The organism is Micromonospora matsumotoense (assembly GCF_900091525.1).
Lineage (GTDB): Bacteria > Actinomycetota > Actinomycetes > Mycobacteriales > Micromonosporaceae > Micromonospora > Micromonospora matsumotoensis.
Window position 1 is genome coordinate 113,593 of the sequence record NZ_FMCU01000003.1, and the last position, 115,343, is coordinate 228,935.

Sequence of the window (115,343 nt, forward strand, 5' to 3'; positions counted from 1 at the left end):
GCGCCGCAGCTCGCTGCTGCGGGGCACGGCCGCGATGCTGGCGATCGGGCTGCTCGGCATCCCGATGCAGACGGAGATCCGCGGCGTCACCGGCCACAGCCAGGGCACCAAGGAGATCGCCGCGGTGCTGCGGGCGCACGCGAACCCGGGCGACATCCTGGTGTACGGCCCGTTCGACGCCGGTGACCAGCGCACCAGCCGGGACGCGGTGAACCGGTACGTCGACGAGAGCTGGCGGCCCCGGGACGTGCTGATGACCGTTCCGGCCCGCCGGCAGGGCACCCTGGGCGCGCGGGAGTGCGCCGACCGGGACGTCCCGGTGTGCCTGGGTCGCCCGGCGCGGGTGTGGATCGTCCGCAAGGGAGCGTTCGACAATCCGGTGCAGCGGATCGGGGCGGCGAAGGAGGCCGCGCTCAAGCCGTACGCGGTCGAGCGCACCTGGCGGGTCCGGGGCTTCAGCATCGGGCTGCTGGTGCGCAAGCCCGAGGTGGCGAAGTGAGCACCCGGGCGCAGCGCGGTCCGGCACCCCCGCCGTGGCCGGGGCGGGTGAGCGAACCGGGCCCACCGGCAGCGGTGCCGACTCCGCGTCGACCGGTGGCGGTGCCGGCTGCCCGCGAGCCGGCGGCGGTGCCCACTCCGCGTGCACCGTCGGCGCGGCAGGTGGTGACGCCGGCCACGCTGGGCCGCCCGGCGACCGTCGACCCGTCGCTGCCGTTGCCGCCGGACGACGACGAGAAGGCCGCCTACCGCCGCCGCCGGCTGCCGGTGCTGATGATCGCCTCGTTCGTCAGCTTCACCGGGCTGCTCACCAGCCAGTTGCTCTTCGTCCGGATGGCGCCCTGGCTGCTGGTGCTGCTGCCGCTGTTCGGCTTCACCGTCCTCTACTACCTGATCTCGGCGACGGTGAACATCGGCACGCCCGGGTTCGACCTGGACCGGCACCGGCGGCTGGTCCGCGACTTCCAACCGCCCGTCCACCCGTCGGTCGACGTCTTCCTGCCGGTGTGCGGCGAGGCGACCGAGGTGCTGCGCAACACCTGGGAGCACGTCAGCCGGATGGTCGACCACTACCCGGGCCGGGTGCACGTCTACGTGCTCGACGACTCGGCGACCGACGAGCGGGAGGCGATGGCGCTCGCCTTCGGCTTCGTCTACCAGCGCCGCCCCAACCGGGGCTGGTACAAGAAGGCCGGCAACATGCGGTACGCGTACCAGCGCACGTTGGGCGAGCACATCCTGGTGCTCGACGCCGACTTCACCCCCCGGCACGACATGCTCGACGAGATGGTGCCCTACCTGGCCGCCGAGCCGGATCTCGGGATCGTGCAGTCCCCGCAGTTCTTCCGGGTGCACGCCGGGCAGGGTTGGCTGGAGCGCGGCGCCGGGGCGGTGCAGGAGCTGTTCTACCGGATGGTGCAGGTGTCCCGGCAGCACCACGAGGCGGCGATCTGCGTCGGCAGCTGCGCGCTCTACCGGCGCGAGGCACTCGACGCGATCGGCGGTTCCACGCTGATCGAGCACTCCGAGGACGTACACACCGGGTTCGACATGCGGCGGCGCGGCTGGCGGCTGCGGTACCTGCCGGTGCCGCTGGCCACCGGCCTGTGCCCGGCCGACGTCAGCTCGTTCTTCACCCAGCAGTACCGCTGGTGCGCCGGCTCGATGAGCCTGCTCGGGTCGACGAAGTTCTGGAACACCCGGATGCGGCTGCGCACCCGGCTGTCGTACCTCTCGGGGTTCTGCTACTACCTGCACACGGCGCTGTTCACCTTCGTCGGGCCGCTGGTGCCGATCGTGCTGCTGGCCTGGTTCCCGCAGTCGGTGGCCCCGGCGAACTACCTGTGGATCGTGCCGAGCCTGATCTACAACCTGGTGGTCTTCCCGCTCTGGCACCGGTGCGCCTACCGGGTGGAGGCGTGGACCGTCAAGATGGTCTACGGCTGGTCGCACGCCTTCGCGATCTGGGACCTGCTGCGCGGACAGAGCATGGGCTGGCAGCCCACCGGCGGCACGGGACGGAAGAACAGGACGGGTCGACTGTGGTGGGGAATGGCCGTCTGCACCGCGGGCAGTGGCGCACTGTGGACCGGCCTGGCGGCGCACCGGATGATCGGCGACGACCTGTGGACCTTCGCGCCCGCCTTCCTCGGGGGCGCGTTCTACCTGGCCGTCGCGTTGCAGGCGCTGCTGGTGAAGCCGGCGCGGGACATCCGGCCGGGGCGTTCCCGGTGACCTCCCGCCAACTGTTCACCATCGTGACGATGTTCGTGCTCGGGGTGTTCGGCTACGCCGCGCTCGCGCCCAGCCCGGCCAGCCGCCCGGCCCGGTTCGCCACCGGGGCCAGCGCCTCCCCCTCGCCCACCGGCCCGCCCCCGGCGTACGACGTCCGCCCGTTGGCGCAACCGCAGGGCCGCTACCTCGGGGTGGCGCTGAGCGGTGCGCCGCAGGACATGAGCCGGGTCGACCGGTTCGCCGACCTGGTCGGCAGCAAGCCCAACATCATCACCATCTACGAGAGCTTCGACGACGAGTTCGCCGCCGCCGAGGTCCGCCGGGTCCACCGGTACGGGGCGCTGCCGATCGTACGCTGGGAGCCGTTCAAGGCGAAGCTGAAGGACATCGCCGCCGGGCGGCACGACCCGTACCTGGTGGAGTTCGCCGTCGCGGTGCGCCGGCTCAACCTGCCGGTCGCGCTCACCATCGCGCACGAGATGAACGGCCACTGGTATTCCTGGGGCGCGCACAACAACACCGCCAAGGACTTCGTCGCCGCCTGGCGGCACATCCACGCCGTCTTCGCCCGCGCCGACGCGACGAACGTGATCTGGACCTGGACCCCGAACGTGATCAACCCGGTCCCGTCGGTGAGGCTCGCCCCGCTCTACCCCGGTGACGCGTACGTGGACTGGGTCGGCATCGACGGCTACTTCACCCGGCGCGGTGAGCAGACCTTCGACGCCCTGTTCGCGCCCACCATCACCCAGCTCCGGAAGTTCACCGCCCGGCCGCTGCTGATCGTGGAGACCGGGGCCGAGCCGGGCGCGATGCGCCGCCGCGCGGTCGAGGAACTCTTCACCGCCATGCGGAAGCGGCCCGACCTGCTCGGATTCGTCTACTTCAACCAGAAGGGCTCCGGCGACTGGGTGATCGACTCGGACCGGCCGGCGGTCGCCGCGTACCGGGCCGGGGCGGCCGCCGACCGCCGGCTCGGCTTCCGGGTGAACTGACAGCCGTCCCGGCTGGCGACCGCGCCGGCCCGGGGCGCTCCACGACCCGGCCTGCGGGCGAACCGGCCTGCGGGTGAGCTGGTTGGTGGGCGAACCGGTTGATGGGCGAACCGGTTGGCGGGTCGGCCGGTTGATGGGTGGGCGGCGGCCTGGCGACGTCCGGCACGCCGACCCCACGGGCCCCGGGTGGCGGCGGCGGGTTCCTATGATGAGGGCGGTCCGTCGTGGACGGGCCACACAGGTCGAGGCGTCTGGGGGCAGCCGGAGATGACCGGAGCACCACGACCGGCACGCATGGCATCCCGGTCGGACGATCCCGACGCCCGCCTGCACCTGGCCCCCCGTCGACGCCCCGGCCGGATCGGTGAGCTGCACATCCTGCAGCTGCTGCTGTTGGAGGCGGTGCTGCTCGGCGTCCTCGCCAGTGGACTGTTCGGGATGCCGGTGCTGATCGTCGCCGCGCTCTGCGGCGTACTCCTGCTGACCGTGGTGTTCCTGCGCTCGCGGGGCCGCTGGTGGCTGGAGAAGCGGGCGCTGGCCCGGCACCAGCGGCAGCGGGCCGCCGCGGCGGTGCCGGTCGCCGCCGACGCGGGGTTGGACGCCCTGCAACGACTCGCCCCCGGCCTGTCGGTGGGCACCGTGGCGATGGCCGACGGGACGCGGATCGGGGTGGCCCGCGACGACGCCGGCTGGTTCGCGGTGGCCGCCGTCGGCGGGTCCGGGCCGACCGGTGACGCGCCGGCCGGCCTGCCGCTGAACGTGCTGGCCACCGCGCTGGCCGAGTCCGGCCAGCCGGGCACCGTCCTCCAGGTGGTGACCAGCACCGTCCCGGCCGGCGGGCCGGGCGACGATCCGACCGCCCCGGCGCGGGAGTCCTACCGGCAGTTGCTGGCCGGCCTCGACGGCACCCCGGTCCCGGCCGGGCGGGCGACCTGGGTGGCGGTCCGGCTGGACGCCCGCGCGCTGGCGGAGGCGATCGGCGACTACGCGGTCGACCTGGGGGTCGCCCCCTCGGTGGTGGCCACGCTGGCCCGCCAGGTCGGCAGGTCGCTGCGCCGGTGCGGGGTCGCGCACCGGCTGTTGGACGCCCACGGGTTGCTCGCCGCCGTCGGTCGGTCCTGTGGCTTCACCCCGGGCGTCCCGGCCGACGCGACACCCGTGCGCGAGGAGTGGTCGGCCTGGCACTGCGGCCCGCTCGCACACCGCTCGTTCTGGATCCGCCGCTGGCCGCCGGTCGACCGGGCGGCGACGATGCTCGGTTGGCTGGAGACCCTGCCGGCCTCGTTGGTGACGGTGTCGTTGACGGTGGCCTCGAACGGGCCGGGGGAGGATCTCGACCTGCGCGGCCTGGTCCGGATCACCGGGCCGGCGGAGCTGCTACCGCAGCTGTGCGGGCCGGCCGTCGACGGGGTACGACAGGCGGGCGGGGAACTCTTCCCGCTCGACGGCGAACACGGCCCGGCGGTGTACGCGTCGACGCCGACGGGGGGTGGCGCGGGATGACCGGACCGGGTGACGAGCGGCGCACGGCGGTGCCGGCCACCTTCGGCGCGTCCCCCGACCGGCCCGCCGAGCCGCACCCGCAGGGCTCGGCCGACGAGTCGTATCCGCGGGATTCGACCGGTGGGCCTCGTTCCCCGGGCTCGGCCGGTGGGTCGTATCCCCCGGGACCGGCGGCTGCCGGGGCGTATCCGCACGGGTCGGTCGCCGCTGCCGGAGGGCTACCGGTCGCCTCGGCCGCCGTACCACCGCCGGTCGCCGCGCCGTCGATCACCGCACCGCCGGTCGGTGCGCCGCCGGTCGGTGCGGACGCGCCGGTGCGGGGTGCGCCCGGCGTCCGGATCGACGCCGACGCCGACGCGGTCGGCACCGCCACCGCCACCGCGCTGGCCACCGCCGATCCGCTGCCCCGGGCCCTCGCCAGTCCGCTGGCCGCCCCGGAGAGCCACCCGCCCGCTCCCCCCGCGCCACCGCCGGCCCGCAGCCCCGGGGGCGAGGCCGCGCCCGGTCGTGGCGGACCGTCCGGTCGGCTGCCCCGGCTGCGGATCGGCACCCACGCGGTCTCCCCGGCGGCCCTCGCCCGGCTCAGTCCCACCCCGCTCCCGGCCGGTCTGGTGCTCGGTGCGGACCGCCGCCGGGCGGCGGTCGCGATCCGGCTGTTCCGCCCCGAGCCGACCCGGGTCACCCTGGTCGGCGGGGTGTGGGCGGGTCAGCTCGTCGCCTTCCGCGCGCTGGCCCTGGGGGCCCGGATCGTCGTGCTTACCGCCGATCCCGCCACCTGGGCCGGGTTCGGTCCGGCGGCGCTCGGCCGGGCTGCCGACCAGGTCGAGGTACGCGCCGACGGCCGCCCGGTGCCCGCCACCGGGACCGCGCAGCAGCCCACCCTGATCGTGCGCGACCTACCACCCGGCGCGACCCGCCCGGCCGTGCCCGGATCGACCACGCCCGGATCGACGCTTCACGACCCTGCCACGGTCGGGGCGGCGGCCCTCGGGGCGTGGCAGGCCGAGCTGACCGTGCTGCGGCGGCTCGACCCCGGCACCGCGCCCGCCCTGCGCGACAGCGACCTCTGCGTGCTGCAACGGCTCTCCGCCGACGAGTCGGTGGCGGCGGCGCAGGCGCTGCGGCTGCCTCCGGACAGCGCCCGGTTCCTGCAGGTGATGGCCGACGACATGCTCACCCTGGTCGGTGGCGGCACGGACCGGCACCTGTGGATCAGTCAGACGTCGGTCGAGCAGCACCTGCTGGGCGCACCCCGCCGCTGACGAGCAGGCCGGCGAGGCGCTTCTTCCGGCTGTTCTCGCGGACGATCCAGGCCACGTCGCTGTCGTCGGCGGCGGCCAGCGCCCGGAACGGCGGCAGGCCGGCAGTCGGATCGGCCGCCACCGCGACACTCCAGCAGTAGCCCAGCGCCTGACGCAACGCCCGGACGTCGTCGTCGCGACGCCGGCCGGCCGGCAGGGCGGCCAGCCCCGCCGTCGCCCGTTCGCACAGTGCGACGGCGCGGGCGGCGGCCTCCGGGACGGCCAGCAGGCGCGGTTCGCACACCGCCGCGACGGCTGCCCGCCGGACCAGCGGGTGCGGGTCCCCGACCCAGGCCGTGCCGAGGTCGAGCAGACGCGGCAGGTCGGCGTCGCCGAGACGCTGCAACGCCAGGGCCACCGCCTCGCGTACCCGCCAGCGGGCGTCGGTCGCGTGGTCGTGCAGGCGTGCCTCGATGCCTGCCCGGGTCCGCGCGCCTGCGGCCAGCAGTCGGCCGAGACCGAGCACCCCGCAGAACACCAGATACTCGTCGTCGGTGGCGATCAGCCGATCGAACGAGGCGGGCTCCCCCTCGTCGGCGACGGCCTGGGCCAGCTCAAGGTTGGCCCGTGGCCCAGGCAGCCCCGAGTGCTCCCGCAGGAAGGCCGGCCAGCGCGCGGGATCGGACCCCCGCAACTCGACCCGGTACTGGTCACGCCGGTTCACCATCGCAGCGTAACCCGGATGACGCGCACGGCGGGCCGCCCGGCCATCCCGGGTCGCCGCCGCACTAGCGCAGCGACCGGAAGGCGGCGCGCAACTCATCGGCGAACACCATCGGCTGTTCCCAGGCCGCGAAGTGCCCACCCTTGTCGAGCTTGTGGAAGTAGATCAGGTGGGGATACGCCTGCTCGGCCCAACTCTGCGGGGCCTCGTAGAGCTCGTCGGGAAAGACGCTCACCGCGACGGGCACGGACACCCCCTTGGCGGCGAAGAAGGACAGCTTGTTCTCCGCGTACAGCCGGGCGGCGGAGATCGCCGTGTTCGTCAGCCAGTAGAGCGAGATGTTGTCCAGCACGTCGTCGCGGGTGAGGCCCTCGGTGGCACCCTGGAACACCCGCGAGATCAGCTCCAGGCTGCGCGCGTCGTGGTCGAGCAGGAAGGACGCCAGGCCGACCGGGGAATCCGCCAGGCCGGTCAGCGTCTGCGGTCGGGTCGCCATCATCAGGGCGTACGCGACGTGCTTCCAGACGTAGTCCAGCTCGGTGGCCGCGCGCATCTCGTCCTCGGACAGGCCCGACGGCAGCGAGCCCAGGGCGTCGTTCGCCCCGGTCGTGTCGCCCTGGAACAGCTTGTCGATCTCGGGGGGCACCGCGCCCGGCATGTTGGTGTGGATGCCGAGCAGCCCAGGCGGTGCCTGCACACCCATCTGGTCCACGACGACCGCACCCCAGTCGCCGCCCTGCGCCACGAACCGCTGGTAGCCGAGGCGCGTCATCAGCTCGGTCCAGGCGGTGGCGATCTTCTCCGGGTTCCAGCCCGACCCGGTCGGCTTGCCCGAGAAGCCGTGCCCCGGCAGCGACGGGATCACCAGGTGGAACGCGTCCGACGCGCTCGCGCCGTGCGCCGTGGGATCGGTCAACGGCTCGATGATCTTCAGCTGTTCGATCACCGATCCGGGCCAGCCGTGCGTGACGATGAGCGGCAGCGCGTCCTCGTGCGTCGACCGGACGTGGATGAAGTGGATGTCCACCCCGTCGATGGTCGTCACGAACTGCGGCAGGGTGTTCAGCCGCGCCTCGACCCTGCGCCAGTCGTAGTCCCGCTCCCAGTAGCGGGCGACGGCCTGGATCGTGGCCAGCGGAACGCCCTGCGACTGGTCGTCGACGGTCTCCTTCTCCGGCCATCGGGTCGCCGCGATACGTCGGCGCAGGTCGTCGAGGTCCGCCTCGGGGATGTCCACCGAGAACGGCCGGATCTCCGTGGTGCCGGGTCGCGTCCTGGTCCTGACCGCCATGGATGCTTCCTCTCTGCCTGAGTTCACGCCGCGCGGAGGTGAATCATGAGGTGAGGGGACTGCCGAGTGGTGTGCCGGGTCGACCTGGGCACGCCGCCGTCACATCTCGCAGCCTAGAACGCCACGACCGGCGCTCGCGGCGATACGCCTTCGACAGGCGGCCGGTTCATCCCGAGTGACCGCCGACGGCACGACGGCATCCGTGCAGTTCAAGGCAACCACGACCAACGCCCGACGAAGAAGGAACATGCCGCCGGCCAGAGCAGCCCGCCGCACGGGACGGTGATCCGGTCGTGGGACCAGCCTGCCGGGCGGTGGCAGGCCGGTCCGGGTCGACATCTGCCCGGCCCGGGGACCGTTGGCGGTGGAACGGCTAACCATTGCGGCGACATAGCGGTAACGGAGCGGCGCGGACACCGCTATATCGGCCCCATTGAGTCGATCATGAACCTCGACGCGCCCCAGGCAGGCCAACTGCCGTGGTAGCAATCAGTGGGGTGGGACCTGGGGGAGTTGGACGAGTTGGGCGCCGTGGCGGCGGGTGAAGAGCCAGCCCCGGCCGGCCGGCAGCCGCTGCGGCTTGATGGTGCCGAACAGCGCGCCCTCCTCGCGCGGGCCGGACATCATGATGCCCGGGGAGGCCAGCTCCCTGATCCGCCCGATCACCGGGTCGAACATGGCCCGCCCGGCACCACCGATGCGCCGGGTCAGCACCAGGTGCAGACCGATGTCGCGGGCCTGCGGCAGGAACTCCAGCAGCGACGCCAACGGGTTGACCGCCGCCCCGGCCACCAGGTCGTAGTCGTCCACCAGCAGGTACAGCTCCGGGCCCTTCCACCAACTGCGGTCGCGCAACTGCTCGGCCGTCACGTCCCGGCCGGGCAGCCGCTCCTTCATCACCGTCGCCACCTGGGTGACCAGTTCGGCGGTGACCTGCGGGGAGGTGCCGTAGCCGATCAGGTGCTCGGACTCCACCGCGCCGAGCAGGCTGCGCCGGAAGTCGACCAGGATGATCCGGGCCTGCGCCGGGTCGTTGCCCTCGACGATGCTGCGGGCCAGCCCCCGCAGGAAGGTGCTCTTGCCGCACTCGATGTCCCCGAAGAGCAGCAGGTGCGGCTCGGCGGTGAAGTCGAGGCGTACCGGCTGGAGGTCGGTCTCGGCGATGCCGATCGGGATCAGCCCGCCCTGCGCGGCGGGCAGGGCCTCGTAGGGCAGCTCGGCGGGGAGCAGCCGGACCGCCGGGGCACCCGCCGACGTCCAGTGCTGCTGCACCCGCGTGACCAGGTCGGCCAACGCGTCCGGCAGGTCGTCCACCACCGGCCGGCCGTCCAGCCGGGGCAGGCCGGCGAGGAAGTGCAGGCCGTCCGGGGTCAACCCGTGGCCGTGCTGCTCGGGCACGTTCACCGCGGCCCGCCGGTTGATCACCGAGTCGGCCGGCTCGCCGAGGCGCAGCTCCACCTTCGCGCCGAACATGTCCCGCACCGCCGGCCGGACGTCCATCCACCGGTTGGTCGTGGCCAGGATGTGGATGCCGTACCCCAGGCCCCGGTTGGCCAGCTCGGTGACCAGGGGCTCCAGGTCCTCGAACTCGGCCCGCAGCGCCGACCAACCGTCCACCACCAGGAACACGTCACCGAACGGGTCCTCCCGGAACCGCCCGTCCCGGCGGGCCCGCCGGTAGGCCGCCACACCCTCCACCGCGTGCGTGCTGAACAACGCGTCCCGGGCCTGCATCAACCCGTGCAGCTCGGCGATGGTACGCCGGACCTTGTCCACCTCCCGCCGGCTGGCCACCCCGCCGACGTGCGGCAGGCCACCGAGCGCGGCCAGGGTGCCGCCACCGAAGTCCAGGCAGTAGAACTGCGCCTCGCGCGGGGTGTTGCCCAGCGCCAGGCTGGTGACCAGGGTGCGCAGCAGGTTGCTCTTGCCGGTCTGCGGTGCGCCTACCACCATCACGTTGCCGGCCGCCCCGGCCAGATCCAGCCAGAGCGGGTCGCGGCGCTGCTCCAACGGCTTGTCCACGATGCCGGCCACCCCGTGCAGCGCGCCGTGCCGGTCCTCGGCGGCGATCGTCAGACCGCGCTGCGGGGACTCCAGCACCGGCGGCAGCAACACGTCGAGCGTCGGCGGCTCCTCCAGCGGCGGCAGCCAGACCTGGTGGGCCGCCGGCCCACGCCCCTCCATCCGGGCCACCAGCACGTCGAGCAGGCTCTCCCCGACGTGCTCGTCCACCGGGGTCGGCGTCGGCTCGTCCGGTGCGTCGTCGGTGGCCAGCGGGACGTAGTCGGTGGTGTAGTCGCGTACCGGGTCGATCAGCCGGCCGCCGACGGTGGGCACCCCGCCGTGCTGCCGGACCGCCCCCGAGACGTACGCGGCCTTGAACCGGATCAGGCCCTCGGTGCCCGCCTTGAGATAGCCGTGCCCCGGCGAGCGGGGCAACTCGTAGGCGTCGGCCACCCCGAGCACCGCGCGCGACTCCATCGAGGAGAACGTCCGCAGCCCCAGCCGGTAGGACAGGTGTGTCTCCAGGCCACGCAGCCGCCCCTCCTCCAGCCGCTGCGAGGCCAGCAGCAGGTGCATGCCCAGTGACCGGCCCACCCGGCCGATCTGCACGAACATGTCGATGAAGTCCGGCCGGGCGCTGAGCAGCTCGCTGAACTCGTCCACCACGATCAGCAGGCTGGGCAGCGGGGCCAGCGGCACCCCGGCCGCGCGGGCCCGCTCGTAGTCGCGCTGTGAGGCGTAGTTGCCGGCCCGGCGCAGCAGCTCCTGCCGGCGGGTGATCTCGCCCTGGATCGCGCCGAGCATCCGGTCGACCAGGAACAACTCGTCGGCCAGGTTGGTGATCACGGCGCTGGTGTGCGGCAACCGGTCCAGCGCGGCGAAGGTGGCGCCGCCCTTGAAGTCGACCAGCACCAGGTTGAGGATCTCCGGGCTGTGCGTGACGGTCAGCGCCAGCACCAGCGTACGCAGCAGCTCGCTCTTGCCGGAGCCGGTGGCACCGACGAGCAGCCCGTGCGGGCCCATCCCCTCCTGGGCGGACTCCTTGAGGTCCAGCTCGATCGGCCGGCCGTTCTCGTTGACCCCGATCGGCACCCGCAGCCGGCTGCGGTTGGGCCGGCTGCCCCAGGCGTCGGTCAGGTCCAGCTCGTACGGGTCACCGAGGCCGAGCAGGTCGGCCAGCCCCAGATCGGTGGCGACGGCCGGCTGGTCGGCGTACGACGCGGCGGACAGCCGCAGTGGCGACAGCTCCCGGGCCAGCACCTCGGCCCGTGCCGGGTCGAGCGTGTCGGCCCGACCGACCCGGGTGGTGCCGTCCATCGTGGTGCCCGAGATGGTGCCGTCCTCGGCGACGTCGAGCACCACCGAACTCTCGTCGAGCAGGCGCGGGGGGCGACCGGCGAGATCCAGCAGGGTCACCCCGGCGACCCCGCCCTCGGTCATCAGGTGGTCGGAGCCGGCGACCTGCCCGCCGTCGATCACCACCAGCACGTACGGCGCGACCGTCGCCGTCGCCGTCGGGTCGAAGCGCGGCCGGTTGGCGAGCACGTCGACGAGCATCGCCTCCAGGGCCACCACGGTCGGGGCGAAGAGCCGGATCGGCCCGACCGCGTCCAGTTTGGTCGGGTGCCGGGCGTGCGGCAGCCACTTCACCCACTCCCACCCGGCCCGGCGGTCGGGGTCGACGCAGAGCGCGACCAGCAGGTCGTCGGGGGCGTGGAAGGTGGTCAACTGGGCCACCACCGCGCGGACCAGCCCGCGTACGGCGTCGTCGGTGCCGCGCAGGTGGACGTGGGAGAAGTCGCGCAGCGCGATCGCCACCGGCAGGTCGGGCACCACCGAGTAGGTGGCGACGAACCGGCGCAGCGCCAGCGCGCAGAGCGGCTCCAGCTCGTCCACCGGTCGGGTCTGCGGCGGGATCAGCGGGGTGGCGACCTCCTGCGGGCCGAGCCCGATCCGCACCACGCTGAAGTCGGCGTCGCCCCGGCGGCGCTCCCAGAGCCGGCCACTGGTCACCGTGGACCACAGCGAGTCCGGGTCGGGGTGTCGGTAGTGGATGGCCTCCCGCTGCTGGCGGACCGTGTTGCGGACCTGGGCCCGCAACTGGGCGAGGCGGCGCAGGTACTGCCGGCGCGACTCGATCATCTCGCGCTTGCCCGGCCCGGACTGGTTGACCACCATCACCGCGATCATGCCGAGGATGGAGACCCCGTACATGCCACCGACCACATAGGTCATCACCCCGCCGCGCTGCATGCCCATCATCAGGCCCATCGCGGCGGCACCGGCCGCCATCGGCAGGATCATCAGCATCCGGGTCCAGCCCCGGCCGCCCGCCGCCGGCACCTCCGGCGGCGGATCGAGGATCACCTCCCCGGTCGGCAGCGAGGGCGCCGGCCGGCGGGGTGGACGCTTGACGACCACCAACGACGACATCTCCCCCGTACCTCCCACCACATAGGTCTTCGGCGGCCCACTCTATCGACCGGTCACCCCTGGCAGGGACCGCCTTGCGCCGCCGGACGGCCACCCGACAGGCGGCGCGACCGTGCTACCTTGACCGCCGCGGAGGGCCCAGGAGGCGACCGCGCGGACGCATGGCACACGGGGAGGTGACCAGCGTGACGGCCCCGGGCGGTCTCAGTCTGGCCAGGGTGACGATCGCCGCTCCCCAGCGGCGGATGGACGTGGCGTTGCCCAACGGCATGCTCGTCGGGGAGTTGCTGCCGCACCTGCTCCGGCACGCCGGGGAGGACCTCGGCGACGTCGGCGAGCAGCAGGGCGGCTGGGTGCTCCGACGGGCCACCGGCACCCTGCTCGAAGCCACCCGCAACCTCGCCGTGCAGGGCGTCCGCGACGGCGAACTGCTGCACCTCACGCCGGGCCGCGACGAGTGGCCCGAGCTGGCGTACGACGACGTGGTCGAGGTGATCGCCAGCGGCGCGCGCCGGACCGGTCGATCGTGGAGCAACGACACCACCCGGCGGGCCGGGTTGACGGTGACCGCCGCGCTGCTCGGGTTCGGGCTGGTCGCGTTGCTCGCGGTCGGCTCGCCGTGGCGTACCCCGGGTCTGCTGGCGCTGGGGATCGCGGCGCTGCTGGCGGTCGCCGGGCCGGTGCTGTCGCGGGCCCTGCCCGACGCCACCGCCGGTGCCGTGGTGGCCGCCGCCGGCCTGCCCTACGCCCTGCTCGGCGGCGCGCTGCTGGCCGCCCCGGACGGCGCGCGGGTCGTCGACCTGGGGGCGCCGAGCCTGCTGCTCGGCTCCGCTGCGCTGCTGGTCTTCGGCATCGTCGGCTACGCGGCGGTGGGCGGGGTGCAGCGGCTGTTCATGGCCGGGTCGACCGCCGGCCTCACCGGCGTGCTCGCCGCGCTGCTCTGCTACGGCGGGGTCTCCCCCGCCGGGTCGGCGGCGGCGACGTTGACCACCGTGATCGGCCTGCTCCCCGGCTACCCGCTGATCGCCGGTTGGCTGGGCAAGCTGCCGGTGCCGGAACTGCCCGACCGGCCGGAGGAGATCCTGAAGGACCGGCCGGTGCCCGAGCGGGCGAGGGTCTTCGTGACCGTGGCGCGGGCCACCGAGTTGCTCACCGGCATGCTGCTGTCCGCGGCGGTCTGCGGCGCGCTCACCATCGCGTTCCTGCTGGCCGAGGACCGCACCCCGGCCGGGGTGCTGCTGGCGCTCTGCGGTGCCGGCGCGCTGCTGCTGCGCGGGCGGCTGTTCCCCACCGCCGCGCAACGGGTGCCACTGCTGGTCAGCGGCCTGCTGGGGCTGTCGTCGCTGGCCGTCGCCGCGCTGCTGGCCGTCGCGCCGGGCGGTGGCCGGATGCTGGTCGGGCTCGGCGTGGTCGCCGCGGCGGCGCTGACCCTGGTCGCCGGCCTGCTCTACAGCCGTCGCCGGCCGTCGCCCTATCTGGGCCGGGCCGCCGACATCGCCGACGTGATCGCCATCATGGCGCTGATCCCCTTGGCCTGCGCGGTCATCGGCCTGTTCGGGGCGATCCGGGGAATGTTCGCCTCGATCGGCGGGTGAGGCGAGGATGACGACCCGGCGGGACCAGCTCCAGTCCTACCAGTTCATGACCCAGCGGGTGATGTCCGCGTTCGTGATGCGCGAGACCGACCCGCAGCAGTCACCGCTGCGCCGGGGCATCGGCGCGCTGTTCGGCGGCCTGATGGTGGCCGTCCTGGTCGCCGCCGGGGTGGGCATCTACGGGCTGCTCACCAAGGTCGGCGGGGACAGTTGGCGCAAGCCCGGCTCGGTGGTGGTCGAGAAGGAGAGCGGCGCCACCTACCTCTATCTCGACGGTCGGCTGCACCCCACGCTCAACTACACCTCCGCCCTGCTGGCCGCCGGCCGCCCCGGCACCCCGGTGGTACGAGTCTCCGGCAGCACCCTCGGCACGGTGCCCCGGGGCGTGACGATGGGCATCCCGAACGCCCCCGCCTCGCTGCCGGCGGCGAACCGGCGCGTCGGTCTGCCGTGGACGGTCTGTTCCACCCCGGGCGTCGACGACACCGGGCGCACCGTCGACTCAGTGTCCCTAGCGCTGGCCGCCCGGCCGGTCGACGGGCGGGGCGTCGGCGACGACGGGCTGCTCGTCAAGGACGCCACGCTGGGCATGAACTACCTGGTCTGGCACGGCCGGCGGCATCTGGTGCAGGGTTCCCGGGTGGTCGTCCCCGCCCTGTTCGGGGCGGTCACCCCCACTCCCGTCGGCACCGCCTGGCTGAACGCGCTGCCCGCCGGGGTGGACCTCGCCGCCCTGCCCGTCGCCGACCGGAACGGCCAGTCCCGGGAGGTGTCCGGCCGGCGCAACGGCGACGTGCTGGTCACCCAGACCGCCTCCGGTCCGCAGCACTACCTGGTGCTCACCGACGGCATCGCCCCGATCACCCCGGTGCAGCAGGCCATCCAGGCCGGCCAGTCGGGGCGGGAACCGGTGCCGGTCGCCGTCTCCGACGTCACGTCGCTGCCCAAGAGCCAACGGCTCCCCCGCCCACCGGACCGGGGCCGGCCGCCCGCCACCCCGCCGAAGCTGGTCGGCCCGGAGCCGGGTCAGCAGATCTGCGCCGCCACCACCGACGCCGGCACCCCGCCGGAGCTGACCGTGGGCGGCACCCTGCCCGGCGCGGACCGGGCCGTGCCGACCGGCTCCGTCTCCCCGGACGGCATCCCGCTCGCCGACCGGATCGCCGCCCCCGCCGGCCGGGTCACCGTGCTGAGGCTGCTCGGCAGTCCCGGCGCGTTCAGCATCGTCACCGACCTGGGCATCCGCTACCCGGTGCCGTCCGCCGAGGCGCTGAGTCTGCTCGGCTACCCGGCGGACGGGGCGTTGGCGGTCCCGCCGAGCCTGACCATGTTGATCCCGACCGGTCCGACCCTGGACCCCCGGGCCGCGGTCCGACCCGCCACGATCACCACCGGCAACTGACCGGCCAGCACCGGACCCCGGACCCGACCAGGCAGACCGCCGGTCCCGGGCGAGCCGACCGCCGGTCCCGGGCAGCCCGACCGGGCCGGCCGTCCCTTGACTGCCTGCGGGGGTCGACCGGTCAGGGTGGTGGTTCACCGCCCGGGGCCGGGCTCCGGATCGTCGAAGAGCTGCACCGGAGGGCCCGGTTCGGTCGGCTGCACCGACCGGGCGGGTGCCGGTGCCACGGCGGCCCGCCAGCGGCGACGCCGCAACCTGGGCAGGGTCAGCGCGACCGCACAGATCACCAGGACGGTGCCGAGGGCGAGCACGGCACCGGCCAGCGCGATCCGCCGGCTCTCCCGTACCGCCGGGTCTGGCCGTTCGACGGCCGGCCGGAACCGGGGCAGCGGGGCCGGTCGGGCCTGCGGCAGCAACTGGTCGTTGATCGCCCCGTACGGGTTGACCGTGCCGTGGCCGTACTCGACGCGGTCGGCGCCGGGGACCGCCGTCACCGTCAACAGTCGGACCAGTTCGCTGCGCGGCGCACCGGCCCGTTTGGCGAGGGTGAGCGCGCCCGCACCGGCGACGAATCCGCACGCCAGGGCGGTTCCGTCGGCGGCCTCGACCAGCCCGGTGCCACGCTGGGTGGTGGTGACGGCGACGCCCGGCGCGACCAGGTCCAGGTACGGCCCGTACTGCGACTTCGGCCAGCGCCGCCCGTCCGGGCCGATCGCCCCGACGGCGAGCACCTCCGGGTAGCCGGCCGGGTAGGAGACCGGGTTGCCGTCACCACCCCGGTCACCGCTGGCGGCCACCAGCAGCACGCCCCGGTCGACGGCCCGACGGACCGCGGTCCGCAACGGCGCGGTGTCCCGGTCGGCGGCGACGGTGACCGCGACCACCCGGGCACCCCGGTCGACCGCCCAGTCGATGCCCCGGGCGAGCACCCCGGGGTCGATCGGACGGTCACCGAACGTCCGGTCGTCGACCACCCGCACGGGCAGCACCCGGGCGCTCGGCGCGAGCCCCGCGAACGGGGACGGGCCGGTCTGCCGGGCGACGATCAGCCCGGCCACCCGGGTGCCCTGACCGGTGCAGTCGGTGTCGGCCGGGCCGCTGCCCCGGACCGCGTCGAAGCCGGTCTCGACCCGGCCCCGCAACTGTGGATGGCGACCGTCCACGCCGGAGCCGAGCACCGCGACGGTGACCCCGGCGCCCTGGCTGAACGGCCACACCTGCTCCGGGGCGAGCACCTGCTGGGCCCAGGACGGCGTGCTGACCTGCCCACCTGCCGGCGCGCAGTCGGGTGCCGCCGACGCGGGCACCGCCGGGCAGACCAGGGCGGTGGCGACGAGCCCGACGACGAGCCCGCCCGCCGCGGCACGCCGACCCGGCCTGGTCCGGCCACCCGCCGTCATCCGGCGGCGGTCCGGCCTGGTCGCGTCGTCGATCGTCGGGGCCGCCGCGGCAGGCCCGGCACGGTCCGGGCGACCACCCACACCGAACCGGTCGACCTGGTCGTCCCGCTGTCGGCGCACCGGCGGGTACCCCGTCATGTGTTCCTCCGTCCCGGCCTCACGGTGCCGGCTGCCGGCGGGCGGGCGGCAGCGCCGACCCGGTCCGCTCGTCCTCGACCCGGGTGACCCGGCCACCGGCCACCGCGCCCGCCGCCAGGTCGCGCAGCGACCCGGGCACCGCCCGCAGGTCGTGCCAGAAGACGCCGAAGCTGTCGGCGCAGCGGTGCAGGAGCCGGTCACCGACGTCGGCGGCGGTGTCGTCGTCGCGGGCCCGGGGGTCGTCATCGTCCCAGTACCAGACCGACCCCTCGTCGCCGCCGCCCACCCGCACGGCGAGCAGCCCGCCCTGCACGTGCCCGATGGCCAGCCAGTCGGTGGTGAACCGGTCGGTGAGCCAGGCGTTGGCGTGGCACAGGTCCTGCATCCAGTCGGCGCGGGCCATCCCGAACAGCGGCTGGTCGACCACGAATCCGAACCGGGGGTGGACGGCCGGCCAGCCCGGCCACCCGCCGTTGGTGCGGGCCAGGAAGTCCCGGTAGCCGGCCGGCAGCGCGGCGCCGAGCCGCTGCTCGATGCGGGACACCACCGCCGGGGCGAGTCGTTCGGTGAACCGCAGCGGCGGCGGTGCGGTGGTGTCCACCGGCAGCCCGCGCCGCCGGGGGTCGGCGTCGCCGGTGCTCACCCCGCCGAGGTGCCGCAGGGCCGCGTGCAGCTCCGCCGGCACCAGCGCGACCCGCCGGCACCGCGCCAGATGCGCCCAGACCCACCCCGCCGGGGTACGCCCCGACGCGTCCGGGTCCGTCGGGTCGGGCACGGCCAGGTTGGCGGTGAGCACGTCCAGCACCCGGGCTTCATCCACCCCGATCCCCGGCGGCAGCGGCGGCAGCGCGACCACCGCCCGCGCGTACGGCGTCCAGTCGGGAAAGCCGTACGGGTCGACCGGCACACCCTGCCGGTAGCGGACCCGCAGCATCGGCGCGACCGGGTGGACCACCCCGAAGGCGTGCCGGGCACCGGGGATCAGCGCTGCCCCGCTCACCGGCCCCACCGGTCACCGGCCGACCGGTCGCTGTCCGCCTCCCGGTCGGTCCGGTCGGAACCCACCCTCCCGGTCGTGGTCCCGCCGGGGGCGGTCCCGCCGGGGATGCTCTCGCCGGGGGCGGTCTCGCCGGGGGCGGTCTCGCCGGGGGCGGTCTCGCCGGGGGCGGTCTCGCCGGGGGCAGGCCAGAGCAGGAGGAACGGGACCTGGTCGGCGGGGAGCGTGATGCCGGCCGGCGAGTCCGGGTCGACGGCCAGGGCGTGCCCCGGCGGCCAGACCATGAGCAGCGAGATCATCGTCGCCCGCAGGCTCGGCGTGCCGTCCGGGTAGGCCCGGTCGAGGCGTTCCGGGGAGGTGAACACCTCGATCACCCGGGTCTCCCCCGTCCCCACCGCACGCCACGGGAAGTCCGGGTCGACCAGCCGGGCCGGGTCGTCCACCGGGCCGGTGGTGGGGAGCACCACCAGCGCGTCGAGCAGCCCGTCCAGGTATCCGGTGGAGTCCCCCCGCTCGGCCGCGTCCCGCAACAGCGCGGCGGTGTCCGGCTCGCCGGCCGGGGCGGCGGTCCGGGCCAGCGCGGCAGCTCGAGCCAGCGCAGTGGCGAACCCGTCGGCCGGGTCGGCGGGCCCAGCGGCCGGGTCGGCAGGCCCGGCGGTCGGGTCGGCAGGCCCGGCGGTCGGGTCGGCAGGCCCGGCGGTCGGGTCGGCGGGCCCGGCGGCCGCCGCGGCGGCGATCTCGTCGTCGGCCGCCGCCTCGGCCAACTCGGTGAGCAACTCCGCCCCGGCGGGTACGGCCAGTGTGCCGTCCGCCGCCAACCGCACCGCCTCCACCGGCAGGTACGCGTCCAGTGGGGTGCCCGGGTTGATCGCCAGCCGCCAGCCGGCCACCGGCCACCGCGCACACAGCTCGTCGTACCCGGTCACGGTGTAGGCGTCGGCCACCCCGGCGACCTGCGGCACCATCGCCTCCAGCGAGGTGAAGACCGGCAGGAACGGCTGTCCGAAGAGGTCCATCGTGACGAAGCGTTGACTGCCGTCATCGGTGTCGTCGTCGCGCAGTTGCGGCAGGAACAGCTCCGCCCGGGTGAGGATCCGGAAGAACTCCGGGCGGTCGTCGGCGCGCGCGGCGCGCAGCAGTGCCCGTTCGGTGTCGTTGGCCGGCTGCCACGACTCGTCCACGACGGGTCTCCTCCCTGCCCGGTGCCGACCTGAGCCTAGCGATGCCCCGCCGACGGGCGGGACCCCGCAGCGCCGCACGCTACGCTACGGGCCGGTCGCCGTCCGCCGACGTCCCCTGAGGAGGCTCCATGCGACGTGTCCTCGCGATCGCCGTCCTGGTGGCGGCCCTGGCCGGTTGTTCCTCCGGCACGTCCGCGCCGGAGCCGAAGCCGACGCCGGTGGCGCAGGTCGTCACGTTCTCCGTCGAGGTGGTCGGCGGCGGGGGCGGGTTCTTCGGGCTCTCGGTCTCCTGGGGGCACAGTGCGCTGGCGAATCAACAGGCCAAGAGCCCGACCTGGGCCTGGGCCCACTCGCTGACCCTCCGCTACCCCGACGTCGCGCAGGTGTGGGTGTCGGCGGCACCGGAGGCCCGGCCGGGGACCGAATCGCTGGCGTACGTCAACGGCGCACCGATGGTGCACTGCACCGTCCTGATCAACGACCGGATCGTCGCGGAGCAGACCAACGCCTCACCGTCGTGCACCGCGAACCTGTCGGCCACCCCACCGGTCGGGAAGAGTCCCACCCCCGCACGGACGTCCACCGGCACCGCAGGCTGATCCCGTCCGTCCCGCTGAGGTGCCTCGTCCTGCGCGAGCCGGCCGATCGGCACTCAGTCCAGGCGACGCAGCACCCCGGCGTACGCGGACCGCACCGCCGCCAGGCGGCCGGCCCGGAACCGGCCCGGTTCACGCTGGTAGACCGCACGGCCCAGCGCCGTCCAGACGGCGGTGAACGGCACCCGGGCACCACCCGCAGGCACGAACTTCACCACCTCGTCCAGCGCGGCGACCGCTGCCGTCAGCCGTAGCCGACAGCGCCGGCGGTCGACCTCCGGCAGGCCCGCCACCCCGGCCGGCACCCCCCGGGCGTGGTTCTCGGCGACCCACAGCCACTCGCCGGCGTCGATCAGCCGGGACGGCTCCGTGCCGCCGTACCGGAAGCCCTGCTCGACCTCGACGGGCCCGGCGGGCAGCCGGAACAGGAACTCCCGGGTCGTGCCGCACCCCTCGCACGGGCCGGCGTAGCGGCGGGCCAGCTCGCCGTCGGGCAGGGTGAGCACCGTCGCGCCGCGCGGGAACCGCCCCTGCCCGCAGCCACACGGTTGCAGGTCCATGTAGAGGTGGGCCTCGTGGGCGGAGCGCGCGACCAGCGGTGTCACGACGGGCTCCACGGCATGTGGTCCAGATGGAAGTCCCGGACGACCTCGATGCGGCGGCGGCGGAACCGTCCCGGCTCACGGTCGTAGACCGCCCGTCCCCGGGTCGACCAGAACGCCGCCGCCGGCACCGCGTCGCCGCCATCGGGCAGGAACTTGCCGATCTCCTCCCACGCGGCCACGGCGGTCCAGCGCAGGCCCGCCGCCTCGGCGTCGTCACCCTGCCGCTCGGCCACCTCCGCCGCCTCCCCGCACCAGTCGGCGACCAGCGACCACTCACCGGGGTCGAGCAGGGCGGAGGGCTGCGGACCGCCGAACCGGGTGGTGGGGTGCGGGCCGGCATCGGCGGGCGTCGTCCGCCCGTCGGGCAGCGCGAAGACGAACTCGCGTTGCTCCTGGCACTCGACGCACCGACCAGAGTACCGGTAGGCCGGTCGGCTCCCCTGCGCCGTCGCCGTCCCGGTCCAGGTGGCCTCCATCGACCCGCACCGGGCACACGGGTGCAGCTCCAGGTAGAGATCGGCTTCGTCCCGGGTCCGGACGGCGGGCAGCAGGCTCATTCGACGTCCCGGTAGTGGCCGGTGTCCGGGTCGAGGCCCATGATCTCCCGGGCCCGGCGCATGTATTCGCGCTGCGCCTGCGCCGACGGCGACCGGCGGTGGGTCGAGTCGGCACCCTCGGGGGTGAAGTCGACATCGTCCACCTGGTGCGTGGCCTGCCACCCGGCGTGCAGTTCGGCCAACTCCCGCAGCCGGCGTTGCCGCTCCGGATCGACGTTCATCGCCATCTGGTCACCTCCGGACACCGGCCGCCGGCGGACGAACCGCTCGCCCGGACCGGCGATTGTGGCTGGTCTCTCCTGACCGGTACGCCGCGCGTGCGACACCACGACCCGTCACGGCAGCGGACGCTCCACCCGCTCGGCGACGGTCTCCCGGACCCAGGTCGCCGCCCGGTCCGGCCCGCCCGTCACCGTCCACCGGTACACGTCGACCGCGGAGCGGATCTCCAACAGGTAGTGGTTGTGCGAGAAGAACCGCAGGGTCCAACCCCCGTCCGGGCCCGGCACGAACGTCGGGGGCGTCACCGCCGGAGCGTCCGGCACCGCCAGCACCCGGGCGAAGTGGTCGGGATCGTGGACCAACCAGCCGGCGCGGACACCCTCGGTCACCGAGAAGGGGTGTACCACCGGGCCGTCGATCTCCCACGCCGAGTACAGCTCACCGAGCAGCTCCGCGTAGGCCAGCGGGTCCAGCCCGGCGCCCACCCGACGGCCCAGGTCGGCCATCACCTCGGGCCGGTTGAGGTGCAGCGTCCCGCCCGACGCGGTGAGGAGCAGGCCGTGGATGACGAACATCGGCTGCCGCGCCGCCACCACCCGGACCGCGTCGGCCACCCACTCCGCGTCGGCCACCGCCCACTGCGCCGGGCGGGCCAGATAGCGCAGGCGGGTGGTCCGCACGGTCACCGACTCCGGACCGACCCACACCCGCTCGGTGGATTCGCCCGGGTCCAGCACCCACCGCTGGAGCGCCTCGGTCGTCCGCTCCGTGTCCACCAGCAACCTCCCCGTCACGGCCGTCGGCGCACGTCATCCTGCCACAGTGGGACGCCCCGCCGCCGCATCAGCCGGCCGCGCCGGGGTACGCCCGGGCCTGTGCCAACTGCTCGTACACCTCGGGTGCGAACCGCTTGCGCCGCAACGGTCGACTGCGGACGGCGAACGCGTCGGCGAAGCCCCCGGGGTCGTCGCGGTGCACGGCGCGCAGGTGCACGTGCCCGTCCGGCAGACCCGGCAGCAGGGCACCCGTCGGATAGGGCCAGGGGCCGCCCATCCGGTCGTGCGAGGCCAGCGCGGCGCAGCGCCCCGTACCCATCCGCTGCCGCACCGCCGACTCCACCCAGTGGTCGAAGTGCTCGGCGTAGCCGTTCTCGCGGTACAACCCGTCGAGGTCGACCCGCTCCACCCGGATGTCGGTGCCGTCGGCACCGAGGGTCAACCAGAGCACCGGCACCGACAACACCGACGACCAGCGGGTGGACACCTCTTCGATGGTCCGCTCCACGATCCGGAGGTAGTCGGACCGCACCGGATCGGGTAACCGCTCCAGGCTCTTCAGACGGGCACTGACCACCGGCCAACTGTCGTCCCCGGACGACGACCACGTCAACCGGGCACCTGACCGGTCAGCCCCGCTCGGGTACGGCCGCCGGGGGTGTCCACAGCAGGGCCGCCCCCGCCAGCGCCGCCCGATGGTACGGCGGCAGCGGCTCACCGGCCCAGAACGTCTCCACCTGCGGCGCCTGCTCACCCTTGTCGGCAAGGGCACGCTGCGCGTCGTGGGTGATGTCCCAGGCCCGCACCCCGGGGCCCAACTCCGCAAGACAGACCCGCCGTTGCGCCGGTGGACTCTCGGCGTCCAGCCGCCAGGCCCGCCAGATCCTCCGGACACCCGGATGGCGGGAGACATTGTCCATCCACCGGTCGTCGATCCGGTCGGTCAACTCGTACGCCAGATCGGCGAGCTGACCGAGCCGGGCGGGCAGCACGGTGAGATCCTCCGGGTCCCCGCCACCGGTCAGATCCAACGGGACCGGCAGCCGGTCCCCGGCCCGTTCGGCCACCGCCGTCGGCACCGGCAGGAAACGGAAGGCACCGAGCGGGGGCACCTCGTCGGCGACCGGTATCTCGTCGTACCGCTCGGGCTCACCGCCCGGCACCCCCAGGGCGAGCAGGATCCGCGCGAGCAACTCCTTGTCGGCGGCGGGCACCGCCACGGCGTACTGCACGGTCGCCACCGACACCGCATCCGGGAGGTGCCGCAGGTCCCCGTTGCCGAGGAACTCCCGTAGCTGGGCCACCACCTCGTCCGGAAGCCGCCCCGCCAACCGCAACAGCATCCGGTGCACGGCGGCGAACAGGTCGTCCGCCTCGTCCCATACCGGGTCTTCGTTCACTGACGCATCTCTTCCATGATGATGATTTCGCAGTTGTCCTGGAACTCGGCGGGCAGCTGGGCCCGCACCTGTTCGGCGAGGCCGGGGTCGGCGGTGCGTCGCATCCGCGAGTGCGGCGGAAAGACCGCCTCCTCGTCCACGGCGAAGGACGAGAACACCGAGATGTCGCGGGCCTGCTGCCCGGTGAGCCGGTAGACCACCAGGATTTTACCGCCCGCGGCGGGGTTCTCCGCCATGAACCGTACCGCCACGTCGAGGCGGCGGCTCACGCTGAGGAACTCCCGCGCCCGGCCGGTCGGCCACCACGAGTTGCCATAGATCGGGGAGTACACCGGGGTGATCCAGTCGCCCCGGTAGGCGAGCACCGGCCGGTCCGGACTGCCGACGGCGGGCAGTTGCATCATCGCGTCGTGGACCATGTCCGCATGCCACCGGGTCTCGTCGAAGAGCCGGGGTGACACCGCGCGGAGCAGGCTGGTCAGCTCGCTCCAGGCGGCGTCACGCGCCCGATCGGCGCTTCGCACCTCGCCGCCGGGGCGGCGCTGCCGTACGGAATCCCCGTCGCTGTGCCGCGCCTGCTCCTCGGCCGCCGCCAGGCGGCGTTGCGCCTGCACCCATCGCCCGGCCGGGTCACTGAGCGGCGCCTTGACGGTGAGGTGTCCCGGCCCCTCGTGCACCACGGCACGCAGCATCAGCGGCAACGGCAACGCCTTGGTGCCGGCGGCGATGTTGCCCAGGTAGTTCCTGACCAGTTCGGCGACCTTACGGTCGAAGACCTCCCGGGTCGGCCGCTCCGCCACCCCACCGGTGAACAGGTGGGTACGGATCACGTTGTTGATCAGGTAGTGGCTGTGTCGGGTGTAGACGGCCAACGCCATCACGTGCGGCTTCGACAGCCGCTGACCCAGTTCCCGCACCGCCGGGGTGTCGGCCGGGTCGAGGCCGTTGCGCCGCAGCCAGCCGGCGAGGTCGGCGTCATGCACCTGGCCGCTCGCCAACTGCGGCCAGAGCCGGTCCGCGATCGCCGGCACCTTGTGCTGGGTCTCCGAGAAGCCGTGCGGGTCGACGGCATGCTCCAGGTAACGGGCCTCGTGCGGGAACAGCCCGCCGACCGTCACCTCGGCCCGCAGCGTGGGCAGGTCGACGTCGGGCAGGCTGCGGTAGAGGTCCACCGCGGTGACGTGGCCGTCGGGTGGGCGCAGCGTCACCCGTGGGACCCCGGCGATCTCCGCCCCGCGCAGGATCTCGAAGAGGGAGTGGTCCCGGGCGGGCAGCATCCAGCCCATCAGTCCGCTGAGGAACAGCTCACCCTGGGACCGGTCGAGCCCGACGAACCGGGCGGCGGTGAGCATCCGGGCCGTGGTGCCGGAGACGCCGTCGACGACCGGGAAGCCGTCCCGACCCACCCAGCGGGCCCACGGCCCGTGGTCGGTGTCGTGTGCGGTGATCCCCTCCCGCCACGGCAGCGGGCTGTGCTCGCCGAGCGGATCGCCCCGTTCCCTGGTCACCTGGTCGACGTAGGCCCGTTCGAGCCGACCGAGCGGCGCACCCCACCGGGCGTAGTGGTCGGGGGTGTTGGCCAGTGCCGCCTGTTCCTCGGCGGAGCGGGAGCGGCGGACGTACTGGCTCGCCGTCATCTCGGTCAGGTCCCGCAGGCCGTGCGGCGAATTCCTCGCGACGTTGCCGGTGGCGAAGAAGTCCCGGCCGAACTTCAGCCTGTCCCGCAGGGTGTCCGGCATCAACCGGTTCACCGTGCCGTCGAGCAGGTCTCCCATCCGGCGGACGGCCGCCACGTCGAGGCCCGCCTCCCGGGCCTGCTCCCACCGGCCCTCGTCGAGCACCGTCAGCAGGGTGCGGGAGAGGGTGTGCGGGTTCTTCCAGTTGCAGTAGGCCGCGTTGTAGAAGGCGGTCATCGTCTCGCGCAGGTTTCCCTCGGCCAGCAGCCGGTCGAAGCCGACCGAGGTGCCGACCTGGCCGGCGCTGGCCGGTTCGTCGTCGCGGAAAAAGGCGCCCTCCACCCGGGCCACCACCTCGGCACGGGTCTCTCCCGGGTGCGCCGGCCCGGTCAACTCGACCAGGATGTCCCGCATCCGGGTCAGCGCCGTGCGCACCGTGTCCAGCACCTGCGGGTCGCGGAAGTAGTACGCGCCGAGCCGCTGCTCGAACAGGGTCGCGTCGGCCGACCAGCGGGGGTCGTGCAGGAACCTGGCGAACTCGAACGGCACCCGGCTGACCAGGGCCGGCCAGGTCGCCGACGCCCGTTCGGCGCGCGTCTGTTCCCGCTCGGCGCGCGTCGGTGCCGGGTCGGTCGCGGCCGGACCGGGCCCTTCGCGGTCGCGCCCGGCCAGGGACGTCCCGTCCTCCCGGCCACGTCCGGCCAGGTCGACGTCGGCGGGGGTACGGCCGGATGGCCCGTCGGCACGGACGCGCCCCGGCGGGCCGTCGGTCGGTGGACGGGCCCGCCCGCCCGGTGGGCCCTCCCGGCCCAGCAGCGCGTCCCGGCCGGCATCGCTGAGCCGCCCGCCGAGCAGCCGCAGCCGGGCCGCCGCACCGGGATCGTCCGGGTGCAGGCCGAGATGGTCGCGCAGGGCCCGCAGTTCGGTGCGGGCGTACGTCGCCTGCGCCGGGTCGCGCAGCAGGTCGGCCAGCACCTCCACCTCGGCCAGCCGGCCCAGGTCGTGCGGGCTGGGACCGACGCCGTCGGGCAACGCGCCCGGGGTGAGCGCGTCCGGCGTGAACGGGTCCAGCCCACCGGCGACCCGCTGCCTGATCGCCGCCAGCTCGGCCGCCTCGTGGGCGACGGCCCGCGCCACGGCGACGTCGGCGGCCCGGTCGGACAGCTCGATCCGCCAGCCGCCCCCGTCCGGTGCGACGGTGCCGTGCGGCAGGTCCCGGCCGTGCGTGTCGACCGGCACCGACCGGGCCACCGCGCCGTCGGGCAGGGCGTCCGCCGGAACGGCGGTCAGGTCCAGCCGTACGCCGTGCAGTGGGCTGTCCGCCGGCAACCGGTCCAGGAGCCGGCGCAACGCCTCGTCGCCGAGTTGGCGTACCAGCTCCGGCGCAGCCACCTCCCGGCCGTACCCGTGGAACTGCGCGTCGGGGACCCGGGCGGCGGTGACCGGCGGATGGCCCCCTCCGCTGAGCAGGCCGTGGATCGCCGACGGGTCGGGCACCCGGGGCAGCCCGGCGGTGTACGCCGACCGGGGGTGCAGCGGACCGGTGTCGCTGATCGACTTGACGCCCTTCCAGTCCGCGCCGAGCAGGGCCCGCTTGCCGATCCAGGAGGCGTCCCGCCCCCGGTGGTGCTCCCCCCAGCCGGCCTGGCTGATCTCGAACGGCGTCGGGTACCGGCCGCTGCCGAAGGGGTGGCTGCGGGCCCGGTCCAGGATCTCCCGTCCCGCCTCCCGCTGCCGGTACGCCTCGCTGAGCACCTGCTCCGGATCGGATGTGCCGTAGCGCGTCCGGAGCCGGTCGACCTCGACGGGGCCGTCGCCGTCGGCCGCGCGGCGGGCCAGCGCGATGTCGACGTCGACCGCGCGCAGCTCACCCCGGAGCCGGTCGAGCACGCCGTCGGCCCGGTGCCCGGTGTTCGGCGCCCAGTCGAACCCGTCGCGTGCCCACGCGTACCCGCCGACGGTGGAGGCGGCGTGCAGCTCGACCCGCTCGACGCCGGAGTACCGGTACCAGTCGGTGAGGTGGCCGTTCCACTCCCGGGCGAAGCCCTGCCCCTGGACCCGCTCGCTGAGCCGCAGCGAGACGTGTTCGACGAAGAGGCTGCCGTCGTGGTCGCGGTGGAAGGCCCGCACCACCCGACCGACGTGCACGCCGTCCGGATCGTGCACGGCGGCCCGGACGACGACCTCGTTGCGGTGCACACTGACGCTGTACGGATCGTCCAGGTCCACCCGGATCCGCAGCCCGGCGAACTCGCGCCCGTCCAACTGGTCGGCGAACTCCCGGCGGACGGCCCCGCCCCAGGCGTCGGCCTCCTCCCGGCTGCCGGGGATCAGCTCGTCGAGTGAGGGACGCCGGTCTTCCTGCCGCCACGGCGGGTCGGACCAGATCTCGTCGTTGCGGGCATGCTCCCGCCCGTCGGGCGGTGCCGCCCCGCCCGCCTGCGGCACCTGCTCCAGCTCGTGCACGGGGTAGCCGCGTCGGGCCAGGTCGGCGTCGAGCCGGTGGAGGTCTTCCCGGAGCCGGGCCTGGTCGATCGGGTCGGTCGCCGCCCGCAGTTCGTCGACGACGCACCGGCGCTCGGTCAGCCCGAGCAGGGTCCGGCCGTCCGGAGCCACCGCGTCGATCGCCCCGCGCCCCGCACCCGGCCGGCCCGTGGAACGGTCCGGCTCCGGAGCAGGCCAGCCCGGTTCCGGCGGCCTCGCCTGGTGGTCCACGGCCCGCTCCGGCGCCGCCCACCGGCCGGCGGCCCCCTCGCCCGGTCGCGGCGTCCCCGCTTCAGGGGTGACCGGCCGGGGTGCCGCTCCCCGCTCCGGTGCGCCCGGGGTCGGGTCGGCACCGCCGAGGAGACCGGTGATCCGGTGCAGGGCCCGACCCAGCACCCCTGGGCGACGCTCCGGCCCCGGCTGTGCCGACTGTCGGTCCGCCGGTCCGCCGTCGCGTGGTGGCCCCCACTCGGCGAGCGGTGGCGCACCGGGCTCGGAGCGGGGTGGGGCCGACACGTCCGGGGCCGCCGGCCGGTCGAGGAGCGCGGGCAGCGACCGTCCCGACTGCTCCTGCCCGATCGCGTCGAGGTCGAGGCCGTGCCGGGCGGCGATCTCCCGGCTCAGCGGGCCGTGGAAGGTGCCGCCACGACGCTCACCGGGGATCGGGTGGTTCGCCTCGGCGATCGCCAGTCGGGCGCGTTCCACGATCTGCGCGACAGGTTGGTCGACCGCCCGGTCGAGCAACTCCCGGGGCAGGACGGCCCGCTCGGCCGGATCGAGCACGTACCGGTCGAGGACGTAGTCCCGCATCTGCTGCGGGGTCCAGTCGGCCATCTCCTGGTAGGCGTCACTGCGGGGTAGGCGCGGGTCGCCTCCGTGGTCGGCGACGCGGAAGCCGGCCAGCCCCCGGAGGAAGTGCTGCTGGACGGCGAACGCCTGGAACTCGCCTTCGAACCGGAACGGCACCAGCACCTGCGCGGAGATGTCGTCGCCGTAGCGCCCCTCGGCGACTCCCTGGGCCAGCACGTCGCCCACCACGTCGGGGCTGGGCTGGAGCCGGTGCATGCTCTCGTGCACGACGGTCGCGGCGACCGCGCTGATCGGTCGGTTGGTGGCGCCGTCGCGGGGGTCGACATAGAGGATCTCGGTCCGGGTGTCGAAGCCACCGCGCGCCGGCCCGCCGATCCAGGCGTTCAGCTCCGGGTCGCGCAGCTCCGGTGGGAGCAGCGCCTCGACGCTCGCCGGGTCCTTGGGGATCAGCCGTTCGAAGGTGCCGGCCGCGTGCCGCTCGAACGCCGGCCCGAGCACGTCGCCGATCTTCGCCACCGCGATCGCCTGGTCGATGACGTGGAACCGGTGGGTGACCGGGTCCACGCTGACCACCCGGTGGGCCATCTCGACGGAGTGCAGCGGGTCCACCCCGTCCAGGTCCCGCCAGCCCGGGTCGGCGTGTTCCCCGCCCCGGGAGAAGTCCCGCCAGTCGCGGTACCGGTCGGCGTACCCGTCGACCGCCCGGCTCAGCGCGCGTACCTCCCGGACGACGTCACCGAGCGGGCCGCCGTCGCGGGCCCGGTCGGCGGCCAACTGCAACCGGTCGGCCTGCCGCCCGACCGCGTCGAGGTCGGCGAGCCGGGCGGCCACCGCCGCCTCCGGGTACCGGGCGAGCAGGTTCTCCTTCGCCCTGCCCACCAGCTCGTGCACCTGCTCGGGCAGCTCCGCGCCGGTCCTGGTCCGGTGCGCGGGGAAGTTGCTGCTGGGGGCGAGTTCCTGGCTGATCGGCAACTCGTCGCCGGCCCGTGCGGACCCGGCCGGCACCACCGGGCCGACGGCCACCGGGCCGACATGCCTGGGCGGGACGGCGTCCGGGTCGACCGGCCGCGTGGCGGCGTCCGGGTCGACCGGCCGCGGTGTGGCGGCGGGTGGATCGGCGGGCTTCGGCACCGCGGGTGGCACGGCGTTCGGGTCGGCCGGTATCCGCTGCGTGACCAGCGCCGTCGTCTCCGCCCGCAGCCAGGCCACCACGGCGTCGATCTCCGCCTGGCTGCGCGGCAGGTACGATCCGTCCTCCTGCCGTACCGCCAGGTGTTCCCGGGCCCAGTCCCGCAGCGGCCCGGGGGCCGCCGGGTCGCCGGTGAGCAGCCCACGCACGGTGTCCGGGGTGAGCAGCCGGGGCGGTACCGGTGGCGGCGCGGTGGCGTCCCGGAAGCCGACCGCGTCGACGTCGAGCACCGGCGGGTCGGGCCGCCCGGGTTGCTCCAGCGCCGCCAGCGACGGCTCCGGCTCCGCCCGCGCCGGTGCGGGCCGCACCGGCCCGTCCGGCGTCGCCACCGCGTCCCGCCCCGCCTCCGGTACGCCGTCCGCCGGCACCCCGGCCCGGCCGGACCCGACCGGCGCGGCGGCTTCGGCGGTACGCTCCGGCTCCGCCACGCGACCGGGCTCGGCCGGATGTCCCGCCTCGACGGACCGGCCCGCCTCAACGGGGTGGGCGGGCTCGACCGGGCGGTCGAGCACCTGGTGGATCTCCCGGTGCAGGGTGCGCCAGGCGTCGCCCAGTTGCCGGCCGACAAAGGCGGTACGCGCGGTCGGGTCGACCGGCAGGTGGTCCGGCAGCACGACACCGGCCGGCGCACGCTGCACCCACTGCCCGTGCTCGACCGCCATCCCCGGCCGCAGCACCACCGGCTGTCCGGGGGGCAGCGCCGAGTTGACCTGAAGCACCACCCCGACCTGCAGCCCGTCCGGGTACTCGACGGTGAGTAGGCGGGACGACTCGTCCCAGCTCGCCCGGTGCGGCTGGTCCACCGGCCCGACCTCCCGGCCGGCCAGCAGCTCCCCGATGTGCCCGTCGAACGTCGACCGCACCGCCTCGGGCAGCGGCACCGACGGCCCGATCGGGTGCGACCCGGCCGGCACCAGCTCGACCGGGACGTGCCCCTCGGCGGGCGCTACGCCGCGTAGCTGCCCTTGCGGGGCCAGCGTGCCTCGCTGCGGTGGAACCGCAGGATCTTCACGAACACCGCCGCGTAGTTCCCGTCCTCCCGGCCGTCGATCGGCCTGCCCTGGCCGGTGTCCTTCCGGATGATCAGCCGGCGGTCCATCGTCGGGTACCCGAAGGTGTATTCCACCTCCTGTCTGTCTTCCCGGACCAGTTCGAAGTCCAGCAGGATCGCCATCCCTTGCCCCCTCGCCCCACGACGCGTGCAGATCCTCGCCGACCCGCCCCGGCCGGATGCTCTCCCAGTTGTACCGGGCGTTCGCCGCGTCGTGCGCCTCCCGGTACGTGGCGTCCGGGTGCGCCCGTAGATGGCCCGCCTCGGTCAGCTCGTGTTCGAGCAGAACGAGATCCTCGGGCAGGTGCCGCCCCTCGCGGAGCCGGATCCACGCCTCGGCGATGTCCGGGTTGGCGTCGAAGCGCGCCCGCCGGTGCCCACCCTCGTAGTCGTCGAGCAGGTGTTCGTCCACCATCAGGTGCCGTTTGACCTGCCGGATCTCGGTGGGCGAGAAGCCGACCGCCCCGCTGGAGCGCGGGGTTCCGGCGAGGTGCCGGGCGATGTCCGGCAGGTCGTGGTCGTCGGCCCGGAAGCGGTCGTACGCCCGTTCCGCCCAGTCCCAGGCGCGTACCTCGTCGCGGGGCCGGATCGAGACGCCGGTCTGGGCGTCCCGGTCCTCGGGCCCCCGGTTCTCCGCCCCGCGATCCTCGGGGGGCGGGTCCTGCGGGGGCCGGTCGGCGGCCGGGCGGTCCTCGGGCCGGAGGTGGTCCGGGCGGAGGTCGGCCCGGGTCACCCCGGTCGGGTCGGTGCTCGGCCCGGTCCGGTCGACAACGGTGGCCGCCGCGTCGTCCCGGGTGGTCACCGGTGTTTCGGAGCGGCCGGCCGGCGACAGGGGCGACGCGTCGTCAGGGTCCCGCCGTCCCGGCTCGACGTCCCGGCGTCCCGGCTCGACGTCGGGGCGAACGGGTTCGACGTCGGGGCGGACGGGTTCGGCGTCGCGGCCGGGCGGCGGGCCGTCGGGGCGGGCGGGACCTCCGTCGACCGGACCGCGCGACGGTGCGGCGTCGGCCGGCGTCGGCCGGACCGCCGGTTCACCGCCCGTCCGCTCGCCGGTCGGCGGGGTCGACTCCCCCACCACCCGGTCGCCACCCGGGCGGGACCACTCCCCCGGCGTCCGCTCGTCCCCGGCCCGTACCGGGTCGGCAGGCGGGCGGGCCGGGTCGGCGAGGCGGGTCCCCGCCTCCGGGGTCCGCACCGGTGCGGGGTGGGCGGGCTGGCGCGGACCGCCGCCGCCACCGTCCCCGGTGCCGCCGGCCAGGTCGGTGCGTTGCGGCAGGTCGGCCGGGGGCAGCTCGGGTCGCGGCGGGTGGGGGTCACGCGGGCCGCCGGGGGTGGGTCCGTCGCCGTCGACGACCGTGGGGTCGGGCGACCGCACCCCGTCACGGGCGAGCACGCTGCCGTCGGCGGCGATCGCGCCGCCGTCGAGCCGCTGGCCGTCGCCGTCGACGTGGGCCCAGACCGCCCCGCGTTCGCTGTAGGTGACCCGCAGGCCGGCGGCGCGGTCGACGGCGGCCATCCCCTCGGGGAGCACCATGACGTCCCGGCCGATCCGCAGGTCCATCCCGCCGACCCGGACCGCGTCCAGCCTGTTCTGCGCGCCGAAGATGGCGCCGGCCTTGGCGCCCTCCGCCCCGCCGTGCAGCATGTTCTGCAGGTCGAACTTGCCCTGGGCGGCGTCGGTCACGCCGGTCACCAGCCCACCGGCGAGCCCACCGCCGACGATGTGGCCCGGTATCCCACCGAACATCGAGGCGCCGAAGATCCCGCCCTGGACGGTGGACATGCCGAGCTGGCCGAGGTCGAGGCTGGTCCGCTCGCCACCGGCGATCTGGTACATCTGGCCCAGCAGGTTGCCGCCGCCCATGAACGCCGTCCCGAACGCCACCCGCTGGCCCAGGTACTTCGTCAGCTCCCGGCCGAAGGTGGTGGCGGCGATCTCGCGGGTCGCGTACTGGCTCAGGGTGGCCCGGCTGAGCTGCTCGAACGCCTCGGTGCCGGCCAACCGGATGCCACCACGGGCGGCCAGGTCGGTGCCGACCCGGGCACCGAACTTGCGCAGCAGCTGTTCCTCGATCTCCCGGGCGAGCTGGTTGCGGGCGGCGAGCAGGCTCCGCCCGGCCAGCCGCCGGGACTCCAGCCCGGCCTCCCGGCCGAGCTGGCGCAGCAACTCCCGGTTGGTGACGCCGCGCAGCCACTGACCGGCCATCCGGTCGGCGACCGACCGGGCGATGACGTTGCGCGGCAGCACACCCCGGGCCAGGTTGCCGGCACCCTGCCGGGCCAGCGTCGGCAGGGTCTGCCGGACAAAGGCGGGGACCTGGGTACGCGCGAAGCGCGGCAACTGGGTGGTGACCAGCCGCGGCACCTGGGTACGCACCATGGCCGGCAGCTGGGTACGGACCAGGGTCGGCAGGGTACGGGTCAGCAGCGCGGTCACCTCGGCGAGGGCGGCGCGGACGGAGATGCTGCCGATCGCGCGTACCGCGTTGGTGGCGGCGGCGCCGATCGCGGCCCGGCAGGCGGCGAATGCCCCCGGGATGCCGGCGGTGGACAGGCCGAGTGACGGGATGGCGGCGGCGACCAGCATGAACAGCGAGACGGCGAGCATGATCAGGCCGATCAGGGCCATGAACTTCATCAGCTCGATCTGCAGGCCGAAGCTCTGTACCGCCTCCTCCATGGAGGCGAGCGTGTCCACGGTGCCGGCGAGGGACTGGAGATAGGACAGCCACTCCCGGGTGAACACGTCGGCGGCGCCGTCGCCGGACCAGTTCTCCAGGATGCCGTCGGCGGCGTGCACCGCCTCCTGGTAGAAGGCGGCGAGTTCCTCGGTGGCGGCGCCCCAGGCGTCGGAGAGTTCATAGACGGCGTCGATGTCCGACTCGGGGATCTTGCCGATGAGGATCTCACCGACGGTGGACCGGACGCCCGGGATGGCGGCTTCGAGATCGGAGAACCACTCCAGGATCTCGGCCAGGGCGTGGTCACTCTCGCTCACGCGGAGTCCTCCCCGGCACCACCGTGTCCCCCGGTCGGCCCCCTCGGGTCAGTGCCGGCCACCGGCCCGGTCGATGTCGGTGGCGTTGTCGTCGTCGGTGCCGGTGTAGCTCCACATCGCATCGGCCACGTACGCGCCGAGCTTGTCCATCGCCTCGCCGAGCTTGGGCACGGTGGTCTTGACGGCCTCGTTCATCTGCTGCCCGCCGCCGGAGACCTCGACCGACTTGTGGTACGTCTTGAGGAACTCCACGGTGAACTCGTCGGGCGGCAGCGTCCCGGGGGCGGCTTCCAGGGCGGTGATCGCCTGGAGCTTGCCGTCCATCGTGGTGGACATCGACTGCCCGGCGAACCGCAGCCGGTTGGCGATGCCGAGGATGTCGGCGACGCTCGTCCTGATCTCGACGAAGCTACTCATCGTCGTCTCCCTTCAGCCGCACGTCGGCATCGTGGCGGTGCAGCAGATTCTCCAACTGCGCACCGCCGGGTGCCATCCGCCGCAGGTCGGGGGCGATGCTGCCGTCGAGGATCTCCTTGGACTGCTCGGCGGCGTCCTCCACGGCGAGCCGGACGGTCGCCACGATGGCGGCGGCGAGGGCCTTGGAGTTGGGGTTGCGGAACACCCGTGGGTCGATGTCCAGCTCCAGCAGGTGCCCCCGGGGGCCGACGACCGCCTTGACGGTGCGGTCGTCCGACCAGGCCGTGCCGGTCACCCGGAGCATCCGGCGCTGCACCTCGTCCATGCCGGACCAGGCCTTCTTGAGGTCACCGATCATGGCGGTCAGCGCGCCGAAGTTCGGCCGTTGCTCCATCGTCCCTCCCCCGAGGTCACCCGACGGCAGCGTAACCGGGGTGTCACGACCCCGGCTGCCCCACCGGCGGCACGGCCGGCCCGACACCCTCGGCACCGGGGCGTCGGGCCGGCTCGTCACATGCCGGCGGCGATCTGCTGGTCGACCTGCTGCATCCGCTCGGCCGACGCGCCGAGCTTCACGCCGACCCGGGTCAGCGCCTCCTTGATTTCGGTGGCGCCCTGGTTCCACTTCTGCCGGGCCTCGTCGCACGCCTGCCCCGCCGACCCCTGCCAGTCCTCGGCGAAGAGCTGGGTGAACTGGGTGTAGAGCTCCTGGAGGCTGCCGTCCATCTGGCCCTGGTAGGTGCCGATCGCGGTGGCCACATCGGAGATCTGGCCGAAGTGGTAGGTGATGGGACTGCTCACTGGAATGTCACCTTTCGCTGGTCACAGCGGCATGCGCCGCCAGGATGCGGCCGGCGCGGGCCGCCCGTGCGGCGGCGTGGGCCGCGCCGGATGCCGGCGTCAGCCGCGCAGGATGCTCATCACGCTGGAGTTGCCGGTCTCGGCGGCGGCCTGGCGGATCTCGGTCGCGGCGTCGTCGTCGTTCATGCCGTACTGGGTGGCGGCGCTGGTCATCTTGCCGGACAGCTCGTCGAGCGCCGAGATGATCTTCTTGAGGCCGTCGTTGAGCTGCACGGAGACGTCCTGAAGCGCGTTGTTCGCCGAGCCCCGCATGCCGCCGCCGCCCAGGGTCTGCACCCGCTCGATGAGCTGTGCCATGCCCTGCGCGAGGCCCGCACCGGTGTCGTTGCAGCGTTGTGCCATCTGGTTCAGCTGTTCCTGGGTGGCGTGAACCTGGCCCAGTCCAGGAGTGTCGGTCAAGGTGGACTCACCCGCTCCTCTGCTTGCGCCCCCCGGTCAGGGAAGCGTCCCCTTGATGTGGTGGCGGCCGTGGTGGCCGATCCTGACGGTAGCGCCCCGCATCGAATCGGGCCACCTCACTATGTCCGAAGTGGCTGGTCGGGGTGCCGGCACCGGGGAATACCGGGTCCCGGCGGTGGTCGTGAGCCGTTAGGCTCGGGGCGATTCCCGGCGACACTCGGGCGGGGGCCCGCCGCACCAGGGGAGGTTCGGTGGCGGAGGACGACGGCAGCACGGGCGGCACCAACCCGTACCAGCAGGAGACCAACCAGAACACCCGCACCGACTGGCTCGCCGACCAGAAGCCGGTCGACGTCGATCCCGACGGGCTGGTCGACTACGGCAAGAACATGGTCACCATCCAGGAGAACCTGCAGGGCCACAGTGGCCGGTTGAGTCAGCTCGGCCAGTTGCCGCAGAGCGCCTGGGACGGCAACGCGCTGCCGGAGGGCACCTACATCCGGGGTCAGCTGACCCTCAACTACGGCGAGTTCCAGCAGTACCTCACCTATCTCGGCGTCGCGCTGACCAACATCGGCATGGCCGCACAGACGGTGGCGGACGCCTACGCCAACACCGACGGCTGGTCGGCGGCCTCGCTGGACGCGGTCCGGTTCGCCTTCGGCGACACCGACGCGCCACGACCGGCCGGGCTGCCCCCGTTCGTCTCCGGCAAGACCTGGTGGGACCAGTACTTCGAGACGGTGTCGAGCGGGCAGACCAGCACCGCCCCGACCCCCGAACAGTTCGTCGACCAGGGCAAGCCGCAGGTCGCCCCGGACGGCAGCATCACCTACACCGCGCTCGGCCCCGGCGGCGTGGTCCGGACCATGGTCCAGCGGCCGCTGCCCGGCGGCACGGGCACCGTGACGGTCACCACCACCGCCGACGCCACCGGCAAGGTGCTCGACAGCAGCACCACCCGGACCAGCACGATCGTCACCGGCAACTCGACGGTGGTCACCACCACGACCACCGACGCCGAGGGCCGGCGCACCGGCGGCAGCCGGGAGACCACGTCGTACGCCGCCGACGGTGGTCGCACGGTGACCAGCGAGCAGCTCGACGCCACGGAGCAGCCGACCTCGAAGAAGGTCGACGAGCACCACGCCGACGGGACGCGCACGGTCACCACGACCGACGGCAGGGGCACCGTCACCCAGGAGCTGCACGTCGGTCAGGACACCGAGGGTGTGGACCCGAGCGAGCTGACCGACTCCCCCACCAAGCAGGCGCTGGACGAGATCAAGCGGCACGACTACGGCATCTGAGCGGGGGAGGACACCATGGCCGACTACTGGGACGCCCGTGCGACGTACCCGTCCGGTGGCCCGCGCGGCGAGGGCACCCGGTACGTCATGCCGCCGGAGAACCCGGACCTGAAGTTCACCCCGGCGCCGAGTGACGAGGGCGGGGCCACCATCGAGGCGGTCCGCCAACAGGTGCTGGGGCAGCATCCGGAGGACATCTCGGCGCTGGCCGACCAGTGGCAGAACGCCTACCACCTGTTGCAGAGCATCCACCAGCAACTGCTGACCGCCAGCCAGACCCTGCACGACGAGCACTGGAAGTCGCCGCAGGCCCGCGACGCGTTCCTCAAGGCCGGGCCGGGCAAGACGCTGGCGTACCTCGACGAGTGGATGGACGCGGCCCAGCACAACGTCACCGCGCTGCGGGCGATGGTCGGCATCGCGCGGGACTCCCGGGCGGAGATGGACCGCCTCTGGACGGAATACCGCGACGCCATCGACGACGCGAAGAACTCCGACGGCTGGACGCAGTTCTCCGAGGGCTTCAAGCAGGGCTTCACCCTGGGCCTGTACGACGGCGAGAAGGGCATCCAGGCGGCCGAGGCCGAGGCGGTGCAGCAGAAGCAGCAGGAGTACAACCGTCGGGCCCAGCAGCTGGCCGAACGCACCGCCAACGAGTACTTCGGCACGTTGAGCAAGGTCAGCGGCGGGCACGGGCCGCCGTTCTTCCCGATGGACGCGGTGCTCAACCCGGTCGGTCACCCGCCGTGGCGCGGGCCGGTGGGCACGCCGCCGCCGGTGGGGCCGCCCGGCGTACGCCCGCCGGGGTCCGGCGCGAACCAACCCCCGACGTCGGTACGGGCGGTGCCCCGGCCCACGCCGACCGACCCGGACCAGTTGGCCCGGCAGGTGCTGGACACCCTGCGGCCGCCACCGGGGGCGGAGACCGGCACCCCGGCCCCGCCGCCCGGCACCGGGAACCCGGCGGGTCCCGCCGTGGCGCCGCCGCCGGTGGTGCCGCCACCGCTGGTCGCACCGCCCCCCGGGCTGCGTACCGGCGCACCCGGCCTGGGCGGCGCGAACGCCACCGCGCCGGGGGCGGGTCGGGCCGGGTTGGCCCGTCCGCCGGGCCTGGAGGGGGTCACCGGCGAGCGCGGTGGGCTGCGCAGCGGGGTGCTGCGCGGCGGTGCCGGCGCACCCGGGGTCGCCGAGCCACCCCAGGCGTCGCTGCGTTCCCCCGGCGCGAACGCCACCCCGCCACCGACCGGCGGCCGGGCCGCACCACCGAACGGGCTGCGCGGCCCCGGCGCCTCGTCGACGGCGTCGCCGCCGGGAGCCCGGGGTGCCGGTGGCACCTCGACGACGGGAGCGCCGCACTCCTCGGGTACCCGCCGGCCGGGCACCGAGGAGCAGGACGACCAGGCGCGACGCGGGTCCGTCCGCCCGGGTGCCGGCGACCTCGACCTGTTCGGCCGGCCGGCCGGCGAGACCACCGCACCGGTGTTGCAGAGCCGTCGCCCGGACGGTCGACGCGCGACCGGTGGCGGCAGCCGCGCGACCGGTGAGCGGGCCGGCGACGCGGCGACGCCGATCCGGCCGGGCACCGCCCCGTCCGTGCTGGGCAGCCCCACCCGGGGCGTCGGGGCGCCCGGCACGCCCCGGCCGAAGCGCCGCGACCGGACCGACGTGGCACGCCCGGCGATGCCGGGCGGCGAGTGGCTGGACGACGGCCGGTCGGAGGCGACCGCGCCGGTGCTGGGCGCGCCGGCCCCGCCGCTGTCCGGGGGGCGGGTGTCGCGGCTGGAGGAGGTGCCGACCTCGTTGCGGGGCCGGCCGTCGGCCGAGCCGGCACCCCGGCCGGCCCGTGGTGGGCAACCGGTGCCACCGGAGCTGGCCCCCCGACGGACCACCGCCGCGAAGCGCGACGACCGGGACGAGCGCCGCGACGGCCCGGAGATCGTCACCGACGAGCAGGCGTTCAGCGTGGAGACCCCGGGCGGCGGCGTCCTCGGCAAGCAGGCCGAGGACCGCTCCTACCGGGCCGAACCGAAGACCGCCCTGGGCGGCAACTGACCCTGGTACCCCGGCCGGCCCGCTACCGCGCCGGCCGGGGAGCGGCGGGTCAGGACCAGCGTTCGCCGGTCAACCGCTCGTAGACGTCGACGTAGCGGGCCCGGGTCGCCTCGACGACGTCGGCCGGGACCTCGGGCGCGGGGGCCTGCTTGTCCCAGCCGCTGCTGGTCGCCCAGTCCCGGACGTACTGCTTGTCGTAGGAGAACTGGGTGCGACCCGGCTGGTACGACTCGGCGGGCCAGTAGCGGGACGAGTCGGAGGTGAGCACCTCGTCGGCGAGGACCAGGGTGCCGTCCGACGCCCAGCCCAGTTCGATCTTGGTGTCGGCGACCAGGATGCCCCGGTCGGCGGCGAGTTCCGCACCCCGCCGGTAGACGTCGAGGGTGATCTGGCGCAGCCGCTCGGCGGTCTCCGCCCCCACCTTGTCCACCACCTCGGCGAAGGTGATCGGCTCGTCGTGCTCCCCGGCCGGCGCCTTGGTCGACGGGGTGAAGATCGGCTCCGGCAGGATCGACGCCTCGACCAGGCCCCGCGGCAGCGGTACGCCGGAGACCGCGCCGGTGCGCTCGTACTCCTTGAGGCCACCGCCGGTGAGGTAGCCACGGGCGACGCATTCGATGGGCACCATGTCCAGCCGGCGGCAGCGGATCGCCCGGCCCGCGAACTCGGCGGGCACCTCGGTGGCCGAGACGACGTGGTGCGGCACCAGGTCGGCCAACTGCCCGAACCACCAGAGCGACAGGGCGGTCAGCAGTCGACCCTTGTCCGGGATCGGGGTGGGCAGCACCACGTCGTAGACGGAGATCCGGTCGGAGGCGACCAGGATCAGGTCGTCGCCGTCGGCGTAGACGTCCCGGACCTTGCCCGAGTGCAGAAGTTCCACGCGCCCTAGTACACCACGGGTGTGCCGCCGGCCGGTGCGCCCACCCGGGCAGTCGTCGTACGGCGGGCCGACCGGCCGTTGACACCCGCCCGCGCCACCTGCGTGAATGATCCGGCTACCGGCCCGCCCGTCCCCAGGAGCACCCGTTGTCCCCTGCGTATCCCCCGCTGTCCCGGCCCGGCGTCAACCCGGCCCGGCGACGGCTGCTCGGTGCGCTGCTGGGTCTGCCCGTGCTGGCCACCGGCGGGCTCAGCGGGTGCGGCGTGGAGGAGGAGTCGCCGGCGCAGGACGGCCCGGTGGAGCTGTCGGTCTTCTGGTACGGCGGCACGAAGCGGGCGGAGGCCACCGAACGGGCCCTGCGGCTCTACTCGGCCCGCAATCCGCTGGTCACCTTCCGGATCACCTGGCAGGGGCAGGGCGGCTACTACGACCGGCTCGCCACCCAGGCCGGGGGCGGCAACGTGCCCGACCTGTTCCAGATCGACGACTCGATTCTCGGCGAGTACGCCCAGCGCGGCATCGTCCTCGACCTCGGCGGCTACGCCGACGACGGCCGGATCAACCTGAACACCCTGCCGCCCGGCCTGGTGGACTACGGAAAGATCGACGACCGGGTCTACGGCGTACCGGCCGCGCAGACCCACGCCGCCGTGGTGTTCAACCGGGCCCTGCTCCGCCGGCTCGGGGTGCCCGAGCCGACCACCTCGATGACCTGGGCCGACTACCTGAGCTGGGCTGCCCGGGTGACCCGGGCCAGCGGCGGCCGGGTCGCCGGCTCGATGGACCCGTCGGGTGACCACCGGGCGCTGTGGCTGTGGCTGCGCGGGTTGGGCACCAAGTTCTACCAGGGACGCCAGTTGGGTTTCGGCTCGGCGGCGCTGCTGGACTGGTTCGAGTTCTGGGAACGGGCCCGCAGCCAGCGGGCCACCCCGGCCGCCGCGCTGGTCGATCGGGCGGACAGCGGCGAGCCGGCCCGGCAACTGGTGGTCACCGGGCACACCGCCGCCTCGTTCGCCTGGTCACACCAGTTACCCGAGCTCCAGCGCTATACCGAGGACAAGTTGGCGCTGGTCGGCTTCCCCGGCCCCCGGGCCGCCCAGTGGGACCGGGCGTCGATGTACTGGGCCGGGTTCCGGGGCACCCGTCATCCCGGACTGGTCGCAAACGTGATCAACTTCCTGACCGGCAACGTCGAGGTGGGTCGGCTACTCGGCCTGGAACGGGGCCTGCCGGCCAGCCTGACGGTGCGCCAGGCGGTCGTCCAGACCCTCGACGATCCGCTGGCCGAGCAGGTCGCCACCCTCGGTGAGGCGCTGCACCAGCAGGTCGGCCCGGCACCCGCGCCGCCCCCGAAGGGGCACGGCGAGGTGCGTGACCTGCTCACCGAGGCGGCCCGGAGCATCCGCGCGGGACGCTCCGGGGCGCGGGCGGCGACGACACAGTTCATGGCCAGGGCCCAGGCGGCCCTGGCCAGGTGACGGGTCAGCGGGGCGGGCGGTTACGCCGGTTGCGCATCAGCAGGACGACCAGCAGGACGATGCCGCCGACCACCACCAGGCAGCAGAGCAGCCCGAAGACGCCGACCCCGCCACCGCGCGACCGCCGACGGGCCGCCTCCACCACCAGTTCACCGGTGCCGGTGGACGCCCAGGCGGCCACGGGCACGAAGACCGAGAGAACCACCGCGCCGAGGACCGCGCTCAGGCGGCCCCACCATGTGATCCTCGTTGACGTGTTGATCCCAGTAGACATGCCCTCATCCTGACCGAGGTCGGCAAGTCCGGCATCCCGAAGCACGCACCGCGCGCCGCGTACCGGCCGGGGCGGACGGCCCGAGGCCGGAAACGGCGAAAGGCCCCGGAGATGAACTCCGGGACCTTTCGAACAGTAGCGGGGACAGGATTTGAACCTGCGACCTCTGGGTTATGAGCCCAGCGAGCTACCGAGCTGCTCCACCCCGCGTCGGCTCGTTAAGCTTAACCCATCCTCCCCACGGTGATCAGCGGGGTCCCCGATCGACCATCCGCCCAGCTCAGCCCACCTGTGTGGGTCCCCGCCGACGGAGCGTCCCGACAGCCGTCCGGGCGGGCCGGGATGGAAACCACCGCCTCGGGCCGGGCGGGAACGACCACGCCGACCACTCGGGACCACCGTGCCGGCCGGAGCGGGACCACCCTCGCCGGGCCGGATCAGCGCAGCCGCTCGCGGTCGCGGCCGGGCGGGAAACGGCGAAAGGCCCCGGAGATGAACTCCGGGACCTTTCGAACAGTAGCGGGGACAGGATTTGAACCTGCGACCTCTGGGTTATGAGCCCAGCGAGCTACCGAGCTGCTCCACCCCGCGTCGCCTGGTTAACCGTAGCGCACCGACCCCCGGGCCCGCAAAACGGGCCCGGGGACGCTCAGCGCAGCCACTCGCGGAGCGCGTCCACCGCCCGCCGGCTGTCGGCATCCAACTGCGGTCGATCACTGGACGTACCCTCCCAGCCCTGCTCCCAGAGCACCGTCACCACGTCCCCGAGCCGGATCGCCCGGACCAGTCGTACCTCGCCCCCGCCGGCCGCGTCACCCTGCCCCGGCGGGTCCGCCCGGCGCAGCTCGAACAGCACCGACTCGTCGCCGTAACCGGCCCCGCCGAGCAACCGTTGCCGGGAGGTCACCCCCGGCGTGTCGGGTGACTCCTGGACCGGGCAGCTCCGGACCGCCTCCCGCAGCTCCCGGAGCGCGTCGTCGGCCCGTCCGGCGCGATAGATGGTGATGGTGTGCCGGTAACTGCCGTCGGGCACGTACCCCTTCGGGGTGTCGGCGTAGCGGAAGGCCAGGGCGCGGCCCTTGCGTTGGACGACGCCGGAGTCACCGGGGTGCGCGCCGCAGAGCTGCGGCACCGTCGGACCGGAACCGAACGTCGTGTGCAGACCGGTCTCGTTGGCCACCGCGAGAGTGAAGAAGGCCGCGTCGGGGATCGAGGTCGGCGGCCGGCCGGACGATGCCGTCACGGCCGAGCTGACCGGGCCCGACGGCGACCCGACGCGGGAACCGGTGAGCGCGGAAGGGGCCGGGGCGGACGACACCGACGACGCCGACCGGGCGGGTGCGGTGGTGGCGGGTGGGGAGGCGGGCGGCCCACCCGGGGTGGCCGGTCCGGCGGTGAGGACGAACCGGGTGCCCACCGCTGTCGCGCTCACCAGCGCCGCCACGGCCAGCACCCCCGCCGCCCGCCGCCGGGCCCGACGGTCGGCGTGCCGACGGACCAGGGCGGGCGAGACCAGGCCGCCCGGATCGGTGTCCTCGGCCAGCGACCGGTAGAAGCGGCGCAGCTCACGCGACATCGTTGACCTCCAACTCCTTGGCCGAGACCCCGGGCAGCAGCTCGGCCAGCCGGGACCGCCCCCGGGACAACCACGACTTCACGGTGCCGCTGGGCACCCGGGCCTCCCGGGCGATCTCCTCCACCGGCATGTCGAACAGGTAGTGCAGGGCCAGTGCCTGACGCTGGTTGGCGGGCAGTTGGCGCAACGCGGCGACCAGCAGGACGGTGTCCTCGCCGGGTGGCCGGACGTCCGGCGGTGGGCCGGCCCGGCTGATCGCCGTCCGCCAGCTCCGCAACCGGCGGAACCGGTCGGCGGCCAGCCGGCTGACCACCAGGCGCAGCCACGCCTCGGGGGCCGGGTGACCGGCCAGTCGGCCCCACTGCCGCCAGGCCCGGGCGTACGCCTCCTGGACCAGGTCCTGTGCCTCACCGTGGTCGCCCGCCACGCCGTGGCCGTAACGCAGCGTTCGCGCCGAGGTGCTCCGGTAGAACTCGTCGAAACTCTGCTCGTCTCTCATGTCCGCACCACGTCTCCCCCCGTCCCGGGCCACCTGCACTGGAGACGGCGGGCGGGGCCGCCTGGTTGCGGGACAACCGGTCAGAAAAGCGACGGAGCCCACGATCCCGACTCGGATCGTGGGCCCCGTCGGCGCGGGAGCGGGTGGGTCAGCCGCCGGAGGACGGTGACGGCGTGGCGGGTGGGTTGCCGCCGGACGGGGCCGCCGGGTTGCCCTGCTGAGCCTGCTGGAAGGCGGTGATCGCCTCGTCCAGCGCCTTCAACGCCCGGCCGTACCGCTCGAAGTCGCCGGACGCCTGCGCGGCCTTGACCTCGGCGATCGCCGTCTGGACCCGCTGCGCGGCGGCGGCCAGGTCACCGCTGGGCGGCGGGCTGCTCGCCCCCGCCGAGGGCGAGGCGGAAGGCGAGGCCGAGGGGGAGGTCGGCGGGGGCGGCGTTTCCCCGCCCGGTGGTGGGGTGCTCCCCTGCCCGGCCCGTTTGCCCTGCTCGACGAGCTGCTTGATGCCGTCGCTGACGTTGTTGGCCAGCACCACGTACGAGCCGCCGTCGCCGTACGACAGGAGCACCTTCTGCAACAGCGGGTACGCGTCCTGCTGGTTGCTCTTGACGTAGACCGGCTCGACGTAGAGCATCCCGTTGCCGAACGGCAGCGACAGCAGGTTGCCGTACTGCACCTGCGCCTGGTTGGAGGAGAGCAGGTTCAGCTCGGTCCGGATGGTCGCGTTGTTGGTCATCTGCTGGTGCACCTGCACCGGCCCGGAGATCCGGGTCTGGTCCGGCAGCTCCAGCACCTCCAGCTTCGGCTGCCCGTCGACGTACGACCCGGAGATCAGCGCGGCGAGGTTCTGCCGGCCGTTCGGGGTGACCGCCGAGGTGAGCTGGAACCGCGGCGCGTCCTGGTTGGGGAACTGGGTGAACAGGTAGTACGGCGGCTGCTTCTGCCCGCTGTCCGGCGCGTCCGGCACGTTGGGCACCTGCCAGAAGTCCTGGCCGGAGTAGAAGTCGCCGGGGTTGGTGACGTGGAACTTGGTGAGCAGGTTGCGCTGCACCTTGAACATGTCGGCCGGGTAGCGGAAGTGCGCGGCCAGGTCGGCCGGGATGGCGCTCTTGGGCAGCACCAGGTCCCCGCCGAACGCCTTGTTCCACGCCTTGAGCACCGGGTCGCCGTCGTCGAACTCGTAGAGCCGGACGGTGCCGTCGTACGCGTCGACGGTGGCCTTCACCGAGTTGCGCATGTAGTTGACGTTCTCCCGGGCCAGCTGGAAGGTGCCCCGGTTGGTCAGCTCGTCGGTGGTCTCCTGCTGGAGGTTGATCCGCTCGGCGTACGGGTAGGTCGCCGAGGTGGTGTAGCCGTCGATGATCCACTGGACCTTGCCACCCACCACCGCCGGGTACGGGTCGCCGTCCAGGGTGAGGAACGGGGCGACCTTCTCCACCCGGTCCCGGGGGTTACGCACGTACAGCAGCTTGGAGTTGTCGTTGACCGCCTCGGAGAGCAGGAAGTTCGTCTCCTGCTCCTTGATCGAGTAGAGCAGCCGCCGGGTGAACGAGCCGATCTCGACGCCACCCTCACCGGTGTAGGTGTAGTACTGCTCGCCGCCGGTGGTCGGGGTGGGCCGGTCGAACTCGGCGTTCTTGCCCTCGCCGGCCTGCCCGACGATCGCGTAGTCGTCGGCCTGCATCCGCTCGCCGTAGTAGATCCGCGGCTGGCTGGCCGGGATCTGCTCGGCCTGCGAGGAGCACGCCTCCTGGGCCTTCTCGCCGAGGAAGCCGGAGACGAAGTACGGCTGCCCGCCGCAGACCACCTGGTTGGCCGGGGCCGCGACCAGGCCGTAGCCGTGGGTGTAGACGGTGTGCCGGTTGATCCAGTTGTTCTGCTGGTCGGTCAGCTCGCCGTAGTTGATCTCCCGGACCCCGACCACGTAGTCGGAGGTCTTGTTCTCCATCGAGTACCGGTCGATGTCCAGCTTGGGGCCGAAGTCGTAGAACCCGCGGACCTGCTGGAGCTGGGTGTACGTCTCGGAGACCAGCTGCGGGTCGAGCAGCCGGACGTTCGGCACCACCGAGGTGTCGGTGGCCAGGCTGGCCGGTGGCACCAGGTTGCTGGCCGCGTAACCCTTGGCCTGCACCTCGGATATGTCGAACGCGGCGCGGGTGGCGTCGATGCTGCGCTGGATGTACGGGGCCTCCTTGTCCCGGGCGCTCGGCTTGACCTCGAAGGTCTGCACCGCCCACGGGTAGATGCCACCGATCGCGACGGCGGAGACCCCGAGCAGGGCCAGCGAGATGCCCGGCCAGACCAGGTTCCGCATCACCGCGTTGGAGAAGACGATGATGGCGATCGCCACCACCACCGAGATGTACGCCAGGATCTCCTTCGCCGGCAGCAGCGCGTTGACGTCGGCGTAGCCCGCGCCGTACAGCTTGGCGCCCTCGTTGTACTCCAGCAGCATGGCCCGCCGGTCCAGCACGTACGCGATGGCCTTGAGCAGGACGAAGAACGCGACCAGCGTGCTCAGGTGGGCCCGCGCGGCGCCGGTCATCCGGTCGCCGACGCCCTGCAGGCGCACCCCGCCGAAGATGTAGTGCACCGCCAGCGCGCCGATCAGGGCCAGCACCACGGCGGTGAAGCCGACCCCGAGCAGGTAGCGCCAGAACGGCAGCTGGAAGACGTAGAAGCCGACGTCGATGCCGAACTCCGGGTCCTTGACGCCGAAGTCGCCGCCGTTACGGAACAGCAACCACTGGGACCAGCGGCCCTGCGCGGAGAGCCCGGCGAACAGGCCGAGCACCACGGCGGTCAGGCTGATCCAGGTGCCGATCCGGGGGGCGAGCAGCATCCGGTACCGCTCCAGGGTGGCCTGCTCCAGCGAGTGCGGGCGCAGCTTCGGCCGCAGCCGGTAGGCCAGCCACAGGTTGCCGCCCACGAATGCGGCCAGGCCCAGCCCGACGGCGAGGAAGAGCAGCACCTGGGTCAGCAGCACGCCGGTGAAGACCTGGGTGTAGCGGACCTCGTCGAACCAGAGCCAGTCGGTCCACGCCTGCACCCCCCAGCCGAGCAGGGTGAACAGGAGGAACACCCCGACCAGGACCCCGATGGTGACGCGTCCGCGCCGACTCATCCTCGGCAGGGGGCTGCTACGCATGGCCACTGTTTGGCTCCGCACGCTCGATGTGATCGGCTCCGGACAGGCACCCAGAGTACGGGGTGTTCCTGAACGTCTCGGGTCAGGTCGCGCGGGTCGGTCCGGTGGCACCCGCCTCAGCAGCGGATCGGCTCCCCGCCAGCCCGTAACGTGTCCAGGGCGGTCAATGCGTCGTCCAGCGAACCGACCTTGAGCATGGGCAGGCCCGACTGCGGGTTGCGGACCGCCTCGGCGCAGTTGTCGGCGGGGACCAGGAACACCTTGGCACCGGCCTTCTTCGCCCCGACCAGCTTCTGGGCGATGCCGCCGATCGGGCCGACCCGACCCTCGTCGTCGATGGTGCCGGTCCCGGCGATGACCTTCCCGCCGGTGAGATCCTCCGGCTTGAGCTTGTCGATGATGCCGAGGGCGAACATCAGCCCGGCGCTCGGACCGCCGATGTCGTTCAGATCGATCTTCAGGGTGAACGGGTGCGGCTGCCGCTGGTCGGGGACCACCCCGATGCGCGGCCGGCCGTCCTGTTCCCGGCTGGTCACGGTGGCGGTGCCGGGGGTGCCGTCGCGGACGTACCCGATGCTCAGCGCGGTGCCGGCGGGCTTGCCCCGGACCAGCTCCACCAGCCGGGTCGCGGAGGTGACCTTCGCGCCGTCGACGGTGGCGACCACGTCACCGGCCTTCAACGCGCCGGCCGCCGGCCCGTCCGCGGCCACCTCCTTCGCCACCACCTCGACCGGGTAGCCGAGCTTGACCAGCGCGGCGGTCTCCGCGCTGCTCTGCGAGTTCTGGAAGTCCTCGGCGTTGCGCTTCTCGACCTCCTCCTGCGACTCGCCCGGCGGGTAGACCAGCTCCCGGGGCACCACCGCCTCGTCCTTCGACAGCCAGCCGACGATCGCGGCGCGCAGTTTCACCGTCGGTTGCACGCCGACCGTGGTCATCCGGAGCTGACCGGCGGAGGTGGACGTCTCCCGGCCGCTGATCTGGATGACCTCCCTGCCGTCGGAGGTGCCGAGGGTGTTCACCGTCGGCCCGGGACCGAGCACCACGTACGGGATGGGCGCGCCGAGCACGCCGATGCTCAGCAGGGTGGTGAGCAGAGCACCGAGGAGGACGGTCACGCCACGACGTCTCATGCGGCAGAGCGTACCGACCGGGGGTGGCGACACCGGCAGGCTGCGGCGGACTTCGCCCTCAGCGCAACGCCAGCAGCGGTTACCAGGGGCGCGGCGCGCGTACCGTAGACGTCGTGCCTGATATTCCGTTCGGTTTCGCGCTCCCGGGTGGGCAACCACCAGACCCCAACGATCCCGCGCAGATGCAGCAGTTCATGTCGCAGTTGCAGCACCTGCTCTCCGCGCCGGGCAGCGGGCCGGTCAACTGGGACCTGGCCCGCCAGGTGGCCGCCAGCCAGCTCGCCGCCACGGGTGACCCGATGGCCTCACCGTACGAGCGGCACGCGGTGGAGGAGGCGCTGCGCCTGGCCGACCTCTGGTTGGAGCCGGCGTCGGCCTGGCCGACCGGCATCCGCACCTCCGTGGCGTGGAACCGCAACGAGTGGATCTACAAGACGCTGGACGTCTGGCGCAAGCTCTGCGACCCGGTGGCCAGCCGGATGGTCGGCGCGATGGGCGACCTGGTCCCGCCGGAGGCCCGCGCCCAGCTCGGTCCGATGCAGTCGATGGTCGCCACCCTGGGCGGGGCGCTCTTCGGCGGCCAGCTCGGCCAGGCGCTCGGCCAGCTCGCCGCCGAGGTGCTCTCCGCCGGTGACATCGGCCTGCCGCTCGGCCCGGCCGGCACCGCCGCGCTGATCCCGGCCAACATCCGGGTGTACGGCGAGGGCCTGGAGCTGCCCGAGGACGAGGTGCGCCTCTACGTCGCCCTGCGCGAGGCGGCCCACCAGCGGCTCTTCGAGCACGTCCCGTGGCTGCGCGGGCACGTGCTGGCCGCGGTGGAGAACTACGCGTCCGGCATCCGGGTCAACCGGGAGGCGATCGAGGAGGCGATGGGCCGGGTCGACCCGACCGACCCGGAGTCGATGCAGGCGATCGCCCTGGAGGGGATCTTCACCCCGGAGGACACCCCGGCGCAGAAGGCGTCCCTGGCCCGACTGGAGACGGTGCTCGCGCTGGTCGAGGGCTGGGTCTGCCACGTGGTGGACAACGCCGCGACGGATCGGCTGCCCAACGTGGTCCGCCTCGGTGAGGCGTTCCGTCGTCGCCGGGCGGCCGGTGGGCCGGCCGAGCAGACCTTCGCCGCCCTGGTCGGGTTGGAGCTGCGTCCGCGTCGGCTGCGGGAGGCGTCGGCGCTGTGGGCGGCGCTGACCGAGCACCGGGGCATCGCCGGCCGGGACGCGGTCTGGGGCCACCCCGACCTGCTCCCCTCGGACGCGGACTTCGCCGACCCGGTGGCCTTCGCGACCACCTCGACGGATCTCGACGACGAGCTGGCCAACTTCGACTTCACCGCTCCCGGGGGCCCCGAGGAGCAGGCGCCGGGCAGCCGGCCCCGCCCCGACGACACCGACGGCGACGCCGACCGGTCCTGACCCGCTTCGGACCAGCCGCGACACCGGCCGGACCCGCCCGATCCCCGGGCAGGTCCGGCCGGTCGCCGTTGGCCGGTCGCCGTTGGCCGGTCGCCGGTGGCCGGTCGCCGGTGGCCGGTGGCCGGTGGCCGGTCGCCGGTGGCCGGTGGCCGGTCGCCGGTGGCCGGTGGCCGGTAGATCGCGGTGGCCGGTCAGGCCGACGTCGGGCGGCGGCAACCCGGCTGCCGGCCGGTCAGGGGCGGTGGCCGGTGGCCGGTCAGGGGCGGTGGCCGGTCAGGGGCGGTGGCCGGTCAGGGGCGGTGGCCGGAGAGCAGGGCGCGGGTGGCCTCCCAGCCCTCTACCGCGGGGTCCAGGGCGGCCAGGTCGGCCGGGCCGCGCAGCCGGTGCCAGCCGGGCGTGACCGCCACGTCGGTCGGGGCGGGTGCCGCGCGACGCAGGTCCGCCGGCCCGGCGACGTTCAGGTCCAGCGCCGGCAGCCAGCCGGGTACGGGTAACCGGCACGCCACGCCGAGCAGTCCCGCGCCGCTACCCTCGACCGGCGCGACGGCGACGGGTCGGCTGGTCAACGGTCGGAGCAGCTTGCCGAGGGTCAGCCCCGGCAGGTCGGGGGCGTCGGCGGCGACCACGGCGGCCTGGTCGTACCCGTCGAGGCCGGCCAGCGCGGCGGTCACGGTCGGCTCGGGCACCTCGTGCACAGGGGTGTCGGGCCAGCGCACCGCGTCGGCCAGCCAGCGGTCGGCCGGGGTCACCGCGAGCGCGGTCTCCACCTCGGCGAGGGTGGCGAGCAGGTCCACCACGTCCTCGGCCAGCGCGGTACGCCACTGCGTCAGCTCGACGCCGGGCGGCGACCAGGTAACCGGACCGAGCAACGCCACCACCACCCGTCGGACCATCCCCCGACCCTAGTGGGCGCGGCGTCCGTGATCGACTCCCGTGGGCCGAAATGGTGCCATCGACGCCCGCTGGACCCCGCTACCTGCGCCCAGAAGAGTTGATCAAGATTTGGCAGGCTGGGGAGCCGGGCGACGGAGGCGGCGGGAGGGGTTCAGCCGGGGACCGGGACGGCGGAGGCGGCGGCGACCCCCTCCAGATAGCCCCGCGCCCGTTCGGTCTTGGCGTACCGGCCGACCAGGGCCCAGAAGCGGGTGTTGTGGCTCGGCACGATGAGGTGCGCCAACTCGTGCAGCAGCACGTAGTCGAGCACCCAGTCGGGCATGTCCTGGAGCCGGTGCGAGATCCGGATGGTCCGGTCGGCGGGGGTGCAGGAACCCCATCGGCCGTTCTGGTTGGTGACCCACCGGACGCTGGCCGGCAGGGTCTCGCCGCCCTGGTCGGACAGGTACAGGTTGATCAATCGGAGGGCCCGGTCGAGCAGCTCGTTGTCGTTGCGGGCCAGCCGGCCCTCCCGGGCGGCGAGCCGGGCGAGCATCCGGTCGACCCACTCGCTCTCCTCAGCCCGGGAGAACTGGTCCGGGATGAGCACCACGACCCGTTCGCCGTCCCGGTAGGCGGACACCGTCCGTCGCCGGCGCTGACTGCGCCGTACCTCGACGACTGGCTTCCGCGCCGCCGCCATCAGTGGGCCGCGCAGCCGTGGTTTCCTGCCACGAGGGAAAGCTAATGCGTACTGACCAGGGGTCCGCAAGGGTCAACACCCCGACACGCGCCCGGAAAATGGTGGTTGATAGTAAGGAGTCCGAAAAAAACTGGTGGTGACCATGAGGCTGGACCCTCGTCACCCTTCGTGGCGACCCCGACAGCCCACGTCGGGCGCGATCTCCACGGTAGGTGATCGGCCCCGCCGACGCCGCCGCACCCCCGTCCGGGGGACCTCCCACAGGCCTCCACACGGCGTGTCCCCGGCAAACTCACTTATCCCGCCTATTTCGGGATGCACACTCTCGACGTCGACTTGCTCACAGTGTCGATGCACAGCTGACATGGAACCGCCCAGAGCTGGGTAGGGTCCGCCAACCGGCGGTCACGTGGGTGGCCGCGGAGAAGGACCCGGCGCCGCGCCCCGCGTGGCCTGCCGCCGGGAGAACCGCCGGACCGACGTGCCCGGCGGACGAGACGAGGAGGCTATCGTGGCCGACCAGGCCCAGACCTACAACGGTTACTGCGTGAAGTGCAAGGAGAAGCGGGACTTCGAGGGGCACGTCGAGGTCTCGAAGACCGGGATGAACATGGCCAAGGGCAAGTGTCCGGTGTGCGGCACAACAGTGAACCGCATCCTGGGCAAGGCCAAGGTCTGACCCGTCCGGGTACGACGCGGGAGGGGCGGCCGGTGGGTCCGCCCCTCCCGCACGTCCGGGCGGTCGCCGCCGACAGGTGGTCGGGCGGTTGCCGCTGACAGGTGGTCGGACAGCCCCGCTCTGTCAGCTGCCCGACATGACTCGCCGTAAGCTGTGGATAACTCGCCAAGCTCTGTGGACAACGCTGGATCTGGCGCTGCGCGCCTGTGGACAACGATCGACGCACCGCAGGGTTTCGGTCACGATTCGTCATCATGACCCCATCCCCTCCCGCACCCTCCCGCACCCCGCTGCTCCGCCCCGCCCTGCTACCGGGCCTGACCCGGCTCTGGCGCGACCGGCACACCCTGCAACTGGGGATGAGTCCGGGCCGGGCCGTGCTGCTGGAGGTGACCGACTCACGGGTCACCCGACTGCTCGACCTGCTCGACGGCACCCGGAGCGTGCGCGGCATCCTGGCGGACGCGGCGAACGCCCGGGTCGACCCCGGCCAGGCGCGCGGGCTGCTCGACACGCTGCACGCCGCCGGGCTGGTCGTACCCGCACACACCCTGCTTCCCCGGGACCTGACCGGCCCGGACCGGGCCCGGCTCGCCGCGGAGGCCGGTGCGCTCGCCCTGGCCTCCACCGCCCTGCCCGGCACCCCCGCCCAGGTGCTCCGCCGCCGGCGTGTCGCCCGGGTGGTGGTGGCCGGGGCGGGCCGGCTCGGCGCGCCCGTCGCCGTGGCCCTGGCCCAGGCCGGCGTGGGGCACGTGGCCACCGAGCTGACCGGCCCGGTGGACCCGGTCGACCTGGTCGGCACCGGGCTGGCCGCAGCCGACGTGGGGCAACCGCTGGCCGGGGCGGTCCGGGCCGCCATCGCCCGCGCCGCCCCGGGCACCCGGACCCACCCGGCCGGCCGCCGCCGGGTCGCACTGGTGGTGCACCTCGGCACGGACCGCCCGGCGGACCTGCTCGCCACCGGGTACGCCCGGCGTCGCCAGCCGCACCTGCTGGTCACCCTCCGGGAGGGGACACCGGTGGTGGGTCCCCTGGTCCGGCCGCCGGTGGGCCCCTGCCTGCACTGCCTCGACCTGCACCGCACCGATCGCGACCCGGGCTGGCCCGGACTGGCCGCGCAGCTCGCCACCGGCCCGGCCAGCCGCTCCTGCGGCACCGCCACCCTGCTCAGCGCCGTCGGCTACGCGGTCGCCGAGGCGCTGACCCAGGTCGACGGCGGCACCCCGGAAACGGTGGGCTGCGCGGTGGAGATCGGGCCCGCCGGTCGGTTCCGACGTCGAGCCTGGGCCCCGCACCCCGGCTGCTCCTGCTCCGGCACCGGTCGCCGTGGGTGACGTGCGGGAGCGCGGTGGGAGTCCGGGCGGGGCACGCGGAAGGGGTATGCGGCCACCCAGCCCGGCTTGGCGCAGCACCGGAGCCGGGAAGTCGGTAACAATGGCCAGGTGACCGACATCCCGCGCCGCGCCGTGTCCCGGACCGCCAAGCTCGCCGCTCTGCCGCTCGGCTTCGCCGGTCGGACCGTCCTCGGGATGGGTAAGCGCGTCACCGGCATCGCCTCCGACGTCATCTCCGCCGAGATCCAGCAACGCACCGCCGAGCAGCTGTTCAGCGTCCTCGGGCAGCTCAAGGGCGGGGCGATGAAGTTCGGCCAGGCGTTGTCGGTGTTCGAGGCGGCGCTGCCGGACGAGATCGCCGCGCCCTACCGGCAGGCGTTGACGAAGCTCCAGGAGGCCGCTCCGCCCCTACCGGTGGCGAGCGTGCACAAGGTGCTGACCGAGCAGCTCGGGCCGGACTGGCGGGACCGGTTCGTGGAGTTCGACGACACCCCGGCCGCGGCGGCCAGCATCGGCCAGGTGCACCGGGCCGTGTGGCGGGACCCGGAGACCGGGGTGTCCCGGACCGCCGCCGTCAAGATCCAGTATCCGGGTGCCGGGGACGCGCTGCTCGCCGACCTGAAGCAGCTCTCCCGGCTGGGCGGGATGTTCCGGGTCATCCAACCCGGCCTGGACGTCAAGCCGCTCCTGGCCGAGCTGCGGGAACGGATCACCGAGGAGTTGGACTACGAGCTGGAGGCCGAGTCGCAGCGCGCCTTCGCCGCCGCGTACGCCGACGACCCGGAGATCTTCATCCCGGCGGTGCTCTCCGCCTCGCCCCGGGTGCTGGTCACCGAGTGGATCGAGGGAACACCGCTGGCGGACATCATCCGGGAGGGCACCGACGAGCAGCGCAACGCCGCCGGTCGGTTGATGGCGACCCTGCACCTGTCCGCCCCGCCCCGGGCCGGGCTGCTGCACGCCGACCCGCACCCGGGCAACTTCCGGTTGCTGCCCGACGGCCGGCTCGGGGTGATCGACTTCGGCGCGGTGGCCCGGATGCCCGAGGGCACCCCGGAGCCGATCGGCCGGCTGCTCGGGCTGTCGCTGCGCGGCGACGCCGACGCGGTCGTCGCCGGGCTGCGTGAGGAGGGTTTCGTCAACCCGACCGAGCCGATCGACGCCCAGGCACTGCTGGACTACATCCGGCCCATGCTGGACCCGGTGGCCGAGGAGGAGTTCCGGTTCACCCGGGCCTGGCTCCGCGCCGAGGCGACCCGGCTGGCCAGCCCGAAGTCGCCCGCCTTCCAGCTCAGCCGGCAGCTCAACCTGCCGCCGTCGTACCTGCTCATCCACCGGGTGACGCTGGGCTCGATCGGGGTGCTCTGCCAGTTGGAGGCGAAGGCGCCCTACCGGGGCATCCTGGAACGGTGGCTGCCCGGTTTCGCGCCGGTGGCCTGACCGACGCACGATGTGGGGGCGGTGACCGGAACCCGGTCACCGCCCCCACGTGTCGCTGGTGGTCTCAGAGAACGCCCAGGTCGCGAGCCGACTGGCTCCGGCTGTTCATCGCGACGGTACGGGCAGAACGGTGCGCCTCAGTGCTCGTGGTGGTACGACCGGCCTGAGGCCGGCGCATTCGAGCCCGGGACAACGCTTCGTGGAGTAGTTGCATCTCGGTTCCGTTCGGCAGGTGCAGCATCGGGGTCAACTCTCTCTCGGCCGATGATCATCGGCGGGTGGGTGGAACGGATCGGGTAGGTCAGGCTGCCAGCCGGACCGCACTGCGCGAGGTGGCCACACCACTGGCCGCCAACCGCGCCTCGGCCTCGACCTGAAGGGCCGCGTCGCGGGCGAGGTCCTCCTTACGCGGACGGCCCCGGGGCCGCTTACGCGGGACGACCGCGCCACGCTCGAAGATCTCGCCGCCCCAGACGCCCCAGGGCTCGGCCCGCTCGACCGCGCCGGCCAGGCACTCGACGCGCAGCGGGCAGTCCCCGCAGAGCGTCTTGGCCAGTTCCAGATCGGTGGGCGAGTCGGAGAACCACAGGTCGGGGTCGAACTTCCGGCAGGGCAGGTTCGCCTCCAGCTCGACGCTCACGTCGAGGGGGGCCAACGCCAGACTCATCTCCCGGTCACCTCTCTCTCACTTCGATCCCTTGGATCGCATTCCGACGTACTTCGACGGGCAAAAAACTAAGGCCGCGGATCCCGGTGAGCGGGTTCCGCGGCCTCGAGGTGAGCCGGTGGTCTGAGTGTCAGACCGGTCTACCTCGAGGTGGAACGCCGCGGACATCCATGCGCTTCTTGGCGACATCAATGCCCAGACCCGTGAAGCCACTGGTCCCCTCGGCTCCCGCAGTGGGTGCAACAGTCAGGTTCAGCTCGGCCTGAACCGAGACCTGGTGCACCTGCGGGTTCGACGGTCGCGGAGCGGCAAGGGCCACCCGGACAGCCGACAGCGGAGCGAAGGCAGCTGGCATCGCCGCCGGACGCTCATAGGTGATGATCTCCACGGTTGCCACCTCCCTCACGTTCCTCGTGCCGATTCGGACTCACCCCCCGTGAGCAGCCGTAATGGCGCTGCTCCCGAGGTGCGTCCTGAGGCTATTCCTCGCCACGGGGCGAGGGCAAACGAATTTACGACGAGATTTCGAGAGTTTTCTCCGGGCCGATCTCGTCCACCGTCGCGCCCGCCACCAATGCCAGCACCGCCTCGCCGTAGAGGCCGAGTTTGCGGGGGCCGATGCCGGCGATGGCGATCAACTCCTCGACCCGGCCCGGCCGCCGTTCGGCCAGCGCGACGAGGGTGGCGTCGGTGAAGACCACGTACGCCGGGACCCGCTGCGTCCCGGCCACCCGGGCCCGCCAGTCGCAGAGCCGCTCGTACAGGTTCTCGTCGATGTCCGAGGGGCAGGTCGGGCAGCGGCCCAGTTTGCGGTCCGCCCCGGCCAGCAGGGTCGCGCCGCAGATCCGGCAGGATACCACCTGGGTCCGCCGACGTTCCACCGCCCGTTTCGCCCCGCCCGGCCCGGCCACCCGGCCCGCACCGGCCCGCTCGCCGCCACCGCTGCGGTCCAGTTGGGGCAGGAACCGCGACGGCCGCCGGGCCCGCCCACCCGGTGAGCGGGCCGAGGCGTACGACAGCCAGAGCCACTGCCGGGCCCGGGTGATCCCGACGTAGAGCAGCCGCCGTTCCTCCTCGACCTGCTCCGGGGTGCGGGCGTACGAGGTGGGCAGGGTCCCCTCGGAGAGCCCGACCAGGAAGACCGCGTCCCACTCCAGCCCCTTGGCCGAGTGCAGGGAGGCCAGGGTCACCCCGTCCACCGTCGGCACGTGCTGATGGGCGGCCCGCCGGGCCAACTCGTCGTTGAAGTCCGTCAGGGTGGCCTGGCGCTCCACGGTCGCCGCCTCGCCGATCGGCAGCACCTCGGGGGTGGCCGCGTACTCCTCGGCGAGCTGGACCAGGGCGGCGAGCGCCTCCCAGCGCTCCCGGGCGGCGCCGCCGGGCGGGGCGGCGTCGGGGGCCCAACCGACCGCGGTCAGCGCCTCCCGGACGGCGATCGGCAGCGGGGTGTCGCCCGGGATCGACCGGGTGGCGGCCCGCAGCGCCACCATCGCCTGGCGTACCTCGGACCGCTCGAAGAACCGTTCCGCCCCCTGCACGACGTACGGCACGCCGACCTCGGTCAACGCCTTCTCGTACGCCTCGGACTGGGCGTTGGTGCGGAACAGCACGGCGATCTCCTTCGCCGGGGTGCCCCCGTCGACAAGCGTCCGGCAGCGGGCCGCCACCGCGCCCGCCTCGGCCGGCTCGTCGGTGAAGATCCGCAGCTCCGGCTCGGGGCCGGGTGGGCGCTGACCGTGCAGCTCCAGCCGCAGCCGCGCCTCGGTGCCCCGGGCCTGCCCGATCACCGCGTTGGCCAACCCGACCACCTGCGGGGTGGACCGGTAGTCGCGGACCAGCCGGACCACGGTCGCGGCCCGGTGCCGACGCGGGAAGTCGATCAGGTACGCCGAGGTGGCCCCGGTGAACGAGTAGATCGTCTGGCTGGCGTCACCGACCACGGTCACGTCGTCCCGGCCGCCCAGCCAGGCGTCGAGCAGCCGCTGCTGGAGCGGGTTGACGTCCTGGTACTCGTCGACGACGAAGTGCCGGTACTGGCCGCGTACCTGCTCGGCGACGTCCGGGTGCTCCTCGATGCCCCACACCGCCGCCCGCAGCATGTCCTCGAAGTCGATCACCCCGGAGGAGCGCTTGAGCCGTTCGTACGCGGTGAAGACCTCGGCCACCTTCGCCGGCTCGTACGGCGTCTCGCGCAGCGCCCGGGCGGCGGCGACCACGTACTCCCCCGGCTCGACCAGCGACGACTTGGCCCACTCGATCTCCCCGGACAGGTCGCGGGCGGCGGCCCGGTCGGCCCGCAGGCCGACCTTGGCGGCGGCCAGGGTGACCACCCGGACCTTGCTGTCCAGCAGCTCCGGCATGGCCCGGCCGGACAGCAGCCGGGGCGCGAAGTAGCGCACCTGGCGCAGCGCCGCCGCGTGGAACGTCCGCGCCTGCACACCCGGCACCCCGAGCCCGGTGAGTCGGGCCCGCATCTCGGCGGCGGCCCGGGCGGTGAAGGTGACCGCCAGCACGTGTCGACCGACGATCCCCCCGGTCAGCACCCGGTGGGCGATCCGGGAGGTCACCGCGCGGGTCTTGCCGGTGCCGGCGCCGGCCAGGATGCAGACCGGGCCGGCCGGGGCGGTCACCGCCGACCGCTGCTCCGGATCCAGCCCGGCGAGGACCGACTCCGCCGCTGAGTGAACCACCACAGCGAGGAATCATCTCAGCTCCGGCCGGCGTTGTACCGGTCAGCCTGGCCTGACCGGGCCGGGCGCGGCGAACCGTGGAGGATCCGACGATGTTGACCATGTATTCCACCCCGTGGTGCGGCTACTGCCACCGGCTGAAGTCGCAGCTGGACCGGGAAGGCATCGGGTACGAGGTGGTCGACATCGAGCAGGACCCGCAGGCCGCCGACTTCGTGATGAAGGTCAACGGTGGCAACCAGACCGTCCCGACGCTGCGCTTCGCCGACGGCAGCGCCCTGACCAACCCCTCCATCACCCAGGTCAAGCAGCACCTGGCCGCGCTACCGGGCTGATCCGGTCATCCCGCCGACGCAGCGGCCGACCCCATCGGGGCCGGCCGCTGCGGGTCGTCGGCGGGTCGTCGGTCATCGACCGGTGAGCCGGTCGGCGGCGGGGTCGGAGAGCGGACGGCGGGGGGCCGGGATGCGGGCGGCGGGCGGCGGAGCGGGAGGTGTGCGCGGGCCCGGCGGGGTGAGCCGACGCCCCTGCCAGAGCCAGAGACCGGCGACCGTGGTGACCACCCCGACGAGGACGAACAGCAGCCGGTAGTCGAACACCCCGACGAGCAGTGCCCCGGTCCCGATGGACACCGCCTGCGGCCCGCTGACCAGTGCCTCCGAGGCCGCGGTGACCCGACCGAGCAGTCCCGGCGGGGTACGCCGCTGGACCAGCGTGGTCAGCCCCACCATGGTCAGCGGCAGGGACAGCCCGGCGAGCAGCAGGGCCAGCACCCCGAGGCGCAGGTCGGGCCAGGCCAGGGCCAGTGCGGCCGGGCCGAAGAGGGTCACCCCCGCGGCGAGCGCCCCCAGTTCGCCGACCCGACGCACGACCGTCGGCGAGAGCAGCCCGCCCACCAGGCCACCGATCCCCTGCACGGTGATCAGCACCCCGACGAAGGCGACGTCCCGGCGCAGCCCCTGGTCGACGTACGCGAAGATCAACGATTCGGTGAAGCCCATCACGAGTGAGCCCAGCCCGTACCCGAGCAGGGCCCGGCGCAGCGCCGCCTCGCGGGTGAGGTGGCCCAGTCCGGCGCCCAGCTCGGCGGGCCAGCGCAGGGTCGCGGTGGCCGGTGCGTGCTCGGTCACCCGGAGCAGCCCCACCACGGCGGCGGCGACCACGAAGCCGGTCATCGCCAGACTGGTCAGCAGCCAGCCGCCGACCGCCGCGTACAGGGCCGCCCCGGCCAGCGGGCCGCCCAGGCGCAGGCCCTGCCGCACGGTCTGCAACGCCCCGTTCGCATCGGCCAGCAGTTCGCTCGGCACGAGCTGGCGGAGCAGGCCGCTCAGGGTGGCGTGCAACGTCAGGTAGGACAGCCCGTAGCAGGCGGCCACCACGTAGATGATCCAGACGTCGGCCCGGTCGCGGACCACGAAGAGCGGGCTGAGCAGCAGCGCGGTGGCCAGGTTGGCGACCACGAAGAACGGTCGACGACGGTAGCGATCGACGACCCAGCCGACCAGCGGGGCCAGGATCATCGGCGCGATGATCGCGAAGATCGTGGCACCGGCCATGCCGTCGGAACCGGTCAGATCCTTGACCCAGATGGCCAGGGCGAGCAGCAGCATCGACTCGGCCGCCATGCTGGCCAGCAGCGCGACGAAGAGCAGACGGAAGTCGGGGCGGCGCAGGACGGTGCGCATGGGGGTTCCCTCCGGCGGGGGTGGCGCCCGGGTTGGACGCGTACGGAGGAACTGCCGCCAGCAGGGACGACGTCGTCCCGAGGCGCGGCCGGCACGTTCCACAGTCCTCTTTTTGACGCAAGACACGCCCTCGCCGGGACCTCCGACGCCGGTCGCGACGTCCATACTGACCGTGGGGGGCGAATTTCATACAGTTACCGTCGCGTCTCGCGACGGTCGACGGAATCGAGGACACCGTGCCTCCAGCCGTACCGAGTCCGATCCTGCGCCGGCGCAGGCTCGGCAATGACCTGCGCCGCCTGCGCGAGGCGGCGGGACTCACCGGTGACCAGGTGATCGACCGGATCGGCTGGGCGTCGGCGTCGAAACTCTCCCGGCTGGAGAACGGCCGCAGCCGACCCGACCCGGAGGACGTCGGCGTCCTGCTCGACCTCTACGGGGCCGCCCCCGCAATGCGCGACGAACTGCTCGCCATCACCGACGAGGCCGGCGACATGCGTGCCTGGCGCAAGTCGTACCCGGTGATGACCCAGCAGCAGTTGGGGTGGGCGGAACTGGAGGCGGGCTGCGCCCAGATCCGCGAGTACAACCCGGTCCTGGTGCCGGGGCTGCTGCAGACCGAGGGATACGCCCGGCTGCGGATCCTCTCGGCCGAGGCCGCCGCGGAGTCGGCCGACCCGTCCGGGGACGACCCGGAGACCGAGGTCAAGGCGCGTCTGGGCCGGCAGTCCCTGCTGGACCGGGCGGACGGCCCCCGGTACACGGCGGTGCTGGAGGAGGCGGCGCTGGGCCGCCGGGCCTGCCCGCCGGAGGTGCTGCGGGAACAGCTCGCCCACCTCTGCGAGCTGGCCATGCTGCCGAACGTGACCCTGCACCTGTTGCTGCGGGACACCCGGATCGGTGAGTTCTACCTGCCGCCGACGGCCTTCTCGCTCTACCGGTTCGCCGATTCGCAGGACCCGGAGACGTTGGCCATCGAAGGAGGCTTCATCGACGTCATGTCGACCGAGGCATCCACGGTGAATCGCTATAAAGTGGCATTTGAGTGGCTATGCTCGGCGGCGCTCTCCGCATCGGACACCCTTACCTGGCTCTTCGCGGCGACGGGACGGCTGACCGACACGGCGGCCTCGCCCGTGGTGGTTCCGGGTCCGACAGCAGCGCCGGCCCAACGCCGCCGACAACCTGGGCGTCTGACGGAACGGTGATCCCCACCGACCCCGTCCGGGCCGGGCGACCGCCCCTCGTTCCGTCGAAGCAGTTCCAGCAACCAGGAGCAGAACCATGAACGAGATCCAGACCGTGACCGCCGACGCGCGTTGGCACAAGAGCACCCGCAGCCAGACCTCCAACTGTGTGGAGGTCGCCCGGCTGCGTACCGCAACGGCCGAGGTGGCGCTGCGGGACAGCAAGGACCCGAACGGCCCGGTGCTGCTGTTCCCGCGGGCCGGTTGGCTCGGCTTCCTCGCGGGCACGAAGAACGGACAGTTCACGCTGGACTGATCCGGGGACCGGGTTGGGGCCGTCGGCAGGTTGCCGGCGGCCCCACGTCGTACGGGCCCCGGACCCGGCACCTCCGGACGGCGACCTGTCTGACCAGGCATCGGATGATCGGACAGGACCAGATCGATCGCCGCGTTTCACTTGCTGGGACCCCGGGCGGGCGTAACATGACGATTCAGTGACGTGGAAGTTCCACAACGTACCCGGTCACCCGCGGTCCGTCCGGAGACAGCCATGCGTTTCCTGATCGTTCGTACCGACATCCGCACCGCCGCCGACATCGACCTCGCCGCCGTCTGGGCCGGCGGTGGTTGCCTGCGCAACGAGACCACCACCCCGGAGTGCCGCCGACAGACCGTGCACGCCGAGGACCGGGACGCCGCCCTGCTGCTGGCCCGGGCCCTGTCCACGGTGGGCGCGGTCCGCGCCGGCCGGCAGCGGGTCAAGGTGCTCCCGCTCGCCGAACCCGGCCGACGCCGCCGGGGGCAACACCCGCCCGGCTGACCGACGTCCATCGTGTGGCCGCAACGGCTCCCGCCGAGTGCGTTCGCCGCCCGCCCACGACGGCCCGTGTTCCCGGTCCGGGACCGTCGCGGCAACGGCGGTCCGGGCCGGGGCAGTAGCCGCCCCCGACCGGTCAGCAGTGCCCGTCGAGCCAGCGGTGGATCAGGAAGAGGGCGATCGACGACGGCGGGGGCAGGATCATCCGGTCACCGTCCCCGGCGTCCACCGCCCGCCCGGCCAGCACCGCGCCGATCTCCCGCCGGGTGAACCACCGGGCGTACGCGATCTCCGTCGGATCGACCCGGACCGGCTCCCCCGGGTCCGCCTCGGCCAGGTAGCCCAGCATCAGCGAGCCGGGGAACGGCCATGCCTGGCTGCCCGCGTACATGATCCGCTCGACCCCGACGCCGACCTCCTCGCGGACCTCGCGCAGCACGGCCGCCTCCGCCGACTCCCCCGGCTCGACGTAACCGGCGAGACAGGAGAAACGCCGCTGCCCCGGGGTACGCGGCCAGGTGGCGTTGTTGCCGAGCAGGCAACGACCGTCCGGGCCGTCCACCCCGTCGTGCACCAGGACGATCATCGCCGGGTCGGTACGCGGCCAGGCCCGCCGGCCGTCCCCGTCCACCCGCGACCAGCCGCCCTCGTCGACCTCGGTCCGGTGCCCGGTGCGAGGCGACCAGCCGTGCCCCAGGTGCCAGTTGACCAGGGCGAGCGCCGTGGTGAAGATCCCGGCGTCCCGATCGTCGAGCAGGTGGCCGACCTCCCGCAGGTTGGCCTCCCGGGTGCCCGGCAGCTCGGGCAGCGGGGCGTCCACCGCGAAGACCGGCACCCCGTCGGGCTCCACCCCCAGGAAGAGCGGGAACGCCTCCCCCAGCGGGCCGACCTCGGCGGCGTCCCGCAGCACCAGCACCGGCGGATTCACCTCCGTGCGGACCAGCGCCCGCCCGTCCCGGGTCGAATCCAGCACCAGCACCCGGGCCCGCTGCCACGCCTGCGCCAACCACTGCGGATCGGTACGCCGGTGCGCCGCCCGGTCCAGCGTGGAACGGGCCAGCGGCGGCGCGGTCTCACCACTCACGCCGACTCCGTACGGACCGGGGTGAGGGCGGCCAGCGGACCGGCAACCCGCTCGGCGTCACCGAGCACCACGACGACCGCCCGCGCCGGGGCGAAATACCGGGCGCCCACCTCGGCGATGTCGTCAACGGTGGTCTTCGCCAGCCGGGCGGCGTGCTCGGCGAGGAAGTCCAACCGCAGCCCGTTGCCGGCGTACGCGCTGGTCAACGCGGCCAGCCCGGCCTGGGTCGAGATGCCGAGCTGGAGGGTGCCCAGGGCGTACTGGCGGGCCTGCGCCAACTCGTCCGCACCGGGCGGCACCGAGGCCAGCCGACCCAGCTCGTACGTCGTCTCCAGCAGTGCCGGGGCGGTCACCTCGGTGGCCACCTCGGCCCCGGCGACCAGCACCGATCCGGCGACGGAGTGCTCGACCGACGAGTGCGGGCCGTAGGTGTAACCCTTGTCCTCGCGGATGTTCTCCGTCCACCGGGACGAGAAGTAACCGCCGAAGATCAGGTTGGCCAGTTGCAGCGCGGCGTGGTCCGGGTGGGTGCGGGGCACCGCCGGCAGCGCGATCCGCAGCGACGACTGCACCGCACCGGGCCGGTCCACCAGCAGCAGCGGGCCGGGTTCCAGCGGTGGCGCGGGCGGCAGGTCGACGCCCCGGCTGTCCCCGGTCCAGCCGGCCAGGGCCTTCTCCGCGGCGTCCAACGCGCGCTCCGGCTGCACGTCGCCGACCAGCACCAGCACCGCCTCGGCCGGGTGCACCCGCTCGGCGTGCAACCGGCGCAGCGCCGCCGGACGGACCGCGCGGACCTGCTCCGGCTCCGGGGTCTGCACCGCGTACGGGTGCCGGCCGTAGATCCGCCGCAGCAGCGCGGTACGGGCCAGATGGGCGGGCTGGCTCTGCGCCACCTGGATCCGGTCCACCAGCCGGTCCCGCTCGGTCTGCACCCAGTCGGCCGGGTAGCTGGCGTCGGTCAGCACGTCGGCCAGGATCTCCAGCATCCGGTCCAGCCCGGTGACCAGGCCCGCGCCGGAGAGCATCAGCCGGTCCGGGTCGGCCCCGGCGGAGAGCCCACCGCCGACCTTCTGCAACTCGGCGGCGATCTGGGTGGCGGTGAGGGTGCCGGTGCCGGCCAGCACCGTCTCGGCGAGCATCGCCCCCCGGGCCAGGTGGGTACGGCCGAACGGCATCCACAGCCGCAGCTCGACCAGGGGGACGGCGGGCCGACGTACGGCGAGCACGGTGAGCCCGTTGGGAAGTCGCCGCTCGGCCTGCTTGGGCAGCTTCAGTCGCCGGGTCGGACCAAGCGGTGGCAGCACCCGGGTGTTGGCGGTCACTGCGTCATCTCCGTTCGCGACTGCGGGGCTCGCAAACCCGGCTCACTCCTCGCGCTCACCCAACCGCCCTCCATTCGCGACTGCGGGGCTCGCAAACCCGGCTCACTCCTCGCGCTCACCGGGCACCGCCGGGGATGACCTCGATGGAGGCGCGGCGTTCCGGGCGCAGGGTGGCGGCGGCGGCGCGGACCTGGTCCTCGGTGACCTCGCCGACCAACCGGGGCAGGTCGTTGAGCAGGCCCGGCTCGCCGCGCTGCTGTTCCAGGACCGCCATCCGCAGCGCCCGGCCGAGCACCGCGTCGGTGTCCCGCAGCAGGTGGGTGGCCATCCGCGCCTGGGTACGCGCCAACTCGCCGTCGGTCAGCCCGTCGGTGGCCAGCCGCTCCAACTCCTCGTCGACGGTGCGCAGCGCCTTGTCCACGTCGCCACCGGGCGGCAGGTGCGCCTGGAGCAGCAGCGCGGTGGGGTCGCGGACGTCGAACGGGTCGCCCATGAAGCCGAGGTAGCCGCCGAGGCCGGTGACGCTGCGGTCGCGCTGGACCATCCGTTCCACCAGCCGGGACGCGTCCCCGTCGGTGAGCACCTCGGCGAGGACGACGTAGGGCAGGTAGCCGGCGAAGTCGCCGACCGGGTCGGGCACCCGCCACGCCGAGGCCACCGCCGGCAACGGCGCCAACTGATCGGTGTACGAGGTGCGCCGCTCGGTGGTCAGGTCCGGCTCGGTGAAGTCGGGGCGCTCCGGGGCGGGACGGGCCGGCACGTCACCGAAGTGCCGTTCGACCAGGGCGGTCGCCTCCGTGACGTCGATGTCCCCACTGACCGCAAGAACGGCGTTGCCGCTGGCGTAGTAGCGGCGGAAGAAGTCGGCGGCGTCGGCGACGGTGGCGGACTCCAGGTCGTCGAAGGAGCCGTAACCGTCGTGCGCGTTGGCGAAGGTGTCGAACATGACCGGCGGCAGGGTCAGCCAGGGGAACCCGCCGTACGGCCGGTTGAGCACGTTGACCCGGATCTCCTCCTTGACCACGTCGACCTGGTTGCGCAGGTTCTCCTCGGTCAGCCGGGGGCCGCGCATCCGGTCGGCCTCCAGGAACAGCGCCCGCTCCAGGGCGTTGCCGGGCAGCGTCTCGTAGTAGTCGGTGTAGTCCAGGTGGGTGGAGCCGTTGAAGGTGCCGCCGGCACCCTGCACGTGCCGGAAGTGGGCCAGCTTCTCCAGGTTCTCCGAGCCCTGGAACATCAGGTGCTCGAAGAGGTGGGCGAAGCCGGTGCGCCCCTCCGGCTCGGAGCGGATGCCGACGTCGTAGACGACCGCGACGCCGATCACCGGGGCGCTGCGGTCCGGGGTGAGGACCACCCGTAGGCCGTTGTCGAGGGTGAACCGCTCGACCGGGTACTTCGTCGCTGGGATTCTCGCTCTCCGGGTCGGCACGTGATCGACCCTAGCGTGTCGCCACCCGGGACACGGGCGTCCTCGGCCCGCGTCTCAGTGCGACACCGCGACGGGTAGCGCGGTGACCCGGGGCAGCACCTCGGCGCCGACCCGCTCCGCCTCCTCCCGGTGCGGCCAGCCGGAGAGGATGAACTCGTCGACGCCGCTGCGGGCGTACTCGTCGAGCCGGGCGGCGACCTCGGCGTAGCTGCCGACCAGCGCGGTGCCCGCGCCCTCGCGGACCAGGCCGATGCCGGCCCACAGGTTCGTCGCGACGGCGAGTCGTCCGCTGCCGCCGCCGTGCAGCGCGGTCATCCGGGCCTGGCCGACGGAGTCCATCCGGCCGAACCGGGCCTGGGCGGCGGCGATCCGGTCCGGGCTCATCCCGGCCCGCAGCCGGTCGGCCTCGGCCCACGCCTCGGCGGCGGTGTGGCGGGCGATGACGTGCAGCCGCAGCCCGGTGCGCAGGGTGCGGCCCTGCTCGGCGGCGCGGGCCCGGACCCGGGCCACCCGGGTGGCGATGGCCGCCGGCGGCTCACCCCACATCAGGTACGCGTCGGCCTGCCGGGCGGCGACCGCCTCGGCGGCCGGGGACGCGCCGCCGAGGTAGACCGGCGGCGGATCGGCCAGCGGGGCGGCCAGCCCGCCGCCGTCGACCCGGTAGTGCGCGCCGGTGAAGTCGAACGGCCCACCGCGCCAGGAGCGCCGGAGCACCTCGATGAATTCGCCGGTACGGGCGTAGCGCGCGTCGTGGTCGAGGAAGTCGCCGTACGCCCGCTGCTCGGTGGGGTCGCCGCCGGTGACGATGTTCAGCGCGAGCCGGCCGCCGGAGACCGCCTGGAACGCCTCGGCCTGCTGGGCGACCAGGGTGGGCAGGGCGAAACCGGCGCGGACGGCGACCAGCAGGCCGATCCGCTCGGTGTGCTGGGTGACCGCCGCGCAGACGATCCACGGGTCGGGGCAGCCGGAGCCGACCGGGGTGAGCAACGCGCGGAACCCGCCCGCCTCGGCGGCCCGGGCCACCTCGGTCAGATATCCGATCGTGGCGGCCCGTGCGTGCCGGGCCGCGCCGGCGGCGACGGTGGCCGCGCCGACCTGGTCGCCGTCGCCGGAGGTGGGGAGGAACCAGTGGAAGGTCATGTCGGCAGCCCTCTCGCCCTGTCCCGCCCGGTGTACGTCGCCGGGGGCAGTTAAACCTATCAAGAAGGTAGGAAAACCAGGAATATCTGAGACCGAGCATCCCATGATGCGGACGGCGCTTGACGCCGGCGGACCCCTGGCCCACTCTTCCTACCAACTAAATAGGAATACTGCGGATTGGATAGACGATGAGACGGCTCCCCTTCCGTCGGTTGATCTCCCTCGCCACCCTCGCCGTCATCGGCGCGGCCACGCTGGGGACCACCGCGGCGTGCGGTGACGACGACAGTGCCGCCGGTGGCGGCGACTCCGGCCCGGTCACCCTGCGGCTGGGCTACTTCCCCAACATCACGCACGCCCCGGCCGTGGTGGGGGTGGAGAAGAAGATCTTCGAGGACAAGCTCGGCAACGGCATCAAGCTGGAGACCAAGACCTTCAACGCCGGGCCGGCCGCCATCGAGGCGATCTTCTCCGGCGCGCTCGACGCGACGTACATCGGGCCGAACCCGACGGTGAACGCCTTCTCCAAGTCCAAGGGCGAGGCCGTCCGGGTCATCTCCGGCGCCGCCTCCGGCGGGGTCGCCCTGGTGGTCAAGCCGGAGATCACCTCGGTCGAGCAGCTGCGCGGCAAGAAGATCTCCACCCCGCAGCTCGGCAACACCCAGGACGTCGCCATCCGCTACTGGCTCAAGGAGAAGGGCCTCAAGACCACCAAGGAGGGCGGCGGCGACGTCAAGATCGTCCCGCAGGAGAACGCCCAGACCGTGGAGACCTTCACCAGCGGCGCGATCGACGGCGCGTGGGTGCCCGAGCCGTTCGTCTCCCGCCTGGTCAACGCCGGTGGCAAGGTCCTCGTCGACGAGCGGGACCTCTGGCCGGACAAGAAGTTCGTCATCACCAACCTGATCGTCTCCACCAAGTTCCTCAAGGCCCACCCCGACGCGGTGAAAAAGCTGGTCGAGGGGCAGGTCGCGGCGAACGACTTCGTCAACACCAAGCCGGACGAGGCCCAGCAGGCCATCTCCGACCACATCGGCAAGATCACCGGCAAGCCGCTGGACCTCAAGCTGATCAAGCAGGCCTGGCCGACCCTGCTGTTCACCAACGACCCCATCGCGTCCTCGCTCAAGACCGGGCTGGACCACGCCGTCGCAGTCGAGCTGACCCAGCCGGTCAGCCTCGACGGCCTGTACGACCTGAAGTACCTCAACGAGGTGCTCAAGACGCAGGGTCAAGCCGAGGTCACCCAGCCGTGACGTCGACCACGACGACGCCGGAGAGTGCGACCGCCGCAGTCGCGCTCTCCGGCGTGACCAAGGTGTACGGGCGCGGGACGAACGCCGTCCTCGCCCTGGACGGGGTGAGCCTGGACGTCCGGCCCGGCGAGTTCGTCTGCCTCGTCGGCGCGTCCGGCTGCGGAAAGAGCACACTGCTCAACCTCGTCGCCGGGTTGGACCGCGCGCAGGGCGGCACCATCACGGTGGCCGACGACGCCCACCCCGGCCTGATGTTCCAGGAGCCGGCGCTCTTCCCGTGGCTGACCGTCGAGGCCAACGTGGAGGTGCCGTTGAAGCTGCGCGGGCTGCCCCGGGCGGCCCGCCGGGAACGGGTCGCGGAACTGCTGCGCACCGTCCACCTGTCCGACTTCGGCCGCAAACGGCCGCACGAGCTGTCCGGCGGCATGCGGCAGCGGGTCGCCCTGGCCCGCACCCTCGCCCTGGACACCCCGGTGCTGCTCATGGACGAGCCGTTCGGCGCGCTCGACGCGATGACCCGGGACATCCTGCACGACGAGCTGGAACGGATCTGGACGGAACGGCAGCTCACCGTGCTGTTCGTGACGCACAACGTCCGCGAGGCCGCCCGGCTCGCCGACCGGATCATCCTGCTCAGCAGCCGACCCGGCCGGATCATCTGGTCCACCGAGGTGAACGTGTCCCGCCCCCGACGCATCGACTCCCCCGAGGTGTCCGCGATCGCCTCCGAGGTCACCGACCGACTGCGCACGGAGGTGGGCCGCCATGGCAAATGACACCCTGACCGATGCGGCCCGCGCCGACGCGGAGATCTCCGGACTGGACGCGCTGGAGATCGCCGGCCGCGAGAAGGAGGTCTCCCGGGGGGCCCGGCTCTGGGCGTCCACCTGGCCCAAGCTCGCCGCGTTCGCCATCGCCATCGGGCTCTGGCAGGTGGTGGTCTGGAGTGGCTGGAAGCCGCCGTACTCGCTGCCCGGCCCGGTCACCGTCGCCGAGGAGCTGGCCCGGCAGGTCGGTGGACGGCAACTCTGGGACGGGCTCGCCACCACGCTGCAACGCGCCGCGCTCGGCTACATCTTCTCCGTCGCGGTCGGCCTGCTGGTCGGCCTGGCGGTGGCCCGGTCCAAGGTGCTCCGGGCGGCGATCGGCTCGATGATCACCGCGTTGCAGACGATGCCGTCGATCGCCTGGTTCCCGCTGGCCATCCTGCTGTTCGAGCTGAGCGAGAAGGCGATCTTCTTCGTGGTGGTGCTCGGCGCCGCGCCGTCCATCGCCAACGGGGTGATCAGTGGGGTCGACTACGTGCCACCGCTGCTGGTCCGGGCCGGCCGCAACCTCGGCGCCCGCGGGCTGAACCTCTACCGGTACGTCATCGCCCCGGCCGCCCTGCCCGCCATCGTCGCCGGGCTCAAGCAGGGCTGGGCCTTCTCCTGGCGCAGCCTGATGGCCGGTGAGCTGCTGGTGGTCGGCATCTCGCAGACCTCGCTGGGGGCCCAACTCACCTATTCCCGGGAGTTGTCCGACGCGCCCTGGCTGCTCGCCACGATGATCGTCATTCTGGTCGTCGGGCTGGTGGTAGACGCTGCCTTCGGGGCTGCCGACCGGACCATCCGGCGTCGCTGGGGCGTACTGGACCAGGCTGGTCAGTGACGTGTACATCTCCGCGCGCAGCGACTATGCGCTCCGGGCCATGCTCGCCGTCGCCGCGTCCGGCGACGGCGAGCCCACCCGACCCGACCGCGAGCCCACCCGACCCGACCGCGAGCCCACCCGACCCGACGGCGGGGACGGCCGACCCGGTGGCGGTGGCGGTGGCGGTGGCGAACTGGTCAAGGCCGCGCGCCTGGCGGAGGCGCAGGGCATCCCGCTGAGCTTCCTCCAGGGCATCCTGCTCGACCTGCGCCGCGCGGGCCTGCTGCACAGTCACCGGGGCACCGAAGGCGGCTACGCGCTGACCCGGCCCGCGTCGCGGATCAGCGTCGGGGACGTGCTGCGCGCCGTCGGTGGATCACTGACCACCGTACGCGGGCTGCCCGCCGGAGATGCCGGCTACCACGGGGTGGCCACCGGCCTGCGCGACGTCTGGCTCGCGGTGGACGGCGCGATCGCCGTGGTGGTCGACCGGACCACGCTCACCGACCTGCTGGTCCACCAGGAGCAGACCCCCGCCCGCTGACGGGCACCCGACCGGTGACGGCCACCCGACCCGCTGACGGGCACCCGTCCCGCTGACGGCATCCGACCGGTGACGGCACCGTCCCGCTGACGGCGCCCGACCGGTGACGGCACCGTCCCGCTGACGGCGCCCGACCGGTGATCCGTAACGTCCGTCCGACCGTCGACCCCCCAGGATTCGACGGTCGGACGGACGACCGGACCCACCGCCCCCACCGGCTCCCGCAGGGCCGACTCAGCCGGCGGTCAGCTCGACCGTCGGCGGACGCCCCTCATCGGGACTGTGCAACTCGACCAGCCCGGCCGGGGCGGCCCGCCCCGGCCTCGGGTGCCAGGGCGCGAACGCCGCGACCATGGCGAGCAGGAGCCCGGCGCCGGCCACGGCTAACACCACCAGTAGCTCGCGCCCCGCCCCCGACTCAGCGTCGCCCCCCATGGTCACCCCTCCCGTGCCCGACCGTGCCGGCCGGCTCTTTCCCCCGGGAGCAAGCTTCGACCAGCCGGGCCCGATGGAACAGTCACCGATCGGACGCAATAGAGCCGGCAAACCGACCTACCCGTCGGCATGATCACTGAGAGTTCACACCCGACCCCACACCGTCCCCCAAGTGGGACGGCGACCCGATCACCGCACGCCCAAAACAAGATCGACTCAGGTGGGCCGATGTTGCGGCATCTTCGGCACGATGACACCGCAACATCGGCCCCACTGAGTCGATCTCGATCGAACACGACGGCAAGCACGCTGTCCGCCCCTGCGGACTCCCGCCCCCGGACGGGACAGCACCCCGGTCAGGCGGACAGGCCGCCGGTCAGGCGGTACGCGGGCGACGCGGGCGACGGGACCGGCCCGACGCCCGGTGCGACCGGCCACCCTCCCCACCGCCACCGTTGCCGCCACCGACGGCGGCACGCGGCCGGGCGGCCGGGGTGGGCGTCGGGGCGACGATCGTCACCGGCACCCCGGACGGCTCACGGGCCCCGGTCACCCGGGCCAGCGCCCCGTCGTCGAGGCGTACCTGGGTCGACTGCGGCTTGATGCCGGCCACGCTCATCAGCCGGGAGACGTCCCGGCGCTGCTCCGGCAGGACCAGGGTGACCACCTGACCGGCCTCACCGGCGCGGGCGGTACGACCACCGCGGTGCAGGTAGTCCTTCGCCTCGGTCGGCGGGTCCACGTTGACCACCATGTCCAGCCCGTCGACGTGGATGCCCCGGGCCGCCACGTCGGTGGCGACCAGCGCGGTCACCTGGCCGGTGCGGAACTGCTCCAGGATCCGGGTGCGCTGCGGCTGCGACTTCCCACCGTGCAGCGCCGCGGCGCGGACGCCCTTGGCGAGCAACTGACGGGCCATCCGGTCGGCCCGGTGCTTGGTCGCCATGAACAGGATGGTGCGGCCCTCGCGGGCGGCGATCTGGGTGAGCGCGGTGGGCTTGTCGGCCGCGTCGACGTGCAGCACGTGGTGGGTCATCGCGGTCACCGTGGCGGTGCCCGGGTCCACCGAGTGCGACACCGGGTTGCTGAGGAAGCGGCGGACCAGGCGGTCCACCCCACCGTCCAGGGTGGCCGAGAAGAGCATCCGCTGGCCGTTCGGAGCGACCTGCTCCAGCAGCTTGGTCACCTGCGGCAGGAAGCCCATGTCAGCCATCTGGTCGGCCTCGTCCAGCACGGTGATGGCGACCTGGTCGAGGCGGGCGTCGCCCCGGTTGATCAGGTCGTGCAACCGGCCGGGGGTGGCCACCAGCACCTCGGTGCCGGCGCGCAGCGCGTCCGCCTGCCGCTGGAGGGAGAGCCCCCCGACCACGGTGGCGCAGCGCAGCCCCAGCGCCCGGGCGTACGGGGTGAGCGCCGTGGTGACCTGGGCGGCCAGCTCACGGGTGGGGACCAGCACCAGGGCGAGCGGGCGACCCGGGCGGGCCCGGTGGCCGGCGGTGCGATGCAGCAGGGGGAGCCCGAAGGCGAGGGTCTTGCCCGAGCCGGTGCGCCCCCGGCCGAGCACGTCCCGGCCGGCCAGCGAGTCCGGCAGGGTGGCCGTCTGGATCGGGAACGGCTCGGTGATGCCCTGCTTGGTCAGCTCGGCGAGCAGCGCCGGCGCGAGGCCGGTCGCGGCGAAGGTGGGAATGGTCATGGTCATGCGAAATGCCTTCCTCGACGCGGCACGTGTCGAGGGAGGGCGCCGAGAGTCGGCGCGGTCTCCGACGGAGCACTCCGTCGGGGACTCACAAGCACGAACCGATGGGGTACGGGCCGGTCCGCCGCAGCACGCCGCGTCCCGCCGGAGCGGGGGGCGGCGCGGCGGACCGGTCCGTCACCGGGTCCGGAGGACCTGGTGGGTGTTACCGGGACGATCCGAAGATCAGAGCGGGCGGATGTTCTCCGCCTGCGGGCCCTTCTGGCCCTGGGTCACCTCGAACTCGACCCGCTGGTTCTCGTCCAGGCTCCGGTAGCCGGAGGACTGGATCGCCGAGAAGTGGGCGAAGACGTCAGCGCCGCCGCCGTCCGGGGTGATGAAGCCGAAGCCCTTGTCAGCGTTGAACCACTTGACGGTGCCAATTGCCATCTGTTTCGTCTCCTTGACGGAACGTCGAACCCGCACCTGTTGCGGGCCCGAAGAGGAGCGCTCCGCGCGGGATGCGCGAATCGCCTGTTGTTTTTGGTCGCCCCGCCCGGAGAGCTCCGGACACAACAAAGAGCGCCTGGGGCTACAATCCGCCAGGCGCACACAGAGTCTCTGGAAACCAAAACTGCAACAAGAACAACCTACCACGGATCTTCCAGCGCGCCACCCCCCACCGGGTTTTCCGGCAACCCGGCGATGATCTCGGTCAGCCCGGCGGCGTCCAGCAGGTCCGCCGGCCGCACCGTCACCCCGTCCCGCACGTAGTGGAAGGCGGCCCCCACCCGGTCCACCGGCACCCCGGCCAGCTCCGCCCAGGCCAGCCGGTAGACCGCGAGTTGCACCGCGACCACCTGGGCCTCGCCGTCGGTCGGCTGCCGGCCCGTCTTCCAGTCGACCACGTCGTACCGGCCGCCGGGGCGGGAGAAGACGGCGTCCATCCGGCCCCGTACCACCACACCGGCCAGCACCGTGGCGAACGGCACCTCCACCTCCACCGGCACCCGGTCGGCCCACTCGCTGGCCAGGAAGCGCTCCTGGAGTTCGGCCAGCGCCCCGTCGGGCGCGGCATCCGCGTCGGCCGCACCCGGCAGTTCGTCCACGTCGAGCAGCCGGTCGGCCCCGAAGCGCTGCTCCAGCCAGGCGTGGAAGGCGGTGCCCCGCCGGGCGTACGGGCTGGGTGGGGCGGGCATCGGTCGGCGCAGCGTCCGGGCCAGCTGCGTAGGGTCCCGGCGCAACGCCACCAGCTGGGTGACCGACAGATGTCCGGGCAGCACCACCTCGACCGCCTCGGCCTGCCGCAGCAGCTCCGCCCGCTCGGCCAGGAGCAGGTCCGCCTCCCGCCGCCAGCGCACCACCTCCGACTCCGCCGCCTCGGGCTCAGCGACCTGCGGGCCCGGCACCTGCTCGGCGGCCTGCAGGGCGGGCGCCTGCTCGGCAGCCTGCGGGTCGGACGCCTGCTCGGCAGCCAGGGGCGCGGCAGCCTGCGCGGCGGCCGGGGGCGCGGCGGTCTGCCGGTGGGACGCCTGTGCGGCGGCCTGCGGGTCGGGCAGCAGCTCGCGGCGCGCCGCGTCGGGGTCGGCGAGGAAGCGGCGGACCAGCGCCGCCGCCTCGGTCAGCGCCGGCCGTCGCGGGCCGAGCGGGTCGGCCGGCCAGTCGGCCCGCAACACCAGCTCGGTGGTCGGATTGACCGCGTCACCGGCCGGCTCGGGCGCCCACTCGTCGACCAGCAGGCCGTCCCCGCCGGCCAGGCAGGCGTCGTAGACCTCGCGCAGCAGCACCGACGGGCCCCGGAACCGTTTGGTCCCCTCCCCCCACCAGTACCCGGAGCAGAGCAGCAGCCGCCGGGGCCGGGTCACCGCCACGTACGCCAGCCGGCGTTCCTCGCGCTCGTCGTGGGCCCGCCAGGCGTCGGTGAAGTCGGCCACCGCCCGGGCCACCCCGCGCTGGTCGGTCACCTCGGCGAGGTCGAGCACGGGCAGCCCGTCGGCGTCGCCGCGCAGCGGGAAGGGCAGCACCCCGAGCCCGCCCAGCCAGTGGTCGGAGTTGCGGACCTGGCCGGGCCAGCCGCCCCGGACCAGCCCGGCGACCGCGACGACGTCCCACTCCAGCCCCTTGGCGGCGTGCGCGGTGAGCACCTGCACCGCGCCCTCCACCACCTCCACCTCGCCCGGGGAGAGCCCCCGCTCCTCGTCCTCGGCGGCGGCCAGGTAGGCCAGGAAACCGGCCAGCGTCGCCGCCGGGGTCTCGCCGCTGAACCGGGCCGCCACGTCGCCGAGGGCGTCCAGGTGCCCCCGGGCCAGCCCGGCGTCGCCGGTGCCGTCCCGGCCGGCCCGGACCGCCACCTCGACGTCCAGGCCGATGGTGCGTTCCACGTCCGCGATCAGCTCCGGCAGCGTCTGGTCCAGCCGGTACCGCAGCAGAGCCAACTCCATCCCGTACGACCGCAGCCGTGCGTAGCCCTCCGCCGAGTACGTCTGCGCCGGCCCCAGATCGGCCAACGCCTCCACCAGGGTTGCCTCGTCCAGCACGTCCACGGTGATCTCCGGCCCGTCGTCGCCGGTCAGCTCCCGGCGGGCCCCTGCGATGACCCGCGCCCGCCGGTGCAGGGCCACCAGGTCACGCGGCCCGATCCGCCAGCGCGCCCCGGTGAGCAGGCGCAGCAGCGCCGCGCCGTCGGTCGGGTCGGCGAGCACCCGCAGGGTGCAGACCACGTCGCGTACCTCGGGGGTGTCCAGCAGCCCGCCCAGGCCGACCACCTCGACCGGCAGCCCCCGGGCCCGCAGGGCCGCCTCGATCGCCGGGATCTGACTGCGCACCCGGACCAGCACGGCGGTGGAGGGGCGCTGCGGCACCGGGATGTGCTCGGGCAGCGCGCCGGGCATCCGGGCCACCCCCCGCCAGGCGGCGAGCACGCTGTCGGCGATCCAGTCCGCCTCGGCGACGTACGTGGGCAGCAGCGCGCAGTGCACGGTGCCGGCGGCCAGGCCGCGCGGGCTGCGGTGCGGGATCGGATCGCGGACGCTCAGCGCGGCGTGCAGCTCCGGCACCCGGGCACCGGCGGCCCGCAGCGGCACCGACAGCGCGTTGGCCACGCCGAGGATCTCCGGCCGGTTGCGCCAGCTGGTGGTGAGGCTCATCGCCTCGGCGGGGGCACCGTCGGCGCGGGCGAAGTCGGTGGGGAACCGGTCCAGCGTGCCGGCGCTGGCCCCCCGCCACCCGTAGATCGACTGGCAGGGGTCGCCGACCGCGGTGACCGGGTGGCCGCCGCCGAAGAGGTGGTTGAGCAGCACCACCTGGGCGTGGCTGGTGTCCTGGTACTCGTCGAGCAGCACCACCCGGAAGCGGTCCCGCTCGACCGCGCCGACCGCCGGGTGGTCCCGGGCCACCCGGGCGGCCCGGGCGAGCTGGTCGGCGAAGTCCATCGCCTCGAAGTCGTCCTTGCGCCGGGCGTACGCCCGCACCAGCGGCAGCAGCTTCAGCCGGGTCCGCTGGAGCTGGAGCGCCTTGCGGACGTCGGCGTAGACCCGCCCCGGGTGGGACTGCACGTCGGCGAAGAACCGGCCCGTCCAGGCGGCCAGCGCGTCCGGGTCGACCAGGTGCTCGTCGAGTTCGCCGGCCAGCGCGAGCACGGCGTCGGTGATGGTGCTGGGCATCCGGTCGACCTCGGACATGTCGCCGTCGTAGTTGCGCACCAGCAAGTCGACGAGCTGCCACCGGGACGCCTCGGTGAGCAGCCGGGTGGTGGGTTCGTAGCCGGCCCGCAACCCGTGTTCGGTGACGATCCGGCCGGCGTACGAGTGGTAGGTGGAGACGGTGGGCTCGCCGGCCAGCGGATCGTCCAGCGGGTTGCGGGCCCGCCGCCCGAGCCGCCGGACCAGCTGGTCGAGCCGGGTACGCACCCGGTGCGCCAGCTCGCCGGCCGCCTTGCGGGTGAAGGTCAGCCCGAGGATCTGCTCCGGGCGGACGTACGAGTTGGCGACCAGCCAGACCACCCGGGCGGCCATCGTCTCGGTCTTGCCCGAGCCGGCGCCCGCCACCACCAGCAGCGGCGCGACCGGGGCCGAGATGATCGCGGCCTGTTCGGTGGTGGGGGCGGGCAGCCGGAGCAGCCGGGCCAGCTCCACCGGTGTGTAGCGCGGCCCGGCGTCGGCGGTCCGCGGTACGGGGGTGGCGGCACTGAACAGGGTCGGCTGGGTCACCGCTCCCCCTCGTCCGCGACAGCCGGTGGCTCGACGACCTGGCGGCCCTGCCCGGAGACCGGGCAGCTGGTCCGCACCGGGCAGACCCGACACTTCGAATTGGCGACGGCGGCGAAGGTCGCGGCGGCCATCGTATCGGCGGTGCGTCGGACCAGGGCGGTGGCCCAGCCGGCCTCGGGGCCCTGCCCGGCGGCGGCCTGGGTCTGCTCCCGGGCGTCCCTCGCTCCGGTGCCGAGCTGCACCAGCGCCGCTCCCCCGGTCTCGTCGCCGAACTCGGCGAAGCCGCCCGCCTCCACCGCCGCCTGGTACGCCCCGAGCTGCGGATGCTCGGCCACCTCCCGCTCGGTGACCGCAGTCGACTTGCCGGTCTTGAGGTCGATCACGACGAGCCGGCCGTCGGCGTCGACCTCCAGCCGGTCCACCCGGCCGGTCAGCTCGATCGGACGCGCCGGGTCGTCGAGGCGGACCGCGAACTCGTGCTCGATGGCGAGCAGCCGGCGCGGGTTGCCGGCCAGCCAGCGCAGCAGCTTGTCCACCATGGCCTCGGCGCGCTCCCGTTCCGGGCCGACCATCCAGCGGGCGGCCAGCTCGATCGCGTCGAACCGGGCGGCCACGTACTCCAGCAGGGCGGTCCGGTCGGCGCTGGCGTCCTCGGCCAGCATCGCGGCGGCGTGCACCAGGTTGCCGACCCCCTGGGCGGAGCTGGCCGGGCCGCTGCCACCGTGCCGTTCGAGCAGCCAGCGCAGGCTGCACCGCAACGCGCTCTCCATCGCCGACGGGGTGACCCGGACGGGTTCCCCCTCGTCCACCAGCGGCCGGTCGTCGGACAGGCCCCGCAGCCCCCACCAGTCGTCCGGGTGCGCGCCCGGGATGCCGGCGGCGGCCAACCGGGCCAGCTCGGCCGCCGCCGCGCGCCGCCGGGCCACCGACGCCGCCGGGTCCGTGACCGCGGTACGCAGCTCCGCCACCAACGCCGACAGGGTGAGTGCCCGGGGCGGGCGGCCCACCGGCAGCTCGCCGGGCAGGCCATCGTCCGCCTCCTCCACATCACCCCGCCCGGCCGACGGCTCCTGGCGGGAGCGTGCCCCCTGGGGGGCCGTTTCCGGCCGAGACTCCTGACCCGCCACACCGGCACCGCCGGTGGCGGTGGTGGCGGTGGTGGCGGTGGCGGGATCGGACCTGCCCGGATCTGGTGGGGCGGGAACCGCCCGGCCCGGTAAGGCGGGAACGGACGGGACGGACGGGACGGGCGGGACGGACGGGCCAGGCGGGGTGGAGGGGCCGGGCGGGGTGGGGGGCGGCGCGGACGGGCCGGGGCCGCCGTCGGACGGGCCCGGGGCCGGCCTCTCCCCGGCCGGGCCGGGGACCCCCAGCTCGTGCAGGAAGCGGCTGGGCTGTTCCTCGTGGTCGTCGCCGCCGACGGCCGCCGAGGCGACGGCGGTGACCAGCAGCCGACGCCGGGCCCGGGTCACCGCCACGTGGAAGAGCCGGCGTTCCTCGTCGAGCAGGGCGGAGGTCTGCCCGACCAGGCTGGCCCGGGCACCGGTGCCGTCCGCCCGGCCGACCAGCACGTCGACCAGCCGTTCGGAGCCGAGCAGACTGCCCCGCAGCCGCAGGTCGGGCCAGACGCCCTCCTGCACGCCGGCCACCGCGACCAGGTCCCACTCCAGGCCCTTGGCGGCGTGCGCGGTGAGCAGACGGACCGCCGCCCCCCGGTCGGCGCTGGCCGCCAGGGTGTCGGCCGGCAGGTCCTGGCCGAGGACGTGGTCGAGGAAGACCTCGGTCCGCGCGCCGGGCAGCCGGTCGACGAACCGGGCCGCCGCGTCGAAGAGCACCAGCACCGCGTCGAGATCCCGGTCGGCGGCCTCGGCCCGCCAGCGCTGGGCGGTCTCGTGCTCGCCGGTGGCCGCCCGCCCCCGGTTGATCGACCCCGCCCACCGTTCGGCGAGCCCGCTGGCGCTCCACACCGCCCACAGCACGTCCTCGGCGGTGGCGCCGGGAACCGCCGCCGCCGTCCGCGCGGTGGCCAGCAACTCCGCCACCGTACGGGCCGGTTCGATCCAGCGCCGCTCGATGCCGGCCAGCTCCGCCGGGTCGGCCAGGGCCTCGACGATCAGCTCACCGGAGGGCCGCCGGTCGCCCCGGGCCAGCGCGAGCGCCCGTAGTCCCTGCCGCAACCGCCGCTCGGCGAGCGGGTCGGCCCCACCCAGCGGCGAGTGCAGCAGGGCGATCGCGGACTCCTCGTCCAGCCGGGCCGGTTCGAGTGCGCAGCGCAGCAGGAGCAGCAGCGGGGCGACCGCGGGTTGCAGGTGCAGCGGCAGGTCCTCGCCGTGCACGACGGTGGGCACCCCGGCGGTGTGCAACGCCCGGCGCAGCGAGGGCAGATGCAGGTGGGTCGAGCGGACCAGCACCGCCATCGCCGACCAGGGCACCCCGTCGAGGAGGTGGGCGGAGCGCAGCGCGTGGGCCAGCCAGGCGGCCTCGCTGGTGGCCGAGCGGAAGGCCCGCACCTCGACACTGCCGGGCGGCGCGTCGGGCAGCGGCCGCAGCCGTCGGTGCCCGGCCGGACCGCGCAACCGCCGGGCCAGTCGACCGGTGGCCCCGAGCAGCACCGGGCCCGCCCGGTAGGAGGTGGTGAGGGTGACCTGCGCCGCCGGTGCCCCGGAGGCTGTCCGGAACCGGTGCGGGAAGGCGGTCACCACGGCCGGGTCGGCACCCCGGAAGGCGTACGTGGAGGAGTCCGGGTCGGCGAAGGCCACCAGGGACCGGCCGCCGTCGGCCAGGACGGCCAGCAGGTCCTGCTGGGCCGGATCGGTGTCGGCCAACTCGTCGACGTAGACGTGGGCCAGCCGGCGACGCTCGGCCTCCAACAGCTCCGGATCGTCGAGGAGCATGCCGGTGGCGGCACGGACCAGCTCGGCCGGGTCGTACGCCACGGAGCCCCGGTTGCTGACGTCGCGCAGCGCGAGGACCGCGACGTACTCCCGGAGGAACCGGGCGGCGGCCGGCCAGTCGGTGCGGCCCAGCTTCTCGCCCAGCCGGGCCAGCTCGACCGGGCCGACCCCCCGCTCGGCGGCCCGCATCAGCAGGTCACGCAGTTGGGCGGCGAACGCCCGGGTACGCAGGGCGGGGAGCAGGTCGTCCGGCCAGCCGACCGGGTCGTCGTCGGGTTCGGTGCCGACGACGTCCAGCAGCTCCCGGATGATCAGATCCTGTTCGGGGCCGGTGAGCAGCCGGGGGGACGGCTCCCCGCGCTCGGCGGCGGCCCGGCGCAACAGGCCGAAGGCGTACGCCGGGAAGGTGCGTACCAACGGCTCGCGCAGCACCCGGTGGCCGGCGGCGGCGATCCGGGCCTCGATCCGGTGCCGCAGCTCGGTGGCCTGCCGACGGCTGAAGGTGAGCACCAGGAGTCGCTCCGGGTCGACCCCCTCGGCGACCCGGGCGGCGACCGCCTCGACCAGGGTGCCGGTCTTGCCGGTGCCCGGCCCGCCGAGGACCAGCATCGGCCCGTCGGTATGCGCCACGACCTCCGCCTGGAGCGGATCGTGCCGGCGCACCCCCGGGTGCGTGGCATCGCCCGTCGCCCCCCAGGGTCGTGGCTCCCCCTCGGGATACGGAGCATCGCCCGCTGACCCCCCGGGCCGCGGCCTCCCCTCGACGCCTGACCCGGCCCGATCTGGCCCCTCGGTCGCCCCGCCGTGCCGACCGTCCCCCCGGACGCTCGTGGCGGACCGCCCGCCCTCCGGGCCCGATCCGGCAGGTCGGCGCACCAGCCGGTACCCCTGCACCCCTATATCCCACCACGCCGGTACGACACCACCCACCGCACCACCCCGGCCCCGTCGCCCGTCGCGAGGACCAGCCCCAGGGACCGGGCCGAAGCCGGGCGTGCTGACCGAAGCCGGGCGTGCCGACCAGGGCCGGGCGTGCCGACCAGGGCCGGGCGTGCCGACCAGGGCCGGGCGTGCCGACCAGGGCCGGGCGTGCGGGATCAGGGCAGCCGAGATTCCAGGGCGTCCAGCGCGGTGGGGACGGTGGGGCTGACCATGAGCAGTTCCAGGCCGGCGGGCCTGAGGAAGGCCTGGTCGGTGATGGCGGCCAGCCAGTCGAGCAGCGGCCGGTAGAAGCCGTCGGTGTCCACCAGCACCATCGGCTTGGTGTGCATGGCCAGGGTGGCGGTGGTCCAGACCTCGAACAACTCGTCCAGCGTGCCCAGGCCCCCGGGCAGGGTCAGGAAGGCGTCCGACTTCTCGATCATGATGGTCTTGCGGCTGGCCATGCTGTCGGTGACGAGCAGCTCGTCCGAGGCCAGGTCGGAGACCTCCAGGTCCATCAACGCCTGCGGGATCACCCCGACGGTGCGTCCGCCGGCCGACCGCGCCCCGTCGGCGAGGGCCCCCATCATGCCGACGCAGCCACCGCCGCTGACCAGCGTGTGCCCGCGCCGGGCCAGCTCCGCCCCGGTCTCGGCCGCCAGATCCAACCAACGCTGGTCGAGGGTACGGGAGGACGCGCAGAAGACACAGATCGCCGCCACCGTCTCAGCCCTCCCCACCGTCGATGACGCCCCGGCCCGCACCGGACCCCGGCTCACCGGGCCTGGCCTCACCGGACGGCGGGCTGCCGGACGGCGGGCTGCCGGAATCGGCGCGGCTCGACGCGGGGCTGCCGGACTTCGTGTCGGCGGCGTCTGCGACGGCGGCGGCCCGGCGGGCGGTCTGCTGGTCGGCGGCGGTCCGGGCGACCGCCTCCTCGCGTACCGCCTCCTGGTCGGCGGCGAGCGCCGCCTCGGCCTCGACGATGTGCCGTACCGCCGCGTCAACGTCGTCGGTGAGGCAGATCAGCTCCAGGTCCACCGGGCCGATCTTGCCCTCGGCGGCCATGCTGTCCCGCAACCAGTCGAGCAACCCCCGCCAGTACGCGGTGCCCATGAGCACCACCGGGAAGCGGGTCACCTTGCCGGTCTGCACCAGAGTGAGCGCCTCGAACAACTCATCCATGGTGCCGAAGCCGCCCGGCAACACGACGAAGGCCTGGGCGTACTTGACGAACATGGTCTTTCGGGCGAAAAAGTAACGGAAGTCGATGGCCAGGTCGACCCAGTCGTTGAGCCCCTGCTCGAAGGGGAGTTCGATGCCCAGCCCGACGGAGAGACCGCCGGCCTCTCTGGCGCCCCGGTTGGCCGCCTCCATCACGCCGGGGCCACCGCCGGTGATCACCGCGTAGCCGGCCCGGGCGAGGCCCGCACCCAACTCCTCGGCCAGCCGGCATTCCGGACTGTCGGGTTTACTACGGGCGGAGCCGAAGACGCTCACCGCGGGCGGCAGGTCGGCCAGCGTGTCGAAGCCCTCGACGAACTCGGAGAGGATCCGCAGCGCGCGCCAGGCGTCCTTGGTCTTCCAGTCGCTGCGCCCCCGGGAGTCCAACAACCGCTGGTCAGCGGTGCTGGTGGGGATCGCACCACGACGCAGTGTGACCGCTCCCCGGTGCCGCTCCGGACCGCGGCCCGACTGCCGCCCGTTCGTCTGACTCATGACAGCCACCGTAGTGGAGCCGCACGTCAGGGCGGTGCCGGCCGACGGGTCGCAGAAAAAGTTCGCGATCATGGGCAACTAATTCTGTCGCCCGCACGTCTTACTATTCACATACCGGGTATGGCCCGGCGCGCGCCTTCGGGGGAGGAGCAAGCGTGATCAGCAACAACGAGCGGATGCGTATCCGCCGGCAGATGCAGCGACGGATCAACGAGGTGGTGGCCGAGCGCCGCCGCACTCGACAACTGGAGGTGCCGGTGGAGCCCGCCGCCCAGCCCGTCGAGCCCACCGAACCCGACAATCCCCGCCTCACCACCGTCTGACGACCACCCAACGGCCCACCCGAGCCTCACCCACCCAGCCCCACCAAGGCCCCGGCGGTCCCCGACCCCGGGGCCCCACCATGCATCCCCCACCCCTCCCCGCGCCCACACCCCACCCGCACCCCTCCCCCGCATTGGTGATCAAGAGGTTTGCGGCTGGTGATCAAGAAGTTTGCGGGCCAGGAAAGCGCTCCCCGTGACGCAAACCTCTTGATCACCGGGCCGGGCCGGGCCGAGGCGGGGCGAGGGGAGGCGGGGTGGCGGGGGTGGGGGCAGGGTGGGTGGGGGTGGGTTACGCGGGGGTTAGCCAGCGGTGGAGGGTGGCGGCGCCGTCGCGGATCTTGGTCAGCTCGACGTGCTCGTCCTTGTGGTGGGCCAGGTTGGGGTCACCCGGGCCGAAGTTCAACGCCGGGATGCCCATCGCCGCGAACCGGGCCACGTCCGTCCAACCCAGCTTGCCCCTCGGGGCCGCGCCCACCGCCGCCAGGAACTCCTGGGCCACCGGCGCCTTCAGCCCGGGGAGTGCGCCGGCCGCCGCGTCGGTGACCGTCAGCTCGTAGCCGGCGAGCACCTCCCGCAGGTGCGCCTCGGCCGCCGCCGGGTCGCGATCCGGGGCGTACCGGTAGTTGATCTCGATCTCGCAGCGGTCGGGAACGACGTTGCCGGCCACCCCGCCGCTGATCCGTACCGCGTTCAGGCCCTCGCGGAAGTCGCAGCCGTCGATGGTGACTCGCCGCGCCTCGTACGTCGAGAGCCGGCGCAGCACCTCCCCCGCACCGTGGATGGCGTTCACCCCGAGCCAGGACCGGGCCGCGTGGGCCCGCTCGCCGGGCAGGGTGACGACCGCCCGCATGGTGCCCTGGCAGCCGACCTCGACGATGCCGTACGTCGGCTCCAGCAGCACCGCGAAGTCGGCCTGGAGCCATTCGGGGTGCGCCTCGGCGACCAGGGTGAGCCCGTTGTACCGCGACTCGATCTCCTCGGCCTCGTAGAAAAGGTACGTCACGTCGTAGCGCGGGTCGGGCAGGGTCACCGCCAGGTGCAGCGCGAAGGCCACCCCGGACTTCATGTCGGAGGTGCCGCAGCCGTACATCAGGTCGCCGCGCATGGTCGACGGGAAGTTGTCGTTGAGCGGCACCGTGTCCAGGTGCCCGGCGAGCACCACCCGGGAGGCCCGGCCGAGGTCGGTCCGCGCCATCACCGTGTTGCCGTGCCGGAAGGTGCTCAGGTGCGGCACCCGGCGCAGCACCTCCTCGACGCAGTCGGCGATCGCCTTCTCGTCGAGGGAGACGGACTCGATGTCGACCAGGGCACGGGTCAGCGCCACCGGATCGGCCAGGACCTCGGGGGTGAGCGGGTTCTCCATGGTTCGCACGGTACCGTCCTGAACGGTGGGCGCGAGGGGTGAGCCCACCGCCCCCGCAGCCGCGAACGAGAGGGTAGAACAGTGACGTCCCAATCCGCCTGGGGTATCGGCCTGGCCACCGTGACCGCTGCCGAGCAGGTGCTCGACACCTGGTACCCGACCGGCAAGCTGGGCCTGGGCGAGCTGCCGCTGGTCCCCGGCGAGGACCAGGCCGACGTGCTCGACCTGCCACCCGGCGCGATCGGCGGGCGGGCCCTGCCCGGCCTGCGTACGGTGCAGGTGGTCACCGTGATCGGCGCGCTGGACGAACCGATCAAGGACGCCGCCGACGCGTACCTGCGGCTGCATCTGCTCTCCCACCGCCTGGTGCGGCCCAACGAGCTGAACCTCGACGGCATCTTCGCCCAACTGGCGAACGTGGCCTGGACGTCGGCCGGGCCGTGCCCGCCGGAGCGGGTCGACGAGCTGCGGGTGATCGAGCGGGCCGCCGGCCGCCACCTGGCCGTGTACGGGGTCGACAAGTTCCCCCGGATGACCGACTACGTGGTGCCGTCGGGAGTGCGGATCGCCGACGCGGACCGGGTCCGGCTCGGCGCGCACCTCGCCACCGGCACCACCGTGATGCACGAGGGCTTCGTCAACTTCAACGCCGGCACGCTGGGCACCTCGATGGTCGAGGGGCGGATCGTGCAGGGTGTGGTGGTCGGCGACGGCTCCGACATCGGCGGCGGCGCGTCGATCATGGGCACCCTCTCCGGTGGCGGCACCGACCGGGTCCGCATCGGTGAGCGGAGCCTGGTCGGCGCGAACGCCGGCGTCGGCATCTCGCTCGGCGACGACTGCGTGGTCGAGGCCGGCTGCTACCTGACCGCCGCCTCCAAGATCACCCTGCCGGACGGCCGGGTGGTCAAGGCCCGTGAGCTGTCCGGTGTCGACGGGCTGCTGTTCTGGCGCAACTCGGTGACCGGGGCGTTGGAGGCGAAGCCGCGCACCGGTCGGGGCATCGTGCTGAACGCCGCCCTGCACGCCAACGACTGAACCGGCCCGCCGCAGGGCGACCGGCCCGCCCACGACCGCCCGGCCCGGCCCGGTCGGTCGATCCCGAACAACACCGGTCCGGGCCCGCGACGTCACCGTCGCGGGCCCGGACGTCGGGTCACTTCAGGCGGTACGCCTGGATGATCCGGGTGCTCGCGGTGTTGCCGTCGGTGTCCCGGGCGGTGGCCCGCAGGGACACGTACCCGGCGCCGGCCGGGTGGTTGACCAGCGCCACCGTGCCCTGGCCCGGCACCTTCACCACGGTCGCCCGCCGCCAGGTCTTCCCGCCGTCGTACGACACGTCGACGCTGAGCTTCGCCAGCTTGGCGGTGCCGGCGCCCACCTGCCGCCGCACCTGCACCGGTACGGCGAAGACCTGCCCGGCCGGCGCGGCGTTGTCGGTGCTCAACCGCGGGGTGAACCGGATCTCCGACAGCGGCAGCTGCTTCGGCGTGTCACCCGCCACGTGCCCCGAGCGGAAGGTCCAGCTCGCCTCCACCTCGGTACCGAGGTCGGTGAGGTTCCGCTTGGCCCCGACGGTCAGCTGGTAGTCGGCGGCCCCCTTCGGCACGGTGAACTCGCCGTACCCCGGGTTCTCCAGCTCCTCCACCAGCTTGCCGTTGCGCCACAGGGCGGTACGGGCGCTGTCGTTCAACGACCCGCCGGGGTGCCCGGCCGCGTCGCTGTGCAGCGCCACGCTCACCACGATGGTGTCCCCGATCCGGATGACACCGTCCTGCGGCCAGCGCGGGGCGGGCAGGGACGGCCCGAGCGGCGCGGCACCCCAGGTCTCGGTGACCCGGCGGCCGGCCGGATAGGCGGTGGGCAGGCTCTGGAGGATGGCCTGCACGTCCAGCCAGCCCTCCGGGTCGGGGACGCCGAGGTCCAGCTCGGACTCCCAGCGCACGCCCCTGGTGTTGTAGTGCTCGACCCGCTGACCGGGCAGGTCGGTGGCGAGCACGACCGCCCAGCCGCCGAGGTTGTAGCCGTTGTTCGGGAAGACCAGCCGCTCGGCTTCCATCTTCGGGTACGGGTCACGGAACTTGTGCACCACCGTGGCCAGGTCACGCGGGCGGTAGTCGCGGACGAATCCGCTGGGCAGCTTGCCCGGTACGGTCTCGGCCAGCGCGTACAGGTACGGGCTGTACTCGGCTTCGCGGTCGGCCCACTGGCTGTTGACGGTGGCGACGAACTGCTCGGCCGACACCGCCTTGCCCAGCTGCCCGGTGGACAGCCCGTCGAAGGTGTCGAAGGAGACGATGCCGAAGCCGAAGCTGCCGCCGTCGGGGGTGAGGAAGTTGGCGGCGACGTCGACCAGGGCGACCTTCGCGTCGGCCTGCGGGACGGTCATCCGCACCGGCTTGGCCTTCCGCAGGTCGATGGTGACCGCCGTGTCGCCGTTGACCACCAGCTCCGGCTGGGCGAGCAGGGCCAGCCCGCCCGACTCCTCGTCCGGACCCGGCTCGAAGAAGACGCTGCTCAGCCCGTACCGGCCCTTGGGGACCCGGATCTCGGCGACGCCGTCGAAGTCGGAGACGTCCACCAGGTCGCCCCCGGTGAGGTTGACCAGGGCGGTCGAGTAGTCGCCGCCGGGCTTGCCGCTGCGGTCGAGGTGGGTGAGCGTGACGGTGTAGCTCTCCACCTCCCGGTGCACCGCCAGCGGGGTGACCGCCACGGTGCTGCCCGAGCGGGCAACCACCCGACCGGTCCAGTAGCCGTCGACGCCGAGCCGGGTGTCGGCGGTGACGGTGGTCTCGGCCCGGCCGCCGGCCGGGACGGTGATCCGGTTGACGCCGAGGGTGAACATGCCGGCCGGCGCGGTCTTCCCGCCCGACCCCTTCACCTCGACGGTCAGGTCGAGGGTGACCGGGGCCGACCCACCGTTGTGCCAGGCGACGGTCCGGGTGATCGGGGCGTCGTCGCCGTGCGGCCAGAGGGCCCGGCCGAACGAGACGCTGACCGGGTCGGTGGTGACCTGCTCGGTGATCGCCCGGGTCAGGTCCACCCGGCCGGCGCCCTGCTCGTACGCGGTCTGCGTGGGGTGCGGCTTGGCGGCGGCCATCAGGGTCGCCTTGAGCTGCCCGGCCTTCCAGCCGGGGTGCTGCTGGGCCAGCAACGCCACCGAGCCGGCGACGTGCGGGGTGGCCATCGAGGTGCCGGAGAGCGCGACGTACTGCGTCCCCACCGGGTCACCGATCTGGCCGTCGACGGAGCGGGCGGCCACGATGTCGACGCCGGGGGCGGTGATGTCGGGCTTGAGCGCGTCGTCACCGACCCGGGGACCCCGGCTGGAGAAGTCGGCCAGTTCGTCGTCCCGGTCGACCGCGCCGACGGTGAGCGCGGCGTCCGCGGTGCCCGGTGAGCCGACCGAGCCGTCCCGGCCGTCGTTGCCGGCGGCGATGACGAAGAGGCTGCCGGTCTGGGCGGTCAGCGTCTGGACGGCCTCCTCCAGCGGGTCGACCTCCGGGGTGTCCGTGCCGCCGAGGCTCAGGTTGACCACGGCGGCCTTCTTGTCGACCGTGGCCCACTGCATGCCGGCCAGGATCGACGACTCGGCGCAGCCGAACTCCTCGCAGACCTTGCCGTCGAGGAGCTTCGCGTCCGGCGCGACGCCCTTGTACTTCCCGCCGGAGGCGGCACCGCTGCCGGCGATGGTGGACGCGACGTGGGTGCCGTGCCCGACGGTGTCCTTCTGGTCCGGCGTGTCGCTGAAGTTGCGCGCCTCGGTCACCTTGCCGGCCAGGTCCGGGTGGGTGGCGTCGACGCCGGTGTCCAGCACCGCGACGGTCACCCCCTTACCGGTGTAGCCGGCCGCCCAGGCGGCGGGTGCGCCGATCTGGGGCACGCTGTGGTCGAGGGAGAGTGCACGCCGACCGTCCAACCAGATCCGCTCGACGCCCCCTGCCGCGTCGAGTCGGGCACTGCCGGCACCGCCGGTGAGCGTCGACCAGACCGCGCCGGCCGAGGACTTGCCGGCGCTCAGGGCCGCGCCCTGGATCGCCGGCAGCTCGCGGGTCACCCGGGTGCCGGGCAACGCGACCGCGCCGCGCCGGGCCTGCCCCGAGCGGTACGACACCAGCAGCGGCAGACTGTCGCGGTGGGCGTCGTCATAGCGGGCGGCGATCAGGCCGGTGACGTCGAACAGCCGCCGGTCGACCTGGCCCGAGCGGAGCAGCGGCAGCGCGTCGCGGGGCACCACGGAGAGGTGACCGCGTTCGCGGCGTACCAGGAACTGCTGGTGCTGACGGCCGGCGCCGGGGCGCACGGCGGTGCCACCGGTGCGGGTGACGGTGACCTGGTCCCCGGTGATCAGGGTGACCGTGGTGGCGCCCACGGCCGGCGCGGCGGGCCGGGGCGTGGACTGGGCGGCGGGCGCGGCACCCGCGCTCGTCGCCGGCAGGCCGAGGGCCAGGGCGAGCACCAGCCCACCGGCCGCGGTTCTTCTGCTTCCGTGCAACGGATCCTCCTTCTGGAGCGTCTTCATGACTGGAGTCACATCGACGCCCAGAATTACATACTCGGTATGCAAAGAGAAGGCCGAATGATGACCGTCCGGACACATTGCTGAGACACGGCCGACCCGGTTCCCGGCGTCGGGACGCCCGATCGGCGACCATCACCTGGTGACGTCCATGAGGGAACGCATGCTCGCCGGCGAGCCGTACATCGCGAACGATCCCGAGATCAACGCCGACCTGGACCGCGCGGCGCAGCTCACCGAACGCTTCAACCGCAGCCCCGCCGACGACCCGCAGGGCCGGCTCGCCGCCCTGCGCGACCTGCTCGGCACTGTTGGCGAGGACGCCTGGGTACGCCCACCACTGCACTGCGACTACGGCTGGCAGACGCACCTCGGAGCCCGCAGCTTCGTCAACTTCAACGCGGTCCTGCTCGACGTCGCCCGGATCACCATCGGCACCGACGTCCAGATCGGACCGAACGTGCAACTGCTCACCGCCACCCACCCCGTCGAGGCGGAGCCACGCCGGGCCAGGTGGGAGACCGCCCAGCCGATCACCATCGGCGACAACGCCTGGCTCGGCGGTGGGGTGATCGTCCTCGCCGGAGTGACCGTCGGGGAGAACACGGTGGTCGGGGCCGGCGCGGTGGTGACCCGCGACCTACCACCCAACGTGGTCGCCGTGGGTAACCCCGCACGAGTGATCCGCACCCTGCCATAACAGCTTGAGCTGCGAAAACGTCAGTCAGATCGGTGGGCGAATCACGAAATCCGATGCACTCTGGGTAGTGACGACGTCACCAGGGAGCACCGATGGCCGAGCGGGTACTCGAACTCCGGGTGCACGGCGTGTCCAACACCCCGCCCGACCAGATCCTCGGCCTACCCACCGACCCGACCGGCGGCGGTCCGCCACCCCGGCTCGTCTCCGGCGGCGACGTCACCGGCTTCTACCGCGCCAGCGACTCCGCCGCGGACGACCCCGTCGTCGTCGAGGCGTACAGCTGGGGGCAGTTGACGTCGGGGGCGCGGACCGCGCGCGACGTCGAGCGGGCCCTGTGGACGCTGCTGCTGCCGTTCACCCTCGCCAACGTCGCCCTGTACGCCCGCCCCGGCATCCCGCCCGACCCGGACACCGAACGCTGGGGCAGCCGCTCCGGCATCGCCGCCTGGCTGATCCGGCTGTTCTGCCTGAGCCTCACCGGCACCCTGGTGCTCGCCGCCGCCGGCGTCGGGGTCGACCTGATCGCCTGGCAGTGCATCGATCAGGAGTGCCTGCGGCAACTACCCGGCTCGTGGGAGTTCCTCGGCCGGGGCTGGTGGCGCACGGACGCCCACGCGCTCGCCGCCGGCCTGCTGGTGCCGTTGTCCATGCTGCTGCTGCTCGGCGTCGTCGCCTGGCGCACCTACCAGTACGAGGCCGAGATGCCCGCCGACCCCCGCCCCCCGCTGGCGGACGACGGGGAACAACCCGCCGCTGCCGGGCCCGGCCTGGCCAACCCGTTGCAGGACCCCACCTTCTGGAGCGGGGAGGGCCAACTGCGCCGCGCCGCCGTCCTGCACCTGTGCGTCGGCGCGGCGCTCGCCGCCGCGGTACCCGTCGGCGCGGTGCTGGTGATGGACCCGGCCCGGGGCGTACGGGCCGTGATCGCCGCCCCGACCGTCACCGCCCTGGTCGTGGTGGTGGCGATCGCGATGGTGGCGGTGGGCCGGCCCTGGCTGACCCGGCGCAGCGGGGCCACCCCGCTCGGCCGGTGGAGCCTCGCCGTCGGCGTGCTCACCGGCCTGGCCCTGGCCGGTACCTTCACCCTCCTGCTACTGCCGGACGGCCCCGCCGGCACCCCGCTGGCGCAGTGGCGTCCGCCGGCCGGGTGCGTCCGTGACCCGGGCCTCGCCGGCTGCCTCACCGACCACTCCCTGCCCGGCTACGACGGTCTCGTCGCCTGGCTCGCCACCTACCAGGTGCTGCTGCTGATCGCCATCGGCACGGTCGCCCGGTCGGGACGACGCGCCCTGCTCCTCCCCGGCGCGGTCGGCGTGCTGCTGCCCCTCGGGATGGCCTGGCGCGACGGCTGGCTGCCCGGCCTCCCCACCGCCCCCGACGGGCTGCTGATCTGGATGCTCGCCGCACCGGCCATCGCGATCGCCTCGATCGGGTTGCTGCTGCCGCGCACCGGCAGCAACGACGACCAGCAACCGCTCGGCACATACACCGACGTGGCCTGGGGCGGCCGGGGGGCGGCGGTGATCGCCGGTTTCGGCTGGATGATGGCCATCGCCTACTGTGCCGGCCTGCTCTACTGGATCGCCGACCGGCTCGACGGTCCCGCCTCACCCAGCGGATTCTCCCCGATCGCGCCGCCGTTGCCGGTGATCTGGGCCGGCCTGGCCTTCACCGTCGCCACCGCTGCCCTGCTCGGCACGCTGATCCGCGCCGCAATGATCTTCGGCGGGCTGCGTCGCGCCGAGTACACCCGGCTCACCGCCGGCCGGCGGGACCTCTCCGCGCACGACCTGCGCCGCTGCCGGGACGTCAGCACCTTCCGCGCGCTGCACCGCCTGGTCGGCGAACACGCGGTACGGCTGATCGGCTACTACGCCGCCGTCGCGGCGGTGCTGGTGGCCTTCTCCTGCGTGGCCGCGCTCACCCGTACCCGCCCCGCACCGGCCGGCGCGTCGGGCTGGGCGGGTCTGGTACGCGCCGCCGCCGACCTCGGCGACACCATGCTGGGCTGGCTCCCCCTGGTGGTCGCCGGCCTGGGCCTGCTCGTCTACCGCAACGACACCGTCCGGCGCAGCGTCGGGGTGCTCTGGGACATCGGCACCTTCTGGCCGCGCGCCGCGCACCCGCTCGCCCCGCCCAGCTATGCGGAACGGGCCGTACCCGAGTTGCAGACCCGGGTCGCCGGAATCCTGGCGCTGAGCGAGCAGGACCCACGCCGGATGGACGGGGTGATCCTCTCCGGACACAGCCAGGGCACGGTGATCTGCGCGGCGACGCTGCTCCAGCTCCCGGCCCGATGGCGGCGGCGGATCTGGTTCCTGTCGTACGGCTGCCAGCTCACCCGGCTCTACGGACGGGTCTTCCCCGCCTACTTCGGACCGGACCGGCTCCGGGTGCTCGCCGACAACCTGACCTGGCCCTCCGGCCACGTCGCGTGGACCAACTTCTGGCGCGACACCGACCCCCTCGGCTGGCGGGTCAGCGCCGGGGAACGGGACGTGCCGGTGACCGACCCGGAGGCGCTGCACCCCAGTGGGGGTGAGGTCGCCGACCCGCCGATCCGCAACCACAGCGGCTACCCGGACGCGCTGGAGTTCCACCGGGAGCGGGCCGTGGTGGCCCGGCTGCTGCGGCGTGGCGTCCCGTCACCCCGGGTCGGTTGACCGGATCACCAGGTCGGCCCGGTCGGCGGTGCCCGCCACCAGCGCGGCGTTCGCCTCGTCGCTGCCGTACGCCCAGGCCTGCGCCGCCTCCGGCGACCGCCCGTACGCCAGGTGCCGCGCCACCAACCGGCGCAGCCGCAGCCCGGCGTCCAGATCGAGGAACCACGCCTCGTGCAGCAGTTGCCGCACCTCGTCCCAGGGGGGATCGTCGAGCAGCAGGTAGTTGCCCTCGGTCACCACCAACCGGACCGAGGGCGGCACCTCCACCGCCCCGGCCACCGGCTCCTCCAGATCCCGGCGGAACAGCGGCGCGTAGACGGCGGTCGGCTCCAACCGGCGCAACCGGCGCAGCAACGACACGTACCCGTTGGCGTCGAAGGTGTCGACCGCGCCCTTGCGGTCGGCCCGGCCCAGCCGGGCCAGCTCCGCCTGGGCGAGGTGGAATCCGTCCATCGGCACCAGCCGGGCGGTCGGGCCGACCGCCGCGACGATCCGCTCGGCCAGGGTGGACTTGCCCGCACCGGGCGCACCGGCGATGCCCAGCAACTGCCGGGGGCCGGCGTCGGCCAGCGACCGGGCCCGGGCCACCAGGTCGTCGAGGGAGAACGGACGCGCCTCGGGCATCAGGTCAGGACCGGCTCGCTGATGGTGAACCGGGCCCGCACCACGGCGTGCACCGACTGCGGCCGGGGGTCGAGTTCCAGCTCCGGCGAACCGGCCATTCGGTCCTGGCGGGCGTACATCGCCCCACCCCCGGCGAACCCCTCGTCGGTGTCGGCCAACTCCAGTAGCGCGGTCACCCGGGCACCGAGCGCCTCGGCATACTCCCGGGCCCGGCGCAGCGCGTCGGCGATCGCCTCGTGCCGGGCCTCCCGGTGGGCCGGGCTGTCCGGGCGCAGCGACCACCAGGGGCCGGCCACCTCGACGTGGTCCAGCTCGGCCAGCCGCAGCATCAGCTCGGCGAGGGAGCCGAAGTCGGTGACGGTGACCGTGGTGGAGACGCTGCCGAGGTAGCCGACGACCCGCTCACCGGACCGGTTCGTCTCGGGTCGCACCCGCAGCTCACCGGCCTCCCGGCGGTCCACCGCCGGTTCGTGTTCGTCGAGCACCACCCGGACGGCGGCGGCCCGCTCGGCGAGCCGGGTCAGGGCGAGCTGACGGTCCCGTTCCCGGGCCGTCGCGGTCACCTCGAACCGGGCCAGCTCGGGTGCCACCTCCCGGTACGCCTCACCGCGTACCGCCACCACCGGTCCGTCCACCACGCACCCACCCTAACGGCGCAGCCCACCCGCCGCCGGTTTCCGTGCGGTCAGGCCGGGGCGTCGGCGGGCCGCAGCCCGGTGTACGTCACCGTCTCCCCCGTCACCGTGCAGCCGGTGAGGTGCCCACCGGACTCGCCGACCGACCGGACGAACGCCAACTCCTCGGCGGGGTCCCCGACGAGGTCGAACCGCCGGCGGACGGGTCGGGTGTGGTCCGACGGCAGCCGTACCGTCCGGGCCCGCTCGTACCGGGCCACCAGCGCGGGCAGGTCGTCGGCGCGGACCGCCTCGGTCAGCCCGTCGAGCGCGGCCCGCACCTCGGCCAGTTGCCGGAGCACCTGCTCCCGGTTGGCCAGCAGCATGTCGGCGGTGCGCCGGGCCGGGGTCGTCGCGACCCGGGTGCCGTCGCGGAAGCTGCCCGCCGCGAGCCTGACCACCGCGTCCCGCACCGCCGAGTCGGCGGCGGCCCCGGCCAGACTGCCGGCCAGCAGGTGCGGCACGTGCGAGGAGAGCGCCACGACGGAGTCGTGCACCCCCGGCGACATCGGTACGACGTGCGCGGCGAAGACGTCGACGATCAGCCCGACCAGTGACCGGAACGGCACCAACCCGTCGGCGCTCGGGCAGAGCACCCAGGCCGCGTCGACGAACAGCCCGGCCAGCGCGGCCGTCAACCCGGCCCGTTCGGTACCGGCCATCGGGTGGCCGGGGACGAACCGGCCGGTCAGCCCGTGCGCCCCGGCGAACTCGGCGACGGCCGCCTTGGTGCTGCCCACGTCGGTGACGACACACCGGTCGTCGGTCAGCCCGGCCACGGTGAGCAGGGTCTGCGGCAGGCTCGGCAGCGGGCCACCGAGGAACACCACGTCCCGGCCCTGGACCGCGTCGGCCAGCTCGTCGGGAAAGGTGAAGCCCCGGCGACGGCCCTCGGCCCGGGTGACCGGGTCCGGGTCCCAACCGGCCACCGGCACACCGGCCTCGTGCAGCCGCAGCAGGATCGAACCGCCGATCAGGCCGGTGCCGACCACGGCGACCCGGGGCCGGCCCACCTCGTCACCCACCGCACCCGCCCCTACGGCTGGGCGAGCCGCTGGGCGACCGCCGCGACGTGCGCGTCCGACCCGGTCAACGCCACCCGGACGTGCCGCTGCCCGGCCGGGCCGTAGAAGGCCCCGGCGGCGACCAGGATGCCCCGCCGGGCCAGCCAGTCGACGGTGTCCCAGCAGTCCTCGTCGCGGGTGAGCCAGAGATAGAGGCCCGCCTCGGAGTGGTCCACCCGGAAACCCGCTCCGGTGAACGCGGCGAGCAGCGTCTCCCGCCGGGCCCGGTAGCGTTCCCGCTGCGCGTCGGCGTGTGCCTGGTCACCGAGCGCGGCCACCATCGCAGCCTGCACCGGCGCCGGAACGATCATGCCGGCGTGCTTGCGGATCTTCAGCAACTCGGCGACGAGCGCCGGGTCGCCGGCGACGAACCCGGCCCGGTAGCCGGCCAGGTTGGACCGCTTGGACAGCGAGTGCACCGCCAGCACGGAGTCGTACGACCCGCCGCAGACCTCCGGCGCGAGCACCGACACCGGCGCGGCGTCGGCCGTCCAGCCCAGCGGCAGGTAGCACTCGTCGCTGGCCACCACGGCACCGCGCTCCCGGGCCCAGTCGACCACCTTGCGCAGGTGGGCTGCGGGCAGCACCCGACCGGTCGGGTTGCCGGGCGAGTTGACCCAGACCAGGCGTACCCGGGAGGTGGGGCCGACGGCGGTCAGCGAGTCGGCGCGGACGGTGGTGGCACCGGCCAGCCGGGCCCCGTCCTCATATGTCGGATAGGCGACCGAAGGCACCACGACCACGTCGCCGGGGCCGATCCCGAGCAGGGTGGGCAGCCAGGCGACCAGTTCCTTGGAACCGATCGTCGGCAGCACCCCGAGCCCGTCGACACCGGCACCGCAGGCGCGGGCCACCCAGCCGGCGATGGCGTCGCGCAACGCCGGGGTGCCCGCAGTCAGCGGGTAGCCCGGCGCGTCGGCGGCGTCCGCCAGCGCCTGCCGGATCACCGGGGGCACCGGGTCGACCGGCGTGCCCATGGAGAGGTTGATCAGGCCGTCCGGGTGCGCCGCGGCCAGGGTGGCCGCGGCGTCCAGCGTGTCCCAGGTGAACTCGGGCAACCGGGCCGACACCGGCACCGGCCGGGTCGGCGCCGGTGCGAGCCCGGCCGGCGACCCCGGTGCCGGCCCGGCCGACACGGTCGCCGACCCGGCCGGCACCACGTCCGGCCCGGCCGGCGACCCCGGTGTCACGGCTGCCGGCCGGTTCAGTGGCCCTCGCCGCGCGGCGGCTGGCCGGCGACGAACGTCGCGTCCTTCTCCACCTTGCCGATCTTCGACGCCCCACCCGGCGAGCCCAGGTCCTCGAAGAACTCGTAGTTGGCCCCGGTGTAGTCCTTCCACTGCTCCGGGACGTCGTCCTCGTAGAAGATGGCCTCCACCGGGCAGACCGGCTCACAGGCACCACAGTCGACGCACTCGTCGGGGTGGATGTAGAGCATCCGGTTGCCCTCGTAAATGCAGTCGACCGGGCATTCCTCGATGCATGCCTTGTCGAGCACATCCACGCACGGCTCGGCGATGATGTAGGTCACCGGTCTTCTCCTCCGAAAGACTCGTCGCGATCACCCGCGACGCTAAGAGCCTAGTATCTCGCCGGGGAGGAGGTCGATCGTGCTCCGACAGCAGGATGTGGGACACCGGATCGTGGTTCGCCGCATTGTGGGGATTCGCGAGGGCCGGCCCCTCTTTTCGGACGCCCTCGGCGAGCTGGTCGAGCTGAGCGAGACCCATCTCACCATCGCCACCGCCCAGGGCCGGGTCCGGGTGCCGGTGGCCGAGGTGCACCGGGCCAAGCGGGTGCCCCCCACCCGCCGGCCCACCGCCTCCGCCGTGGTCGAACTGGAACTCGCCGCCGACGAGGCGTGGCCCGCGCCGGTCCGCGGTCGGCTCGGCGACTGGCTGCTGCGTTCCGCCGACGGCTGGACCGGACGGGCCAACTCGGCGCTGCCGGTCGGCGACCCGGACCGCCCGCTGCCGGCAGCCGTGGACGCGATCGAACGCTGGTACGCCGGACGCGGTCAACCCGCCATGGTCAACACGCCGCTGCCGCTGGCCGTGCCGGTCGGCGCCGAACTGGACGCCCGGGGCTGGACCGCCCGGCCGCTCACCCTGGTCCAGACCGTCCCGCTGACCACCCTGCGAGCGGCGGCGCCGCCCCCCGGGCCGGCGGACCGAGCCCCCCGGCCGGGCCGGGCCGGTTCAGCCGGCGACCCGCCGCCCGAGATCCGTGATGCGGGCCGACACGGCCCGGCCGGCCGTCCGGCTGCCCAGACGCACGACGCGGGCCGGCAGGGCCCTACCGGCCGTCCGGCTGCCCAGACGCACGACGCGGGCCGACACGGCCCGGCCGGCGGTCCGGCGGTCGTCCTCGCCGTCGCACCGTCCGAGGAGTGGCTCGCGGTCGCCGCCGGCCGCAAGGGCGGCCTGCCGGACTCCGCCCGACACATCCTGACCGCCGTGTCCCAGGTCCGCTTCGCCCAGGTGTACGCCGACGGCGTGCTGGTGGCGACGGGTCGGGGCACGATCACCGGGCAGGGCCGCTGGCTGGGGCTCGGCCTGATCGAGGTGGCCCCGCCGGCACGCCGGCAGGGCCTGGCCGCCCGGGTTATCCGGGCGCTGGCCGACTGGGGCGCGGCCGAGGGCGCGACGCACGCCTTCCTCCAGGTGGAGCAGCGCAACACCGAGGCGGTGTCGCTCTACCGCAAGCTCGGCTTCACCACCCACCACACCTACCTGACCCGCGTCGCCCCTCCCACCTGACCCACCCGACCCGCGTCGCCCCTCCCACCTGACCCACCCCACGACCTGGCCTGGCCCGGCCCGGTCGCCTTGATCGACTCTTGTGGGCCGATGTTGCGGTATCCCACCGGTCCGGATACCGCTATGTGCGCCCCCATGAGTTGATCAAGCCCCGACGCGGCGGGACGGGGCGGTGGCGGGCGAGCGCGCGGGCCAGGCGCGCGGGCCAGGCGCGCGGGCGGGTGGGTGGGTCGGGTCAGCGGCGGACGACCCGGCGGGGCTTGCCCACGTTGCGCTCCGCGTACCGCTGGAGCTGTCGGGAACGGTGGTCGCGGCCGAGGGCGATGAGCACCAGATAGCCGATCGCCACGCCGGCTGCCGCGGCGGCGAGGTAGAGCCAGATCTGGGCGAAGAAGAGCCCCACGCCCCCGCCGAACGGGTTGTTGCCGACCAGCAACGGGCCGACGAGCACGGTCAGCAGCAGCGCCACGGTCACCGCGGCAGCCACGTCGGTCCCCCACCGGGCGGCCGGTACGACCCGGCCCCAGGCGAAGACCACCCCGGCCAGGACCAGCCCGACCACGATGAACATGCCCAGCGAGACCCGGTCGGCGGCCGTGTCGTTCCCGTCGAAGCCGAGCTTGATGATCACCCGGGCCACCGCGTTGACCGCGAACAGGGCCGCCGCGAGTACGCCGACAGCCCGCCACCGATCTCTCATCACATGCCTCCTGCGGTACCGCCCGCCGCGTCGACGGGTCTCCTGGCAGGAATATCTACCACCGTCGGCGGTGCGTCGTCATCACCCGTCGTGGCGGCGTGGCTGCGGGCTGAGCATCTGCCGGAACGCCATCACCGCGAAGGTCATCGCCCCAACGGTGATCATCGCCAGCCCGACCCAGTTGTCCCCGGCGACCAGCAGGTCACCTTCGGCGGTACGGACCGCCGCCACCGCCATCAGCACGAACCACGGCAGCGCCGGCAGCGCCACCGCCCACTTCCGGCCGACCGTGGCGTACGCGAACCAGCTCACCGCGATCGCCCCCAGGATGGTGACCGCCACCGATACCCCGATCAACTGCCCGCCGGCCCGGACGGTGGACAGCAGCAGGCCGATCAGGGCGGTGAGCACCCCACCGGCCACGGCGACCAGCCCACCGACCACCCGCAGCACGACGTCGAACAGGCGTGCCGTCCGACCGGGTGGCGGTGGGACGGCGGCGACCTCCTCCTCGACGACCGGCATCGGCGTGGCGGGCAGGGTCACCGGGGTCCGGCCATCGCCGCGGCGACCCGGGTCGGTGCGGCGGCGTCGATCCCGGCGAAGAGGTCGTCCTCCCAGCCGTACCGGCCGGTGCCGGGGCCCTTCTCCCCCACCGCCAGGGTGAAGTACTCCACCCCCATGAACTCGGCGCCGAAGTTGCCGGCGATCGCGTACAACCAGGAGGTGGCCGGGATCTGGGTGCCGTGCGCCCGCATCGCCGCCTCCTTGGCGGCGTGCTGCTCGGTGGCGTCGATCCGGGCGGCGATCTGGTCGTCCGGGGTGCCGAAGGGCAGGTCGTCGACGCTCTCGATGCCCGCGAACGGGTTGTCCGACGACTCGGTGAAGTGGCTCATGCCGGCGTCCAGGACGCTGCGCGGCAGCGCCGTCCAGTAGACCTTGTCCGGGGCGATGCCCTCCGCGTCGGCCAGCTCGTGGGCCCGCATCGTCACCCGGTGTGCCTGGATGTGGTCCGGGTGCCCGTAGAAGCCGTTCGGGTCGTACGTGACGACGACCTGTGGGCGGACCTCCCGGATGACCTCCAGCAGCTGACCGGCCGCCTCGTCGAGGTCGGCCGCCCAGAACGCCCGGGGGTGCTCGTTGGTGACCATCCCCATCATGCCCGAGTCCCGGTAGCGGCCCGCGCCGCCGAGGAACCGGTGGTCGGTGACGCCGAGCGCGGCGCAGGCGGCGGCCAGTTCGCCAATCCGGAAGCCGCCGAGCTGGTCGGCCTCGGCGGCGGCGAGCTGCGCCAGCTCCGGCAGGTGGATCTCGCCTTCCTCGCCGAGGGTGCAGGTCACCAGCGTGACGTGGGCGCCGTCGGCGGCGTAGTGCGCCATCGTCGACCCGGTGCCGATGGACTCGTCGTCGGGGTGCGCGTGGACCAGTAGGAGGCGTCGGTCGGGCAGCGTCGTCACGACCGTCACTCTAACCGGCGGTCCGTCCGCGCCGGGGCGGACGCGTCCACGCAGGTCGGCCACATCACGCCCGGCACCGCTCTACGATCCGGGTTGTGGACTTTCCCGAGCTGGCCGCCCGTACCCGTCGGTTCAGCCATGGGGCGCCGCGTGCCGTGTCCGTGACCGACGACGGTTCCCGGGTGGTCTTTCTCCGCTCGGGTGGCCCGCAGGACCCGGCCGACGCGCTCTGGGCGCTGGAGACCGCCTCCGCCGAGGAACGCCTGATCGCCGACCCGGCCGTGCTGCTCGGCGACGACGCCGATCCGGTGGTGTTGGCCCCGGGTGAGCGGGCGCTGCGCGAACGACGCCGGCTCAGCACCGCCGGCATCGGCTCGTACGCCCTGGACGGGGCGGGCCGGGTGGCGGTGTTCGCGCTGGCGGGCCGGCTGTTCCGGGCCGACCTGGTGCACCGCGACGTGATCGAGGTGACCACCGTCGGCCCGGTGATCGACCCGCGCCCCGACCCGACCGGTCAGCGGGTGGCCTATGTCACCGACACCGCCGACGGGGTACGCCGGGGCGAGTTGCGGGTGGTCGCCCCGGACGGCACCGACACCGTGCTGGCCGGCGAGGACGGCGGGGTGACCTGGGGTCTCGCCGAGCATGTCGCGGCGGAGGAGTTCGGCCGGTTCCGGGGCTACTGGTGGGCCCCGGACGGGCGGATGGTGCTCGCCGCCCGGGTCGACGATTCCCGGCTGCCCCGCTGGCACCTGCACGACCCGGCGGACCCGGCGACCCCGCCGACCACCGTCGCGTACCCCCGGGCGGGTGGGCCGAACGCGGAGGTCAGCCTGCACCTGCTCGACCTGGACGACGGCTGGGTGGACGTGCACTGGGACCGGGAGACCTACCCGTACCTGGCGTCGGTCGACTGGGCCGACGGCAACCCGCTGATCACCGTGCTGCGCCGGTCGCAGCAGCACGGCCTGGTGCTGGCGGTGGACCCGCGTACCGGCGAGACCCAGGTGCACGCCGAGTTGGCCGACCCGCGCTGGGTGGAGCCGATCCCGGGCACCCCGGCGCACCTGCCGGACGGCCGGGTGCTGGTCGGCGGCGAGCTGGCCCACGACGGGTACGACGCCCGCTGCCTGTTCGCCGACGGCACCCTGCTCACCCCACCCTCGCTGTACGTGCGGCGGGTGGTGGGCCGGCTGCCCACCGGTCCCGGGCCGGCCGACCTGCTGGTGGAGGCGAGCGAGGGCGAACCGAGCCAACGGCACCTCTACCGGGTCCGTACCGTGATCGGTGGTGGGGTGGACGCCCGCCGGATGAGCAGCGCCCCGGGCTGGCACACGGCGGCGGTCGGCGGGGACACCCTGGTGGTCGGCACCGCCTCGCTGGACGAGGCCGGGACGAGCTGGTCGGTGTGGCGCGGCGACCGGGAGGTGGCCCGGCTGCGGTCGCTGGCGGCGACCCCGTCGTCGGCACCCCGGCCGATGCTGGTCCGGGTGACCGACCGCCGGTTACCGTCGGCGGTGCTGTACCCGACCGAGCACGTCAAGGGCACCCGGCTGCCGGTGCTGCTGGACATCTACGGCGGCCCCGGCCACCAGGAGGTGGTGGCCGCCCGGTCGGCCTGGCTGGAACGGCAGTGGTGGGCCGACTGCGGGTTCGCCGTGGTCACCATCGACAACCGGGGTACGCCGGGCATCGCGCCCTCGTTCGAGAAGGCGATCCACCGGCGGGTGGCCGACGTGATCCTGACCGACCAGGTGGACGCGCTGACCGCGCTCGCCGGCAAACACCCCGACCTGGACCTGGACCGGGTGGCGATCCGGGGCTGGTCGTTCGGCGGCTGGCTGGCCGGCCTGGCGGTGTTGCGCCACCCGGAGCTGTTCCGGTGCGGCATCGCCGGCGCCCCGGTCACCGACTGGGCGTTGTACGACACCGCTTATACCGAGCGTTACCTGGGCCTGCCCGACGACGGCATCGACGTGTACGGCCACCACTCGCTGGTGGAGCTGGCGGCGGAGCCGCTCTATCCCGGGGAGCCGACCCGCCCGCTGCTGCTGGTGCACGGGATGGTCGACGACAACGTGGTGGCCGCGCACACTCTGCGGCTGTCGGCGGCGCTGCTGTCGACCGGCCGGCCACACGCGGTGCTGCCGCTGACCGGGGCCACCCACATGGCGGCCGGGGGGCTGTCCGAACGCCTGCTCCGCCTGGAACTCGACTTCCTCCGTACCCACCTGGGCTGAGCCGTGGCGGCCTGCGGGCCGGCGCGGGCCTGCCGGGAGCTGCGGGCCTGCCGGTCGACGCGGTCGGGCCGGGAGCTGCGGGCCTGCCGGTCGACGCCTCGGGGCCGGTCGGCGCGGGACTGCCGGTCGTTTGCGCCGGGCCGGTCGGCGCGGGTGGCCGGCTCACCGCCCGGCGGGGCGGCGGGCCACCAGGGTGAACGCGTTCGGCAGGCGACCACGGAAGGCCGCCGCGTCGATGTCACCCATCCGCCAGAACGGCTCCGCGTACTCGTCGAGCTGCCGGATCTCCAGGCCCGCACCGACCACGGCGGTGACGATCCGCCCGAGCGTCCACTGCCACATGACGGCCCCGTGCGCCGGGAAGCTGTCGTCGTCGCAGACGAACGAGCAGCCGAAGTAGCTGCGGTCGGGGCGGATGCGTGGCTCATCCAGATCCCAGACCCCTCGTGCTGACCTGGCCCCGCCCCTGGTCCACGCCACGTGGGCCCCGTGCGAGGTGTACCGGCCAGGTCTCCGGGGCGGACCGGCGAGCTACGGCGGTCGACTTTCCGACCGTCTTCTCAGAGACCTCTGACTTCTCAGAGACCTCTGAAATCGACCTGCCAGTGTGGCCGGTGACTGAGTCGTGCCGGAGAGTAAGGAGTCGATGGTGAAGTTCTCCCGTACCGCCCGACGGGTCACCGCCCCCGTACTGGCGACGATGCTGCTCGCCCTCGTCGGCGGCACGCCGGTATCGGCAGCGCCGGCCACCGGCACCACCTCGGCCTGGACGCTCGTCGACCTGCCGCAGCGGATCTGCGCCACCCCCGACGACCCCCGCGCCCTGTACTACTTCGTCGTCCTCGACGGGACGTGGTCGTCGACGATCACCGCCAGCTACACCGGGATGCCCGCCGGCACCGAGGTGTACAGCCCGCAGAGCACCCCGCCCGGGTCCGGGGACGGCCACGTCGTGCAGATCCTGGCCGCGTTCCGGCTGCACGGTGCGCCGCTCGGCCACTACGTCCCCCAACTCCAGGCCACGGACGGCACCGTCACGCAGAGCGTCCCGGTCACCCTCGACATCCGGTCGTCCTGCTGAGTCCGAGAAGGGTTCTCGATCGACCCGGCCGGCTTGATCAACTCAATGTCGCCGAAGTAGCGGTGTCCCGTCGCTCGGACACCGCAACATCGACCCCACGGAGTGGATCAAGCCGGCCGGGCGCCCCCGGTCAGCGGTGTTCCACCCGGCGGGCAGGGACGGCCGTCGTCAGAGCAGTCCGAGGCTGACGGCGAGCGGGGTGATCGTGGTGGGGGCGTGCGGATCGCGGGCGAGCCGAGCGACCAACTCCCGTACCGCCGGGCGGTGCCGGACCTCGGCGGGCGCGATGCTGTCGACGCGGATCAGCACCCGGACCGCGCTGACCGGATCGCCCGGCCAGCAGGTACCCGCGCGCCGCGTCGACCAGGTGCGCCGCGCGGTGTTCGATCGGCAGCCACCGCCAGCCGTCCCACCCGATCACCTCCTCGTGCCGGGCGACCGCCTGCGGACCGTCGCCCAGCTCCACGGCGGCGGTGACCCGCCCCGCCTCGACTGCTGCCGGCCCGAACCCGGTCCGGTGGTGGTCGTGACCGTCGCCCACCCGGGCAGCCATCTCGGCGGCCTCGTCCAACAGGTCACCGGCCGCCCGGTCGTCACCCGCCCGCGCCGCGATCAGCGCGGCCTGCACCAGCAACGACCCGCACAGCGACCACTCCTGCGGCGTACCACCGTCGGGATCGGTCGGGGCGATCTGGTAGGCGGCGGCCAGCATCACCGACCGTGCCCGCGCCGCCGCCCGCAACACCTGACCGAGCTGCACCGCCGCGCCCGCCAGGAACATCCGGTCACCGACGGCGGCAGACATCGCCCGATCGGCGGCCAACCAGGCAAGACTCCCCTCGTCCCGCTTCACCAGCAGCGCCGCCGTCACCCGGTACGCCTGCACCACCGCCGCCCGACCCGCCTCCGGGTCCCGCACGTGGGCACGATGCACCTCGGTCAACAACCCCGGCAACAGCTCCACCAGGCGCGGATACCGGGCCTGCTGGTACGTCGTCCACGCATGCCCCAGCGCCCGCGCCAGCCGATCCGCCGGCAGCACCTTCCGGCCCGCCGTCGCCCGACCAAGAACCATCTCGTACGTCGACAGCGCCGCGCTGATCTGGGCGACGCCCGCGTCGCGCTCGGCCACTTCGGCGGGTCGGACGTCCCGACCGAGCAGCGTCGCGGTGTCCACCCGCAGCGCCGCCGCGACGTCCCGGATGGTCGACATCCGTTCCAGGGGGCGGACTCCGCGCTCGACCTTGTCCACCCAGCTCTTCGACTTGCCCAACCGGTCGGCGAACGACTGCTGCGACAGCTTCCGTCGCACCCGCAGGTACGCCACCCGCCGGCCGATCGGCAGCGAGTCACCGCCCACCACGCCACCGCCGATCCGGCACCGCCCGGGCCGCCCAATCTGCCAGTCAGCCGGCGCAGGACTGCTGTTGCGGTTTCCACAGATTTGTCTGCCGACGAACAATCGGCAGGGAATCGACGCTCATCACACCATCACCGGCCCGTCAGAGCCTACCACTACGGAGAGTGTACCGAGCGGACACGCCAACGTAACGGCCGGACGATTACTGGTGATGTGTCGCGCTCACGCGCTGCGCTGGTACCACCAAACTTCGATGCGGATTCCGCCGGTCAATATCGGCGATCAACGCCAGGTCATTGCAGTTGCGCGCCTTCCGAGTACCAAACGAATGCCGCAGAACTGGCCGCAGGTCGCCGTCGCCGGACTGTTCTGCCAAACCCGACCCTGATAGTGTCCAATTGACGGGTACACAAGTCCCACCACGCTCAAGAGGAGTCCTATGCGAATCAAGAGCCTGCTCGTCTCCGCATCGATCGGGGCGGCGATGGTCGTTACCGCGGCATCACCCGCATTCGCCGCGACGGGGTACAATCGCTGCCCGGACTTCAAGATGTGCGTGTTCACCGGCACGAATGGGTCGGGTGCCATTGCGTATTTCTCGACCGGTGACGGCAACCTGGGGGACAGCTCGGGTCCGACCGGGATGAACAACAACATCGAGAGCATCTGGAATCGAAGCGGACACACCTGGGAACTCTTCGACGGCATCGGATTCTCCGGGACCAGGTGGGAGTCCGATCCCTACGTCGGCCACAACAACGTGATTGCCGCCGCGGCCAACAAGGTGTCCTCACTGCGTGACACCTGAGCAGCGCCAGAATGCGGCATCGCCGCATCCGGGTGCACTCGACGGTTGGCTGCGCGCCACAGGAACGGCCCCCACGGGGGCCGTTCCGTCGTCAGAGGGTGTCGTAGACGTCGCTGCGGTGGCCGAGGTGGACCACGAGGACGATCAACTCCTGGTCACGGACGGTGTAGACGATGCGATGGTTGCCGACGCGGATGCGGAGCAGCCCGGGGTAGCCAGCGAGCGCCTTGACTTCGGCTGGGCGCGGCTGGGAGGCCAGGGCGGCGATGGCGGCGACGAGGCGTGCCTGCACGGGGCGGTCGAGCTTGCGCAGCAGCTTGGCGGCGGCGCGCTCGATGTGGACGGTGTAGGTCGGGGTGGTCACAGGCCCAACTCGCCCCGCAGCTCGGTCAGCGGAATCGGGGTGTCGCCGTCGTCGATGCGAGCCAGGGCTTCGCGGGCGGCAGCGACATCAGCGGCATCCTCAGCGCGTTCGATCGCTTCGGCGAGTTCGGCGGGGACGATGGCGGCCAGCCGCTGCCCACGCCGGGTGACGTAGGTGATCCGCCCGGCGTAGTGGGCGCGGGAGACGACGTCCGCAAGGCTGTCGCGGGCGTCGGAGATCGGAAGTTCGGCGGCGGGCTCGCTCATGCCGGCAATTGTACAACTCGTACGAGTCGTACGTATGGGGAGACGAGCACGCGCAGCGTCATCGACGCGCATCGGTGAGAACCGGTGGGCTCGCTCCCCGCCAGGACCGGGAGCGAGCCCTCGTCCGGCTCAGTACAGGGTCACCGCGTGACGTGGGCGTTGACGAAGGAGGGGTAGCCGAAGACGCTGGAGATGAAGACCCCGCCGGCCTTGGACCCGTGCACCGTGTAGGCCACGTCCACGAAGAGCGGCACCACCGGGGCGTACTCCTTCATGATCCGCTGGTCGAGCTTGCCCCACTCGGGCCCCTGGTCGGCCGGGGGCATGGCCTGGATCCGGTCGATCTCGGCGCTGACCGCCGGGTCGTTGAAGTACGCCTGGTTGCTGTTGCCCTCGGCCTTGATGGTGCGGCCGTCGTAGAGCACCGGCAGGATCGACGCGCCGCTGGGCCAGTCGGCGGCCCAGTTGCCGATGTAGAGGTCCCACGGGTTGTTCTTCTTCTTGATCTCGTCGAGCTTCGCGTCGTCCGGGATGTTCCGCAGAGTGATCTTGAAGCCGGCGCGCTCCAGGTTGCCCTTGAGCTGGGTGCCCATCTGCTGCTCGGTGGTGTTGTCGGCGACACCGAGGACCAGCTCCGGGGTCTTCCCGCCGAGCAGTTCCTTGGCCTTGTCGATGTCGCCGTTGGCGCCGGCCGGATAGGCGTCGTACGCCTGGTAGCCGATGGTGGACGGCGGCATCAGGGTGGTCATCGGCTGGGCGACGGTCTGCCCGCCGAGCGCCTTGACCAGGCCGTCCCGGTCGATGGCGTAGTTGAGCGCCCGCCGGATCGCGAGGTCGGTGACCCGCTGGTTGTTGATCACCAACTGGTTGGCGCTCGGCGTCGGGGACAGGATGCTCCGTGCCTTGAGCGCCTGGTCCTGGGCGACCCGGGCGACCAGCGAGGCGGGCACGTAGTTCCAGGCCAGCGCGCTCTGGTCGGCGCCGTTGTCGGCGATCATCCGGTTGACGGCCGCGTCGGCGGTCGGCCCGAAGGTCCAGACGAACTGGTCCGGGTACTGGTGGCGGACCGGGTCGGTGGCGGCGTCCCAGTGCGGGTTGCGGTCCAGGGTGAGCTGCACGCCGGCCTGGTTCTTGGCGATCTTGTACGGCCCGGAGGAGAACGGCCGCTGGTCCAGGTTGACCCCGGTGTCCTGGTCCGGCCGCAGCGGCGCGGTCGTCGGCAGCGAGACCGCGAACGGCAGGTCACAGCGGGGCTTGGCGAACTCGAACCGCAGCGTCTTGGCGTCCGGTGCGGTCAGCCCCGGCGGCAGCGACGTCTTGTTCTTCGCGAAGTCCCACTTCGTGTCGTACTGCGGGCTGTCGGCCAGCCACTCCTGGAGATAGGTCGGCCCGCCGGTCAGGGCGGGGTCGAAGGAGCGGGCGATGCCGTACGCGATCTCCTTCGCGGTGATCGGGCTGCCGTCCTCGAACTTCACCCCGTCCTTGATGGTGAACTCCCAGACCCGGCAGTCGCTGTTCACGTTGTTGCCGGGGGTCTGCGCCAGGTCGCCGACCAGGACCAGACCACCCTTGCCGTCGTCCTTCCAGGTGGTCAGGTAGCGGGCGAAGAGCGGGTTGGCCATCAGACCGGCGAAGGAGTACGTCCGCTGCGGGTCCAGGTGCGAGATGGGCGTCTCCCGGATGACGGTGAAGGTGCCGCCCTTCGCCGCCCCGGCCACCTCGGCGGCGGGGCCCTGCGAGTCCTTCGGGTCGGTGGCGATCACCCCGCTCTGCTGCCGTTCGGTGTCCACGGTGGTGCCCTCGCCGGTGTTCTCCGAGCAGGCCCCCAACGCCACCACCAGGGCGATCGCGCCGCCTACGGCGGCTGCTGCGCGTGGTCGCATCCCTACCTCCTCCACCCCGTCACCGTCGGGCGGTGAACGCCGACGTCGCGAGGATCGTCAAGAAGAAAAACTTCGGACTGTGTAACAGATATCGACAACTCTTGTCGCCCGACGGGCCGGCGTCCGCGGCACCGGACCGACCGGCAGACCGGCGGCTCAGCGCAGCCGTACCCGGGGGTCGATCGCCGCGTACAGCAGGTCCACCAGCACGTTCGCCAGCACCACGAAGACCGCCGCGATCAACACGGTCGCCATGATGGTGGGCAGGTCGCCGGAGCGGACCGCGTCGACCGCCGTCCGCCCCATGCCGTTGAGGCCGAAGGTCGTCTCGGTGATCACCGTGCCGCCCAGCGCGCCGCCGACGTCCAGCCCGGCGATGGTCACCACCGGCGTGATCGCCGCGCGCAGCGCGTGCCGGCCGTACACCGTGGGTGGGGAGAGGCCCTTGGCCCGTGCGGTCCGGACGAAGTCCTCCGACAGCGTCTCCAGCATCTGTGCCCGGGACAGCCGGGCATAGATCGCCGAGAACAGGAACGCCAGCGCCAGCCAGGCCAGCACCAGGCCACTGGCCCAGCGCAACGGGTCGTCCCGCAGCGGCGTGTAGCTCGGCACCGGCAGCCAGCGCAGCGTGTAGACGAAGACCAGCAGCAGCACCGCCCCCACGAAGTAGAGCTGCAACGACGCCCCGGCCAGCGAGAAGCCGATCGCCGCCCGGTCCAGCCAGGTGCCCCGGCGCAGCGCCGAGACCACGCCCAGGCCGACCCCGAGCAGCAACCAGAGCACCGCCGCCGGGACGACGATGCTCAACGTCACCGGCAGCACCCGGGCGATGGTGTCCGAGACCGCCTCGTTGGACACGTACGACCAGCCCAGGCAGGGTGCGTCGCACCGGCCGCCCTGGGCGCTGCCGAGATCCCGGCCGGTGACGATGCCCTTCATGTAGCCGGCGTACTGGCTGATCAGCGGGTCGCGCAGGCCCAACTCCTGGCGGACCCGTTCCAACCGTTCCGGGTCGCAGTTCTTGGGGCACATGCCGGTGACCGGGTCCCGGGGCAGGGCGAAGAACATCAGGAAGCTGAGCACGCTGACCGCGAAGAGCGTCAACGTCGCCGAGAAGAGCCGCTTGACCAGGAACCGCGCCACCGCCGCACCCTCCTACCGGGACGACTTCGGGTCGAGCGCGTCGCGCAACGCGTCACCGAAGAGGTTGAAGGCGAACACGAGCGCAAAGATCGTGATGCCGGGGAAGAAGACGTACGCCGGGTCGGTCTGGAGGTAGTCCAGGCTGCGGTAGATCATCCGGCCGAAGCTGGGGGTGGCGTCGGTCAGCCCGACCCCGATGAACGACAACGCCGCCTCACTGGTGATGTACGCCGGCACGGCCAGCGAGAAGGACACCAGGATCGGCGCCCAGAGGTTCGGCAGCAGTTGCCGGAACAGCATGTGTCCCAGCCCCGCGCCGCTGGCCCGCGCCGCGTCCACGAACTCCCGTTCGCGCAGCGCGATCACCTGGCCCCGGACCAGCCGGGCGGTGCTCGTCCAGCCGAACAGCGCGAAGATCGCGATCAGCACCCCGATCTGGAACCCGGCCGGCACCTCGTCCCGCTGGCCGTAGAAGCGCAGCGCGAGGGTCGGGATCAACGCCAGCGCGATGATCAGGAACGGCATGGCCAGGGTCAGGTCGGTGACCCAGTTGACCACCGCGTCCAGCCAGCCGCCCAGGTAGCCGGCGACGGTGCCCAGCACGACCCCGATCGCCGCCGTGATCACCGCCGCCGCCACGGCGATGAACAGCGAGGTACGCAGCCCGTGCACCAGCCGGATGAAGATGTCCCGGCCCAGCCCCGGCTCCAGCCCGAACCAGTGCTCCCCGGTCACCCCGCCGGCATACCCGAGCGGCATCCCGAAACCGTCCAGCCGGGACTGGAACTGCTCCCGGGGGCCGATCCCGTACGCCCACTCGATCAGCGGGACGGCGAGCGCCACCAGCACGAAGAAGACCAACATGCCGCCGCTGACCAGGCCGGTACGGTCGCGCCGCAGCCGGGCCCGGGCGAGCTGGCCGGGCGAGCGCCCGACGAACCGCCCCGCCGTCCCGGGCCGGTCACCACCCGTCCGGGTCTCGGCCTCGGCCTCCGCCTCGGCCAGCGTCGCCGGATCGACCGGGGACACACTCACCTCGCCACCTCCCCGGCGTTCCCGTCCACCCGATCCGCGCCGTCGCCCGGAGGCGCCGCGTCCGCCACGCCCACCACCGCAGCACCGCCCGGTCCGACCGCGTCCGCGCGGGACAGGGTCAGCGGTCCGGTCTCCGGGAAGTGGCAGGCGGTGGCCTGCCGGCCGCCGTCGTGGACCACCAGCGCCGGTTCCTCGCGGGCGCAGACCTCCCGTGCCTTCGGACACCGGGTCCGGAACCGGCAACCCGACGGCGGGTCCAGCGGCGTCGGCACCTCCCCGGTCAGCCTGATCCGCCCGGCCGGGCCGAGCGTGCCGACGTCCGGGATCGCCGACAGCAGCGCCCGGGTGTACGGGTGCCGGGGGGACCGGTAGATGTCGTCCCGGTCGCCGATCTCCACGATCCGACCGAGGTACATCACCGCCACCCGCTGGCAGAAGTGCCGCACCACGGCCAGGTCGTGGGCGATGAACACGAACGCCAGGCCGAGGTCGCGTTGCAGGTCCCGCAGCAGGTTCACCACCTGCGCCTGGATCGAGACGTCGAGGGCGGAGACCGGCTCGTCGGCGACGATCAGCTTCGGCCGCAGGGCCAGCGCGCGGGCGATCCCGATCCGCTGCCGCTGCCCGCCGGAGAACTCGTGCGGGTAGCGGTTGTAGTGCTCCGGGTTGAGCCCGACCAGCTCCAGCAGCTCCCGTACCCGCTGTTTCACCCCGCCGGGCGGGTCGATCCCGTTGACCTGCAACGGCATCGCCACGATCCGTCCGACGGTGTGCCGGGGGTTCAGCGAGGCGTACGGGTCCTGGAAGATGATCTGGAGGTCCTGCCGCAGCGGGCGCAGCGCACGACGGCGGGCGTGGGTGATGTCCCGCCCGGCGAACTCGATCGTCCCGGCGGTCGGCTCCAGCAGGCGTACCAGCATCCGGCCGGTGGTGGTCTTGCCGCAGCCGGACTCCCCGACCAGCCCCAGCGTCTCGCCGGGCCGCACCTCGAAGTCGAGCCCGTCCACCGCCCGGACCAGCCCGGCGGACCGGAAGCCCGTCCGCACCGGGAAGTGCTTGGTCAACCCCCGCACCCGCAACAACGGCTCCACCACGCTCACGGCATCCGCCTCTCGCTCGGGGACCCGGCCGCCAGGCGGGTGCGCGCGTCGGGGGGCAGGTGGCAGGCGACCAGGTGGCCGTCCGCGCCGGCCGGGCCGAGCTGCGGCACCTGCGTACGGGCGCGGTCGCCGGTGCGGTCGGCGTACCGGCAGCGCGGGTGGAACGCGCAGCCGGACGGCAGATGGATCAGCGAGGGCGGGTTACCCGGGATGGGCACCAGGTCCGCGTCCGCGTCGCCGTGCAGCGACGGCACGCTGGAGAGCAATCCCCAGGTGTACGGGTGCTGCGGCCGGCGGAGCACCTGCGCCACGCTGCCCCGCTCGACCACCCGCCCGGCGTACATGACCAGCACGTCGTCGGCGACCTGGGCGACCACCCCGAGGTCGTGGGTGATCAGCACGATCGCGGTGCGGAACTCGGCCTGGAGGTCGGCGAGCAGGTCGAGGATCTGCGCCTGCACCGTCACGTCCAGGGCGGTGGTCGGCTCGTCCGCGATGACCAGGGCCGGGTCGTTGACCAGCGCCATCGCGATCATCGCCCGCTGCCGCATGCCGCCGGAGAACTCGTGCGGGTACTGGTCGTGACGGCGGGCCGGCTGGGGGATGCCCACCCGGTCCAGCAGCTCCACCGCCCGGGCCCGCGCCGCCCGCCGCCCCACCCGGGGATGGTGCACCCGGTACGCCTCGGCGATCTGCCGCCCCACGGTGTAGTAGGGGTGCAGCGCGGAGAGCGGGTCCTGGAAGATCATCGCCACGTCCCGGCCGCGCAGCCGGCGTACCTGCTTCTCGGGGAGGCCGACGAGTTGCCGGCCGCCGAGGGTGATCGTGCCGCTGACGGTGCTGCGCCGGGGGTCGTGCAGGCCGAGCACGGCCAGCGAGGTGACGCTCTTGCCGGAGCCCGACTCACCGACGATGCCCAGCGTCCGGCCGCGCCGCACGGTGAACGACACCCCGTCCACCGCGCGCACCACGCCGTCGGCGGTGGCGAACCGCACCCGCAGGTCGTCCACCCGCAGGTACGGCTCGTCGTCGACGCGCTGCCCCGGCACGGCCGGGCCTACGGCCGGCGGGCCGGACGGCGCTGCTTGCGGACTGTCCACGACCGCCTCCCTCGGGTTGTAGGGAACCTACAACAAAGAGCCGAGGCTGAAAATAAGCTACGGACCGTGAGCTGACAGCGGACCACAGCGTAACGACCCGATGACCCCGCCGCGCGCCCCCGGCCGCCCGGCCCGAACCGGCGCGACCGTCGTCGCGGCTCCGCGTCGTCATGCGGTGTCGTCATCCGCCTGCCGCACCCGGGGTGCGACCATGACCATGGTGCCCGGTGGAGGATGCCCGGCGACACGAGGTGGAGGTGACCGACCATGACCGCAGCGGTGTTCGGCCACGACGGACCGTGGACCGAAGAGGATTACCTCTCCCTCGACGAGACGTCCCAACGCGTCGAACTCTTCGACGGGAGCCTCCACATGACCCCAGCCCCCACCCCCCGCCACCAGAACATCTCGGGCGAGCTCCGGGCCGTGCTACGGCAGCCGGCCCGCAGTGCGCACCTGCGGGTCCTGGAGGCGGTCAACGTCCGCCTCCAGCCGGGCCGGATCACCATTCCCGATCTCGTCGTCACCGGCGAGATCGACTTCGACGAGGTCTACATCGAGGCGCACGACGTCCGCCTGGTGTGCGAGATCATCTCGCCCGGCAACGCGGCGACCGACAAGGTCCTCAAGATGCACTACTACGCCGCCGCCGGGATCGAGTGGTACCTACTGATCGAGCAGCAGAACGGCAACCTGCACCTCTACCGGCGGCACGGTCGACACTACCTGGAGCAGGCGGTCGCCAAGGTCGGGGAGACGCTCGACCTCACCGCGCCGGTCCGGGTGCGCATTCGCCCCGAGGAGTTGCTGCCCTGACGGATGTCGGTGGGCTGGCCTAGGGTCGGTCCATGACCGAGTTCGACGCCGCGGCCGCCGCCGTGCAGGCCGCCCTCGACGCGGGCGCCCGGTATGCCGACGCCCGGGTGATGCACCTGCGCTCCGAGTCGATGTCCGCCCGCAACGGCGAGATCGAGGAGCTGGCCCAGGACGAGAGCCTCGGCCTGGGCGTCCGCGCGCTGGTCGGGTCGGGCTGGGGCTTCCACGCCGTACCCGACCTGTCCGACGCGGCGGCGCGCGAAGCCGGCCGGCGGGCGGCGGCCGTCGCCGCCGCGAGCGCCCGGGTTCCCGGCCCACCGATCACGCTGACCCCGGCCGAGCCGGTGGTCGCGAGCTGGGCCTCCGACTGCGCGATCGACCCGCTCGGTGTGGCGCTGTCCGACAAGGGCGACCTGCTGGTCCGGGCCACCGAGACGGCCCGTGGGCACGGGGCCGACCTGGCCCAGGGGCTCTACCAGATCTGGGACACCCGCAAGTGGTTCGTCTCCAGCGAGGGGCACCGCATCGACCAGCACATCCGGGAGTGCGGCGGCGGGATCTCGGCCACCTCGATCGGCGAGCACGAGACCCAGCGCCGCTCCTGGCCGAGCTACCGGGGCCAGTACGGCACCACCGGGTGGGAGCTGGTCGAGTCGTTGGACCTGGCCGGGCACGCCGCCCGGATCGCGGACGAGTCCCGGGCGCTGCTGACCGCGCCCGAGTGCCCGGCCGGCGAGACCGACCTGATCCTCGGCGACGAGCAGCTCGCCCTGCAGATCCACGAGTCGGTCGGGCACGCCATCGAGCTGGACCGCATCCTCGGCTGGGAGGCGGCCTTCGCCGGCACCTCCTGGCTCGACCTGGCCCAGCTCGGGTCGCTGCGCTACGGCTCCGAGCTGATGAACGTCACCATCGACCCGACCATCCCCGGCGCGTTGGGCAGCTTCGGCTTCGACGACGAGGGTTCCCCGGCGGTCAGACGCGACGCGGTACGCGAGGGCCGCTGGGTCGGTGTGCTCGCCGGCCGGGACTCGGCCGCCGTCGCCGGCCTGGACCACGGCGGCAGCGTACGGGCCGACGGGTGGGCCCGGCTGCCCATGGTGCGGATGACCAACGTGGGTCTGGAGCCCGGCCCGCACACCCTCGACGAGATCATCGCGGCCACCGACAACGGGGTGCTGATGGACATCAACCGGTCCTGGTCGATCGACGACCGGCGGCTCAACTTCCAGTTCGGCTGTGAGATCGGCTGGGAGGTGCGCAACGGCCGGCGGGGCCGGATGCTGCGCAACCCCACCTACACCGGCATCGGGCCGCTGTTCTGGCGGTCGATGGACATGCTCTCCTCCGAGATCGTCCCGTGGGGCACCCCGAACTGCGGCAAGGGCCAGCCCGGCCAGATCGGGCACACCGGTCATCCGGCCGCGCCGGCCCGGTTCCGGGGCGTCCGGGTGGGGGTGCGCGCGTGACCGGCCTGCGGGACGCCGGGGCGACCGAGCTGGACGTCGCCGCCCGGGTGGTGGAGCTGGTCCAGGAGATCGCCGGTCCGGCCGCCGAGGCCGAGGTCACCGTCGTCCGGCACGACCTGGCGCTGACCCGGTTCGCCAACTCGTTCATCCACCAGAACGTCGCCGAGTCGGGGGTGACGGTCCGGCTGCGGGTGCACGTCGACGGTCGGACGGCCGCCGGTGGCGGCAGCCTGGTCGGCCCGGACGGGTTGCGCGCCCTGGTCGGCCGGACCCTCGCTGCGGCGCGGCTCTGCCCGCCCGATCCGGCCTGGCCGGGGTTGACCCCGCCGTCGTCCGTGCACTCCAACGGCCTGCTCGACGAGGCCACCGCCTATGCCGAGCCGGCGGCCCGCGCCGACCGGGTCCGCGCTTTCGTCGATGCGGTGGGCGGGCTGGAGGCGGCCGGCTACTGCCGCACCTCGTACCGGTCGGGGGCGTTCGTCAACTCGCGCGGCCAGTCGGCGCAGGGGCGGACCACCGAGGCGGCGATGGACGGCATCGCCCGGGCCGGCGGGGCGGACGGGATGGCCCGGCTCTGCGCCGGCCGGCTCGACGCACTGGACGGCGCGGCCCTGGGCACCAGGGCCGCGGCCAAGGCGCGGGCCGCTGCCGACCCGGTCGAGCTGCCGCCGGGCCGGTACGAGGTGGTCCTCGAACCGGCCGCCGTGGCCGACCTCTTGCAGAACCTCGCCTGGTACGGCTTCAACGGCAAGCGGCACGCCGAACGCCAGTCGTTCGCCCTCCCCGGCACCGCCCAGTTCGACCCGGCGGTGACCCTGGTCGACGACCCGACGTACGGCGGCGCGATGCCGTTCGACCTGGAGGGCACCCCGTGCCGGGCGCTCACCCTCGTCGAGGCGGGCACCACCCGCGCGGTGGCCCACGACCGGCGCAGCGCGGCCGGGGCGGGCACCACGTCGACCGGTCACGGGACGCCCGGCGGGTCCACCTTCGGCCCGATCCCGCGCAACGTGCGCCTGCTCGGCAGCACCGCCGCGGACGACCCGGCGACCGGCCCGGCCCCGACCGACGGCGCGGTCGCGGGGGCGGTGGCGGATGCGGACACCGCCGCGCTGGTCGCCCCGATGGCCCGGGGGCTGCTGGTCAGCGACTTCTGGTACACCCGGGTGCTCGACCCGTTGAGCCTGGTGGTCACCGGGTTGACCCGTAACGGGGTGTGGCTGGTGGAGGACGGCGTGCCGGTGCGTGCGGTGCGTAACCTGCGCTTCACCGAGGCGTACCCCCGGGCGTTGGGGCCGGGCGCGGTGCTCGGCCTCGGCCGGCGGCCGGTCCGCCAGCCGGACCGGACCGACGGCGGCTGGTGGGAGGGGCCGTCGTTGCGGCTGGCCTCGTGGAACTTCACCGGTGGTGCCTCGGGCTGACCGGTTCCCGCCGGGCCACGGGGCGTGGGGTCCGGCAGCTCGGCACCGGTCAGGATTGATCACGGCCCGGGTCTTTCCAAGGTGCGGGACACACGGGACACTGCGTTGCGCGGCCCGGCCGTGATGATCGGCGTAACGTGTGTCACTTAGCTGCGCCGATGTCCCGGCGTGGCCGCCTGCTTGCGCACGACGCGGCAGTGGACACGGTCCGGCCGGTCCACTGACCGGCACGGAACGTGAACCGCCGCCCGCGAGGGCCCGTCCCGTCAGGAAGACGACTCGAATGACATCAACGGCAACGAAGCCGCGGGGTGCGCGGGCGCGCGCCGCCATCGCGGCGAAGACGTTGCGGACCGACCGCTGGTGGTTCGCCCCCCTCATCACCGTCGTCGGGCTCAGCGCCTGGGTGGCGTACGCGACCGTCCGGGTGTTCATGCACAAGTGGTACTGGGTGGACCAGTACCACTACCTGACCCCGTTCTACTCCCCCTGTGTGACCGACCGGTGTGTCGAGGGCTCCTCGCACTTCGGCAGTTTCCTGCCGGGCTGGTGGATCATCCCGGACGCGGCGCTGACCCTGCCGTTCCTGCTGCTGTTCCGGCTCACCTGCTACTACTACCGCAAGGCGTACTACCGGTCGTTCTGGTTGTCGCCGCCGGCCTGCGCGGTGCCGGACGGGCACAAGTCCTACTCCGGGGAGACCCGGTTCCCGCTGCTCGGGCAGAACCTGCACCGCTACTTCTTCTACGCCGCCGCCATCATCTCGCTGATCAACACCTGGGACGCGGTCCTGGCCTTCCACTCCCCACAGGGCTTCGGCTTCGGGCTGGGCAACATCGTCCTGCTGGTCAACGTGGTGATGCTCTGGGCGTACACGATCTCCTGCCACTCCTGCCGGCACATCATCGGCGGCCGGCTCAAGCACTTCTCCGCGCACCCGGTGCGGTACCGGGCCTGGACGTTCGTGTCCAAGCTGAACACCCGGCACATGCAGCTCGCCTGGATCACCCTCGGCACGCTGGCCTTCACCGACTTCTACGTGATGGCCATCGCCGCCGGCTGGTTCAACGACCTGCGGTTCATCAACTAGAGGGCGCGGCGACATGACCACTACCACTCGCATCGAACGACACCACTA

General features: G+C 73.5%; 94 protein-coding genes, 2 tRNA genes and 1 pseudogene (2 of these 97 only partly in view). 36 read left to right on the forward strand and 61 right to left on the reverse strand.

Annotation, left to right across the window (positions count from 1 at the left end; all coding sequences use genetic code 11):
• The 5 genes from GA0070216_RS07565 to GA0070216_RS07585 form a co-directional block, all read left to right on the forward strand.
• Positions 1-499: the end of a glycosyltransferase family 39 protein gene (locus GA0070216_RS07565; protein WP_141723018.1), read on the forward strand. 1,067 nt of this gene lie to the left of the window's left edge; the window shows 499 of its 1,566 coding nt (coding positions 1,068-1,566); its start codon lies off the left edge, out of view; it ends in the stop codon at positions 497-499.
• Positions 496-2,232, forward strand: coding sequence for a glycosyltransferase family 2 protein (locus tag GA0070216_RS07570; protein WP_218108152.1), 1,737 nt, complete (start codon positions 496-498; stop codon positions 2,230-2,232). The genes GA0070216_RS07565 and GA0070216_RS07570 overlap by 4 nt, the downstream gene beginning before the upstream one ends.
• The gene (locus GA0070216_RS07575; protein WP_091241311.1) at positions 2,229-3,227 is read left to right on the forward strand and encodes a glycoside hydrolase family 26 protein; all 999 of its coding nucleotides are present in this window, start codon (positions 2,229-2,231) and stop codon (positions 3,225-3,227) included. The genes GA0070216_RS07570 and GA0070216_RS07575 overlap by 4 nt, the downstream gene beginning before the upstream one ends.
• A 294-nt stretch (positions 3,228-3,521) precedes the next feature.
• Positions 3,522-4,730 (forward strand): type VII secretion protein EccE, encoded by a 1,209-nt coding sequence (locus GA0070216_RS07580; protein WP_091241314.1) that lies wholly within the window; start codon positions 3,522-3,524, stop codon positions 4,728-4,730.
• Positions 4,727-5,992 carry a hypothetical protein gene (locus GA0070216_RS07585; protein WP_091241318.1) on the forward strand — a complete coding sequence of 422 codons (1,266 nt, stop codon included), beginning with the start codon at positions 4,727-4,729 and terminating at the stop codon, positions 5,990-5,992. The genes GA0070216_RS07580 and GA0070216_RS07585 overlap by 4 nt, the downstream gene beginning before the upstream one ends.
• Here GA0070216_RS07585 and GA0070216_RS07590 read toward each other — a convergent pair.
• The 3 genes from GA0070216_RS07590 to eccCa all read right to left on the reverse strand — a co-directional run bounded on the left by GA0070216_RS07590 (position 5,943) and on the right by eccCa (position 12,423).
• Positions 5,943-6,695 (reverse strand): hypothetical protein, encoded by a 753-nt coding sequence (locus GA0070216_RS07590; protein WP_245722363.1) that lies wholly within the window; start codon positions 6,693-6,695, stop codon positions 5,943-5,945. The two genes, GA0070216_RS07585 and GA0070216_RS07590, sit on opposite strands and share 50 nt — an antisense overlap.
• 64 nt (positions 6,696-6,759) lie before the next feature.
• Positions 6,760-7,986: an epoxide hydrolase family protein gene (locus GA0070216_RS07595; protein ID WP_091241325.1), complete on the reverse strand. Its 1,227-nt coding sequence runs from the start codon at positions 7,984-7,986 to the stop codon at positions 6,760-6,762.
• Between the two features lie 489 nt (positions 7,987-8,475).
• Positions 8,476-12,423 carry a type VII secretion protein EccCa gene (gene eccCa, locus GA0070216_RS07600; protein WP_091241328.1) on the reverse strand — a complete coding sequence of 1,316 codons (3,948 nt, stop codon included), beginning with the start codon at positions 12,421-12,423 and terminating at the stop codon, positions 8,476-8,478.
• A gap of 185 nt (positions 12,424-12,608) precedes the next feature.
• Here eccCa and eccD point away from each other — a divergent pair, with 185 nt between their 5' ends.
• Positions 12,609-14,018, forward strand: coding sequence for a type VII secretion integral membrane protein EccD (gene eccD / locus GA0070216_RS07605; RefSeq protein ID WP_091242618.1), 1,410 nt, complete (start codon positions 12,609-12,611; stop codon positions 14,016-14,018).
• 7 nt (positions 14,019-14,025) lie between these two features.
• Positions 14,026-15,420 carry a type VII secretion protein EccB gene (gene eccB / locus GA0070216_RS07610; RefSeq protein WP_091241331.1) on the forward strand — a complete coding sequence of 465 codons (1,395 nt, stop codon included), beginning with the start codon at positions 14,026-14,028 and terminating at the stop codon, positions 15,418-15,420.
• Between the two features lie 134 nt (positions 15,421-15,554).
• On the opposite strand, the gene GA0070216_RS07615 is transcribed toward eccB, so the two are convergent.
• Genes GA0070216_RS07615 through GA0070216_RS07625 form a run of 3 tightly spaced genes read right to left on the reverse strand, consistent with a single transcriptional unit; the run spans position 15,555 to position 19,136 of the window.
• Positions 15,555-16,958 (reverse strand): S8 family serine peptidase, encoded by a 1,404-nt coding sequence (locus GA0070216_RS07615; protein ID WP_091241334.1) that lies wholly within the window; start codon positions 16,956-16,958, stop codon positions 15,555-15,557.
• 19 nt (positions 16,959-16,977) lie between these two features.
• Positions 16,978-17,958, reverse strand: coding sequence for an SMI1/KNR4 family protein (locus GA0070216_RS07620; RefSeq protein WP_245722364.1), 981 nt, complete (start codon positions 17,956-17,958; stop codon positions 16,978-16,980).
• Positions 17,955-19,136 carry an SseB family protein gene (locus tag GA0070216_RS07625; RefSeq protein ID WP_176738875.1) on the reverse strand — a complete coding sequence of 394 codons (1,182 nt, stop codon included), beginning with the start codon at positions 19,134-19,136 and terminating at the stop codon, positions 17,955-17,957. The genes GA0070216_RS07620 and GA0070216_RS07625 overlap by 4 nt, the downstream gene beginning before the upstream one ends.
• A gap of 128 nt (positions 19,137-19,264) precedes the next feature.
• On the opposite strand from GA0070216_RS07625, the gene GA0070216_RS07630 reads away from it, so the two are divergent.
• The gene (locus GA0070216_RS07630; protein ID WP_091241340.1) at positions 19,265-19,735 is read left to right on the forward strand and encodes a lipoprotein; all 471 of its coding nucleotides are present in this window, start codon (positions 19,265-19,267) and stop codon (positions 19,733-19,735) included.
• Positions 19,736-19,788: 53 nt separating this feature from the next.
• Here GA0070216_RS07630 and GA0070216_RS07635 read toward each other — a convergent pair whose 3' ends face one another.
• The 11 genes from GA0070216_RS07635 to GA0070216_RS07685 form a co-directional block, all read right to left on the reverse strand.
• Positions 19,789-20,337 (reverse strand): hypothetical protein, encoded by a 549-nt coding sequence (locus GA0070216_RS07635; RefSeq protein ID WP_245722365.1) that lies wholly within the window; start codon positions 20,335-20,337, stop codon positions 19,789-19,791.
• On the reverse strand, positions 20,334-20,894 hold the full coding sequence (locus GA0070216_RS07640; protein WP_091241343.1) for a hypothetical protein: 561 nt from the start codon (positions 20,892-20,894) through the stop codon (positions 20,334-20,336). The genes GA0070216_RS07635 and GA0070216_RS07640 overlap by 4 nt, the downstream gene beginning before the upstream one ends.
• Positions 20,891-21,121 (reverse strand): hypothetical protein, encoded by a 231-nt coding sequence (locus GA0070216_RS07645; protein WP_091241345.1) that lies wholly within the window; start codon positions 21,119-21,121, stop codon positions 20,891-20,893. Before GA0070216_RS07645 ends, GA0070216_RS07640 begins: the two co-directional genes overlap by 4 nt.
• Positions 21,122-21,229: 108 nt before the next feature.
• A complete protein-coding gene (locus GA0070216_RS07650) occupies positions 21,230-21,892 on the reverse strand; it encodes a hypothetical protein (RefSeq protein WP_141723019.1) in 663 nt (220 codons plus the stop codon).
• A gap of 67 nt (positions 21,893-21,959) precedes the next feature.
• Positions 21,960-22,469, reverse strand: a complete 510-nt coding sequence (locus GA0070216_RS07655) for a hypothetical protein (RefSeq protein ID WP_091241355.1) — start codon at positions 22,467-22,469, stop codon at positions 21,960-21,962.
• Positions 22,470-22,521: 52 nt separating this feature from the next.
• Complete coding sequence (locus GA0070216_RS07660) at positions 22,522-23,292, reverse strand: hypothetical protein (protein ID WP_091241357.1); 771 nt, start codon at positions 23,290-23,292, stop codon at positions 22,522-22,524.
• Positions 23,289-33,500: a WXG100-like domain-containing protein gene (locus GA0070216_RS07665; RefSeq protein WP_091241359.1), complete on the reverse strand. Its 10,212-nt coding sequence runs from the start codon at positions 33,498-33,500 to the stop codon at positions 23,289-23,291. Before GA0070216_RS07665 ends, GA0070216_RS07660 begins: the two co-directional genes overlap by 4 nt.
• Before the next feature lie 48 nt (positions 33,501-33,548).
• Complete coding sequence (locus GA0070216_RS07670) at positions 33,549-33,917, reverse strand: hypothetical protein (RefSeq protein ID WP_091241362.1); 369 nt, start codon at positions 33,915-33,917, stop codon at positions 33,549-33,551.
• Positions 33,910-34,311: a YbaB/EbfC family nucleoid-associated protein gene (locus tag GA0070216_RS07675; protein WP_091241365.1), complete on the reverse strand. Its 402-nt coding sequence runs from the start codon at positions 34,309-34,311 to the stop codon at positions 33,910-33,912. Before GA0070216_RS07675 ends, GA0070216_RS07670 begins: the two co-directional genes overlap by 8 nt.
• A gap of 116 nt (positions 34,312-34,427) precedes the next feature.
• Positions 34,428-34,718 (reverse strand): WXG100 family type VII secretion target, encoded by a 291-nt coding sequence (locus tag GA0070216_RS07680; protein ID WP_245722366.1) that lies wholly within the window; start codon positions 34,716-34,718, stop codon positions 34,428-34,430.
• 99 nt (positions 34,719-34,817) lie between these two features.
• Positions 34,818-35,177 carry a WXG100 family type VII secretion target gene (locus GA0070216_RS07685; RefSeq protein WP_245722367.1) on the reverse strand — a complete coding sequence of 120 codons (360 nt, stop codon included), beginning with the start codon at positions 35,175-35,177 and terminating at the stop codon, positions 34,818-34,820.
• 251 nt (positions 35,178-35,428) lie between these two features.
• Here GA0070216_RS07685 and GA0070216_RS07690 point away from each other — a divergent pair, with 251 nt between their 5' ends.
• A complete protein-coding gene (locus GA0070216_RS07690; RefSeq protein WP_091241368.1) occupies positions 35,429-36,487 on the forward strand; it encodes a WXG100 family type VII secretion target in 1,059 nt (352 codons plus the stop codon).
• Positions 36,488-36,502: 15 nt separating this feature from the next.
• Positions 36,503-38,539, forward strand: coding sequence for a hypothetical protein (locus tag GA0070216_RS07695; RefSeq protein WP_091241371.1), 2,037 nt, complete (start codon positions 36,503-36,505; stop codon positions 38,537-38,539).
• A 49-nt stretch (positions 38,540-38,588) separates the two neighbouring features.
• Here GA0070216_RS07695 and GA0070216_RS07700 read toward each other — a convergent pair whose 3' ends face one another.
• The gene (locus GA0070216_RS07700; protein ID WP_091241375.1) at positions 38,589-39,422 is read right to left on the reverse strand and encodes a phosphoribosylaminoimidazolesuccinocarboxamide synthase; all 834 of its coding nucleotides are present in this window, start codon (positions 39,420-39,422) and stop codon (positions 38,589-38,591) included.
• 146 nt (positions 39,423-39,568) lie between these two features.
• Here GA0070216_RS07700 and GA0070216_RS07705 point away from each other — a divergent pair, with 146 nt between their 5' ends.
• Positions 39,569-40,900, forward strand: a complete 1,332-nt coding sequence (locus tag GA0070216_RS07705) for an ABC transporter substrate-binding protein (RefSeq protein WP_176738876.1) — start codon at positions 39,569-39,571, stop codon at positions 40,898-40,900.
• Positions 40,901-40,904: 4 nt separating this feature from the next.
• Here GA0070216_RS07705 and GA0070216_RS07710 read toward each other — a convergent pair whose 3' ends face one another.
• The 7 genes from GA0070216_RS07710 to GA0070216_RS07740 all read right to left on the reverse strand — a co-directional run bounded on the left by GA0070216_RS07710 (position 40,905) and on the right by GA0070216_RS07740 (position 47,524).
• Positions 40,905-41,174, reverse strand: coding sequence for a hypothetical protein (locus GA0070216_RS07710; protein ID WP_091241378.1), 270 nt, complete (start codon positions 41,172-41,174; stop codon positions 40,905-40,907).
• A 136-nt stretch (positions 41,175-41,310) separates the two neighbouring features.
• A tRNA-Met gene (locus GA0070216_RS07715) sits at positions 41,311-41,384 on the reverse strand.
• Between the two features lie 307 nt (positions 41,385-41,691).
• Positions 41,692-41,765: transfer RNA gene (locus tag GA0070216_RS07720), tRNA-Met, on the reverse strand.
• A 58-nt stretch (positions 41,766-41,823) separates the two neighbouring features.
• The gene (locus tag GA0070216_RS07725; protein ID WP_091241383.1) at positions 41,824-42,750 is read right to left on the reverse strand and encodes a hypothetical protein; all 927 of its coding nucleotides are present in this window, start codon (positions 42,748-42,750) and stop codon (positions 41,824-41,826) included.
• Positions 42,740-43,249, reverse strand: a complete 510-nt coding sequence (locus GA0070216_RS07730) for a SigE family RNA polymerase sigma factor (RefSeq protein ID WP_091241386.1) — start codon at positions 43,247-43,249, stop codon at positions 42,740-42,742. The genes GA0070216_RS07725 and GA0070216_RS07730 overlap by 11 nt, the downstream gene beginning before the upstream one ends.
• 148 nt (positions 43,250-43,397) lie before the next feature.
• A complete protein-coding gene (locus GA0070216_RS07735) occupies positions 43,398-46,394 on the reverse strand; it encodes a UPF0182 family membrane protein (RefSeq protein ID WP_176738877.1) in 2,997 nt (998 codons plus the stop codon).
• Positions 46,395-46,510: 116 nt separating this feature from the next.
• Positions 46,511-47,524 carry a YlbL family protein gene (locus GA0070216_RS07740; protein WP_091241392.1) on the reverse strand — a complete coding sequence of 338 codons (1,014 nt, stop codon included), beginning with the start codon at positions 47,522-47,524 and terminating at the stop codon, positions 46,511-46,513.
• 113 nt (positions 47,525-47,637) lie between these two features.
• Here GA0070216_RS07740 and GA0070216_RS07745 point away from each other — a divergent pair, with 113 nt between their 5' ends.
• Entirely contained in the window at positions 47,638-48,936 is a 1,299-nt protein-coding gene (locus GA0070216_RS07745) for a zinc-dependent metalloprotease (RefSeq protein WP_091241396.1), read from the forward strand.
• Between the two features lie 290 nt (positions 48,937-49,226).
• Here GA0070216_RS07745 and GA0070216_RS07755 read toward each other — a convergent pair whose 3' ends face one another.
• Positions 49,227-49,829, reverse strand: a complete 603-nt coding sequence (locus tag GA0070216_RS07755; protein ID WP_091241399.1) for a hypothetical protein — start codon at positions 49,827-49,829, stop codon at positions 49,227-49,229.
• 152 nt (positions 49,830-49,981) lie between these two features.
• On the reverse strand, positions 49,982-50,512 hold the full coding sequence (locus GA0070216_RS07760) for a M48 metallopeptidase family protein (RefSeq protein ID WP_091241402.1): 531 nt from the start codon (positions 50,510-50,512) through the stop codon (positions 49,982-49,984).
• Between the two features lie 511 nt (positions 50,513-51,023).
• Between GA0070216_RS07760 and GA0070216_RS07765 the strand changes: the two genes are divergently transcribed.
• From GA0070216_RS07765 to GA0070216_RS07775, 3 genes are all read left to right on the forward strand, one after another.
• Positions 51,024-51,191, forward strand: coding sequence for a DUF5679 domain-containing protein (locus tag GA0070216_RS07765; RefSeq protein WP_007464795.1), 168 nt, complete (start codon positions 51,024-51,026; stop codon positions 51,189-51,191).
• Between the two features lie 254 nt (positions 51,192-51,445).
• Positions 51,446-52,525, forward strand: a complete 1,080-nt coding sequence (locus GA0070216_RS07770; RefSeq protein ID WP_091241409.1) for a TOMM precursor leader peptide-binding protein — start codon at positions 51,446-51,448, stop codon at positions 52,523-52,525.
• Between the two features lie 108 nt (positions 52,526-52,633).
• Positions 52,634-53,965, forward strand: a complete 1,332-nt coding sequence (locus GA0070216_RS07775; protein ID WP_091241412.1) for an ABC1 kinase family protein — start codon at positions 52,634-52,636, stop codon at positions 53,963-53,965.
• A gap of 301 nt (positions 53,966-54,266) precedes the next feature.
• Here the strand turns inward: GA0070216_RS07775 and GA0070216_RS07780 are convergent, their stop codons facing one another.
• The 3 genes from GA0070216_RS07780 to GA0070216_RS07790 form a co-directional block, all read right to left on the reverse strand.
• Positions 54,267-54,632, reverse strand: a complete 366-nt coding sequence (locus GA0070216_RS07780) for a WhiB family transcriptional regulator (protein WP_091241415.1) — start codon at positions 54,630-54,632, stop codon at positions 54,267-54,269.
• A gap of 130 nt (positions 54,633-54,762) precedes the next feature.
• Complete coding sequence (locus GA0070216_RS07785) at positions 54,763-55,020, reverse strand: hypothetical protein (RefSeq protein ID WP_091242638.1); 258 nt, start codon at positions 55,018-55,020, stop codon at positions 54,763-54,765.
• 124 nt (positions 55,021-55,144) lie between these two features.
• Positions 55,145-57,325 (reverse strand): ATP-dependent DNA helicase UvrD2, encoded by a 2,181-nt coding sequence (locus tag GA0070216_RS07790; protein ID WP_091241418.1) that lies wholly within the window; start codon positions 57,323-57,325, stop codon positions 55,145-55,147.
• A gap of 89 nt (positions 57,326-57,414) precedes the next feature.
• On the opposite strand from GA0070216_RS07790, the gene GA0070216_RS07795 reads away from it, so the two are divergent.
• Positions 57,415-57,657, forward strand: coding sequence for a mycoredoxin (locus GA0070216_RS07795; protein WP_091241421.1), 243 nt, complete (start codon positions 57,415-57,417; stop codon positions 57,655-57,657).
• 72 nt (positions 57,658-57,729) lie between these two features.
• On the opposite strand, the gene GA0070216_RS07800 is transcribed toward GA0070216_RS07795, so the two are convergent.
• Positions 57,730-59,007 carry an MFS transporter gene (locus tag GA0070216_RS07800; RefSeq protein WP_091241423.1) on the reverse strand — a complete coding sequence of 426 codons (1,278 nt, stop codon included), beginning with the start codon at positions 59,005-59,007 and terminating at the stop codon, positions 57,730-57,732.
• 236 nt (positions 59,008-59,243) lie between these two features.
• On the opposite strand from GA0070216_RS07800, the gene GA0070216_RS07805 reads away from it, so the two are divergent.
• From GA0070216_RS07805 to GA0070216_RS07815, 3 genes are all read left to right on the forward strand, one after another.
• Positions 59,244-60,215, forward strand: a complete 972-nt coding sequence (locus tag GA0070216_RS07805; protein ID WP_091241426.1) for a helix-turn-helix domain-containing protein — start codon at positions 59,244-59,246, stop codon at positions 60,213-60,215.
• A 76-nt stretch (positions 60,216-60,291) separates the two neighbouring features.
• A complete protein-coding gene (locus GA0070216_RS07810; RefSeq protein ID WP_091241431.1) occupies positions 60,292-60,510 on the forward strand; it encodes a DUF397 domain-containing protein in 219 nt (72 codons plus the stop codon).
• Between the two features lie 234 nt (positions 60,511-60,744).
• Positions 60,745-61,014 (forward strand): hypothetical protein, encoded by a 270-nt coding sequence (locus GA0070216_RS07815; RefSeq protein ID WP_091241434.1) that lies wholly within the window; start codon positions 60,745-60,747, stop codon positions 61,012-61,014.
• A gap of 133 nt (positions 61,015-61,147) precedes the next feature.
• Here GA0070216_RS07815 and nudC read toward each other — a convergent pair whose 3' ends face one another.
• The 4 genes from nudC to GA0070216_RS07835 all read right to left on the reverse strand — a co-directional run bounded on the left by nudC (position 61,148) and on the right by GA0070216_RS07835 (position 65,983).
• Positions 61,148-62,095 carry an NAD(+) diphosphatase gene (nudC, locus tag GA0070216_RS07820; protein WP_091241438.1) on the reverse strand — a complete coding sequence of 316 codons (948 nt, stop codon included), beginning with the start codon at positions 62,093-62,095 and terminating at the stop codon, positions 61,148-61,150.
• Positions 62,092-63,417, reverse strand: a complete 1,326-nt coding sequence (locus GA0070216_RS07825; protein WP_091241442.1) for a M16 family metallopeptidase — start codon at positions 63,415-63,417, stop codon at positions 62,092-62,094. Before GA0070216_RS07825 ends, nudC begins: the two co-directional genes overlap by 4 nt.
• Before the next feature lie 115 nt (positions 63,418-63,532).
• Complete coding sequence (locus tag GA0070216_RS07830) at positions 63,533-64,843, reverse strand: M16 family metallopeptidase (RefSeq protein ID WP_091241446.1); 1,311 nt, start codon at positions 64,841-64,843, stop codon at positions 63,533-63,535.
• A 54-nt stretch (positions 64,844-64,897) separates the two neighbouring features.
• Positions 64,898-65,983 carry an LLM class flavin-dependent oxidoreductase gene (locus GA0070216_RS07835; protein WP_091241449.1) on the reverse strand — a complete coding sequence of 362 codons (1,086 nt, stop codon included), beginning with the start codon at positions 65,981-65,983 and terminating at the stop codon, positions 64,898-64,900.
• Positions 65,984-66,171: 188 nt separating this feature from the next.
• On the opposite strand from GA0070216_RS07835, the gene GA0070216_RS07840 reads away from it, so the two are divergent.
• The 4 genes from GA0070216_RS07840 to GA0070216_RS07855 are packed head-to-tail and all read left to right on the forward strand — an operon-like array spanning position 66,172 to position 69,415.
• Entirely contained in the window at positions 66,172-67,239 is a 1,068-nt protein-coding gene (locus tag GA0070216_RS07840; RefSeq protein ID WP_091241452.1) for an ABC transporter substrate-binding protein, read from the forward strand.
• A complete protein-coding gene (locus GA0070216_RS07845; protein ID WP_091241457.1) occupies positions 67,236-68,015 on the forward strand; it encodes an ABC transporter ATP-binding protein in 780 nt (259 codons plus the stop codon). Before GA0070216_RS07840 ends, GA0070216_RS07845 begins: the two co-directional genes overlap by 4 nt.
• Positions 68,005-68,889 (forward strand): ABC transporter permease, encoded by an 885-nt coding sequence (locus GA0070216_RS07850; RefSeq protein ID WP_091241461.1) that lies wholly within the window; start codon positions 68,005-68,007, stop codon positions 68,887-68,889. The genes GA0070216_RS07845 and GA0070216_RS07850 overlap by 11 nt, the downstream gene beginning before the upstream one ends.
• A gap of 1 nt (position 68,890) precedes the next feature.
• A complete protein-coding gene (locus GA0070216_RS07855; RefSeq protein WP_091241464.1) occupies positions 68,891-69,415 on the forward strand; it encodes an RrF2 family transcriptional regulator in 525 nt (174 codons plus the stop codon).
• Between the two features lie 234 nt (positions 69,416-69,649).
• Here the strand turns inward: GA0070216_RS07855 and GA0070216_RS07860 are convergent, their stop codons facing one another.
• The 7 genes and pseudogenes from GA0070216_RS07860 to GA0070216_RS07890 form a co-directional block, all read right to left on the reverse strand.
• The gene (locus tag GA0070216_RS07860; RefSeq protein ID WP_091242641.1) at positions 69,650-69,850 is read right to left on the reverse strand and encodes a hypothetical protein; all 201 of its coding nucleotides are present in this window, start codon (positions 69,848-69,850) and stop codon (positions 69,650-69,652) included.
• A gap of 376 nt (positions 69,851-70,226) precedes the next feature.
• A complete protein-coding gene (locus tag GA0070216_RS07865) occupies positions 70,227-71,549 on the reverse strand; it encodes a DEAD/DEAH box helicase (RefSeq protein ID WP_091241468.1) in 1,323 nt (440 codons plus the stop codon).
• Positions 71,550-71,771: 222 nt separating this feature from the next.
• Positions 71,772-71,975 carry a transcription antiterminator/RNA stability regulator CspE gene (gene cspE / locus GA0070216_RS07870; protein WP_007464836.1) on the reverse strand — a complete coding sequence of 68 codons (204 nt, stop codon included), beginning with the start codon at positions 71,973-71,975 and terminating at the stop codon, positions 71,772-71,774.
• 200 nt (positions 71,976-72,175) lie between these two features.
• The gene (locus tag GA0070216_RS07875; RefSeq protein WP_091241471.1) at positions 72,176-75,733 is read right to left on the reverse strand and encodes an ATP-dependent helicase; all 3,558 of its coding nucleotides are present in this window, start codon (positions 75,731-75,733) and stop codon (positions 72,176-72,178) included.
• The gene (locus GA0070216_RS07880; RefSeq protein ID WP_091241475.1) at positions 75,730-79,521 is read right to left on the reverse strand and encodes an ATP-dependent helicase; all 3,792 of its coding nucleotides are present in this window, start codon (positions 79,519-79,521) and stop codon (positions 75,730-75,732) included. Before GA0070216_RS07880 ends, GA0070216_RS07875 begins: the two co-directional genes overlap by 4 nt.
• A gap of 203 nt (positions 79,522-79,724) precedes the next feature.
• Complete coding sequence (locus GA0070216_RS07885) at positions 79,725-80,270, reverse strand: LOG family protein (protein WP_091241479.1); 546 nt, start codon at positions 80,268-80,270, stop codon at positions 79,725-79,727.
• Positions 80,271-80,445: 175 nt separating this feature from the next.
• Positions 80,446-81,267 (reverse strand): annotated as a pseudogene (locus GA0070216_RS07890) (LOG family protein); the annotation flags it as partial.
• Positions 81,268-81,422: 155 nt separating this feature from the next.
• Between GA0070216_RS07890 and GA0070216_RS34425 the strand changes: the two are divergent.
• On the forward strand, positions 81,423-81,590 hold the full coding sequence (locus GA0070216_RS34425; protein ID WP_176738871.1) for a hypothetical protein: 168 nt from the start codon (positions 81,423-81,425) through the stop codon (positions 81,588-81,590).
• 292 nt (positions 81,591-81,882) lie between these two features.
• Here the strand turns inward: GA0070216_RS34425 and dapE are convergent, their stop codons facing one another.
• Positions 81,883-82,956: a succinyl-diaminopimelate desuccinylase gene (gene dapE / locus GA0070216_RS07895; protein WP_091241483.1), complete on the reverse strand. Its 1,074-nt coding sequence runs from the start codon at positions 82,954-82,956 to the stop codon at positions 81,883-81,885.
• Between the two features lie 81 nt (positions 82,957-83,037).
• Between dapE and dapD the strand changes: the two genes are divergently transcribed.
• Positions 83,038-83,994, forward strand: coding sequence for a 2,3,4,5-tetrahydropyridine-2,6-dicarboxylate N-succinyltransferase (dapD, locus tag GA0070216_RS07900; RefSeq protein ID WP_091241486.1), 957 nt, complete (start codon positions 83,038-83,040; stop codon positions 83,992-83,994).
• Positions 83,995-84,112: 118 nt separating this feature from the next.
• Here dapD and GA0070216_RS07905 read toward each other — a convergent pair whose 3' ends face one another.
• Positions 84,113-87,478, reverse strand: coding sequence for a S8 family serine peptidase (locus tag GA0070216_RS07905; RefSeq protein ID WP_091241489.1), 3,366 nt, complete (start codon positions 87,476-87,478; stop codon positions 84,113-84,115).
• A gap of 139 nt (positions 87,479-87,617) precedes the next feature.
• Between GA0070216_RS07905 and GA0070216_RS07910 the strand changes: the two genes are divergently transcribed.
• Together GA0070216_RS07910 and GA0070216_RS07915 are read left to right on the forward strand one after the other, a co-directional pair.
• On the forward strand, positions 87,618-88,175 hold the full coding sequence (locus tag GA0070216_RS07910; protein WP_091241492.1) for a sugar O-acetyltransferase: 558 nt from the start codon (positions 87,618-87,620) through the stop codon (positions 88,173-88,175).
• A 92-nt stretch (positions 88,176-88,267) separates the two neighbouring features.
• Positions 88,268-90,841 carry a hypothetical protein gene (locus tag GA0070216_RS07915; RefSeq protein ID WP_091241494.1) on the forward strand — a complete coding sequence of 858 codons (2,574 nt, stop codon included), beginning with the start codon at positions 88,268-88,270 and terminating at the stop codon, positions 90,839-90,841.
• Here the strand turns inward: GA0070216_RS07915 and GA0070216_RS07920 are convergent.
• The 5 genes from GA0070216_RS07920 to fdxA all read right to left on the reverse strand — a co-directional run bounded on the left by GA0070216_RS07920 (position 90,824) and on the right by fdxA (position 94,734).
• Positions 90,824-91,465 (reverse strand): nucleoside/nucleotide kinase family protein, encoded by a 642-nt coding sequence (locus GA0070216_RS07920; RefSeq protein WP_091241500.1) that lies wholly within the window; start codon positions 91,463-91,465, stop codon positions 90,824-90,826. The two genes, GA0070216_RS07915 and GA0070216_RS07920, sit on opposite strands and share 18 nt — an antisense overlap.
• Positions 91,465-92,103 carry an SIMPL domain-containing protein gene (locus tag GA0070216_RS07925; protein WP_091241503.1) on the reverse strand — a complete coding sequence of 213 codons (639 nt, stop codon included), beginning with the start codon at positions 92,101-92,103 and terminating at the stop codon, positions 91,465-91,467. Before GA0070216_RS07925 ends, GA0070216_RS07920 begins: the two co-directional genes overlap by 1 nt.
• A 47-nt stretch (positions 92,104-92,150) precedes the next feature.
• On the reverse strand, positions 92,151-93,164 hold the full coding sequence (locus tag GA0070216_RS07930; RefSeq protein WP_091241505.1) for a prephenate dehydrogenase: 1,014 nt from the start codon (positions 93,162-93,164) through the stop codon (positions 92,151-92,153).
• Positions 93,165-93,175: 11 nt separating this feature from the next.
• Positions 93,176-94,339: a succinyldiaminopimelate transaminase gene (gene dapC / locus GA0070216_RS07935; RefSeq protein WP_281190407.1), complete on the reverse strand. Its 1,164-nt coding sequence runs from the start codon at positions 94,337-94,339 to the stop codon at positions 93,176-93,178.
• 68 nt (positions 94,340-94,407) lie between these two features.
• Positions 94,408-94,734, reverse strand: coding sequence for a ferredoxin (gene fdxA, locus GA0070216_RS07940; protein ID WP_007072862.1), 327 nt, complete (start codon positions 94,732-94,734; stop codon positions 94,408-94,410).
• A gap of 79 nt (positions 94,735-94,813) precedes the next feature.
• Here fdxA and GA0070216_RS07945 point away from each other — a divergent pair, with 79 nt between their 5' ends.
• On the forward strand, positions 94,814-95,962 hold the full coding sequence (locus GA0070216_RS07945) for a GNAT family N-acetyltransferase (RefSeq protein ID WP_091241508.1): 1,149 nt from the start codon (positions 94,814-94,816) through the stop codon (positions 95,960-95,962).
• A 235-nt stretch (positions 95,963-96,197) separates the two neighbouring features.
• On the opposite strand, the gene GA0070216_RS07950 is transcribed toward GA0070216_RS07945, so the two are convergent.
• The 3 genes from GA0070216_RS07950 to mshB all read right to left on the reverse strand — a co-directional run bounded on the left by GA0070216_RS07950 (position 96,198) and on the right by mshB (position 98,128).
• On the reverse strand, positions 96,198-96,662 hold the full coding sequence (locus tag GA0070216_RS07950; protein WP_091241511.1) for a hypothetical protein: 465 nt from the start codon (positions 96,660-96,662) through the stop codon (positions 96,198-96,200).
• Positions 96,663-96,743: 81 nt separating this feature from the next.
• Complete coding sequence (locus tag GA0070216_RS07955; RefSeq protein ID WP_091242649.1) at positions 96,744-97,187, reverse strand: hypothetical protein; 444 nt, start codon at positions 97,185-97,187, stop codon at positions 96,744-96,746.
• 17 nt (positions 97,188-97,204) lie between these two features.
• Positions 97,205-98,128 (reverse strand): N-acetyl-1-D-myo-inositol-2-amino-2-deoxy-alpha-D-glucopyranoside deacetylase, encoded by a 924-nt coding sequence (gene mshB, locus GA0070216_RS07960; RefSeq protein ID WP_091241515.1) that lies wholly within the window; start codon positions 98,126-98,128, stop codon positions 97,205-97,207.
• A gap of 86 nt (positions 98,129-98,214) precedes the next feature.
• Here mshB and GA0070216_RS07965 point away from each other — a divergent pair, with 86 nt between their 5' ends.
• On the forward strand, positions 98,215-100,359 hold the full coding sequence (locus GA0070216_RS07965; protein ID WP_091241518.1) for a S9 family peptidase: 2,145 nt from the start codon (positions 98,215-98,217) through the stop codon (positions 100,357-100,359).
• A gap of 162 nt (positions 100,360-100,521) precedes the next feature.
• Here GA0070216_RS07965 and GA0070216_RS33645 read toward each other — a convergent pair whose 3' ends face one another.
• Positions 100,522-100,839, reverse strand: coding sequence for a hypothetical protein (locus tag GA0070216_RS33645; protein WP_141723021.1), 318 nt, complete (start codon positions 100,837-100,839; stop codon positions 100,522-100,524).
• Positions 100,840-101,008: 169 nt separating this feature from the next.
• Here GA0070216_RS33645 and GA0070216_RS07975 point away from each other — a divergent pair, with 169 nt between their 5' ends.
• Positions 101,009-101,440, forward strand: a complete 432-nt coding sequence (locus GA0070216_RS07975) for a DUF5980 family protein (protein WP_141723022.1) — start codon at positions 101,009-101,011, stop codon at positions 101,438-101,440.
• A gap of 130 nt (positions 101,441-101,570) precedes the next feature.
• On the opposite strand, the gene GA0070216_RS07980 is transcribed toward GA0070216_RS07975, so the two are convergent.
• Positions 101,571-102,800 (reverse strand): helix-turn-helix domain-containing protein, encoded by a 1,230-nt coding sequence (locus GA0070216_RS07980; protein ID WP_245722369.1) that lies wholly within the window; start codon positions 102,798-102,800, stop codon positions 101,571-101,573.
• A 439-nt stretch (positions 102,801-103,239) separates the two neighbouring features.
• Here GA0070216_RS07980 and GA0070216_RS07985 point away from each other — a divergent pair, with 439 nt between their 5' ends.
• Positions 103,240-103,608: a peptidase inhibitor family I36 protein gene (locus GA0070216_RS07985; protein WP_091241527.1), complete on the forward strand. Its 369-nt coding sequence runs from the start codon at positions 103,240-103,242 to the stop codon at positions 103,606-103,608.
• A gap of 91 nt (positions 103,609-103,699) precedes the next feature.
• Here GA0070216_RS07985 and GA0070216_RS07990 read toward each other — a convergent pair whose 3' ends face one another.
• From GA0070216_RS07990 to GA0070216_RS08020, 7 genes are all read right to left on the reverse strand, one after another.
• Entirely contained in the window at positions 103,700-103,945 is a 246-nt protein-coding gene (locus GA0070216_RS07990; protein ID WP_091242651.1) for a type II toxin-antitoxin system RelE/ParE family toxin, read from the reverse strand.
• A gap of 23 nt (positions 103,946-103,968) precedes the next feature.
• Entirely contained in the window at positions 103,969-104,238 is a 270-nt protein-coding gene (locus GA0070216_RS07995; RefSeq protein ID WP_091241530.1) for a type II toxin-antitoxin system prevent-host-death family antitoxin, read from the reverse strand.
• Positions 104,239-104,378: 140 nt separating this feature from the next.
• Entirely contained in the window at positions 104,379-106,121 is a 1,743-nt protein-coding gene (locus tag GA0070216_RS08000) for an ABC transporter substrate-binding protein (protein ID WP_091241533.1), read from the reverse strand.
• Positions 106,122-106,277: 156 nt separating this feature from the next.
• Complete coding sequence (locus tag GA0070216_RS08005) at positions 106,278-107,264, reverse strand: ABC transporter permease (protein ID WP_091241536.1); 987 nt, start codon at positions 107,262-107,264, stop codon at positions 106,278-106,280.
• Positions 107,265-107,276: 12 nt separating this feature from the next.
• Complete coding sequence (locus GA0070216_RS08010) at positions 107,277-108,299, reverse strand: ABC transporter permease (protein WP_091241539.1); 1,023 nt, start codon at positions 108,297-108,299, stop codon at positions 107,277-107,279.
• On the reverse strand, positions 108,296-109,393 hold the full coding sequence (locus tag GA0070216_RS08015; protein ID WP_245722390.1) for an ABC transporter ATP-binding protein: 1,098 nt from the start codon (positions 109,391-109,393) through the stop codon (positions 108,296-108,298). Before GA0070216_RS08015 ends, GA0070216_RS08010 begins: the two co-directional genes overlap by 4 nt.
• Positions 109,394-109,395: 2 nt before the next feature.
• Positions 109,396-110,448, reverse strand: a complete 1,053-nt coding sequence (locus tag GA0070216_RS08020; RefSeq protein ID WP_245722391.1) for an ABC transporter ATP-binding protein — start codon at positions 110,446-110,448, stop codon at positions 109,396-109,398.
• Positions 110,449-110,766: 318 nt separating this feature from the next.
• Here GA0070216_RS08020 and GA0070216_RS08025 point away from each other — a divergent pair, with 318 nt between their 5' ends.
• The 5 genes from GA0070216_RS08025 to GA0070216_RS08045 all read left to right on the forward strand — a co-directional run.
• Positions 110,767-111,315: a Uma2 family endonuclease gene (locus GA0070216_RS08025; protein WP_091241546.1), complete on the forward strand. Its 549-nt coding sequence runs from the start codon at positions 110,767-110,769 to the stop codon at positions 111,313-111,315.
• A 32-nt stretch (positions 111,316-111,347) separates the two neighbouring features.
• On the forward strand, positions 111,348-112,784 hold the full coding sequence (locus GA0070216_RS08030) for a TldD/PmbA family protein (protein ID WP_091241551.1): 1,437 nt from the start codon (positions 111,348-111,350) through the stop codon (positions 112,782-112,784).
• Between the two features lie 5 nt (positions 112,785-112,789).
• Complete coding sequence (locus GA0070216_RS08035) at positions 112,790-114,205, forward strand: TldD/PmbA family protein (protein WP_091242655.1); 1,416 nt, start codon at positions 112,790-112,792, stop codon at positions 114,203-114,205.
• Positions 114,206-114,488: 283 nt separating this feature from the next.
• Positions 114,489-115,295, forward strand: a complete 807-nt coding sequence (locus GA0070216_RS08040; RefSeq protein ID WP_091241554.1) for a hypothetical protein — start codon at positions 114,489-114,491, stop codon at positions 115,293-115,295.
• 13 nt (positions 115,296-115,308) lie between these two features.
• A protein-coding gene (locus GA0070216_RS08045; RefSeq protein WP_091241558.1) for a fumarate reductase/succinate dehydrogenase flavoprotein subunit crosses the window boundary here: on the forward strand, positions 115,309-115,343 show its 5' portion. 1,879 nt of this gene lie beyond the right edge of the window; only the first 35 of its 1,914 coding nucleotides appear in the window; the start codon lies at positions 115,309-115,311; its stop codon lies off the right edge, out of view.

Bases quoted from the DNA above. Each gene is read 5' to 3' on its own strand.
- GA0070216_RS07580 (WP_091241314.1), top strand. From the start codon at position 3,522: ATGGCATCCCGGTCGGACGATCCCGACGCCCGCCTGCACCTGGCCCCC.
- GA0070216_RS07585 (WP_091241318.1), top strand. From the start codon at position 4,727: ATGACCGGACCGGGTGACGAGCGGCGCACGGCGGTGCCGGCCACCTTC.
- GA0070216_RS07595 (WP_091241325.1), bottom strand. From the start codon at position 7,986: ATGGCGGTCAGGACCAGGACGCGACCCGGCACCACGGAGATCCGGCCG.
- eccCa (WP_091241328.1), bottom strand. From the start codon at position 12,423: ATGTCGTCGTTGGTGGTCGTCAAGCGTCCACCCCGCCGGCCGGCGCCC.
- eccB (WP_091241331.1), top strand. From the start codon at position 14,026: ATGACGACCCGGCGGGACCAGCTCCAGTCCTACCAGTTCATGACCCAG.
- GA0070216_RS07615 (WP_091241334.1), bottom strand. From the start codon at position 16,958: ATGACGGGGTACCCGCCGGTGCGCCGACAGCGGGACGACCAGGTCGAC.
- GA0070216_RS07630 (WP_091241340.1), top strand. From the start codon at position 19,265: ATGCGACGTGTCCTCGCGATCGCCGTCCTGGTGGCGGCCCTGGCCGGT.
- GA0070216_RS07640 (WP_091241343.1), bottom strand. From the start codon at position 20,894: ATGAGCCTGCTGCCCGCCGTCCGGACCCGGGACGAAGCCGATCTCTAC.
- GA0070216_RS07645 (WP_091241345.1), bottom strand. From the start codon at position 21,121: ATGGCGATGAACGTCGATCCGGAGCGGCAACGCCGGCTGCGGGAGTTG.
- GA0070216_RS07670 (WP_091241362.1), bottom strand. From the start codon at position 33,917: ATGAGTAGCTTCGTCGAGATCAGGACGAGCGTCGCCGACATCCTCGGC.
- GA0070216_RS07675 (WP_091241365.1), bottom strand. From the start codon at position 34,311: ATGGAGCAACGGCCGAACTTCGGCGCGCTGACCGCCATGATCGGTGAC.
- GA0070216_RS07695 (WP_091241371.1), top strand. From the start codon at position 36,503: ATGGCCGACTACTGGGACGCCCGTGCGACGTACCCGTCCGGTGGCCCG.
- GA0070216_RS07710 (WP_091241378.1), bottom strand. From the start codon at position 41,174: ATGTCTACTGGGATCAACACGTCAACGAGGATCACATGGTGGGGCCGC.
- GA0070216_RS07725 (WP_091241383.1), bottom strand. From the start codon at position 42,750: ATGTCGCGTGAGCTGCGCCGCTTCTACCGGTCGCTGGCCGAGGACACC.
- GA0070216_RS07730 (WP_091241386.1), bottom strand. From the start codon at position 43,249: ATGAGAGACGAGCAGAGTTTCGACGAGTTCTACCGGAGCACCTCGGCG.
- GA0070216_RS07735 (WP_176738877.1), bottom strand. From the start codon at position 46,394: ATGCGTAGCAGCCCCCTGCCGAGGATGAGTCGGCGCGGACGCGTCACC.
- GA0070216_RS07740 (WP_091241392.1), bottom strand. From the start codon at position 47,524: ATGAGACGTCGTGGCGTGACCGTCCTCCTCGGTGCTCTGCTCACCACC.
- GA0070216_RS07755 (WP_091241399.1), bottom strand. From the start codon at position 49,829: ATGGTCCGACGGGTGGTGGTGGCGTTGCTCGGTCCGGTTACCTGGTCG.
- GA0070216_RS07760 (WP_091241402.1), bottom strand. From the start codon at position 50,512: ATGGCGGCGGCGCGGAAGCCAGTCGTCGAGGTACGGCGCAGTCAGCGC.
- GA0070216_RS07770 (WP_091241409.1), top strand. From the start codon at position 51,446: ATGACCCCATCCCCTCCCGCACCCTCCCGCACCCCGCTGCTCCGCCCC.
- GA0070216_RS07780 (WP_091241415.1), bottom strand. From the start codon at position 54,632: ATGAGTCTGGCGTTGGCCCCCCTCGACGTGAGCGTCGAGCTGGAGGCG.
- GA0070216_RS07795 (WP_091241421.1), top strand. From the start codon at position 57,415: ATGTTGACCATGTATTCCACCCCGTGGTGCGGCTACTGCCACCGGCTG.
- GA0070216_RS07800 (WP_091241423.1), bottom strand. From the start codon at position 59,007: ATGCGCACCGTCCTGCGCCGCCCCGACTTCCGTCTGCTCTTCGTCGCG.
- GA0070216_RS07810 (WP_091241431.1), top strand. From the start codon at position 60,292: ATGAACGAGATCCAGACCGTGACCGCCGACGCGCGTTGGCACAAGAGC.
- GA0070216_RS07815 (WP_091241434.1), top strand. From the start codon at position 60,745: ATGCGTTTCCTGATCGTTCGTACCGACATCCGCACCGCCGCCGACATC.
- GA0070216_RS07835 (WP_091241449.1), bottom strand. From the start codon at position 65,983: ATGACCTTCCACTGGTTCCTCCCCACCTCCGGCGACGGCGACCAGGTC.
- GA0070216_RS07840 (WP_091241452.1), top strand. From the start codon at position 66,172: ATGAGACGGCTCCCCTTCCGTCGGTTGATCTCCCTCGCCACCCTCGCC.
- GA0070216_RS07850 (WP_091241461.1), top strand. From the start codon at position 68,005: ATGGCAAATGACACCCTGACCGATGCGGCCCGCGCCGACGCGGAGATC.
- GA0070216_RS07860 (WP_091242641.1), bottom strand. From the start codon at position 69,850: ATGGGGGGCGACGCTGAGTCGGGGGCGGGGCGCGAGCTACTGGTGGTG.
- GA0070216_RS07865 (WP_091241468.1), bottom strand. From the start codon at position 71,549: ATGACCATGACCATTCCCACCTTCGCCGCGACCGGCCTCGCGCCGGCG.
- cspE (WP_007464836.1), bottom strand. From the start codon at position 71,975: ATGGCAATTGGCACCGTCAAGTGGTTCAACGCTGACAAGGGCTTCGGC.
- dapE (WP_091241483.1), bottom strand. From the start codon at position 82,956: ATGGAGAACCCGCTCACCCCCGAGGTCCTGGCCGATCCGGTGGCGCTG.
- GA0070216_RS07905 (WP_091241489.1), bottom strand. From the start codon at position 87,478: ATGAAGACGCTCCAGAAGGAGGATCCGTTGCACGGAAGCAGAAGAACC.
- GA0070216_RS07915 (WP_091241494.1), top strand. From the start codon at position 88,268: ATGGCCGAGCGGGTACTCGAACTCCGGGTGCACGGCGTGTCCAACACC.
- GA0070216_RS07920 (WP_091241500.1), bottom strand. From the start codon at position 91,465: ATGCCCGAGGCGCGTCCGTTCTCCCTCGACGACCTGGTGGCCCGGGCC.
- GA0070216_RS07950 (WP_091241511.1), bottom strand. From the start codon at position 96,662: ATGAGAGATCGGTGGCGGGCTGTCGGCGTACTCGCGGCGGCCCTGTTC.
- GA0070216_RS07955 (WP_091242649.1), bottom strand. From the start codon at position 97,187: ATGCCGGTCGTCGAGGAGGAGGTCGCCGCCGTCCCACCGCCACCCGGT.
- GA0070216_RS07985 (WP_091241527.1), top strand. From the start codon at position 103,240: ATGCGAATCAAGAGCCTGCTCGTCTCCGCATCGATCGGGGCGGCGATG.
- GA0070216_RS07995 (WP_091241530.1), bottom strand. From the start codon at position 104,238: ATGAGCGAGCCCGCCGCCGAACTTCCGATCTCCGACGCCCGCGACAGC.
- GA0070216_RS08000 (WP_091241533.1), bottom strand. From the start codon at position 106,121: ATGCGACCACGCGCAGCAGCCGCCGTAGGCGGCGCGATCGCCCTGGTG.
- GA0070216_RS08025 (WP_091241546.1), top strand. From the start codon at position 110,767: ATGACCGCAGCGGTGTTCGGCCACGACGGACCGTGGACCGAAGAGGAT.
- GA0070216_RS08030 (WP_091241551.1), top strand. From the start codon at position 111,348: ATGACCGAGTTCGACGCCGCGGCCGCCGCCGTGCAGGCCGCCCTCGAC.
- GA0070216_RS08040 (WP_091241554.1), top strand. From the start codon at position 114,489: ATGACATCAACGGCAACGAAGCCGCGGGGTGCGCGGGCGCGCGCCGCC.